Raw genomic sequence first — 115,343 nt, forward strand, 5'->3', positions numbered from 1 at the left:
GATGCTATGGCGATCACGATACGCTTCCGCCCAAAATCACACGTGAACAAAGCTATCACATTACGTTCAACTATTGGGGTGTGATCCCTGATGATGAAAAAACAAGTGAAGAGTTCTTCCAGGTTGCTCATCACTACTCGCCATTAGTAGCCCCAGAGATAGCTGAGGAAGATCCTGAGGTCGTATTCTCTCCTCCAACTACCATACGTTTTGATGGTCATATTGAGGGGGATGAGCTCATTTTTCAGTGCTTTTATGACGCACAACTCTATCGAGCGACGCGAATTGAGAGTTTTATCGAATATTATAAGCTTGCACTTATTTCGTTGCTACACTATATTCATAGTGCATCATAGCGCAACTAGCGCACTGCTCATGGCAGCTAGAGAGAGGCTTATAAGACACATCTCTCGCTCTTATCTTCATTGTAGAAAGGATTGACATAGATGGGTTCAATGATAGTAGAGGATACATCTCTTTCCAGTATGGCTCAAGCTCTTGATGCCAATAAAATTGCCTTTGGAACCTTGTTAGGAGGGTTATCTGGAGCGCAGGTCTATCAAGAGCCTGGCCTGGTCTGGTTTGAGACGGGCGTGCCAAATAATCTCTTTAATGGTGTGCTCCAGACGAGCCTGCCAACGGATACTGCGCCAGAAGCCATTAAGCGCGTGCTGGAGCATTTTCAGGTCAGGCAGCTTCCCTTTCACTGGCATATTGGACCTGCATCGCAAACAGCTGAATTGAGAGCATTGCTTGCAGCGCAGGGGATCGAGCATGACGAAGATGAGCCCGGCATGGGGCTGGACTTGTCGCTGCTTAATGAAGATCTTCCGCTGGCAGACAATGTTACCATTCGTCCAGTCACAAACCATGACCTTTTAAACAGCTGGATCAAAGTATGGGGATGCGGAGCTCCAGATGAGATTCTTCAACATTGGTTCACTATCTATTCCAGGCTTCCCTTTGGTCCAGAGCAGGATCTACGGCTATTTATCGGCTATGTAGACGAGGAGCCAGTCGGTGTCGTGGCTCTGTATCTGGCGGCTGGTGTTGCAGCAATTGAATGGGTGGTTACGCTGCACCAATTTCGTCGGCAAGGGATCGGTGCTTTTATGACCATGCTGGCCGCCAAAGAGGCAAGAAACGCAGGGTATCGGATCGCAGTGCTCACAGCATCGCCATTTGGGATCAATATTTATCGTCGGATGGGATTTCAGGAATGCTGCCTTGTGAATACCTACGAATGGAGTCCACAGGACGCCTGATCATATAATAAGAGGGTTTATCTGCTGATAATGGCATCCATTGTACCTAAAACATACAATGGATGCCATTATCAGTGCAACACCATATCATTTGACAGGATTATCGGCGCGTCTGCCAGGATATATGCCGACCATCTTCCTCGCTTTATGCAGGTAAGCAGTGCCATAAAAAGTGGCGAGACCTCAGTTTCTCTCGAAGGCGAGTTGCTATTGTAGCTTTCTCACCAGAAGCTGAGGGGAGTTGCCATTTTATAAGGTACTCGTGCCATGTTTTCTGCCAGAAATCCGCCATTTTTTAAGTCAAATCACAAACCATCACAAGAGCTCTGCTGCCCCTGGTTTCAATACCACCAATCGACGCGACCACAGATCAAGCATTTCGGCGAGGACGGTCTCTCTTTGCTCCTCAGCCAGGGCTACACTCTGGAATAATTCCTGGAGAGACTGCTTCCCATCTACACGACCCAGGACGGCAAATGCTTCCTGGGAGAGCGAGGCAGTGTATTTTGGACTGTAGTTGCATTGCACCGTGTAGTCAGTAACAATGTGCCCATGTCGATATCTGGTGGAACAATTGCGTACAATATACAGAGGGATAGACGGAACTAATTGTTGCAGCACAGAGGCATTGATCTCTTTTCTGCTGATCAAATAGTCGCCAATCACTAAATAATGAAGCTTCGTCGTCAGAAAACAGACCACCGCATCCTGGATAGAGTTGACAATTGGTTCAGCATTATTATTAAACGATGTATTCAAGAGAATGGGAACCCCTGTTTTTTGTCCAAAATTGTGGATCAGCTGCCAGAACTTCTCGTTCGTTGCTCTCGAGACGGTCTGGATGCGTGCCGTTCCATCGGTATGGGTGACGGCACCAAGCAACTGCTGCTGTTCTTTTTTCACTGACACGACGTAGATCATATAGGGGAAGGACGTTGTAGTTGTATTGGCGGGCACTTCATAGTAATCGCCAACGGACTCCTCTAACACAGCCGGGGCAAATGGTCGATATGCCTCGCGCATCTTTACCATGGCATTGATAATCTCACGATTTTCGACTGGCCTGGGATCAGCAAGGATACTCCGATTTCCAAGCGCACGTGGTCCAAACTCTGATCGTCCCTGGACCCAGCCAATGACTTTTCCTTGCGCAAGCAGTTCCGCCGTTGTCTCTACTATATTCTCGACCTTTTCATAGGCGAGAAGTGCGTCCCAGGTTGCTATCTGCCGTTCGATTGTGTCGTTGCCGCCAATATCTGTTCCCAGGTAGACATGTTCCAGTAAGGGCATTGGTACCTGCGGATCTTCTTTCTGTACTGCGTACAATGCAGCGCCCAATGCTGCCCCAGCATCATGGGATAGGGGCTGCACAAACATTCCTTTGAATGCACCCGAGTTCAGAATTTTCCCGTTCAGCGTACAGTTCAGGGCAACTCCACCTGCCAGACAGAGATGTTCATGACCTGTCTGAGTACGATAGTAGTCAAGGATGTGGAAGACAATTGTTTCCAATGCTTCTTGCAGTGCAGCGGCAATGTCTTTATGCACTTGCGTAAATGGTTCGTTTTTTCTTCGTGGCTGGAGAATCTCAAAGAGATAATCAATCCGGTCAAATTGAATGGTGTAAGAGCCATTTTCTAACAGACGATAGAATTTCTTGAACAATCTTCGGTACTTCGCAGGATTTCCATAGGGGGCCAATCCCATGACTTTATACTCATCAAACATCTCATACCCTAAAAATTTAATGACCTCGACATAGAAAAATCCAAGCGAGTCCGCCATAAACCAGGTATTCAGCATTTCTAATGTGCCATTGCGCCCACTTGATACGACGGTAGAGACCCCGTCTCCATGACCATCCATGGTCAGGACAAGACTATCGGAAAATCCTGACATACAATAGGTGCTCATCGCATGGGCCATGTGGTGCGGAACAAAGAGAAAGCGCTCATAGTCACATTGATACCCAAATTCATCGGCAAGTAAGTTCCGGATGATGGATCGTATGCCCTGTGATCCATCGATATCTGTACGTTCCAGGCTGGTATGCTGTAAAGCCTGATTTAACGCTTGCTCCTGACCATAGACCGCGATCCGATCGACCTGCTGTATGCCGATCCCATAGTGCTGAACGCATTCGCGAATCGCTCGTAAGGGCGCTTTGTCCGTATGCTTGATGCGATTCAGCCTCTCTTCTTCAATGGCAAAGACCAGCTTCCCATTGTCTAGCAAGACAGCAGTGGAGTCGTGGGCCGCATTATATTTATTCTCATCGATGAGATCGATGCCACCACCAATACCAAGAACTATCATGGATCTCTTCTCCTGTAGTGCTTATGCAACTCATCATTCAACTGAGTGCTCACACAAATAATCTTTCAACATACAGTGCTTCATGTTCTATGATGGTATCGAGCTGCTCCAGTGCTGTTTCGATGGATTTTTGATTGTAGCGCTCCGAGTAGTGAAATTTAGCGATGATTGAGCGGATCACGCTCCAACTTTCGTGCACTTTTTTCAGCAGCTCGATACGATCTGGCTCGAGAGAGAGCTGCTCGACTTTATAGAGCTCAACTTTTTTGGCAGCTATGACTGTATTCAAGTCGGCAATGAGTTGCTCTGCGGCTTCCCATAACAGGTCGCGCGATCTTGCCACTCTGGTAAAATCTGTGCGGAAGCGAGCCAGTGCCCGTAGTCCATCAAGAAGCTGCTGCTGATGGAGGAGGCTATTCTGCTTAAATGTTTGCCTCAAGTCATGCTCAGTCAAGTCAACATGCGTGTTCTCAGCAGAGAATTCATAGTAACTTTCAGTCTGTGAACTATGAAAATGGTGAAGAAAACCTTCGTAGGCGTTGCGAACATCGCTGAAACGAATCTTTCGCTGTTCATATAATGGGCTATCCATGTGCTTGTGCTCAATAATGTCAAACAGCTGGCTGTCGCGATCATAGCCATAGAGCAGCAAGGTGTGAGGATGATGGATCTTCTGATAGGTATCGGGACGAATGGATTCATAGAAGCAGTCGACCCAGACAATGACCGGGCATCCTCGATAAATGGCGTGCAGGCTGGCCTCAATGACGTTCGCAACGCTCTCTCTGGTCACAAAGGTCATTCCTTGCGCCTGAAGAAGTGCCTCGATGGGCAAGACAGGCTCGTATACAGAGGTTAATCCAGAGCCAGGCTGACGCGGATCAGGATTGTAGGCGTATATGGTGCTATCGTTGACGAGAAAGGGCAGGATACTGCGCTTTGCATGTAACACAATAGGGAAAGCTGAGCTATAAAAGCAGTTTTTATAGATGAAGCTGTTGAAGGGTTCTATGCCTTGAATGAGCACTTGATGTTCATTCACTCCTTTGCTCGTCTCTTCTAGAGACTCAACAGCCTCAACACCATCCATTGCTGGAAGCGCTCCTCCCGTAAGATTCGCTGCATACTGGCGCACCGTTGGGTTGAGAAAAACGCTCTCGCCTTCTACAATGAGATGGTGTTTTTCCAGCTCTACCTCTAACCTGATTGCCAGGAGAGAATTTCCCCCCATGGCAAAGAAGCTATCATCAATACCTAGCTCTTCTACGCCCAGGACGTTTTTCCATAACGTACAGAGCAGCTCCTCCGTCTTGTTACGCGGCGCAACATAGACCTGAGGAGACGCAACATGAAGAGCCGTGTTGATGGGTAGCTGGATGAGTGCTGCGGCTGATGCTTGCTCCAGGGGAGTATAGTAGGCGGAGTGCTTTGTACGTTTGGTATCTAGTGAGCTCATACTCCATTGCAGTTCACCAACACTATCAGAACGGAGAGAAGCATCGCCTTGCCTTTCTTCTAATGGGACGGAGACCAGCTGTACTGCTTCTTTGCTTTCAGTCTTTGTGTCAACGGGCCGCTGTGGGAGGGGCTCATTATAGTAGATGGTCCCATAATAGGCTGAAGCAACGGCGCTGCGCACATCCAGGGTATAGACACTGTACTCATCGGAGTGGTGCGTTACATGCCAGTTGGTTCTGGTCAGAAACTCTTTGACAGGCTGATTTTTCGCGGTAGGATAGTAATGAGCAACCAGATGGGAGAGGTCATTCTTGCGACAATACGCCATTAAGGTCTCTAAGATGGCATCTTCGATATGCCGACCCAGCACACGACAGCTAAGCAGAAATGTGTCAATGTTCAGTTGCTCTCCTGAACGCCGGGCAAAGACGGTACCGGTCATTCCATAACTGCCAAAGCGATCCTCAACCTCCACAACCCAACAGGACATGTCTGGTTGAGCCATGAGATCCAGAATCTGGTGCTCGTTGCGCCGGATTGTGCTGAGATTAAACTGATTGGTACGTTGCGTCATCTGGGCTGTACGGAGAGCGTGCTTACGCTCAAGCAGAGTCATACTCATGCGGAGCTCTAGATCACGCAGAAAATCTTCGTGGGTAAGCACATCACCTTTTGCCTCTTGCCTCTGCCTTTCCGCACTATACAGAGCGCTTCGTTGCTGATCTTCATCGGTCACTTTGAGTCTGTCCAGCGCCCAGATGTGCTGTAAGAACTGGGGGATACATTGGACATCCTCGGGCAATTGAAGAGTCAAGACCTCTGGACAGTGGGTCATTATTTCAGCGCATTCGACCACGCTATCGTCAAACAGGATAAAACTATCCAGCCCCAGATTTAACTCCGCCGCCATCTCTCGCACGTTGTGGGACTTTGGCTGCCAGTTTATACGCCAGGCCACAAAATCGGTCTGTTTGAGCAGCATGGCTTCGTTCGTGGCGAAAACATCCCAGACATCTCGCTCATTATTTTTGCTACAAAGCGCAAGTAGAAACCCTTCCGCCCGTTTTTGAAGCAGAAATTGCTGAAATTCTATAAATGGTGCAGTAACGGCAATGCCCTCTAGTCCATCTTCACCAACGATCCCTTTCCACAAGGTGTTATCACAATCAAGGACAATAACTTTAAAGGACTGTTGCTGCAATGCCAGGAGATGTCGCGCAACCTCCGTTCCAATGACGGCATACACTTCTTCAGTAAAGGGAAGGTGTGCCGCTCGATCTGTCACTGGATCAAAGATGGTCTGGACCGCATAGTGCTGGACAAGCGAACGCACATCGATGAGAGAGACGTTCTCTAATTGCGCAAGCGCTTGCTTCCAGCGATAGGTGAGCATCTCGATATAGGTCTGTGTAAGGTCACTCAGGTTCGCTGCCCCCCCTGCTGGTAGCAGAGCCACAAGAGAGGGAATAGTTTTCGGGCTGTCTGTGAGAATCTTTACCAGGCGCGTAAAATGTTCTTCGAGTGTTCTCACTTGCATCTGTTCAGGTGAATCGTCGTTCCGTAGCCAATCTTCAAAGCGGATCAGGAGCAAGTTCACACCGGTATTTTGTGATAACAGACTGGATGGGTTCAGCAAATCTTGAAAAACCTGATTATAGTCAGACAATTGCACATTGATACGATAGCCAAATTGCTGGCCCCACCACTTTACATAGGGCTCGATAGGATCAACGGTAAAGGTGGCACTGACGACCAGGCTTATCTCCGGCAGGTCCTGGCTTTCTTGCTGCACGCTAGCGTTGGTGCGCAGTGCAGCAATCTTTTGCTCTTCAGCTGCCGTAAAAAGGTGCACATCTGCCAATCTGCACTCTGGCTTCTGACTCACAAGGTCGACCAGTGCGAGAAAGTGTGCAATAAATGCATCAATGGTCTCTCGTCGATAGAGTTGATCATTGTATTGCAAGACACACTTATGCTCTCCATTGTGCAGGTCAACGATGTCTAATTTGAGATCGAGCTTTGAAGTGTCCTTGGCAAACTCATACTCTTCAAAGATCAGTCCTTCTACGTCAAGCCTGATATTTGGATCATACTCATTGTGATAGATAAACATAGCGTCGAAGAAGGGATTTCGATCGCGTGGGATGCGCTGACTGAGCTTTTCGACGAGGAGATCAAATGGATAGTCCTGGTTATCGTATGCCTCTAAGAGAAGCTGGTGCGTCAGGACCAGGAATTGAGCAAAGGACCAGTCTATATCAATCGCGTTTCTCACCGGTAAAAAGTTTGTGAATAAGCCAATCAGGTTGGCTACATCGGTATGACGTCGCCCTGCAACGAGTGATCCAACCACCAGGTCAATCTGATCGGTGTATTTGTGCAATAACAGCGTATAGATACTATAAAAGACTGTATTGAGAGTGACGTTGTACTGCCTGGTGAGCTGGCGTAGCCTCTCTGTCTGCTCGGGAGAGAGCGTATAATGCACTGTCTTTCCGCTAAAATCTTGCATCTGCGAGCGAGGAAAATCCAGCGGCATATTCAAGGTGGGGATCACGGCATAGTTGTTGAGCCAGTACGCTTCCTGCCTCTGCACAGCAGGCGATGTCAGGAAACGCTGCTGCCACTCCGCGTAATCCTTATACTGGATTCTCAATGGAGGAAGCGGCTCGCCTTTGTAGAGCGCACAAAACTCCTTCACAAAGATATTCATGGAAGCACCATCTGCAATGATATTGTGCATATCCAGGAGCAAGGCATATCTTTGCGGGGCCAGTTGCACGAGTGTCACACGCAGGAGCGGCGCTTGTGCAAGATCGAATGGCCGCACAAATTCTTTAATGCAGTCATCGAGCGTGGTGTCGTTAGCCTGAAGGTATGCAGCAGAAAAGGTGCTATCTGTGTGGATGCGTTGAACTGGTTCACCATCAATAAACGCAAAGGTCGTTCTGAAAATCTCATGCCGTTTGATTAATCCAGCAAACACTGACTCAAGTCTCTCCCGGTCAGGGTTCCCATGGATGAGTAAGACCATGGGATAATTATAAGTTGTGCTCGCTCCAATCGCACGCTGAATGATATAGGTGCGCTTCTGGGCAGAAGAGAGCTTATAGTAGGCTTTTCCTTCCAGGGGATCAATGACTTCATGCTCTACTGTCTCTAATTGACGTATACGTGTACTTAATTCTCTGACTGTTGGGAAGTGAAAGATGTCATTTAGCTTGATTGCTACGCCGAACTCTTTGTGGAGTCTCGATACTAGAACAGTTGCTTTGAGCGAGTCTCCACCTGCATCAAAGAAGGTTTCTTGAGAGCCGGGTTTCTCGCCAAGGACATCGCTCCACACGTTTATCAATGCCTGTTCAAACTCATCGACGCTCCCCAACGCTGGCTCGCCTGGTCTTTCCTCTGCTCGCACGTTCGTGCCTGCTTCCGCCAGCACAACGACATCCAGACCCTGGAGCTGCGCGACAATGTGCTCCAGAAGCTGAATCTGTTGCGTGTCTGGCCTCCCTGCTGCTCTCTCGGTCACGCTCCCGATGGGCCAGAAGATGGTCTGCCAGGTAAGATTGTGAGCACTGATAATTTGTGTGGGGTAGCTGGCCGCTCGCTGAGAAGAGCTATCTGCGGCGGACAAAGAGGCTGGAGCAAGAATGATGGAAAAGGTAAGAGCTGTCTGACTGAGCACGTCATCAAGTATGTGCAGATGCATCTGTGTGTGTACTAAAGCTGTACTCTCCGAACCCATACCAATCCGCGTTTGGGGGACGTAACAGACTCCACGGATCGCGCCCAGAACATTCTGGATATGGGCGATGGCTTCTGTAAGCTTTGACTTGCTCGTTCGCTCTACAGGAAGGACAAGGAGTCCTGCGTAGATGGACTCCATGCGCTTTACGTACGCTATGGTTTGAGCGATTTCTCCTTCCTGCTCTGACCATTGATCACGAGACAGGAGAGCAGTATCGACGATGATGCAGACCTTTGCCCGACGTTGTATGAATTGCTCGACAAGATGCAGAAGAGAGGCGTCCAGGCCCGAAAAGAGATAGACGGCATCTGGCACAACGATCTCTGTGGCGGGCAGATCTGCAAGGCTGATGGGCTCTGCAACTTGTATCCACCTGTGTTGTCGCCGATAGGCAATGCATCCATTGGATGGCTCTGATACAATATCGGCAACAATACTCGTCATTTCTGGCCCATCTTGTGGAAGATGACCTGCCTCAATATCTATCGTCAGGCAGGTATCACGTATCTCCGTCCGCGTCCGAAGCCAACGTTGGACTACAATTCCTCTTGCACTGGTATTGTCACCACCAATCACATCCTGGCTACTACCTGTTACAAAAATATATCGCTGGGGCATGCTGGCTAATAGATGATGAGATACGTCTATAAGAAGAGATACAGTGCGCAACAGATCTGATAGGGTGCTGGCGCTATCTTCATTCAATGGAATGGTCTGTTCGTTTTCGATCCCCCATAAACAAAGAATGGTGAACGAGGCTTTTCTCTCTAGCTGTACTGCGGTGTAGAGGGCTTTGTAGTGTTCTTCTTGTGTTGGATCAATGAAAAAAATCGTGTCTTGCTCTCGCGCATAGTACTGCCGGCTAAAGACGGTAATTACTGTGTGCCCTTGCATCTTTAGACACTGAGCAATCTGCTCGCCAACACCAAAATTGTCCATAAATAGGATGAAGAGAGCAGCCTTGCCAGCTCGCAATTGACTTCTGGGCGCTCGTTTCCAGACCAATGTTGCCACTTCATGAGTGTCTTTTGAGGATGATGCTCTGGATAAAGGGCTGAAGAGAGAGTCGACTGGCTCATCAAGCCAGAAGCGTTGGCGTTCAAAAGGATAGGTGGGGAGCGAGAGCCGCTGCCGCTGCTCGGAGCGCAGGAGCTTGCTCCACTCCAGGTCAACACCAGCCTCCCACAGTCTCCCAATCCCTTTGAGCAGACAGGCAGATTCCGGCTGCTGATCCTGAGGGTGCCGCAGGAGACTGACGATGACGGACTCCCGTGTTGCTCGCTGGCTCTTGCGGGCAAAGGTGCTCAGGGTCGTGCCTGGTCCCACTTCGATCAGGATCGTGTCTTCGTTCTCGAAGAGCTGATCGATGCCCTGCCCAAAACGAACGGTCTGGCGCATGTGCTGCACCCAATAACGAACTGAGGTGGCCTCCTGCGCCTGCATCCAGCCTCCCGTCAGATTGGAGAGATAGGGCAGACGCGGCTCGGACAGCGTGACCTGGCGCACCTCCTGTTCAAAGGAGGCCAGGATCGGTTCCATCAGGACGGAATGGAAGGCATGCGAGGTCTGCAAACGTCGAAAGCGCCGCCCATCCTGCTGCAAGCGCTCCTCAAGAGCCTCGATCTCCGATGCTGATCCCGCCACCACGCACAACGCGGGTGCATTGCTGGCCGCCAGACTGAGCTGGCCCTGAAGATAGGGACGAAGCTCCCCTTCGGAGAGGCTGACGCTGACCATCACCCCGGGCTGCGCCTGTCCCATCAGGTGACCGCGCCGGATCACCAGTCGCAGGGCATCCTCCAGCGTCAGGACACCGGCCAGACAGGCAGCGACATATTCGCCCAGACTATGGCCAAGCAGACTGTGGGGACGAAGCCCCCAACTGATGAGCAGTTGGGCCAGCGCATATTCCACGCTAAAGAGCGCTGGCTGCGCCAGTTCGGTGCGCGTCAGTCGCTCCTGAGCCTCCGGGCTCTCCTGCGCTGGATAGAGCACCGCTTTGAGCTCGGACAGCCCGAGCGCCTCCGCCCGGGCAAAGCAGTCATCCATCACCTCCCGAAAGACTGCTTCCTGCTCATAGAGCTCGCGTCCCATGTTCAGGTACTGGCTGCCCTGACCAGGAAAGAGGAAGGCGATGGTGGGGGTCTTCTGTGATCTTTTGCGTGGCTGCTCCGGCGTGTGAAGCGCCTCGTCCATGGCAGCCATCGCCTCTGCCACTGACGAGCAGACCAGGGCCCGTCGGTTGGCAAAATGGGCTCGTCCGACCTGGAGCGTATGGGCCACATCGGCCAGCTTGAGATCGGGATGAGCCTCCAGATGCTGTTTGAGCCGGATGATGACCTGGGGCAGGGCCGTCTCGGTCCTGGCCGAGAGCGGCAGGAGCTGCCAGGGACGACTGGGACCAGAGGCGCTACGTGGTGGAGCCTCTTCCAGAATGATATGGGCATTGGTTCCGCCCATACCAAAGGAGCTGACGCCTGCCCGCCGTGGGCCCCCCTCGGTGAGCCAGGGCTGCAAGCGCGTGGCGACCACAAAGGGGCTATGGGCAAAGTCGATCTGAGGATTGGGCTGCTCATAATGCAGACTGGGCGGGATCTGTTGCTGCTGTAAGGCCAGGACCGTTTTGATAAAGCCAGCCACGCCCGAGGCGGCATTCAGATGCCCGACATTGGATTTTACCGACCCGATCTGACAGTAGCCGCGCTTCTCCGTCTGATAGGCGGCCTTGAGCGCCTCAATCTCAATCGGATCGCCCAGCACTGTTCCAGTGCCATGCGCCTCCACATAGCTGATGCTGTCCGGCTCTATATCTGCCACACGAAGCGCTGATCGAATGACTGCGGTCTGGCCCTGCGTGCTGGGAGCGGTATAGCCAACCTTTTGATTCCCATCGTTATTCATGGCTGAGCCCCGAATAACTGCGTAGATATGATCGCCATCCCGCATGGCTTCATCCAATAATTTTAGCACCACAATTCCTGCACCATCGCCAAAGACCGTTCCAGCAGCCTGAGCATCAAAGGCGCGGCAGTGACCATCTGGTGAGTGGATCATCCCTTCCTGGTGAAGATATCCTGTTTTTGCAGGGAGATTGATCGATACACCACCAGCGACAGCAAGCTTACATTCGCCACTCAATAGCGCCTGAGCCGCCTGATGAATCGCCACCATAGAGGTTGAACAGGCAGTCTGAATGGTCAGGCTGGGACCTTTGAGATCTAATTTATAAGAGACCAGAGTACAGAAATAATCTCTCAGGGTGAACGTTGCGGTTTCCAGCGTCTCTGCGTCTCCCGTCATATTCCCAGCAAATGCTCGAAACAACCACCATTCGTTGAACGCTGCGCCTGCAAATAGTCCTATCGATTTTTTGTGGGTACCTGGAGGATATCCCGCATCCTCAAGCGCTTCCCAGACGCACTCATGAAGCAAACGAACCTGGGGGTCCATATAGGTGGCTTCCTTTGGCGTATACTCAAAGAAAGTCGCATCAAACCCTTCAAGGTCTTCTAAAAAGCCTTTCGACCGGATATAGTTTGGTGCAGAGATCAGCCGCTGATCATTTCCCTGCTCTAATAGCTCTTTCTCAGAGAAGGTCGAGATCGTCTCTCGCCCATTTTTCAGGTTTTGCCAGTATTCTTCGAGGTTTCGAGCACCAGGAAATCTTCCAGACATACCAATAACGGCAATCTCCGAGCCATTATATCCATAGTCCTGTATGTTCATAGTGATTATTCATCCTCCTGCATTCTCCTTGAACGACGCCCGGCAACTCGCTGTCTCCCCTCAACAAGTTCCTCTTGTTGGATAGCATGATCGGTTTCCTGGTCAACGTCGCTAACGAGAAAGCTAGCAAGCAGTGCGATAGTGGGATAGGTGAAGATGGTTACGATGGGAATGTTGCGTTTCAATTTTTCCTGAAGGAGCCTGGTAATTTGAATGGCATCTAATGAGCTTGCGCCAAGCTCAAAGAAATTGTCGCGGACGCCCACCTGTTCAATGCGGAAAAAGTCTTTCCAGAGCTCAACCAGTTTCATCTCCATATCGCTCTTTGGCTCGATATAGGGATTTGCCAGGTCGGGACGAGCAAAAGAGGCAGTGTTCTGTCTCTCACGCTGCCTCTCGCCCGTTCCATGAATCCAGGTTCTAATTCGCTCGTTCAGGTCTGTGGTGGAGACAAACAACTGGCTCTCAAAACGAGAGGTCAAAATCTGTTGAAAGAGCTCTTCTCCTTCTTGATCTGGCACTATTGCTGTTGCGATGATGGATTGGCCAAATGCGGTAGAGGTGTCAACGCCTTCGAGAAAGGCCCAGGCATCCCAGTTGATACATAACCAGGGCGGACCATCAGTTTGATTCTGTCTCTGCACAAAGGTGTCAAGATACTGGTTTGCGGCGGTGTATGAGCAAAATCCAAGTCCACCAAGGGCGGTAGCAACGGAAGAGAAGAGTAGACAAAAATCAAGTTGCTTGCCTTGTAGTATGCGCTGGAGAACCTGAACTCCTTGTATCTTTGCTGTAAATTGTGCTTCCGCCGCCTCATGTGTGATCTCTTGAATGGCGCGGAATGTATCACCACCGGGCAGACCGGCTGAATGCACAACACCATGGAGTGTCTGATAGCGCGCTTCTATCTCGTTGATCACAAGCTGTACATCATTCTCATGAGCGATATCAACTTGTGCGACCGAGACCTCTGCACCATAGTGCTCAAGCTCTCTCAGTGCACAAATTTTGCGCGAGATATCATCATGTTCATCGTGCTCACGCACCCACTGCTCCCAGTCTGCTTGCGCCGGGAACCAGGATTTTCTGGTTAAGATGAGCCGGGCCTGATACTGTTTGGCAAGATACCTTGCCATTGTGAGTCCAATACCACCCAGGCCACCAATAAGTAAGTAGACACCATGCGTTCTCAAGAGAGGTTTCTGGCTCTTCTCTAAATGTACCGAGCGAAATTCCTGTATCCAACGATGCTTACCTCGATAGGCCACCTGAGCATCCGAAGACCAGGTAAGGCATTCCTCAATGATTCGTCCTGCAAAAGGCGCAGCAGTCTGTCCAGCAGGGTAATCGACATCGATCATTTTGCACTGGATGTTGGTATATTCTTGCGGAATAACCTTTAATGGGCCGAAAATTGTCGATTTCTCGGGGGTCAGTTGTTCTTGCCCTGTGATCTCGACCAGATCTCTGGTTATGACCGCAATCTTGATGGTTTTCTCGTTTTTCTGAGCGCCAATACTCTGTGCCAGATAGATCAGGCTGTAATATCCAGGCATTTGTACTTCTTCAAAGCTCAAGGATGCTGGTGCAACCCTGCTCCACAAATGAATAATGATCTCAGGTCGTTTATTTGCCGTAGCCAGATCGTTAAAGAGCACTTTGTAATCATTGGCCGAATGCGGATTGAGACGATAATGGTTTTGCTGCACTTGTGTATAACGAGCTCCCGTCTCAACCCGAATGATCTGTATACCATGGCTCATCAGTTGCTCAATCAATGATTCGCAGAGGTCTGAAGTGTCCTGGAACAATAAACAATGCGTTATGGGTGCAGCTTCTTGTGAGGAGGGCAGCATTGAACGTACCCAGGAAGGCTGGTAGAACCATTCGCTGATAGTGGTATTTTTCTGGGTACTCAGGTTTTTCTTGAGCGAGAGCCTCTCTTCATGAGGGGCTCCAGACTCAAGCCAGAAGCGTTGGCGTTCAAAAGGATAGGTGGGGAGGGAGAGCCGCTGTCGCTGCTCTGATCGCAGGAGCTTGCTCCACTCCAGGTCGACGCCAGCCTCCCACAGTCTCCCGATCCCTTTGAGCAGACAGGCAGCTTCCGGCTGCTGATCCTGAGGGTGCCGCAGGAGATTGATGATGACGGACTCCCGTGTTGCTCGCTGGCTCTTGCGGGCAAAGGTGCTCAGGGTCGTCCCCGGTCCCACTTCGATCAGGATCGTGTCTTCGTTCTCGAAGAGCTGATCGATGCCCTGCCCAAAGCGGACGGTCTGACGCACGTGCTGCACCCAATACCGCGCTGAGGTGGCCTCCTGCGCCTGAATCCAGCCTCCCGTCAGATTGGAGAGATAGGGCAGACGCGGCTCGGACAGCGTGACCTGGCGCACCTCCTGTTCAAAGGAGGCCAGGATCGGTTCCATCAGGGCGGAATGGAAGGCATGCGAGGTCTGCAAGCGCCGGAAGCGCCGCCCATCCTGCTGCAAGCGCTCTTCAAGAGCCTCGATCTCCGATGCTGATCCCGCCACCACGCACAACTCGGGTGCATTGCTGGCCGCCAGGCTGAGCTGGCCCTGAAGATACGGTTGAAGCTCCCCTTCGGAGAGGCTGACACTGACCATCACCCCGGGCTGCGCCTGTCCCATCAGCTGACCGCGCCGGATCACCAGTCGCAGGGCATCCTCCAGCGTCAGGACACCGGCCAGACAGGCTGCGACATATTCGCCCAGACTATGGCCAAGCAGACTGTGGGGACGAAGCCCCCAACTGATGAGTAGTTGGGCCAGCGCATATTCCACGCTAAAGAGCGCTGGCTGCGCCAGTTCGGTGCGTGTCAGCCGCTCCTGAGCCTCCGGGCTCTCCTGCGCTGGATAGAGCACCGCTTTGAGCTCGGACAGCCCGAGCGCCTCTGCCCGGACAAAGCAGTCGTCCATCACCGCTTGAAAGACCGCTTCCTGCTCATAGAGCTCGCGTCCCATATTCACATACTGGCTTCCCTGACCAGGAAACAGGAACGCGATGGGGGGGGTCTTCTGTGGTCTTTTGCGCGGCAGCTCTGGCGTGTAGAGCGCCTCATCCAGGGCTGCCATCGCCTCCGCCACTGACGAGCAGACCAGAGCCCGTCGATGGGCAAAATGGGCTCGCCCCACCTGGAGGGTATGGGCCACATCGGCCAGTACCAGCTCGGGATGAGTCTCCAGATGCTGTCTGAGCCGGGTGATGACCTGTGGCAGCGCCGTCTCTGTCCTGGCCGAGAGCGGCAGGAGCTGCCAGGGACGACTGGGGCCGGAGGCGCTAAGGGCCGGAGCCTCTTCCAGGATCACATGGGCATTGGTCCCCCCGATCCCAAAGGAGCTGACGCCCGCCCGTCGTGGGCCTCCCTCGGTGAGCCAGGGCTGCAAGCGCGTGGCGACCACAAAGGGGCTGTGGGCAAAGTCGATCTGGGGATTGGGCTGCTCATAATGCAGACTCGGCGGGATCTGGCGCTGCTGTAAGGCCAGGACTGTTTTGATAAAGCCAGCCACGCCCGAGGCGGCATCCAGATGTCCCACATTGGATTTCACCGACCCGATCTGGCAGTAGCCGCGCTTCTCCGTCTGAAAAGCAGCCGTGAGCGCCGCGATTTCAATTGGGTCGCCCATCACTGTCCCGGTCCCATGCGCCTCCACATAACTGATGCTTTCTGGCTCTACTTCCGCCATTCGTAACGCCGCTTGAATGACAGCGGTCTGACCCTGCGTGCTGGGAGCGGTATAACCAACCTTTTGATTGCCATCGTTATTCATGGCCGAGCCCCGAATAACCGCATAGATATGATCTCGATCTTTGACCGCCTCTTCAAGCCGCTTGAGCACGACCATTCCTGCTCCATCTCCAAAGACGGTTCCAACCGCCCGGGCATCAAAGCTGCGACAATGACCATCTGGTGAGTGAATCATGCCTTCTTGATAGAGATAACCAGACTTCTCCGGTAACGTCACGGTTACACCGCCAGCCAGTGCTATATCACTTGCACCTGCAAGTAATGATTGGCAGGCCAGGACAATTGTAACTAATGAGGTCGAGCAGGCGGTCTGCATCGTGACGCTGGGACCGCGCAAGTTCAACTTATATGAGAGTGCTGTGCTAAAAAATTCTCTATCGTTGAGCAACATGGTGCCAAATTGGTTAGCTCCTGTAAGTTTTTCGCCAAGGCGATACATCCACTCCAGGTTAGGGCTGGTACCAGAATAAACACCGATAAGCCCCTCATAGGTTCCCGGATCATATCCAGCATCTTCTAATGCTTCCCAGGCACACTCATGCAAAAGTCTGAATTGGGGGTCCATTATCTCTGCTTCTTTAGCGGCATAGTCGAAGAAGTTGGCATCAAAGTACTCTACTCCCCCAATAATGCCTTTTGCTTTCACATAGGCCGGGAGCTCAGCCACTTCTCTCGGGATCCCTACTTCTTCCAGTTCCTCGCTTGAAAACCAGGAAATGGTTTCGACTGCGTGGGCAATATTTTGCCAGAAAGCCTGCACGTTTGAAGCACCAGGAAAGCGCCCGGACATACCAATAACGGCGATATCTCTGGTTCGAACGCCAGAAGGCGCTAAGGGTGAGGCCGGTTGAGCTGAATGGGGGTGAGGAGGAGTGGTACTGGCAGCGGTTCCATCTTTTGTGTCGGTGGAGAGAGATAAATGGTTGGCTAATGCTCTTATTGAGGGGTAGGTGTAAAAAGAGACGAGAGGGATCTCCTGACCAAGTTTTTCAGAGAGCAATGAGCACAACTGTGAGATATCCAGCGAGGTCGCACCCAGATCAAAGAAGTTATCGCGGCTATCAATCTCTGTCAAACCAAAATGGGACTTCACAATCTCAGTGATGGTCTCGCTGAAGACGGTGGCAGAATGATCGCGAACCATAGCTGAGACTGTCTCCAGATAGGCTGTTTCCCTGTTAGACAGCCTTGTGGATGGTTCTTCTTTATTCTCCAGGATCGTGTCTGATCGGGTCATGACATCCCAGAAGATCTGGCGTTCAAAAGGATAGGTGGGCAAAGAGAGGCGGTGTCGTTGCTCATTCTGGGAAAAGGCCGTCCAGTCAATCTCCAGGCCTATCTCCCACAATCTGCCGACCACGGTCAGGAGATGAGCCTGTTCCCTGTCCTCATTGCCCAATATCATGAGGGATTCAGGAACAGAGCTGCGTATGTCCTCTCCCCTGCCCAGTACCAGGACAACACTTTCATGCTCCAGTAACGGTGGCATACTCTGAGAGACCGCTCGCATCTGCTGCACCCAATACCCTGGAGTAGCGATTTCTTTCGCCTGAGCCCATTCTCCAGTTACGCTGGAAAGTGTGGGAATGCGAGGCTCAGCAAATGAGACACGTTGTACTTCTCGCTCAAACTGAGCAAGCTCAACTTCGTTGACCATTTCACCGGGTCGGACCCGTCCCATGATCTGGCTATGTCGAATGACCATCTTCAAGGCATCCTCCAGCGTCAGGACACCGGCCAGACAGGCCGCGACATATTCGCCCAGACTATGGCCAAGCAGGCTGTGGGGACGAAGCCCCCAACTGATGAGCAGTTGGGCCAGCGCATATTCCACGCTAAAGAGCGCTGGCTGCGCCAGTTCGGTGTGCGTCAGCCGCTCCTGCATCTCTGCGCTCTCCTGAGCTGGATAGAGCACCGCTTTGAGCTCGGGCAGTCCATACGCCTCCGCCCGGGCAAAGCAGTCGTCCATCACCGCTCGAAAGACCGCTTCCTGCTCATAGAGCTCACGTCCCATATTCACGTACTGGCTTCCCTGACCGGGAAACAGGAACGCGATGGCGGGGGTCTTCTGTGCTCTTTTGCGCGGCTGCTCCGGCATGTGGAGCGCCTCATCCAGGGCTGCCATCGCCTCCGCCACTGACGAGCAGACCAGAGCCCGTCGATGGGAAAAATGGGCTCGTCCGACCTGGAGGGTGTGGGCCACATCGGCCAGTACCAGCTCGGGATGATCCTCCAGATGCTGTTTGAGCCGGATGATGACCTGGGGCAGTGCCGTCTCGGTTCTGGCGGAGAGTGGCAGGAGCTGCCAGGGACGACTGGGGCCAGAGACACTGAGGGCGGGAGCCTCTTCCAGGATCACATGGGCATTGGTCCCCCCGATTCCAAAGGAGCTGACACCTGCCCGGCGTGGTCCCCCCTCGGTGAGCCAGGACTGCAAGCGGGTGGCAACCACAAAGGGGCTGTGGGCAAAGTCGATGCGGGGATTGGGCTGTTCATAATGCAGACTGGGAGGGATCTGGCGCTGCTGCAAGGCCAGGACCGTTTTGATAAAGCCAGCCACGCCCGAGGCAGCATCCAGATGTCCGACATTGGATTTCACCGACCCGATCTGACAGTAGCCGCGCTTCTCCGTCTGATAGGCGGCCTTGAGCGCCTCGATCTCAATCGGGTCGCCCAGCACTGTCCCGGTCCCATGCGCCTCCACATAACTGATGCTTTCTGGCTCTACTTCCGCTACATGAAGTGCGGCCTTAATGACTGCGGTCTGGCCCTGCGTGCTGGGAGCGGTATAGCCAGCCTTTTGATTGCCATCGTTATTCATGGCTGAGCCCCGAATAACCGCATAGATATGATCTCGATCATTGACCGCCTCTTCAAGCCGCTTGAGCACGACCATTCCTGCTCCATCGCAGAAAACAGTTCCAGCTGCCTGAGCGTCAAAGGCTCGGCAATGACCATCTGGCGAATGAATCATACCCTCTTGATAGAGATACCCGGCTGAGGTTGGCATATTTATCGATACGCCACCTGCGATGGCAATATCAGTCTCTCCGCTTAATAGCGCCTGACAGGCCAGGTGAATTGCAACCAGGGAAGAGGAACAGGCCGTATTCATTGCCAGGCTCGGTCCACGCAGGTCTAATTTATATGAGATACGAGTGGTAAAATTATGATCGTTCAGGAGCATGGCTTGAAATAATTCAGCTGTTTCTTTTAAGCTTTGTAATGCAGTTGCGGACCAGAAGATATTGTTGCTTGCTCCAGCATAGAGTCCAATTAAAGCTTCATGCTGATAAGGCTGATAGCCTGCATCTTCTAATGCTTCCCACACGCATTCGTGGAGCAAACGATATTGTGGGTCCATCAACTGGGCTTCGCGGGGAGTATAATCGAAAAAGGCAGCGTCAAACTCTTTGACGCCACGCAAAAAGCCTCCTGCTTTCACGTAGCGTGGATTATTCATGAGTGCTTGATCGACGCCAGCCGCGCTTAACTCATCATCATTTAATGATCTAATGGACTCAATGCCATTGCGAATGTTCTCCCAAAACGCAGTCACGTCATCTGCACCGGGAAACTTCCCGCTCAGACCAATGACTGCGATTTCCAGACCTGTTGCATTCGTGTTATCACCACTCATGGATATTTTTTCCTCCACTGCTGCTTATTCCGCTCATGATCTTCTGCTATGCGCCTTTTTATTCCCTATCACTGGCATGGCAGGCCCACTTACAACATGCGAGAAACGGGAGTTCATTTGCGTTTTGTCCTCTCCAACCGATTTTTTAAACGTGATTTGCCTGCATCTAAGCGCTCCTCTCGATTCTCCTGAACGGAGACGGCTTCTGGCTTACCATTCTTATGATAGATAAAATCAGCTAGAGCCTGGATGGTGGAGAACGTAAACAGGTCTGGTACTGTCACATCAGTGCCAAGAGCAGCATTGATCATACTTGCAACCTGGATAATATCCAGTGATGAGGCTCCCAGATCAAACCAGTTGCTGTGCTGGTCTCTCGCGTCGATCTCGATAAATTTCGTCCAGATATCGTGGATGACGCGTTCAATCTCTACTACTGTTTCTATGGTTTGAAGGGGAGCGCCCAAAGATTGGACAGACGTTTGCTGCGCATAGAGTTGTGCCAATGCCCGATTCTCATCGAACTTCTGTGCGAGTTCTGCTCTGGTGGTCAGAATATAGGGGATTGAAAGAGGCAATGTTCTGAGAAATATGCTGGCCCCTTCTTCATTTGAGATGCCATATCCTGTCTGTTCCTCCAGACGCGCTTGATAATCAGCATGTGATACAGAGGCTTTTAGTAACGCATCTGAGACAACCGCCATCCCAGCATCTCGCCAGGTATCCCACCCGATCGATAGCCATCGCGTCGAACTCTGGCGACACTTATACTGCGCAAATGCATCCAGAAAACTGTTTGCACTCACATATCCAACCTGACCAATGGGTGCGACGACCGCCGATAAGGCAGAACAGAGAAGGACAAAATCTACGGCTACATCCTGTAGGAGCTCATCTAAGAGCAGTGTCCCCTGAACTTTTGCAGAGAGAATTCGTTGCTCCCAGGCTTGCGTTCTGCCCTGGATTAAGGCTCCATCTGCGACTCCAGCACAATGGATAACACCATTGATGCATTGAAAGTTAGACAAAACATCGGCGATAACTTTTTTCATCGCCTCTCGGTCGGCCACATCGGCCTGACGGATCAGTAGGGTTGAACCAGATTGTTCCAGAGCGATAAGTGTGCGAATGGTTTGAGACGTCTTGTCATCCTCAGCATGGGAGGCCAGCCATTCATCCCAGGTGCTCCTGTCTGGGAAATGGCTCCGAGAGATCAGGACAAGATTTGCCTGACTGGTCCTAGCCAGAGTGGCCGCAAATGTCAATCCTATCGCGCCAAGCCCGCCAGTAATCACATACGTTCCACGGGATTTGAGCAGAGAAGCGTCGTTTTCACCCGGTTGAAAGGGGCAAAATGTCTGTGTCCAGCGATACTTTCCACGTAAGGCGATGATACCTTCCACCCGACCATAAACAACTTCAGCAGCAAGCTGGTCCAGAAGTAATGCATCTTCCTGAGAGAGCGCAAGATCTATCATTGAGCAGGTGATGTTTTTGTATTCCTGGGGAATTATTTTATGTGGTCCTAAGAGCAGCGCCTGTTCGGGGCGCAGGTTCTCTGTCCCTATCACTTCAAAGATACTCTGCGAAAGAATCGTTATATGCGTAGAGCCAGCTTGCTTCCTTGCCACAGCCCGTGCCAGGGAAAGCAGGCCGCTATACCCACTGGTCTGCATGTGTACTGGACGATCCTCATGGGCAAAAGAATGTTCAAGGCCCCACCCATAAATGATCGTATCGATGGTGCCAGAGATATCATCAATAAGCCTCTGAAAATGCTCTTCTTGCTCGGGATCGATCGAAAAGAGATGCGCACTTGAAGCGAGCTGATTGGTATAGGCGCTTCCCTTTGTCACGGTAATGATCGTACATCCATCACCTTGTAAGCGCTCAGCCAGTGCGGCTGTAATGCCATCATCATCTTGAAAGAAAAGATAGGTGGCATGCGACCGTGGCTGCTGACTGTGTATCTGTTGTAGCTGTGGTTGCCGTTCCCAGGTTGGGAGATAAAAATAGGTCTTTTGTGTGGATGCATGGGTTATCGCTGCTGGTGAAGTTGGCCCCAAGCGACGTTCAGCCAGAAAGGCTGACTCTACAAGGGTCTCATCAAGCCAGAAGCGCTGGCGTTCAAAAGGATAGGTGGGGAGGGAGAGCCGCTGCCGCTGCTCTGATCGCAGGAGCTTGCTCCACTCCAGATCAACCCCAGCCTCCCACAATCTCCCAATCCCTTTGAGCAGACAGGCGGATTCCGGCTGCTGATCCTGAGGATGCCGCAGGAGACTGACGATGACGGACTCCCGTGTTGCTCGCTGGCTCTTACGGGCAAAGGTGCTCAGGGTCGTGCCTGGTCCCACTTCGATCAGGATCGTGTCTTCGTTCTCGAAGAGCTGATCGATGCCCTGCCCAAAGCGGACGGTCTGACGCACGTGCTGCACCCAATAGCGAACTGAGGTGGCCTCCTGCGCCTGCATCCAGCCTCCCGTCAGATTGGAGAGATAGGGTAGACGCGGCTCGGACAGCGTGACCTGGCGCACCTCCTGTTCAAAGGAGGCCAGGATCGGTTCCATCAAGACGGAATGGAAGGCATGCGAGGTCTGCAAGCGCCGGAAGCGCCGCCCATCCTGCTGCAAGCGCTCTTCAAGAGCCTCGATCTCCGACGCTGATCCCGCCACCACGCACAACGCAGGCGCATTGCTAGCCGCCAGGCTGAGCTGGCCCTGAAGATACGGTTGAAGCTCCCCTTCGGAGAGGCTGACGCTGACCATCACCCCGGGTTGCGCCTGTCCCATCAGGTGACCGCGCCGGATCACCAGTCGCAGGGCATCCTCCAGCGTCAGGACGCCGGCCAGACAGGCCGCGACATATTCGCCCAGACTATGGCCAAGCAGGCTGTGGGGACGAAGCCCCCAACTGCTCATCAGTTGGGCCAGCGCATATTCCACGCTAAAGAGCGCTGGCTGCGCCAGTTCGGTGCGCGTCAGCCGCTCCTGAGCCTCCAGGCTCTCCTGCGCTGGATAGAGCACCGCTTTGAGCTCAGGCAGCCCATACGCCTCCGCCCGGACAAAGCAGTCGTCCATCACCGCTCGAAAGACCGCTTCCTGCTCATAGAGCTCGCGTCCCATGTTCACATACTGGCTTCCCTGGCCGGGAAACAGGAAGGCGATGGTGGGGGTCTTCTGTGGTCTTTTGCGCGGCTGCTCTGGCGTGTGGAGCGCCTCATCCAGGGCTGCCATCGCCTCCGCCACTGATGAGCAGACCAGAGCCCGTCGGTGGGAAAAATGGGCTCGCCCCACCTGGAGGGTATGGGCCACATCGGCCAGTACCAGTTCGGGATGAGTCTCCAGATGCTGTTTGAGCCGGGTGATGACCTGGGGCAGTGCGGTCTCTGTCCTGGCCGAGAGCGGCAGGAGCTGCCAGGGACGACTGGGGCCGGAGGCGCTACGTGGCGGAGCCTCTTCCAGGATCACATGGGCATTGGTTCCTCCGATCCCAAAGGAGCTGACGCCCGCCCGCCGTGGTCCCCCTTCGGTCAGCCAGGGCTGCAAGCGGGTGGCGACCACAAAAGGGCTGTGAGCAAAGTCGATCTGAGGATTGGGCTGCTCATAATGGAGACTGGGCGGGATCTGTTGCTGCTGCAAGGCCAGGACCGTTTTGATAAAGCCAGCCACGCCCGAGGCGGCATCCAGATGTCCCACATTGGATTTCACCGACCCGATCTGGCAGTAGCCACGCTTCTCCGTCTGAAAAGCAGCCGTAAGTGCCGCGATTTCAATCGGGTCGCCCAGCACCGTCCCGGTCCCATGCGCCTCCACATAGCTGATACTTTCTGGCTCAACCATACTCATGCGATGTGCCGCCCGAATCACATCTGTCTGCCCCTCAATACTTGGAGCAGTAAAACCTATTTTTCGATTCCCATCATTATTGATGGCCGAGCCTCGGATGACCGCATAGATGTGATCGCCATCAGCAAGTGCTCGCTTCAACGACTTGACAACCACAACACCAACACCTTCACCGGGCACAGTACCAGTAGCATGCTCATCAAACGCCCGACAGTGACCATCTGGAGAGAGAATCATCCCCTCTTGATAGAGATAACCGGCAGGACTGGGAACCGGCACTGAGACGCCTCCGGCAATGGCCATACTGCATTCCCCGGTAAGGATTGATCGACAGGCCAGATGGATAGCAACCAATGATGTTGAACAGGCAGAATCAACCGTGACTCCTGGCCCGTTCAGGTTCAACTTATAGGCAACCTGCGCATTCATAAAATCTTTGTCGGTATAGGACAGGGCCGCAAATTGCTCGCCTGCGCTACTGCTGCGACTTAATAGAGAGATTCCTTGCCAGTACACATTGGCAGAGGCCCCGGCAAACAGACCCACACTGCCATTTTTCCCTTCGGGATTATATCCAGCATCTTCTAGCGCTTCCCAGACACATTCATGAAATAAGCGCATCTGGGGGTCCATCACTTCAACTTCTCTTTGCGAATAGCCAAAGAAGGCGGCGTCAAAATACTCAGGCTGCTGAATAACGCCTTTTGCCGCGACAAAGTTGGGGTCCTTTAGTAAGTCAGGCTGCATTTTCCAGATGGGCAGGGTCTCTGGTGAAAAAAAGGTAATCGATTCAATCCCCTGGCTCAGGTTGTGCCAGAATTCTTGCACATTTTGAGCGCCAGGAAAGCGGCCAGCAATCCCAATCACGGCAACCTGCATTTCAGGCGGAAGTGTTTTCTTACGTTCGCTCACCTTACTCTGCCTCCGCTAATTGGGTAAGTGCATCCATCATGGAATACATTTCTTCTGGCTCAGCCTCTTCTTCGGAGAGGTCAGTCTCCTGATGATCATCATGCATCTGTTGCATATGCTCAACAAAACTGACAATGGTGGGATATTGAAAATAGCTCATGATTGGAATCTGTTTCTTGAAGGTTTCTTGAACTTTCGTATGTAAGGCAATAACGCTAAAGGAGTTTCCTCCAAGATCAAAAAATCGATCATGAATACCTATTTTGTCTTCTGGCAGCTTGAGGATATGCGCCCAGATCTCTACTAACTGTCGCTCTAGCTGGTTGCGAGGCGCAAGATAGCCGATGCTGACCGGAATGACGTCCCTGGGATCAGGCAGGAGCGCTTTGTGGATTTTTCCATGTTCCGTTAATGGCAGCTCGCTGATAGGCACAATAAAGGCTGGCACCATATAGGCTGGCAGATACTGTCTTACATACTCTTTCAATTTTAGAGCCAGTTCGCTCTGATCACCGGGTGTTCCTCCAACCACAATGTATGCGCAGAGGGCATGCTCACCGTCAGTATCTTCAACGGGCAGAACAATGGTGTTAGCGATGCCAGCAAACTTCATAATCTGAGCTTCGATCTCGCCAATCTCGATCCGAAAACCTCGAATCTTAACCTGCTGATCAGCTCTCCCGATAAACTCTATCTCTCCATTATTTCTTAACCTGCCCAGGTCACCCGTACGATACATACTTTTCCCGGGATGAAAGGGATCAGGGATAAAGCGCTGCTGCGTGAGTTCAGGTTTATGCAAATAGCCCCGCGCCACTCCTTCACCTCCCACAAAGAGCTCGCCAGGCACTCCGTTCGGGACCGGGTTCAATCTGGCGTCCAGGATAGAGACTGAGGTGGTCGGGATTGGACGGCCAATGGTGCTCACGTCCAGTTGAATATCTTCCCGGGTGATCTCTTTATACGTGACATGGACCGTTGTCTCTGTAATTCCATACATATTAATGAGCTGTATCTGTGGATAGCGCTGCGACCATGAAGCCAATCGCCCAGGCTTCAATGCCTCGCCCCCAAAAATGACATAGCGCAAGGCAAGCGTAGGTTGATCATCTTTGCTCTCTTCTTCAGCCAGGCGGAAAAAGGCTCCCGGCGTCTGGTTGAGGATGGTTACACGTTCTTGTTTTAATAAGGCAAGGTAGGAAGACATATCTACAGTCATTGTGCGTGGAATCACAATCAGTCGTCCACCATTGAACAGGGCTCCATACATCTCCCAGACAGAAAAATCAAAACAAAACGAGTGAAACATTGTCCATGTATCATGTTCGTTAAACGCAAAAGGAAATTGCTCATTACGAAATAATCGTGCGACCTGCTGGTGCTCTATCATCACACCTTTGGGCTGGCCGGTCGTTCCCGATGTATAAATAATATAGGCCAGGCTGCGCTCGTTGTGGATCGGCTCAAGGTTGGTATCATCTACGCCTTGATAGAGGTGCCTGTCATCCAATAGCAACCGATCAAGAGAAGCCGGGAGCTGATCGATCAGTGATGCTTGCGTAAGAACACTCTGTACCTGACTATCCTCAACCATATAGGCCACCCGATCCGGCGGATAGATCGGGTCAAGTGGCAGATACGCTGCTCCTGCCTTTAAAACGGCGAGCATACCGATGACCATCTCCAGCGATCGTTCCGCATAGATGCCAATAATCGCATCGGGTTGGATGCCCCTGGCCCTGAGGACTCGTGCCAGTCGATTGGCCTGGCTATTCAATTCGGCATAGGTTACACGCTCATGGCCGAATTGCAGCGCAATATTGGTGGGAAATAATGCGACCGCTTCCTCAAAGAGCTGCGTTACTGTCGCCTGAGCGGGAAAAGCTACGGCTGTTCTATCTAATGGAGCCAGCCAGCTATGGCACTCATCAGGCTTAGCGATGGCGAGATCCATCACCGATCCATCATCTTTATGCGCAATCATCTCGCCCAGTAGATAGATAAAGCGCTGAGCAAGCCGGGTAATCGTCTGTTTTTCATACAGGGCGCTATCATAGCTGACAGCGATGGACAGATTTTCGTCTACAGCACGAAAAGAAAAGGTGAGGGCGGGGGCCGTCTTATAAAAGAATTGCTGGATATGAATATCTTCAAGTAGGACCACAATATCAAATAAAGGAAAGGTGCTTATCGCAGCCTTAGAACCTAGCTGAGCAGCCAGCATTTCAACAGGATAGTTCTGATGGGCCACCCCTTCGAGATGTTGCGCTTTCACATACATGAGCAATTGTTTGAATGTCATAGACTCTTGTAACTGGAGCCGAAGAGGGATCACCAGATTGAGCAAGTCAGCCACAGGGGCTTCATTTAAGACTGGAGCGCCAAGCACGAGATCCAGATGAGAGGTATATTTACTTACAAGCACTGCCAGACATCCACACAGCAGGATATAGAGATTATTTTTGGAACCATTCGCCAGACGATGACAGGAGTGAGCCAGGGGCTGCGGAAGCGTAAAAAGGTCGCATACAATCATCTGGTCCTTCCGCACGTCAACGGGAAAATCATATGGAATGTACCCTCGCTGAACATCATCGGAGAGCTTCTTTAGCCAGTATTCGCGCTCAACAACGCGTTGATTTCCTGCAATAAGTAAATCCTCGGAAAGTGGTCGATCCATGTCGAGCCATTCCTTTCTCCATGTAAATGACTATCTTAACCAGCAGTCGTATCAGAATAACAAGCATACTGCCTTTTACTCTTCTCCAATGTGTTCAACTGTTCTCCCTATTACAGCCTGAAAGCTGCCGACATTACCACCAGATCATTTATTACGCACTCCAGAGCAGTATAAGGTTCAGCAGTTAAAAACTAGTTCAAGGATGTTGTTACACTCCGTTTTAACATGGGGATGGGAAGAAGGGCCGCCTCCGACAAAGGGAAGGGCCCGGGGCGCACCTCTGCAAAGAGACCCTGGAGTATGAATACCAGCACTGCAATGGTGCGCCCTTACAATCCTGGCTAAAAAGCGAATTCTTCATTTGCCAGGCTACGCGTATCCTTTTCCAGGATCTGAAAGCTATGAGCCATGTTGATTGCCCCCAATTGTATATCAGGGGTGGTCAGCACTTCCTCCAGCATCGCTTTGTACCGGGAGGCCATTTTCTCAATGGTCTCTCGCTTAAAGAGAGCAGTGGCATATTCGAAGTTCATCACAACATTCTCATCAATCTCGACTGCGCTTAAGAGGAGATCAAATTGTGCCCGGCGCGGCAAAAACTCATACAGCTCAATCTGTAGATCTCTGATGCTCAAGCGCTCTGTGTTCATATTTTGCAGCACAAACACAACACTGAACAATGGATTGGCTGATACGCTCCCCTGTAAGCCAAGCTTGGCAATCAGCTCTTCATACTGATACTGCTCATGCTCAAATGCCTCGAGGGCCAGCTGTTGTACTTCACGGACATAGTCAGCAAAGGTTTTGCTCTCGTCCGGGAATGTGCGCATGGGCAACATGTTGACAAACATTCCGATGATATCCTGCAAATCAGGATGCGTACGACCGGCGACAGGAGAGCCAATAACGATATCATTCTGACCCGAATATTTGAATAGCACGATGGCAAATACGCTCAGTAAGTACATATAGATGGTGGAGTCGTTGGCTGCGGCCACCTGTTTGAGCTGTTCAGTAAGCGCTCTTCCCAGGTCAAACTTGACACTATCGCCAGCAAAACTATGGATAGCGGGTCGAGGATAATCGGTTGCCAGTTGTAAGGTTGGTATATGATCGGCAAATTTCTGGTACCAGTACGCCTCCTGTTTCGCGACAAGGGCTCTGGCCTGTTCGCTATATTGCCATTCTGCATAATCTTTGTAGTGCAGTTTCAGCGCTGGCAGTGTATTGCCCTGATACAAAGCAATAAAATCACGCACCAGGGTATCATAGGAGACCCCATCGGTAATGATATGGTGAATATCGAAGATCAGAATATGTCTCTTCGGGCCAATTTTGAGCAGCCCTACGCGTAAGAGCGGAGCTGTACGTAGATCAAACGGTGCCACAAACTGAGTCACGATTGTACGTGCGGCTTCTTCTGTTGTCTCCTGATACAGCAGCGTAAATGGAATGGATGGATGGATAGTCTGGACAGGTTCGCCATCCTGGATATCAAACGAGGTCCGAAAGCTCTCATGTCGCTCAAGCAAGTGCTGAAATACCTCTTCAAACCGCACGATATCCAATTCGCCTTCCAGCGTATACGCCATAACATCGTTATAAGCAGTGCTCTCAGGATACAATTGCTGCAAGATGTATAAGCGTTTCTGCCCGGAAGAGAGTCGATACTGTGCGCTGGTTGGGGCGAGAGGGATTGAATAGAGTTTATGCTGTTGCGCATTCTGCACATAATCAGCGAGCCCGGCAATCGTAGGTGTCAGGAAGAGCTGCGAAATTGAGACATCAACATGAAGGTCTTTATGGATTTTCGATACAACGGTTACTCCTTTTAATGAGTCGCCGCTCAAATCAAAGAAATCATCCATAATCCCTATCTGCTCGACGCGAAAGACGGTTGACCAGATCCTGGCAAGCGCCTTTTCGACCTCATTCTCTGGAGCAACATACGGCGTTGGCAGATGGGGCCGTGGGTGAAGCTGTACTGTGCTCGGGTCGTCTTCATCGCTGTGTACAGATTGTAGCTTTACCCATTGATCGATGCGCAGGTCTAACTGCCCTGGAGAATGAATGATCTGCCGCTCTTCGCTGGCTAAAACACGTTCAAAGGCTTCGATGCCTTCCTCCGGGCTCATGGAAAGTTGGTGAACCGATTTTCCGATGACGCTGTGTGTCTCATCTTCCTCCCAATACTTCCAGTCGCTCCAGTTGACAACCCGCCATGGAAGATACGATTGTTGAGCCTGTTGATGCACAAAGATATCCATGAATACATTCGCTGCTGTGTACGCTGCATAGCCTAAGCCTCCAAGAACAGAGGCGATAGAGGACATCAGCAGACAAAAATCTACCTGTTTATCGCTAAGGAGCTCTTGCAATACCAGCACGCCAAATACTTTGGCCTGGAATTGCTTGTCCCCATCGCTGGCCTCCAATTCGGTGAGCAACTTAAATGTCTCATCTCCAAGCAGGCCTGCTCCATGAATGACACCATTGAGCGCTCCAAATCGCTGCTCAGTCCGCTCAATAGCTTCTGCCATTTTTTGCCTGTCGGCGACATCGGCCTGACAGACCAGGACTTCAGCGCCTCGTTCCTCGAGCTCCTGCACAAATTGAATACGTTTGGCAATGTCTGACCCATCGTCAGTGAGCAATTGTGCCCACTGCTGACGCTCGGGAAAAGCACTTCTGGCGACCAGGACGATTTTCGCCTGAAATGCGCTGGCAAGATGGCGCGCCAGGATCTTACCAATCCCACCAAAGCCACCGGTGATCAGGTATACCCCTCCCTGACGCAACTGGATGGCTTCAGGGGCTGGCTTTTCAAGCTTGAGAGGTTGGTAATCGCGCACCCAACGCTGCCCTCCCCGGTAGGCAATGATGCTTTCTGGTGCAGATGACTGTAGTTCCAGCAGCAGTTGTTTGTAGAGCTTGTGTGTTTGAGGGCCATGATGTGCTGGGAGCGTAATGTCGATGACGGAACTGGTAATCGAAGGCATTTCCTGAGCGATCACCAGGCTGGGGCCAAGCAGCGTTGCATGGGCGGGGACAAGCTGTTCAGTCCCAATGACGTGTTGGGTCCCATGAGTGATCACACGGATATCCACTGCGATGGCTCGTCCAATGACTGCCTGCAACATGAATACGAAACTATAGAAGCCTGCGCTCAGCTCTGCATGAATAGCATCTGCCATCAACCTCTCTCTGGAAAGACTGGCGCAGTGCACAATTCTGGTGGGGAAGAGTTGTTGCGCGTGTAGTTCTTCTATGAGCCGCTGATAGTGTTTCCGATCGGTCAGGTTGATGCGATAGGTGTCATTGCTCACGCGCTCAAAACTCTTTCCATGTTCAACGGTGATAACCGACGTGAGATCAGTACGGAGCTCTTTCACGAGAAAGGCAGCGACACCAGTATCGTCCATAAAGACCAGGTAGGTCTGCCCTGTCGCTACGGCTGCCGCTGGCTGCAACACATCCGAGCGCCAACGGGGCACATAGAACCATTCACTACAATCAGGATGTTTGCGAATATCATCAATGCGTTGTGCTCTGGCGGCAAGGTGTTGCCCAAGTGCAAAAGGATTCTCATTGCGCCTGTAACTGATCCGTTCAAAGGCATAGGTGGGAAGAGGAATGCGCTGGCGCTGCTCCTGTTCATAGAACGCCGACCAATCAATGGAGATGCCATACATCCACAATGCTGCGATTTTTTCTAGAAGGAACTGGCTATCTGCTGCGGGATAGCCCTCTGGTCTCAGCGTATTTTGAATGCGTTGCGGCTGACCTTCCGCAAAGAAGCGTTGGAGCAGAACACTTAAATCTCGTCCTGGCCCAACTTCAACAAAGATACGCCGGTCATCCTTCAAGAGCTCTTGTATTCCATTGGCAAAACGAATCGTATCCTTCATATGGTTGACCCAGTAGTGAGGGTCCTGACATTGCTCTGCCGTAATCCATGTGCCTGTGAGCCCGGAGATGAACGGCGCATAGGGAGGATGCAGGGTCATACGCTGCAACTGCGCTTCAAACTGATGGACGACGCCCTCTAATTGTGCCGAGTGCGCCGCGATCGTGCTGGCAACGCGGATACTTAACAGGCGTTTTGTACGCAGGAACCGATCTAAATCGGTCACGGCCTGAGGGGTGCCAGCGACAATGCACGATGCTCCATTATCAATCGCAATGGTGAGCGTCTTGACTTCGCTGGCGCTATTCTGTTCATGGAGCGCCTGTATCTCTTGGAGGAGCGTGTGCATGTGTGCCTCAGGGACGGGCACGCTTAACATAGCTCCTTCAGGAAGGCCACTCATCAGCTTTCCACGGGTAGCAACCAGGCGCAATGCATCCTGTAAGGAGAAAACGCCTGCCAGACAGGCGGCGACATATTCCCCAAAGCTATAGCCAATCATCGCCGATGGCTGTATGCCCCAATGCATTAGCAGTTGAGCCAGTGCGTATTCCAGACAGAAGATAATGGGCTGGCTATACTCCATGCTTGCCATGGCCTGCTTGCACTGCGCACTATCGGCATCAGCGCCAGGATAGAGAATAGGCTTGACATCAATTCCTGCGTCAGTCCGCAAGATATCAAAACAGGTCTCTAACTCATGGCGGAAAAATGCTTCTTGCTCGTATAGTTCACGCCCCATCGCCACGTAGTGGGCTCCGTTGCCTGGAAACAGAAAGACTATCGAGTGCTTCCCATTGGTCGATAGATCGCTACGAAGCTGAGGTGATCGCGAGGAGAAGAGATCAATGGCCTCTTGCTGCGTTCGACAGACGAGCCCACGGCGATATTCAAAGCCCTGACGGCCAACTTGTAGCGTATAGGCGACATCGGCCAGACTCTTTTCAGGGTGCTTCCGCAGATCTTCTACCAGGTTATCGGTCATGCGCTCCAGGGACTCCTGGCTCTTTGCTGAGAGCAGCAGTAGCTTCCAATCACGCTCTCGGCTCGAAGGTTCCTGAACGGGCGCTTCCTCTAGAATGACATGGGCATTCGTGCCCCCGATCCCAAAGGAGCTGACGCCTGCACGTAAAGGGTAGCGCTCATTCTGCCATGGCTGCACTGTGGTATTGACGTAAAATGGATTATGCGCAAAGTCAATCTGTGGATTGGGCGTCTCAAAATGCAGGCTTGGTGGAATCAACCTGTGCTTCAGGCTGAGCACCGTCTTGATAAAGCCTGCCACGCCCGAGGCGGCATTTAAATGTCCAACGTTGGTCTTTACCGATCCCAGTGGCCGCGATTGGGGCTCACATGTCGCAAAAACCTTCTTTAAGGCGGCCATTTCGATCACATCACCAAGTTGCGTGGCTGTACCATGGGTCTCAATATAGCCTATGCTCTCGGGCTCAACGCGTGCTTTCTGAAGCGCTGCCGTGATGACTTCAAATTGACCTTCCACGCTTGGTGCAGTATAGCCAACCTTGCGATGGCCGTCATTGTTAATCGCCGCACCTTTAATAACTGCATGCACTGTATCGCCATCGCGCAATGCCTGTGTCAGTGGCTTTAAGACCACTACGCCAACGCCATCGCCAAAGACCATCCCGGTTGCGTTGGCATCAAAGGCCCGGCAATAACCATCCTCAGAGAAGAGCATCCCTTCCTGATAGATATAGCCTGTCTTTTCGGGCAGGGCAAGCGTAATACCGCCAGCAAGCGCCATGTCACACTGACCCGAGGCGAGCGCGTTACAGGCGGCATCTACGGCCACCAATGACGTTGAACACCCACTGAAGAGATTGACGCTGGGACCATTCAGATTCAATTTGTAGGAGATCTGTGTGCTCAGTGAGTCTTTATCGTTCAATAATGAGGTGAGAAATTGATCGGAGGGTTCATTCTCCTCTCCCAGTAAGGATTGTACTTGCCAGTAGAGGTTTGGCGAGGCCCCTGCAAAAACTCCGACTTTCCCTTTATAGTCGTTGATGCTATATCCGGCGTGCTCAATTGCGCTCCAGGCACATTCGTGGAAGACGCGCAATTGCGGGTCCATGAGTAAGGCATCACGATGTGTATAATCAAAGAAGGCGGCATCAAAATATTCAGTCCCCTCAAGATAGCCTTTGGCTTTACGGTAATTGGGCTGGTGAAGATCCTCTACTGGAATGCCTGCTTCCTGTAGCTCTTCATCGGTAAAGAAACGTATCGATCCGACGCCATCAACCAGATTGTGCCAGAACTCGTCGATTGTGGCTGCACCCGGGAATCGACCAGCCATACCGATGACGGCGACGCCTTCGTGATATCCTGGTGTGCCGATCACGTCTGACCTTTGTTCTGGCTGCTCAGTCTCGCTCTCCTGCGCTGGTCTCTCCTGTTCGCTCAAGGCTACGGCCAGTTGGGCAATCGTAGGATTGTTGAACATGACGTCGATTGGCACGTGATACTGAAGAAAATTCACCAGCTTTGTATGGATCTGGATGATATCCAGGGAGGTGGCTCCCAACTCAAAAAAGTTTTTATGCCGATCCACCTCTTGCACACGGTAAAAATCGAGCCAGAGATCGACGATGATCTGCTCAAATTGTTCCTGGCTGTTTGAGGACTGTGCGAGCTGGAGCAGTGAACGGCGCTGTGAGGCTGAGGGACTGGCTATCTGGACGTTCGGCTGGGGCTCTAATGCCTTCAGGTGTATCCACTGCTCAATACGGGTATGCAGATCACCCGATGAGACAACAATCTGGTCGATGTTTTCCAGAGAGAGAATACATTGGAAGGTTTTGATGGCCTCTTCATTGGTCATTTCAAGCACATCCAGGGAGCTCTGCGCGATCCGCTTCTGCATCTTCGGCCCTGTGTAGAGCCAATCTCCCCAGTTAACGACGAGCCAGCGCGTGGTGGTGGTCCCGGCATATTGCGCCACAAATCCATCCAGATACAGGTTGGCAGCGGCATAGGCAACAAAGCCAAGCCCGCCTAAAATGGGCGATAAGGAGGAGACGAGTACGCAGAAGTCAAGATGACGATGCGCCAGCACCTTTTCCAGTACCTTCACTCCTTGCATTTTTGGACGAAATTGTTCTTCACATTCTTCTCGTCCAATCGAAATGATGGGGCAGAGTGCGGAGTGGACGCGCAAGATTCCTGCGGCGTGGATAAGACCATGGATGCTGCCGAAGGTTGCCTCAATCTGCTCTAGTGCCTGAGACATCTTTTCTTCATCCGCAACATCGGCTGCGATGACCAGTACCCGGGCCCCCTGTGCTTCCAGTTCTTGAATCTGGCGGATTCTAAAGCTGACGCGATCTTCCTCATCGTGGGTCTCCAGCCAGGTCTGTCTCTCATCAATGGGGGGAAGCCCTTCGCGACTGATTAAGGCAATGCGAGCCCGGACTGCACGTGCCAGATACGTCGCCAGCTTTATGCCGACTCCGCCTAAGCCACCGGTGATGACATAGACGCCTTCTTCACGCAGAGGTGGGACCGCCTGATCTGGTGCAAGGGCAAGGGCGGGGCGCACTTGTTCCGCTGGAAGGGGCTCATAGGTACGCACCAACCGTTGGGGGCCGCGATAGACAACTTCAGTCTCGCTGATTTCCTGGGAGGTCTCCGCGACTAAAGCAGTCAGGATCTGTGGCTCGATGGACGTATCGAGAGGAAAGTCAATACAGCGGCACTTTACATTTGTATGCTCCTGAGGAATGACTTTGAGGGGTGCCAGCAACGTTGATTTGACGGCGACAGTCGTTTCGGTGGCGTTCACTTGATAGATCTGATTGCTCAGGACATTGAGTTCAACTCTGAGCCTTACGTCCTGCCGCGCAAGCGCTCTGGTGAGATGCAGGAGTGCGTACAACCCCAGATCTAACAATCGCTCTTCTGCCACAGGCTGTGATGTCGCCGTCCATAGATGGACGATGCGCAAAAGAGGGGGATGTGTCCGCACAACCTTGCTGAAGACGCGATCATAATCCTCCTGCCGGGTAGCACAGATAACAAATTCGTTGGAGCTCACTTCTGCAAAGGCCGCTCCCTGGCGGACGATGATCACGTGGTGGCCCGATCTATGCAGGTGCTCGACAAATTGTTCCCCGACCTGCTCATGGTCCATCAGCACAACCCAGGTGGCTGGAGAGAGGGTTGCTGCACTTCGCGCTCCTTCGCGCCATGCTGGTGTATAAAACCATTCAGCCATATTGGGTCGCTTCTCGATCTGACCACTCTGATGCTGAACCTTCTGTCGAGGAGGATCGATCCAGAAACGTTGTTTCTCAAATGGGTAGGTTGGCAAGGGCAGACGAGAGCGCTTTTCACCTTGATAGAGCTGTTGCCAATTGATCGCGGTCCCCATGGTCCACAGAGATGCCAGGAGGTTCAGAAAAGAGGTTTCAGCCATGGCTGCGGTATCCTGCTCCCGCAAAAACAGGGGGATGACCGCATCGTCATTTCTCTGCTGACTATCACTCTCTGGCCCATCTTTTTCGCCAATCTGAATGATCACCGCATTGGGCCAATGACTGCCTGTCTGAGGGTGTACCAGGGGCATTTGATGGAGGAGACGGGCCCAGAAGGATGCACTCAGCACATCATGATCAGCCAGTACGGTGCCCGTTGTCTCTGACAGAATGGGGAGCGAGGGCCGGGTCAGGGGCGTCTCATAGACAATGCTGTCAAAACGTTGTTTCAGCAAGCTATTGGCTGGATCAGCGGACAGTTGAGCACTGGCGATGCCCCATCGTAGTGCATGCTCTACGGTGAACACACCTGCAAGGCAGGCGGCGACGATATGAGAGAGCCCCGTCGCCAGAAGGGCAACTGGCTTCACTCCACACGTTATCAACATCCTGACGCAGATATACTCACAGGTAAATTGGGAGACGAAGCTCTGGATTGGATCGGCTAAAGAGTGAGTGCTCTCTCCGGCATCCACGCGCATACGTTTTCCAGTCAGCGATGTGCTCACAGCAAAACACTGCTCTATCTCCTCGCGCAAGGCCAGGCTGCTCTCGTACAGTCCCTGTAAGACCGTGGCATACTGGATCGTCCCGGCTCCCACATGGAATAACACATCTGGCTGCTCTTTGCCATGTCTGGCACTGCCTGTCTGCAAAACGGCGTCGCCGAGCTGACCCGTCAAGGCGGCAACGGCCTCTTCGACGTTTGCACACACGATGGCCTGGCGATAGGGAAATTGCTCGCGTCCAACATGCAATGTATAGGCAACGTCAGCCAGCGAGATCATTGGGTTCGCCTGTAGATGCTGGACAAGATTCTGGTTCATCACCTTCAGAGCCGCTGGAGTCCGGGCCGAGATGGTCAGGACGCGCTGCTTCTGCTCAGGTGTACTCCGGGCTGGTATTGGGGCCTCTTCCAATATGACATGGACGTTTGTACCACCATAGCCAAAGGCGCTGACTCCGGCCCGACGAGGTGTGAGACTATCCCATTCCATGAGCTCTGTATTCACATAGAATGGGCTATCGATCAGATCAATTTCAGGATTAGGGCGATCAAAATGTAAGCTTGGTGGAATCTGTTGATGCTGCAAGGCCAGGACTGTTTTTATCAGGCCCGCCACACCTGCTGCGGTATCCAGATGACCAACATTACTTTTGACTGAACCAATAGCACAATAGCCTCTCTTCCTGGTCTGGAAGGCCCTCTTCAGTGCGCTAAACTCAATGGTATCGCCCAATGGCGTTGCGGTTCCATGTGTTTCAATGTATGAGATCGTATCGGGCTCGACCTCTGCCAGACTCTGGGCTGCGGTAATAACCTCTGACTGCCCTTCGAGGCTTGGCGCGGTATAGCCAACTTTTCGTGACCCATCATTGTTGACTGCCGAGCCTTTAATGATGGCATAAATGTAATCGCCATCCTGTTCAGCATCTTCAAGGCGCTTTAAGGCAACGATCCCGGCTCCATCGCTAAAAACTGCGCCTCTGGCATCGGCGTCAAATGGTCTTACCCGACCATCTGGCGAAGAAGTCATGCCGACTTCATACAGATATCCTTTTTTCTTCGGGTAGGAGATCGAGACACCTCCCGCCAGGGAGAGATCACACTCACCGGTCAGTAAGGATCGGCAGGCCAGATGGATGCCTAAGAGGGATGTGGAACAGGCGGTATATAAGGTGAGGCTTGGTCCTTTCAGACCTAATTTGTAGGAGGTCAATGTGCTGAGCGCATCTTTATAGCTCAAGGTGGCCGCCTCGGCAAAGGCAGCTCCCTGTGCCCCCTGGCCGAGCGGCGTATGCTCCATCCATTGGAAATTTGTGGCAGCACCAGCAAACAGGCCGATTTTTCCCTGATAGCTCTGGGGGGCGTAGCCAGCATTTTCAAGCGCTTCCCAGGCACATTCCTGCAAAATACGAATCTGTGGATCGATCATCTCGGCTTCACGGACTGAGTAGTTAAAGAATGCGGCATCAAAATACTCGACGTCCTCAATGAAGCCTCTGGCTTTGACGTAGTTTGCTCGCTGTAAGGTTGCTTCATCAATACCCTGTTCGCGTAGCTCATCATCAGTAAAGTGGGCGATAGATTCGACGCCCTGTGCGAGATTTTCCCAGAATCGTGCTAATGTGTTGGCACCCGGAAATTTTCCGGCCATGCCAATAATGGCTATCTCTAATCCAGTACGCTCTATCTCTTGAGTTGCCATATCGTTATCCGTCATTGGTCTTACCTTTCATTCATGCCGTGGCGTGATCATGCATGCTCTCTCTTCTGAAGCAATCTATGATCTCGATGTTAGATCGTCTTTTTCTTCATTTTTGCGGAGGCACTTTTCAGCAATGATTTCGCCTTCTGCAATTCGCCGTTCTCTGCAGCTGTACCAGAACCTGTGGCGATACCAGAACTGGTAGTCGTCGCTTGATCTGGTGGACTATTTAATTCAGCACGCATATATTTAGCCAGTGCGGAAATTGTTGGATGTTCGTAGAGCGAGACCAGGGGAAGTTGGACGTGAAAGCGGTCTTTAATCATGGCATTGACTTGCAATAGATCCAGGGAGCCAGCACCAAGGTCAAAGAAATTCTCATGCAGGCCAATCTCCTTGATTCCGAGATGCTGCCTCCAGAGAAGCGCTAATTCTAGCTCAAGGTCATTGGCTGATTGGGCCAGGCGTGTAAAGGATGCGGAGAGATCAGCCTGGATCGTTGCACTTTGGGGCGTCAGCCTCAAGATATTTTCCAGGCGTTTCCGGGCTTTATCCGCTCTTTTTACCAGATCTTGTGGTGAGACGATAATCTGCGAGTTGCGCCCCTCGAGAATCCGCTGGAACGCTTCCGTTCCTTCGGCATTTGTCACGCCATCTGCCAGCATCTCTTCCGCGGACAGCGCTAATTTCTCAGCCCAATAGGCGGCTGAATCCAGGGACATGCCAACTTCCTGCCAATCGGTCCAGTTAATGGAGGTCCAGAATGTCTTGCCTTGCCTTCTACGATAATGAGCATAGGCATCTAAAAATTCATTGGCGGCATTGTAGCCGCTCTGGCCAATTTTCTGTTGATAGATAATATTGCCAATGGACGAGCAGAGGACAAAGAAATCAAGCTCCTGCTGGTTCAGCAGACGGTCCAGGAGCAAGGTCCCCTGCACTTTTGGTGCAAGAATCTCTGCGGTAGCTGCATCGGATCTCATTTGTATAATGCCCGCATAATCGGCGATGCCAGCCGCATGGACAACGCCGTTAATCAGACCATAGCTCTGTTCCACTCTACGAATAAGTGAGGCCATCTGCTCTTCGTTCGCACTATCAGCCGAAAATACAGCTATACGTGCCCCACGTTTCTCAAGCGCAAGAAGAGCAAGAATCATCCGGCTTGTTCTGTCCTCATGCCCATACTCGGTCAGCCAGTCTTCCCAACTGGCTCGATCAGGAAATGCTCTGCGTCCAATCAGCACCAGCGTTGGACGTTTAAGCTCGGCTAGCACCGAGGCAATGGCAAAGCCAATGCCACCAAGTCCGCCCGTGATGAGATAGATCCCATCATCTCGTAAACGCTTGCTGACCTTCGAGACTGCTGGCAGGCGCATGGGCCGGATGACCTTGCTCCAACGATAGCCACCGCGATAGGCAATAATCTCTTCAGGGGTCTGGATGCGAAATTCCTCGAGCAGTTGAGTAACCATCTCATGCTGCTCTTCCTGGTCTGCTGGAGTGACCTCAACGTCAATCACACGACAGCGAAGGGAGGGGTACTCCAATGGCGCGATTTTTGTAAAGCCATACATTGTTGCTTTTGATGGCCAGAGATGCTCTGACCCTGTGACCTGTTCCAGGCCGTTTGCAACAGTGAAAATCTTGACGGTCTCCGCAAGTCGTATCTCTCCCAGAGCTCTGGCAAGGTTGGTTAAAGCATAAAAGCCTTGTGCGAGAACAGATTCAAGCACGTCTGGAACAAAGGTGCCTTCTGTAAGGTTCCACATCTGCACAATCAGCATGCCCTTACCCTGCGCCTGGTGGATTCCTTTTAGCAGAAGCCTGAAGTCTTCCACACGCTGCGGATGAATAACATAGTCTGTAGCGGAGATCTGATCGAAGCGTTCACCGGCATGAACGATGGTGAGCGAGGCCCCCTGGGCTTGCAATACACGAATCAGCTCCTGGCACAATGGATGCGGGGAAACAAAGAGCACCCAGTTTGCATTCTCTTCGTTATCAGCAGAGGCCTGCGTCACAAAAGAGCGTTCCCAGGAAGGGGCATAGAACCAGTCCGCAAGATCGGGCTGCTTTTGTATGTGCACTGGAGGAGCCTGCTCTTGCTCATCGGGCCAGAAGCGCTGGACATCAAAGGCATACGTTGGCAAGGCGACACGATGTCTCTTTTGACCTGTATGTAGCGCTTGCCAGTCAATCTCGACTCCACACAACCACAATTCGCCCAGTTGCTTGAGGAGATAGCGAGCATCCGATGTTTTTTCCAGGGGATGGCGGCAGGTCGTGATCGTCATCATCTGAGCTGTTTTCTGGAGAGTGTTCTTCCTGACCAATTCAGTTAATGCTCGTCCCGGACCAACCTCTACACATACATGAATGCCTGCCTCAATGAGGAGCTCAACCCCTTCGGCGAAACGTACGCTCTCGCGGATATGATTGACCCAGTATGAGGGCTTGATCACATCTTCGGCACGCGCCCAGGTGCCACTCACGTTCGAGATAAAGGGGATCTGTGGCGAATGGCATGTCACCTGGGCTACGACTGTGTAAAATTCTTCAAGGATCGGCTCCATCATTTGTGAGTGAAAGGCATGTGATGTAATCAAGGGGCGGCAATCAGAGCCGTGGGCTTTCATCGCGGCAATAAACGTCTCGATCTCTTCAGTTGGACCTGATACCACACTTAACGACTGACTATTTCGTGCTGCAATGCTCAAGCCATCCGTCAAGAAGGGCCTGAGCTCATCGATTGGAAGAGAGACGCTGACCATACTCCCGCCAGGAAGCTGCTGCATCAATCGTGCTCGTGTCATGACGAGCTTGAGCGCATCTTCCAGCGAAAATACTCCTGCCAGACAGGCAGCGACATATTCACCCAGGCTATGCCCAATCATCGCTTTCGCCTTGATCCCCCAATGCATCAAGAGCCGCGCCAGAGCATACTCATAGATAAAGAGCAGTGGTTGGGTATAGGCCGTCTGATTCACGCGCTCGGAATGCTCCCCATGAAGTGGATAGAGAATCGCCTTTAGATCAACGTTACCGAACTGTTGCGCAATGTCAAAACATCGATCAACCTCTTGCTTAAAAAAGGCTTCGCGCGTATAGAGATCCAGGCCCATATTCACATACTGTGTGCCCTGACCTGGAAATAAAAAGGCTATGTCACGTTCGGTCCCCTGGACGTGCGCGAGACGCGACAGGAACAGTTCATCTCCAACTGCCTGTTCGTCGTCGTCGACACCTGGCTTACTCACATCTGCAACGCTCGAACTGACAAGAAAACAACGCTGCTCAAACATCTTCCGACCAACCTGGAGCGTATAGGCAACGTCGGCCAGAGCTAGCTCTTCATGGCTCTGCAAATGATTTTTTAATCTTGCTATCGCCGTCTGTAAAGAGCGTTCAGTACGGGCTGAAAGTGGAAGAAGCTGCCAGTCTGGTTCGCTGCCCTTCTGCACCGATTCCAGTGGGGGAGCTTCCTCCAATACGACATGGGTGTTTCCGCCACCCATACCAAAAGAACTGACCCCGGCCCGTAAAGGTGTGAGGGTGCGCTTCCATTCAGTAAGGCCGTTCACCACATAAAAGGGGCTATTATCCAGACCAAGCGTTGGATTTGGACGTTCAAAATGCAGGCTGGCTGGCAATTGGGCATGTTTGAGGGCGAGAACCGTTTTGATAAAACCGGCAATGCCTGCCGCAGCATCAAGATGACCAATGTTGGTTTTCACAGAACCAATGGCACACAGTTGTGTCTTATTGGTGTTAAAGGCCAGTTTTAACGCTTCTATTTCGATTGGATCGCCCAAGGCAGTGCCGGTTCCATGCGCTTCCACATAAGTGATACTCTCTGCCTCTACCTGAGCCATGGCCTGGGCCGCCCTGATCGCGTGCGCCTGCCCATCCACCCCGGGCGCAGTAAAGCCAACTTTGTGAAAGCCATCGTTGGTTATTGCTGATCCTTTAATGACTGCATGGATAGCATCGCCATCCCGCACTGCATCTGCCAGTCGCTTGAGCACAACAACGCCGATCCCATTGCCGCCAACGGTCCCCTGAGCTCGCTCATCAAATGCGCGGCAGTGACCATCGGGCGAAAAGACCATGCCCTCTTCATACAGGTAGCCAGTTTTGAGTGGATAGGTGACACTGACTCCGGCTGCAACACCGATGTCACAGCTTCTCTGAAGAAGGGCTGTATAGGCATGATGGATCGCCGTCAATGATGTTGAGCAGGCCGATTGAACGGTGACACTCGGGCCGGTGAAGTTCATTTTATAGGCAATGCGTGCACTCAGAAAATCTTTTTCATTTAAGAGCATAAGGGCAAATTCATCCAGATGATTTGCCGAACGGTGCGCAATTTTTTGGAGCCAGTGAAAATTTGAGGATGAGCCAGCATACAACCCTATCATCCCCTGATAGCGCTCCGGGTTATAGCCCGCATACTCCAATGCTTCCCATACACATTCATGCAGGAGCCGCACTTGCGGGTCCATTACCTCTGCCTCTTTCGGTGAATAGCCAAAGAAATCAGCATCAAAGTAGTCCACGCCATCAAGTACGCCTTTGGCCTTCACATACCGGGGATTACTTACTGTTGATGCGGCAATCCCGGCTGCCAGCAGCTCTTCATCGGAAAAGAGCTTGATCGATTCTACAGACTGCCGGAGATTCTCCCAGAACTCATCAAGATTGTGGGCCCCCGGAAATCTTCCAGCCATGCCAATGACAGCGACATCGCAATCGGCTGCTGGCTGCGGCACATCTTCTGGCGGAACTGAAGGGGCCTTCTCAATCTGCTCGGCGGGAGGCCGAAGGTATGTTTCCGTAATGTGACGGGCCAGGAGACGAACCGTTGGGAAACGAAATAATGCCGTTACGGGAAGATCTATCTGGAGCGCCGTCATTAACTGGCTACAGACACGAATGATCTTTAACGAGTTGCCACCTACTTCAAAGAACATGTCATCCGGATTCACATGCTCTAAACCCAGCACATCACACCAGACCTCAGAGACAATCTGCTCCACTGAGTCCAATTCCACCGCTGGCAGCGCAGGAACACGCTCAACGACCGCAACCGCTGGCAGCTTTTTTCGATCAATCTTCCCCGATATGGTTAAGGGGAAGCATTCCAATTCAATAATGGTGTCTGGACACATATAATCTGGGAGCTTCTGCGCCACAAATTCTTTGATCTGCTGAATATTCAGGCTGGTCTTTGGCCGCAGAACCACATAAGCAACGAGACGATCATCACCAACTTTATCTCTGGTCACGGCCACAACGGCTTCTTTAATCGCCGGAAATTGCAATAAGTGCGCCTCGATCTCCGCCAGTTCCAGACGAAAACCTCGTACCTTCACTTGATAATCCAGGCGGCCAAGGTACTCCAATTCACCGGTGGGCAACCAGCAGGCGCGATCTCCGGTTTTATACATACGCTCGGTTGGGTAAAAGGGGTCCTGAAAAAAACTCTCTGCGGTCAGGACTGGCTTTTGCTCATACCCACGTGCCACACCAACACCCGAAATATAGAGCTCCCCTGGCACACCAATCGGCTGCATGGTATGGTCATTATTCAGTACATATAACTTGATATTATCAATTGGTCTCCCAATCGGGATGCCCTCGAGACGATGGCCATCCTCTTGCGTACACTCATGGTAAGAGACATCCACTGTGGCCTCTGTTGGTCCATAGAGATTCACTAACTGCACTCGAGACCACGATGACAGTAAGGTATAGAACTGGGCCACCTGCTGAGCTCGTAAGGCTTCTCCGCTGCTCCAGACGATGCGGAGACTGTGCAGCGCTCTTTCGCCATGATATTGTTGGAGATAATCCAGAAAGAGCTGCAACATGGAGGGGACAAAGTGAATAAAAGTAACGCGATACTGCTGGATCGCAGTGACGATGGCACGAGGATCTGCCTCCTCACCAGGAGCCAGCAAACAGAGCGATGCTCCTCCGAGGAACCAGCCAAACAATTCCCAGACGGAGACATCAAACATGATATTCGTTTTTTGCAGTACAACATCCCGCTCATGCAATCTGTACCGCTGTTGTACCCAGTGTAATCGATTAATAACCGAGCGATGTTCAATAGCCACACCTTTCGGGCGACCTGTCGAGCCAGAGGTGTAGAGGATATAAGCCAGATTTTCTGCATGGCCGATGAGAGGGAGGTCAATGGGCAGGGCCGTTGGAGAGAGGTCTATCTCTTCCAGGTTGAGAGGAAGGCATGTATCGCTCCGCAAGTGTTCCAGACGACCATGACCGAGCACAAGCGCGGCACCACTATCAGAAAGAATATAGCGCAATCGCTCCACTGGCTGGCGCGGATCAAGAGGGACATAAGCGCCTCCGGCCTTTAAGATCGCGAGCATCCCAACAATCATGGCAATCGAACGCTCGATACAGATCCCCACGACCTTCTCCGGACCAACTCCGCGCGTCTGCAAATAGCTGGCTAAACGGGTGGTGCGCTCATGTAATTGACGATAGGTGATCGCTTCACGACCAGAGCGAAGGGCAATATGGTCCGGGTATTTTTCTACCTGTGCTGCAAATAAGCTCTGGATGGTTTCGTGGGAGGGATAATCGGCGTCGGTGGCATTAAAGTGCTGAAAGATGACCTCTTTCTCAGCGGGAGAAATAATCTCAAGATCGCATAAGCGTTGCAGTGGTTGCGCGACGATGGTCTCAAGCGTTCGCACCAGGCAATCCGCTAATTGGACAACGGTAGCTTCCTCAAGACGTTCCTGCCGATAATTAAAAACGATCTCAATCGAATCAAGCAGTAAGCTGACAACAAGCGTGACGTCATAATTTGTCATCTCCACATTGGAAAATTTCTCGATCTGCAACGAATGCTTTTGCGTGAGGAGGTGCTGATCCAATGGATAATTCTCGATCACGACAATGGTATCAAAAAGCTCATCTCTACTGTTGAGCTCGCTGCAATCTTTGATATTGACGAGTGGCGTCCCTTCAAAGTCCATCCGCTTCAATAGGTCTGCGTTCGCTTGCTGTACAATAGCGAGAAGGCTTGCCTGCTGTGATCCCTGAATACGGAGTGGGAGTGTATTAATGAAGAGGCCAACGGTATTCAGGATATTCTTAAGATCTGCATTTCGTCCCGAAACCGTTGTCCCAAAGACGACGTCGTTGGTACTGGTGTATTTCTGTAACACTATCCCAAAGGCACTGTAGAGAAGTGCCGCGAACGTCACTCCATTCTGGCGACAGAAGGCATCAATCAGTTGCCGGAGCTCTGGTGGACAGAGAACCTTATGGCTGAGAGTCGTTGCAGCCACTGAGGGCTGCTTTTTCTTGACGGGAAGATAGGTCTGAGCATAAAAACCTGCCAGATACTCTCGCCAGTAGCGTGCTTGCTTCTTCTGATCCTGACCCTGAAGCCATTGTACATATGTTTTAAATGGCGTCTTTTGGACAGGTGCGGCCAGACTATGACCTGCTTGCAGACGATCATAGTTCCGAAAGAACTCACTCAGGATGATGCCATTACTCCAGCCATCGTACAAGATATGGTGATTGCTCAGGATAACAAGACTGCGCTCAGCCGATACTTTGCAGAGGGTCACCCGGAATGGCACCTCCAACAGATTAAAGGGCTGTGAGAGATCCGCCCGTTTTATCTCAGCAAGATGTTTATCCCGATCCAGGACCTCGCCAGTTGAGACATCTGCTGAGATATCAATCGTGCGAAGATTGATATCGCTCTGCTTTAAAACAATCTGCACTGGCTTTTTCAGGCCCTGCCAGCGGTAGACAGTCCGCAGCATCTCGTTCGACTGCACAACCTGTTCCCAGGCCTGACGAAAGAGCTGTTCATCAACCTTTCCCACAAGATCCAGACACAACTGTTCATGGTATTGAGCCCCATCTGGGGACAGTAAATAGTGAAATAGCAAACCTTCCTGTAAAGGAGTCAGGTCAAAAATATCTTGAACACTGCTACGCGGTAACTTCTCCACATTTTTTGCCATTGTATGCGTCCTTCTTCTATTTCCACACGTTCAGATGAAACATGGGCTCAAGATCGTTGCTGAAAACAGCCCTGATCGGGATCTCTGGCGGATGAATGCTTGCGACTCCCCCTTTGCATGAGAGTAAGTTCAGACCTTTTTCTTTCGCATATGTGTCAATGATTTCCTATCAGCCTTTCCACTGGGCGTCAGAGGAATCTCAGGGATGGTGATATACAGCGTTGGACACATGTAGTCAGGAAGCATCTGGCTGATGAACTTCTTTAGCTCGGGCAAGGCGAATGTGGTCCTGGGCACGATATAAGCAGTCAGCAAAGTAATATTTTCACTCTCCGTCTCGGCAACGACCACGCATTCCTGTATGGCTTCATACTCTAAAATGACCGACTCAATCTCTTCAAGCTCAATGCGTATTCCGCGTATTTTTACCTGCTGATCAGAGCGCCCCAAAAATTCTAGATTGCCATCAGGAAGCCAGCAAGCCAGATCTCCCGTTTTATAGATCCTGGCAGATGCGAGCAACGGATGCGTCACAAATTTCTCTGCGGTCAGGACAGGATTATTGATATACCCTCTGGCTACGCCTACGCCAGCGATACATAATTCGCCCGTCTCCCCTGGCGAAACACATTCATTCTGGTCATTGAGCAGCAAGATGTCTATATTATCGATTGGTTTCCCGATCGGAACCTTGCCCACATCGCCTTGCATCGGACAATCAAAATAGGTCACATCAATCGTCGCTTCTGTCGGACCATATAAATTGGTTAATCGCGTCTGATTTGTGTCATACAACGTTTTGATAAAGAGCCTGACCTGCCCTGGTGTAAGCGTCTCTCCACTGGTAAAAACCTGGCGTAATGAGGAGAGTTGAGCAGCTTCGTTATGCTCGTTAACATACTGTAAGAAAGGGCTCAACATAGAAGGGACAAAGTGCATCGTGGTGATCTGATTCTGGGCAATGGAGGTACAGATGGCCAGTGGGAATTTTTCGTAGCCTGGTTGTAGCAAACAGAGCGTGGCCCCAACCAGACACCACCAGAATAATTCCCAGACCGACACGTCAAAAATAATCGAGGTTTTTTGCAGAATACGGTCATTCTGGTCGATTGGATACTGCTTCTGCATCCACAGGAGCCGGTTCATCAGCGAGTGATGCTCAATCATCACTCCCTTGGGCTTTCCTGTTGAACCAGATGTATAGATAACATACACCAGATCTTCAGGACGATTGACCGGCTCTAAATTATCGTCTGGACCCTGATACAGCTCAGCAGCCCCCAGGTCAATGGCTGTGATTGCATAGTCCGTTGCGCGAAGGCCATATGTTAGCAGCAGTATTGCCCCGCTCTCGGCAAGGAGATAGCGTGTTCGCTCTGGCGGATTGGTTGGTAGCAAGGGTAGATAGGCACCACCCGCTTTCAGGATAGCAAAGATGCCGATGATCATCTCTAACGAGCGCTCGGCCATGATCCCAACGACGGTATCTGGTCCCACTCCTTGTTGACGAAGCCTGCGGGCGAGCTGATTTGACTTCGCGTTCAATTCGGCATAGGTCAGCCCGACCTTGCCAATGACAACCGCAGACGCCGATGGCATACGCGCAACCTGATCTTCAAAACATTGCATGACAGTGGCACCAGATATCACCATGTCACTCTCCCATCTACTGGTATCCGCTGGGCCGTGTGGCTATTCTTCTGGCTACGGGCAAAGCTTTTGCCCAATAAAAATTGATGAATCTGGTTGCTTCCTTCAATGATTTCCATCGTCTTCGCATCCCGATAAAATCGTGCGAGCGGAAAAGCTTCATTGCATCCCAGGGCCCCCATCATCTGTACAGCATTCGAGGCATGGCGTGCGGCGGCTCGCGAGGTAAAATATTTTGCGATCATAATCTTCTCAGTGGCGTCTGGAAGATGGTCGTCCTTTGCCCTGACAGCATCAAAGCACAACAGGCTGGCCGCGCTAAAGTCAACGCCCAGATCGGTCATCAGGGCACTGATGGTTCCATGTTCAATCAAGGGGGCTTGAAATGCCTCTCGCTGCAAGACATGTTTGCCACAGATCTCAAGACTGGCACGCAGCAGACCCAGGGCTGCAAATGCAACGCTGATACGCCCGTAATCAAGGGCATAGGGAGCAAGATACGAGAGGGCAAAGCCTGGTCTGCCAACAATGTTCTGAACGGGAATGCGACACTCGTGCAGATCCAGTTGCGCTAAATGGGACGCCTTAAAGCCCAACATATGGCGAATTGGTGTAACGGTAAATCCCGGCATATGTCGCTCGACAATGGCGGCTATCGATTGGCCCTCTAGCTTGCCAAAGACGAGATAGACATCTGCGGCTCCGCCAAAGGTGATCCACTTTTTTGTGCCTGTGATCAGAAGATCTTCGCCGCTCCTGATAAATTGTGTCTCAATCCCACCGGTGTCACTGCCTGCCGTGGGCTCAGTCAGCGCAAAGACACCGATCGCTTGTCCACTTGCTAACAATGGGAGCCAGCGTTGCTTCTGTTCTTCGCTGCCCCATTTGAGGATGGTCTGCGCAAACATGGTGTGTACATTTAACAGACCGCTCAGCGAGACGCTGGCACCGCCGATGGCCTCATTCAACAGGCCATACTGCACCATATTCCAGCCCTGACCTCCATAGTGCGACGGAATCGTGGCACCAAGGTAGCCAGCAGCAGCACATTTCTTGATCACGTCGACTGGAATCGCTTCCTCTTCTTCCCAGAGATGGGCTTGATGAACGATCACATCGTTGGCAAAATCAATGTACTGCTGATAGAGCTCCCTATCTTTTGCATCTATCTGATAGCTCATACCACTCCCTCGGCCTCTTTTCTCATCACAAAATCAGCAATGGCATGAATTGATCGATAGTACGACATATCCAGGTCATCCATACCAACTTTGATCGCAAAGGCTTTTTCCAGGAAGGTCATTAGCTCAATTGCAAACAGGGAATTGACGAGCCCTTCTTCAAAAATGTTGATCTCTTCATCGAGATCGTCTAAGCTGATGCGAGTGCCGATATAGTTTTTGACAATCTCTTGGATCTCTTGCTTCCTCTGCATTGTTGTCTATCCTTCTATTCTGTCTGCTGAATACTCTTTTCACCTATGATCTCGCTCGCAGGTCTTATCTGTTGTATGTGTAAAAACCTTGACCTGACTTTTTCCCCCAGAGGCCGGCTGCAACCATTTTGCGCAACAGGGGGCAGCAACGGAATTTTGAGTCTTGATAGCTCTGGTACAACACATCCAGCGAATGCACCACGGTATCAAGCCCGATCAGATCTGCCGTTTCAAGCGGGCCCATGGTATGGCCGTAACATTTTTTGAAGATATCATCGACCTCTTTTGGCTGAGCTACCTGGTCTTGCACCACAAAGGCAGCTTCATTCATAAATAGATGCGAAATCCGATTGGAGACAAAGCCGGGATAATCATTCACAACAATGGCATCTTTGCCCAGCTGGCTGAGAAAATCTCTGGTGAGCTGGATCGTGTGCTCAGAGGTATGATACCCACGGATCACCTCTACAGACGATTTTAAGAAGACCGGATTCATTAAATGGATGCCGATGATCTGGCTGGCGCGCGCTGTCACGCCCCCGATATGGGTGATCGAGATACAGGATGTGTTGACACCAAAGCAGATATCGGGCGGGCAGATACGATCTAAATTTCGATATATCTCTTCTTTGAGCTTGATATCCTCAGTGACGTTTTCTATGATAAAATCGCAATTATGGACCTCTGAGAGAGAGGTCGTAAAACGGATCTTTGTTAAAATATCCTCATCCGCTACACGTGGGGCTGTTCTCTTAATAAGTGGGGCGAAGCGAACAGAGCTGATAATTTCGCTGCGTGCCTTCTCCAGGGCATCCACAGATTGGTCAACCAGGACAGCCCCAATCCCATGCAGAATGAGATCGACGGCCAGACCCGTTCCCATGGTTCCAGCTCCAATGACACCTATGTTCTGCAACAATTTCAATCACGTCCCTTTCTAGCTATCCAATCTGAACTTTATCCAAGGCGCTGAAGCCTGGCATGTATGTCCGATTCTTTGAGCTTTTTTGCTCGTAAGGCATCTGTAAGCAGGGTAAGGGTATGCGCATACAGCTGCTCATCTGGCATTAAGTTCCCTGCCTGTACTGCCATGTACGTCGCTTCTATCTTCCTGAAATTTGGGATGACAATGGTTTCATACATATGCACATCCTCGTTATAGTTTTTTGTGCCAACGATCAGTGTCAGACACTTTGCCAGAAATGCAGGATAATCTCTGCTCTGGGCTACACTGCTCGCTTTGATCTTCTGTAGCTGTTCCGTGGTATTGAGCTCATAGGTGGTGATATGGAACTCATTTTTCTCTAATAAATAGGTGAGAACATTCTTTGGACCAATTTCCACGCTTGTCGTAACGCCAAGGCTGCGTGCCAGTTCTAACGATGCTTGCCAGCGGATGGGTTGCACAAGTTGCAACTGGAGATTCGCCGGGATGTCGTCGCCAGACTGATAGAGCTGTGCAGTGTAGTTAGAGATGACTGGAAAGCGTGGGGATGCATAGGAATACGTGTGCAGGAGATCACGAAAGCGAGCGGCGGCATCGCTCATAAGTGGACTGTGAAAGGGACCAGACATTTTGATAGGAATGGGTATACCACCAGCCGCGACAATGCGCTCTCCTGCCTTCCGTAATGCCGCTCTGGTGCCAGAAATAGAGACTTTCTGTGGAGAGTCATAGGCTGAAATAGAGACAGACTCCCCTTCCTGACGCAGCTGCTGACAGATCTCCTCAACCTTTCGCTCTGCCACATTCACAACCCAGACCATTGATCCATCTACCGTTTTAGCAACCTCTGAGACAATAATCCCTCTATTCCAGACCAGTTGTAAGGCATCCTTAAAGGCAAGGGCACCGGCACAACAGAGCGCAGAATATTCGCCCAGGCTATAGCCAAGATAGAGCGCTTGCTCCAACCCTGTCTCAGCCACCAGTACCCGATAGGTTGCGACACTGACACATAACAATGCAGCCTGCGAGTTCTCCAGATAGTTAAGGTCCTCCGCATGTGCTGAAGAAAAGCACAGTGCAGCTATATCTCGATGGAGTATATCGCTCGCTTCGGTAAAGAGGTCCTGTACCAGTGGAAACTGCTCATAGAGCGTTTTCCCCATACCACTATGATGAGATCCCACACCTGGAAATAAATACATCAATTGACTAGCCACTATTTGCACCATAGCCCTTTATTAGAGGCGCACTACTTTTGTAGCGGTACCATCATTCACCAATGTCCCAATCATCAATTTTCTCCTCTCTGGACACGAAAGCTCCAGATGCTTCAAGGCCCACATAATTTCCTATGGATCAGCCGGGTCACTTCTTCCATACAATCAAGCAAATAGAAATGGTTGCCCACAAAGGTATGGAATTCACAGGTCTGTGTTGTAAAATCTTCCCACGACTTCAGTCTCTGAAGAGGGGCGATAACATCATCTGCACCAGTGAGTACTGAAATCGGACAGGGCAGGCGATGATAATCTCGCCATTGCTGATGATAGGTCTCTACGATCTGCAAATCTGCACGCAGAATAGGAAGAAACGTATGCGTAAACAGGGGGTTCTCCAGCATCGACCTGGAAACGCCCCCCCACAACACGAGCTCATTTTGGAGCTCCTGGTCCGTTAGTGTGTACAATAGCTGGTCAGTCCGCACATCGGGCGGCGTACGGCTTGAGAAAAAAACATGTATTGGTGCCACCTGTTGTGCATGCCAGATCTTAGTGACGAGCTCATAGCAGAGTAATGCCCCCATGCTATGCCCAAAGAAGGCAAATTCCTGGCCGCGAAGCTCCCGAACAACCAGTCGATAGAGATCTTCAATGCTATCGTGCATAGTGTCATACAATGGTTCAGCAAATCTTCTTCCCCGCCCTGAGAGCTCGATCGGCAGCACCTGAACAGATGGGTGAAGCAGCTTCTTCCAGCGAGCATACATCGTAGCGGTTCCACCAGCATTGGGGAGACAAAACAGGGTCACTGCACTCATCCGCTTTACCTGCCCTCTACCGCAACCGGAACAGTTTTCCCCATCTCCAATTTCAACACCTTATCCGCCAGGTGGAAGTATCGATCATCATGGGTAATAATAATGACACATTTCCCTCTTGCCCGTAGTGCAGGAACGATATCGTTGTAGAAGAATGCGCGATATTCGGGATCTTGATCCGATGCCCATTCGTCATAAATACAGACTGGCCGATCTTCGAGGTAACTGATCAGGAGAGCCAGGCGCTTCCGTTGCCCTGTAGAGAGCCGCGTGGTAGAAAAACGTCCATTCTGAATCTGAACTTTATCCAACATCCGCAACAGTTCGAGGTACTCCTGTATCTTCTCTTCCTGACCGTCCAGATCCAATCCATAGAGCTTCTCAAACAGATAGAAGTCGCTAAAGATCGCTGAGTAGTATTCGCTGAGGTGATCTGGCGGAATGGCCTCTCCATTCAAGCGTACACTGCCCTCATCAGGTGAATAGAGGCCCGTGATAATCTTTGCAAGCGTTGATTTGCCACTGCCATTACCGCCCGTGATAAAAACAACCTCGCTAGAGCGAAAGCTATAATCAATAGGCCCGAGCGCAAAAGTTTTTCCATCTTTGTCTGTATACTCAAACAGCACATGCTGAATATCAATGTGCAGCTCATCCTCATCGTTGAAAACGGTGGCCGGGATCGCCTGTCGCTCAATAGCGGTTTTGGCAAGCCGATTGGAGAGCTCAAGGATACGCTTCCAGCTCACTCTCATGCGCAGAACCTGTGGATACGCTTCCAATACGGCATTGACAGGGCCCGTCATATACAGAAAGACAAAGACATAACTTTGCAAGACACCCTTGGGAAGATTCGGAAAAATATAGGGGTAGACAAAGGACACAAATCCAATCACGATCACAAACAGCAATTCGCCCAGCACAAACACATCAGCAAACCGTATCTCGCCCCGAATACGCTGTTCCTTATACTCCTCACAGCTCGCCTCAATATCTTGTTGAAAGGCAGTGCGTTTACGCGAGCTCAGTTGAAGTTCTTTAAAGCCATCAAGCATATCGTCGATTAAACGAAAGAACTTATTCTGGGCATCCCTCATGATCTCCCATGATTGCTCCGACCTTTGCCCAACCATAAAGTATGCTCCCGCCGTACTTACAATCACGACCAATGCAATGAGAAGTCCCAGGGCATTCATAAAGCCAAGATAAGCCAGACAGCACACCATCGTCGCCAGGTTGGTCATACCAGTAATCGCCAGACTGACACAGTTGCTAATCACTTCAGTATCATTGTTCAAGCCAGCAATCAGGCTACCTCGTTCCAATGTCTCAAAGGTTCGATACGGTGTATCTTGCACCGCCCTCAGCAAGCGTACCCGTTGCGTATAGAGCAAATTATTGGTCAGCCCAATGACCTTGCGGCGCACAAAACGTTGACCAAAGACGTAGGTGACAATGCCAATGACAAAATAGATCAGGAGCCCATTCGTAAGGTTGTCTGTCCGCGTAAACGTATCATTGATGACAAAAATAATGAAGGCATTGCCAATACCACTGATAATGCTAAAGACCGTCAACCAGTAATAGACGCGCTCATTCACTCCATAGGTCAACGTCGTCATCAGATAGCATATATAGACAAGGGCAGCGGTTACAATGATCATGCTCACCGCAGACAGGATAGTAACCGGTCCCCAGACGATAATAAACGACCAGGGCATGCCTGGGAAAAATAAGATGGGCACATTGTAGAGGGACCAGGCAAACAGTCCGAGAAGGAGGAAGGAGGCACCAAGCTCCATCACTTTTTGCAGACGTAACGGGACAAACTTCCGTTTCCGCTGGAAAAGCTGGACAATATCTCCACCCAGGAACCAGAGCAGGACAAGAGCTACTGGAATAAATAAGAGCGTCAGAAATGACGTGGTCTGATCAATTTTTGTATACTGCTCCTCGTCCATGGTAGAGGGGGTATTGCCTAAGATGAGATCGAGGATGCCTTTCCCCATCGCATGCATATTGCTGTAATCTATATTGCCCATTAAGATCACGCTTACTTTTTGGGCTGGCAACATCCCTACATAGGAGGAAAAGTTAGGATTTGCGCCATCATGACTGATCAGCCCTGAACCTATCTGATAGACTGACCACCCGATCGCATAGGAGGAGCCATCCGTATCGGGGGCCACGCTCCGATCAGGGATATGTGACTGCTGAATGAGCTGTTGAAAAGGAGCAGGAACGGCAATGGTGCCAAGTTGTATCTCAGTCCACCTGATCATATCTGCTTGATCCGATAGAATATAGCCGGCTGGCGTATTTCCATAATAATCAGGTGCTTGATAGGGACAGGTGGTGTAAAAGCATGCTTTATAGCCTATCGGAAGTTGCGCTGGAGGAAGGCTCTGACGGCCAACATAGGTATGGTTGAGCCCCAATGGAAGCAAGATATGATCATGAATATAGCTCTCATAGGTCTCATTCGTGACCGACTGAATGATCAGACCCAGTACATCATAATTAATGGTGGCATATTCAAAGGTCTTCCCAGGCTGATGCTTCAATTCTGTCCCCACAAGGGTCTTGACGGTCTCCTGCAAGGCGGTATTGGATGAGCTTGTCGGAATGGACCCAATGGTTTCCGCACCAATGCCGCTGGTATGATGCAATAGTTCATCAAGGGTAATTGTTGCTTTTTCCCCTTTGTAGGTCAGCCAGAACCAGGGTAGATAGGTGGATACGGATTCCTGACCCGAGAGCAAATGTTGATCTTCGAGTTGGAGTATCGCCAGACCAGTAAAAGCTTTCGAGTTAGAGCCAAGTTCAAAGAGCGTCGAACTGGTCACAGGGCCCTGAGCATTTGCCGTCCTGGCATCCCCACTATTCAGACGATAGATGACCTGATTATTCTCAATTACCGCGGCAGCAAACCCCGGAATTTTTGCATTCTTCACCTGCTCCTGCATATATGTATCGATTGTTGTTGTCAGACTCTTCTGTTGCGATGGCGCAGCAGCCGGATGGGCGCTTGCATGTGCCACCCCTGGTAGAAGGGCCAGACAAACAATAAGGAGTAAGATAATTTTTATTATCTTCATCTCACCTCCGGTGTTAATCCGTTAAAAGAAAACTTAGCTCCTCTTCAGAGAGAGGAAATGCATTATCAGAGAGGAGTGCAGATGCCTCGCTCTGGCAACACTCCGCAATCATGGTTTTGAGTTGCTCACAAAAGCTCTCTGCTAATACCTGAATGGTTGATTCTTTATATTTCGTACTACTATAGATAAATTCTACCTGTACTATCTTGTCATACACCATGGCGATGATTTCTACGCCACAGGTTAATGCATTTGTAGGACCTCTATCTAATCCTGTCTCTTCCCTATGCAGGTGAAAGAGATCCTGATTGATGCCATTATCAACTTCGCCCAGGTAGTTAAAGCGGATACCAGGAGCGGCAGGGGCCTCAATGCGATTGGCGCCATAGGCAAGAATGCCAAAGCCAATGCCTTTATGGGGAACTGCATGAAGCTGCTGCTGAATGGCTGGCAGAACAATAGCTGGTTCCGTACTGGCAACGCGAAGGGTCAGCGGAAACATCGAAGTAAACCAGCCAACCGTTCTGGAAACAGCAATATCTTCAAAGAGGTCTTCCCGTCCATGAGCCTCGAGCTCCAATGTGATATCGTCTTGATGAAGAAGTTGTGCTAACGTCATCGCAAGAGAGGCAACCAGCACCTCGTTGATCTGGGCTGCGTAAGATCCAGTCAAGAGAAGCAAGCTCTCTTCTTGAGAGAGTGTGACAGAGAGGCTCTTTTGATGACGATGGCTCCCCATACCTTCACTCTCTTCATAGTCAGTGGGCACCATCGTCCAGGCTGTCGTAGCCTGTTGCCAGTACTGCAACTCAGCCGCATTCATCCGATCAGCATAATCCTGCAAAGCCCATGCCCAACGTTGAACCGAAGTGGTTTTGGTGGGCAGGGTTGCATAATCGCCTCGTTGGGTTGCCATCAATAGCGTCTGAATATCTTCTAAAAGAATGCGCCAGGAGATACCATCAACAATGGCATGATGAGCAACAAGTAAGAGGCGATCATCCCTATGGGCCGTTCTCACGAACAAAGCCCGAAAGAGCAATCCAGACTGCAAGTTCAAACGCGACTTAAATGCCACATACTGCGATTGAAGGGTCTCAGGAGTCGCATCTTCCGGCACGTCTAGAATGTCCAGGACCTGAAGGTCTTCTGCGAGGTAGGAGGCGTTATAGAAGAAGCTTTCCTGTTCAGCATCATAATTCAATCGCAAGGCATCATGATGGTGAACCAGCGTTTGTAAGGCGTTCTGAATGGCTTGAGGGGTCAGCCTCGCATGCAGTTCAACACAAACGGATTGATGCCAGTAATTGGGATCAGCGAAATGCTGCCGTTGAAACCAGGTCATAATCGGAGTGGATGGCGTCATTCCCACACAGGGAGGCTGCTCATGCCTCTCGTGTGCCGTCTCTTCCTCAAGCATTAAAGCCAGTTCCTGTAGGACTGGATAGGTGAGAATATCTCTTGCTCTTACCTGATAGCCCAGAGCAGTCAGTCGGCTGGCAATTTGAATAGCTTTGACAGAATCTGCACCAAGAAAATAGACGTTGCTCTGCAAACTGACATGATCGGTCTGCAATATATCAGCGACGATGTCCAGCAAAGCTCGCTCTAATGCAGGGTCAACGCGCTTCTCTTGCTGGACGATCATCTCTCTATCGAGCTGAGCCAATGCACTGCGATCAATTTTGCCATTCTGGGATAGCGGGAACTGCTGCTGCTCGATGATCAAGGTCGGCACCATAAAGGTGGGTAAACTTTGCGTCAAGAAACGCTTGAGATGCAAGGTTGGGAAGGGCATATGCAACTGGACAAACGCCACAAGATACTTCTGTCCGGTGGGGGCTATTTTCACAAGCACAACAGCCTGTTTTACCGCTGTATGCTTTAACAACTGGCTTTCAATTTCGGATAATTCAATCCGATATCCCTGAATTTTGACCTGATCATCGGTTCGCCCAAGATATTCCACCTGACCATTCTGATAGCGTGCCAGATCTCCTGTCCGATACATTCTCTTCTCAGGGTTCAGAGGGTTGATTAAAAAGCGTTCCGCTGTCAGATCATCTCTGTTGAGATAGCCTCTCGCCACTCCATCACCAGAGACAAACAGCTCTGCAACCATGCCTTCAGAGGCGGGCTGGAGCTGCTCCGTCAATAAATAGATCTGCATATTATTGATAGCATGCCCGATAGGGACAGAGCTTCCAGTATCCTGTTCCACGTTATACTCATGGATCATACAGCCAACCGTCGTTTCCGTAGGGCCATACTCATTAAAAATTCGGATCTTGCCTCCAAATTTCTGCCATAAAGCGTGCGCGGTATTTGTTCGCAGGTCTTCCCCGCCAACAATAAAGCAGCGGATACAGGAATCTGCAACCGGTTCAGCATCGATTAACGCTAAATGGGCCGGGGTAGCTTTGATCACAGCGCACCTGTTATCGCGAATAATCCGCTGGAGCACAAATTCGGTGGAATCAGGTGGATAGATGACGATGCTATTCCCATTTATCAGGGGCATAAAGATAGATGTAATCGTGAGATCAAAGGCAATGGGAGAATAGAGTGCAACGCTCTCCGTCTGCGTCTGAAGATAGAGACTCTTCGCCCACCAGATATAGTTCATTAATGACTGATGCTCAATCATAATGCCTTTTGGTTGTCCAGTAGAGCCTGACGTATAAATAATGTAGACCAGATCGTTGGCCTCGTTGATCGTTGGCAGATTCTCATCGGGAAGGTGCTGGAGGTCCAGGCTCTGGAGACGAATAACTTCTCCTGTATAGCTGGCATCCAGGTTGATATCGCGATCCGTCAAGAGCAGAAGAGCCCCACTATTTGACAACATATAGTGTATTCTCTCGAGTGGATACTCTGGATCAATGGGCAAATAGGCCCCACCTGCTTTAATAATGGCCCAGATACTGATCAGAAGCTCTGGTGTATGGCCACTGAGCAGGCCCACCACGCTCTCTCTCGTGACGCCACGGCTCCGCAGCATGTAGGCTAATTGATTGGAGCGCCGGTTCAATTCTGCATAGGTCATTTGTTGCTGCTCGTAGATCAACGCAACGGCAGAAGGCGTCCGTTCAACCTGCTCCTCGAAGATGTGCTGGATAGGTTGATTGCGCGGATACTCGCTGGCATTCTGGTCACTATACGTGTCTACAGCCTTTTCTTCAAGCAAGGGTGTAGCAATGTCTTTGATCTTTGTATCGCTCTGGCTGTGTACGAGATCGATAAAAGATAGAAACCAGGCAATCATCCGGTCAATCTGTGCTTCAGTATAATCTTTTTGCTTGTAATCGATAAAACCCTGAAGAGTCCCCTGGCCCAACCAATCCTTTACGACCATCTGTAAGGCATAGATCTGCATGCCGCTGAACCATTCAAAATTATCGATGACGCATCCTGCAATTGTGTTTGCAAACTTGGTATTATAGTAGTTCATCGACATCTGGAAGAGCGTATTCACGCGCTCCGATCCAATATCGAGGTTCTGGATCAGGAGATTATAGGGGTATTTCTGGTGAAAAAAGCACTTCATCAGTTCCGTATTAATCGAGGCCACTATCTCTGCGATGCTGTGCTCTTCTGAGATACTTTTCCTGAACGGCATAGTGCCCGCAAACATGCCAAAGATGCGTTTTTCCCTGGCACCACGGCGATTAAGCGTTGGAATACCAATAATCACATCTTCCTGCTGATATAATTTATGGATAGAGATCATTAGAGCAGCAACAAAGATGGTATTAATCGACCATTTCTTCTGTTGACTGAGCTCTCGAAGGGCCGTCGTCCGTTCTACATCGATGAGAAATGGCTTCCTGATGGCGCTCAGATCATTGCTCGTTGGCGCTAAAAACGTTTCGGGCAAAGAGCCAAATATCTGCAACCAGAATTTTTGATCTTTCTCAAAGCGTTCTGACGTAAGATAGCGCTCCTCGTCCTCGATACTCTGCCGATAGCTGTAATCTGGCTGCACCTCAAAGTCGGGATCAATGAGAAATTGTTCGTACAGTGAACTAATTTCATCGGTCATGACGTTGCCGGACCATCCATCAGTGACGATATGATGCAATTTTACGATGTAGCCACACGTGTGATCGTTAATGATGACGAGCGAAAAAGAGTAGAGAGGGTGTTCAACTAACTCGAATGGAGTGGCCAGTTCTTGCTGGAAGTAGGCTTGTAAAGAAGCTTCAGGATCTTTATACCGTTGGAAGTCATGCAGGCGGAGTGGAGCTGGTCGGTCATAGTTGATATATTGGAAGGGTTCTCCATTCACAATCGTAAATTGATGACTGAGCGCGGCATTTCTGATGATAAATGCATGGATAGCTTTCTCTAGCAGCTTCATATCAAGGAGGCCATTGATCCGGGCAAATCCTCCAAGAGAATGAATGCACGTGTGGGGATAGAGCTCCTCTATATACCATATTCTCCGTTGCGGATGCGACAACGGAAACAATTCTCCATGCTCTCCCATTTCACTCCTTACAGTATAGCGCTAAATAATGTATTTACTGATAACACTCGTATCGTTACACTGTTACCAACTAACATTAGTATAAAGATCAGTCCGTTAAAAATCAGTTCAATGCAGTTTTAAGACTGTCTTTTAACGCTGTTCTCATTGGCGAATGGACGTGCGGCTGTTCTCAAACGCCTGGTGGCCTGGTTCTCTGATCGGTCTCGTTTGTGGATAGAAAACCTGTAAGAGAAGGAAAAAGAAGAAGACCAGTACCAGACAAGATTGATCCCACAGAGAACTGGTAGACCAACCTTGTCTGGTGATAGTCTTTCTTCTTGTGAAGTTGAGGGAGCGAACAGAAGAGGATGGGAGAGAGGGGCAAATAACGCGCTTCCTACGCTAAACCAGGCTCTTGTACAGCTTTTGCAAGGCAACGCCAGGAGAGATCGCAAGTTCTTCTTGCAAGGTATCTTCGCATAGCTGATATTGACGCAAGGCATAGCCACGTTTTCCTTGTTTCAGATAACAACGAATGATACCAGCATGGGCCTCCTCCAGACAATTATCGACGGCAAGCATGTGTTGCCAGTACATAAGAGATTGTTCGATCGTATCCTTCTCGCAAATAATAGCCAGTTGCCGCAGAGCTTCCACATATATGGTGCGAGCTTCATCCCGCCTTCTAATACACCAATCACTATAAAATGATTGGACATAATCTCCTTTATAGAGAGAGACCAGTTGCTGGAGAAGCGGCCTCGCATGCTCTTCCTCGCCATCAAGTAACAACTGCTTTGCCTGAGAGCTGAGATCAAAAAAGACCGTCATATCATACCAGATAGAGGGTCCGTAGAGCGCGTCTAGATCCAGTTCGTAGGTTCCCGAACGAAAGATGACCGCCTGATTTCCCAACACCCGGCGCAAATGATACACGATTGTGCGCAAGCTCTGTTCGACATGATCAACATCTGCGGGCCACAACGCCGCCATAATCTGCTCTTTATGAACGGGACGCCCTGCATCAAGCAAAAAGAAAAATAGCTCCATTGCGCGTGCCATGCGCCAGTGCTTAATCCGCTCCCCTTTCACCAGCACATAGGGTTCACCAAGAGCAAATACCTGAAATAATGGTACGGCCTCCTCCACAATCGGGAGAGGAATAGCAGGTGGATCCGACTCTTGAGGAGGGGGAGGAGAGACAGAAGCCGCATCCAGGAGAAAATGAAGGGCAGGGATAGTGGGCAAAGCCTGCCACAAACGCGGCAATCGGCGCAACTCTATTGAGGCATTGTACTCATAGTGTATTTGTTGAATAAAAAGAGCAGCACGTTCAAGCCATCTTCTCATTTCAGCAAGCTGCCCCTGCTCCACTTTACAGGCTGCGTAATAAATAAAAACCCTTATATGCAATTGCTTCAATTCAAGCGGAGTTAACAACTGATCGAGGTGAAGCAGGCAGTGTTCTGCCTCCTGATACTGTTTCTGCCAGAAGTGGACCATGGCTTTTGTCAACTGGCATACGATATAATCCTGGCTGTTTGAATCAACCGTTCTGGCTTCTACTTCGCTTACCAGAAACTGCGCACTCGATGAATCACCCATAAAGAGGTAGGTCATGGCAAGTGTGCACAGTGCGTTATTTGTTAACAGGCTATCATGTAATGCCTGCGCAAGGAGCAGGCCATCCTCAATAACCGAAAGGGACTGCTCATAGTTTCCAGTATCCTGATAAAATTCGCCCAGTGCCAGGAGGGCATAGGCTTCGCCGCTTGAAAAGTTGCTCTGACGAGACAAAAGTAACGCTTTTTGCAGAATCTCCTCCGCCTCCTGACCCATTCCTTTCAAACGTATGGTAGTACTCAGACCAATCAGGCTATGTACCTTGCCACCAATATCACCCAGACACTCAAATTTCTGGATCGAGCGCTTACGATGATACTCCGCCAGTGTATAATTCCCAACGATATTATACGCATTTGCCAGGTACATATGCAGTAAAGAGATCTGTCGTCCTTCGGCATTCTGATTCCAGAGCCGTAAGGCCTGTTGAAGATAGGTAATACCTGCTTTACAGTTCCCTGATAAACAGGCACACGCGCCCATGTATTGATAAGCCTGCCCTTTCAGTTCACGCTCTTCTGAGGGGAGCAAGGTTAACGCCTGCTGGCTCATCTGAGAAGCCTGGTAATAGTTACCGCTGCGAAATAAGATATTACTCTTGATAATGTACATTTCAGCTTTTAGTACAGCAGAGCCCTGCTTCGCATCCGAGCTCTCTGCCTCAAGCAAAGAGAGACCTTTCTCGATCAAAGCATCACATTGCTCTGTTTCATGCTTCAGGAGGTGGATCTTTGCACAGACAACCAGTAGAAAGGGATCACGTTCCACAACGTCTACGGGAAACTTGTTCATCCACTGGACCATGGTTTCAGAATCTCCCTGGCGTAGCATAGGCTTTGCTACGTTCCGAAGGAGTTCAGAGGCCCAGGCAAAGGCTTGCGCCAGAAGCGCATGTGCCACAGCTGCTTGATAGTCTTCTCGTTCGCTATACAACACTGATACCTGATAGTGCAACTGCTTGAAACGTTCTTCATCCTGCGTCATTAAATCAGTCAGCAGCAGCGCACGCAGAATAGGATGAAACAGATAGGTAACATCGCTCTCTTCTTGCAAACGAGACACAAACAGACCCTGTTTCTCAATCTGCATCAATCGCTGCTCAGCATCTTGAATGGACAATAATCCATTGCAAATATCGGGCATGATGCGTTCTAAGATCGAGAGGTCTCGCAGGAACGCATGCTCGTCTGGATGATCTTTAAACACATCATCGAGAAGATAGGCAAACACGTGTTGATAGTCAATATTACCGGGAAGAGCCAGAGAGGTCTTCTCTTGACAATAAGAAGAGGAGAGAAAGGCCGTATTCCCCAGGCGCGTCCCCAGTAAGATACCTGCAATCCATCCATCAAAGGCTGCGCAGAGTTGAGTTGCATCCTCCTGCGTTAATGCAATATTCCCCATTACACAAGACAATGTATGAATATCTTCGGGTGTAAAACGCAATTGTTCAACGCCCAGGCCAACAATCTGACGCCGCACCATCAATGGAGCAAGATGAAGTTTTGGTACAGAGCGGCTCTCGATAATCATCACGCAATTAGATGGAAGCCTCTGCAACAGGTAATCCACAAGTGCATTGATGGGCTCATACTCATTCATTTTCTGATAGCTACTAAGTACAATCAGAAAACGCTCGTGTATGCTTCTCTTGATGGCAGAAACCAGAGCATCAATCAAAGCAGGATAGTGATACAGATCACCTCCACTGGTAAGAGTATCTTCATGCAGGCACTCGTCCAGAGCGAGATGAAAGTCAGGGAAACGCTGGCGAATACTGGTTATCAAGAGATCCAGTAGCAAACGGGGCTCGCAGTCCATTGGATCAAACTCAAGCCAACAACAAGGCAGCTGGCTTGTATTGATAAAATCAACAAGCAGCGTTGTTTTCCCATAACCAGCAGGGGCACATAATAAGATCAGCTTAGACGGGGGTGTCACTTGTGACGTACATGGCTCACATCCAATAGCCTTAAATAAAAAATTCAAAAGATGTGTGCGTTGTAGTATAGGAGAAGGTAAAGTGGGAATAGTGACTTTCCCTAAAAAATGGTCCTTGCGCAAAATCACTCCACATTTGATAAACTATGATGAACTGTAGCAATAGTGAACAGGCAGTACAGAGATGCCTCAGATCATAGCAAAACCTCCTGACCTTTTTCCTTGCACTGGACACCACATATAGTAAGCTGATGGGGCTATCCAACCCATTTCTCCTATGATACAAAAAATGAGGCGTTAAATTCCATTTTCAAACTGCTCTTGCGCATCAAATGGATAGATCAAAATACGCAACGCAAGTTTAAAATTAATGGCAATTTACCGCATATAATGGCTATAATTATATATTATAAGATAGTATATTTCAACCTGATAACAGTGGTGAAATTCAGTAGGACTGTAAAAAAGAGGAGACTCTTATTCATGGATGTAGCAAACTATCCATTTCCCCCTCACCTGACAACGCCTCTGGCCATTACCCATGTATCCGTCATACCGATGGATAGTGAGCGGGTTCTTCCTGATCAAACGGTCGTGATTGAGGATGATCGCATTATTGCTATAGGGCCTTCAAATACAATCGCTATTGAACCCTCTTCTATAACTATTGATGGAACCGGGAAATATTTGATGCCCGGACTCAATGATATGCATGTCCATTACTGGTATCCTGCCGAGGCGGCTCTTTTTCTGTCGCAGGGTGTCACGGTCGTACGCAATATGGCAGGAGGCCCCTACCATCTGGCATTACAACAACGACTTCAAAGGAAAGAGCTGCCGGGTCCGCTCCTTTTTACCACGAGCCCCCTCATCGAGGGTGGGCCTCCCATTCATTCGGCATGGCGGAGCATAACGAATACAGATGAGGCCGTACGGGCAGTATATATGTATGCAGAGCGCGGCTATCAACAGATAAAGATTTACAATCAGCTTCAGCCCGATGTGGTCCGGGCAATTGGTCACACAGCGCAAGAGGTTGGTATGCGCATGGTAGGACATTGTCCCAATGCAATGACTTTTGAAGAGGCAAGCGATGCGGGGCAGAGCTGCTTTGAGCATCTTACTGGCATCTGGCGTGGTCATCTCAAAGCTGGGTATGGTCAGAAACCAGGTCAATCCAATCTGGATATCACTGTCTTGCGAATGGTGAATGAACAGATTGATGAGGATGCAATTCGACGTCTGGGTTCCACTTTCGCTCAAAACCAGATCTGGAACTGCCCCACGCTTATCACCTATCACTATATGTTAGATTCTGAAGAGACGTGCTGCGCGGATGCAGGAGTGCAATCGTGCTTGCGATATGTGCCGCAACAGGCATTGACGAGTTGGAAGGCACTCGATCCCAGTCGCTACCAGGCTTCTTCTACGTTTGATCCATGGATTACGGCCCTCCATCGACGGAATGAAACGTTTGTGCATCTTGTCTCTCTTTTACACCAGGAAGGTGCTCCACTTCTCATCGGAACAGATACATCGGTTCGCTATGTCATCCAGGGAATTTCTGTCCATCAAGAATTGGAGCTGTTTGTGGCTGCTGGTCTATCTCCATTTGAAGCTTTACGCTGTGGCACAACGGAGGCAGCACGTTTTTTGGGGCAGGGAGATGAGTGGGGAACGATCACTGTGGGGAAACGCGCCAACATGATACTGCTGAGAGAGAATCCCCTGGAGAATATTCAAGCTGCTAGACAGGTAGAAGCTGTCTGCGTCAATGGCTTTTATCTGGCTCACAAAGATCTGGATGCCATGCTCGCACACCTGGCACAGGTTACGCCAGCCAGTCCACCCCAATCACTTCCAGAAGTGAGGCTTGCAAACATCACAGATACAGGCAGTCTGGAAGCACAGGGCACATGGCGTGAAGAATATATGAACAATGAGACAGGGTATCTTGTGTATCGACAGAGCCAATTGCCTGATGGAGATTGGTTGCTTGAAGAGCATCATGTATTTGAATATGGAGAGCTCTTCTCACAAGGTGGCCCACAGCAACGAAAAACTACCCTTCGACTGGCTAAAAATGGAACTATTCGCCATCTGACTTCCACAAATACGTCATGGCTTGGGACAGAGCAGACGGAGATTACCTGGCTCGATACAGAAGCATATCTGATCCATACTAAGGCGATTGATGGGCATAACACAACTATTACCCTTCACAGTCCTCCATTGCTTCCTGCAGATACGCTGTCCTTCACAGTCTTCCCATGGCTCACAAAACATACGATTGATCAGACCGAACGGCAGGCACTAAGCATTGATGAGACGGGCATTCATATTGTTTTATTACAAGGGAGCCAGGAGACGAGAACGACACAAGATACAACAACGCGCTGGCAGATAGATATTGATCGGCCAGATATTCCAGTACGGTTGATCACTCATGTCACCCATAATGGAACATTCTTGAGGATGGAACAAACGGGAAGAATTCATCAAAGAACCTTTATCGCTGTTCCAACTCCGTCAATCTAATATATACGACCACCGTTTGCCAGAGCACTCTACTTGTCTCAGCAGGACACAGATCCACCTGAGCAGCTCTGGCAAACATTCTCGACCATTGGTCTCGACCATCGTTCTATTACCTGCAACAACAGAGCGTCTATAATACAACCAGACAGAACATATACCACATCTCTCTCTACCAAGAAGCTGGACCTTGCTTGAAGAAGGTCTATCTTACGGTATTGATCTGTCAGCAGGTAGAGAACCTTCTGCTGATATTACAGTCTTCAGAGTATAAACAGTAGTTTGAGGCGCGATCGTGCGCGAAACAGTACTACTTACATCCCATAAGATCATGGAACAGAGAGGAAGATCATACATGAACATTAAACGAATTGGCTCACAACCTTCTGGCAAGGGGCCAGATGAGTATTTCACGGGAACAGTGCGTATAGACCCTCTAGTGGAGGCACCAGACCCAGCTCGCATACGTGGTGCCAGTGTTACCTTTGAGCCAGGCGCTCGCACAGCATGGCATACTCACCCACTGGGCCAGACGCTCATTGTAACGGCTGGTTATGGCCGGGCCCAATGTTGGGGAGGTCCAATCGAGGAGATTCGGCCAGGAGACGTGATCTGGTTCGCACCTGGGGAGAAACATTGGCATGGAGCTGCTCCTACTACAGCCATGACACACATCGCGCTCCAGGAACAGCTGGATGGTAAGACCGTCGATTGGTTGGAAAAGGTCAGCGACGAACAATACCAGGATTAATCGCTTCACCGAGGAAGATTGTTGCCGCTGATACACGTGGGCCATCCATGCTTTGGCGATACAGTACCATACCATGGATAACCCACGTTTACCGGACAAAACAGAAAGGCGATTAATCGCTCTCCGCTCCTGAGAGGCTTGAGGAGACCAGCGCACACAATGAAAAGAAAGATGAGAACGGGTATAATCGATAGGACACGTGTAGTCAATTCAATTGACGATGCTCACGCTTCGATCAAGTATAGCGCGAAATTTCCAGGCTTCTGATCTTTTCTATTTATCACATACGATCATACTCTTCGTGGCTAGATGATATAATGATGCCATAGAAGTCAGGAGTTATGAAAGAAGGATAGTACAAAGATTATGAAGATCACCAGTATTGAGTGCCATGTCCTGGTTGTTCCAGATCTCCAGGTAGGGGCGACCAGTTCTTCACAGGATGATATTATTGTTGAGATTCATACCGATGAAGGGCTGACCGGCATTGGGGAGAGCGATGTCAATCCCTGGATCGCACGAGCCTGTATTGAAGCTCCTGGCACCCATACGATGGGGCAGGGTCTGACTGAGATGCTACTGGGGCAAGATCCACTGGACGTAGAAGGGCTCTGGGAGAAACTCTATGTTGGCTCAGCGATGAATGGTCGCCGGGGTGCTCTGATTAATGCGATGGGGGCACTTGATATTGCATTACATGATCTCCGCGGAAAAGCCCTCAATAAACCCTGCTATGAGCTGCTGGGGGAACCAGCCCGAACCGCAATTACGCCCTATGCCTCGCTCCAACCTGAAGTTGCTAGCTTTCAGGAGTACCATGAGACCATTGTGGCCTGGGCGCAAGAAGCGAAAAAGATCGGCTTTCGTGCTGCTAAACTAGAGGCTACTTTTTCGGGTCCCTACCAGCACAATGGCCTCTCTGCTCCCTTTGAAAAAGTGACTGACGTGATCTCAGATGTGCGTCGGGCAGTGGGGGCAGACTTCACGCTAATGGTCGATGTTCAATACGCCTTTCCTGATGCCGATACCTGTCTTCAGATCATCCGAGATTGGCGCGATCTCGATATCTTCTTTCTTGAAACTCCTCTACCTTCGGATGATCTGGCAGGCTATGCCCGGCTCGCACAGGAACAACCAATCCCAATTTCGGCTGGCGAATGGCTGGCAACACGCTTTGAATTTATTGAGCTGATGGATCAGGGACGAGTCCAGGTAGCTCAACCAGATATGGGGCGCGTGGGTGGACTGACCGAAGCCATGCGCGTCTGCAAGCTGGCTCAACAGCGCGGACGGTTGATTGTTCCCCATGCCTGGAAGACTGGCATCACGATCGCTGCGGCTGCCCATATGGCGATGGTCACCCCCCATTGTCCCTATATTGAATTTTTACCAGCCCGCATGTCAACCTCTGGCCTACGCCGCGAGGTCGTCCTTGACGAGCTTGAACTACAGGATGGGCAGATTGTCCTCCCCCGCAAGCCTGGTCTGGGGATCGAACTGAACCGCGAGGCCCTACAGCGATACCGCGTGAACTAAACCTCAGAGCTATGCAGGATGATAGTAACAGGCTGGAATCAGTAAACGCTGAAACTGGCTCTGCGCAAAGAGGATCGACGCACTGGCATCATGGAGTTGCGCCTCCAGATGTCCTGGCAATAAGAAGTCGATCTTCAGTTCTGCAAGCCTGGCTATTGTGGTGCTATAGTCGCTCAGTGAGCAATCAGGGAGATTGAGCAGAGAGATCCTTCCGCCAGGAAAGATGACATCCCCGGCGATCAGACCTCTCTGTCCCTGCCAGTGTACCAGAAAGCTGAGCGCCCCTGCACAATGGCCTGGTGTCGCCAGGATCTGGAGCTGCTGCCCTCCCAGTTCAAAAAACGCTCCATCTTCGACGATGATGTCGATAGGGCAGGGCTGGACACGATACGTAGCCGGGTAGCCACCAGCCTCACGCGCTGCCCTGAGGCCCATTCTCTCTTCATCTGCTTGCCTGACGATCTCACCAGTATGATGAGATGCCACAACCTGTGCCCCTGTTCGCTCTCTGAGCTCGGCTGCTCCACCGACATGATCGGCATGATGGTGCGTCAGGAAGAGGTAGCGAATCTGTTGAGCAGTACCACCCGCCTCCTCTACACGTTGCATGAGCGCAGCAACATTTCGTCCTGCTCCCGCGTCAAACAGGGCAAATTCGTCCGGTGCGAACTCCCACAGATAGCAGTTGCAGTCGTACTCATCGGTCATACCCCCTCCTGCAACCAGCGACCAGCCTGGGAATAGCTGCATCTCTCTACCTCCATTAATAGCGCGGATCGGTATGGACAAATCCCTGCCGACGTACACGTGGACGAATGGGTCGGGCTTTGAGCTCACGCACAATCTCGATCAATTCATCGGAGGCGGTCTGCAAGATCAGCTCGCCTTTCTCACGGGTAGCCTTTGTCGCATCGCCCCAGACGCTTGTCTCAGAGACAGTACTCCAGTATTCGGTAAGCGGGACAGGATTGCCATAGGTGGGATCAGGCGATTGGCTTACAAGGTCGGCCCAAAAGTGCGGTGAGCGAGGATGGGTGTAATCTTTGACTGCTTTTGACATATCGACTGCTTCTGGCTGAATGGCCAGATAGAGCGAGGTCTCTAATTCACAGCCATGACCGCTGATCTCAGATTCGCGAAAATCACGGACCACTTGCTGCACCTGCTTTAAGCTCCACCAGGAGACCAGGGCACAGCGCGCTTCGGGATTCTCAACATTGGTCAGACGAGCCGCCATATCTAAGACTGGATGATTGCTTCCATGAGCATTCACAAAGATAAGTCTTTTGAAGCCATGATGAATGAGCGAGCGCGTAATATCTTTACAATAATTAATAAAGGTATCCCACTGAATAGTGACCGTTCCTGGTCCATCGATATGATGTGGAGAATAGCCAATATTGATACAGGGCATGAGCACTACCTCATCAGGGATTTTTTGTGCGAGCGCCTGACAGATTGCCTCAGCAATCACAACATCTGTATCAACGGGCAGGTGTGGACCATGATCCTCTAAGGTTGCGGCTGGAATAATGACAACAGGATCAGTCTTGATAATCTCGTTAATCTCTTGATCGGTGAGCTTTTGAAAGAGAATTGGTCTGGTAATCATCCCTATCTTCCTTCCTTGAAATAACTTTGACGGAGTTACAATTGAAATGCGAACAAAAAGAGATAGTCTCCAGGCCAAACGGTGCTGAAGCGTCGAATGCCCCAGATATTGCCCGATCGAGGTGCGTAGACTTCTTCGAGTACGACACCGGTTAACGAACAGATCTCTCCCATCTTCTGCCCTACCTCTACGTTCTCTCCCAGTTCCACATATGGCTGAAAAAAGCCCATTGTTTCGATCAGCAGCCACTCTGTACTCCATATGGCCTGAGAGCTATCATCGGCTTCCTGCAATGTGTGCGCTGGCTCCTCCTGAATGGTGAGCGGCGATGACTGGCGAGCGCTGAGGGCATCATCCATTGCAGGTGGAGAGGCAACAGTACACTCTTGAAAGGGATGCATCAGGGTGAACATTTTTTTCGAGAGAAGGACCTGACGGAGCCCGCTTTTGAGATGAACAACATCTTCGGGCAGACAGCCGCCTCGTCCTCGGACCTCAGTTGCAATGGTCGGAATGCCACAGCGAGCGATATAGCCGTTGAAGGTGATGCGAGTATCCGGGCGATCTGGAATCCGCCAGACGCGTTCCCAGCCAAAGGCCTGCGCCAGGAACTGCGAATCCTGCTCGATCTGATCATGCGTCTCATGAAAAGCCACGATTGAACGATATTCGTAGCGGGTTCCAGCGCTGTGAAAATCAATAAAGACATCCTCTCTTCCAAGGATGCGAGAGACCCAGTTGGACCAGGTGAAAGCCATTCGCTCTGTGACCGAGCCATCTGCCCGTCCCGGGAACTGCCGGGCCAGATTTAAGCCATCCCAGCTTGCAGGCGTCTCGCGCGTCTGACCTTCATAGGCGAGAGGATTAATGACCGGAATACCAATAAAGGTCCCATTAATCATCTCTGGCTCCAGTTCAGCCGCTAACTGACGAAGTGCGGCCATCCCCTCAAACTCATCGCCATGCACGCCTGCCACCGCAATCACTATAGGTCCGGGCTCCCGTCCTTTGACATAGTAGCCAGGGACAGCCAGCGTGCCCGTTTCATCCTCCCAGAGGAGAAGCTGCTTCCAGCCTTTCTGTTGGAGAGGCAACCGCTCAGGTACAAATTGCTCAAGAGTGATGCGTTCCATGATCACCTCCGGCATTAGTGAATGCTTGACAAAAGTCCACCATCAGCCAGCAAGGTCTGCCCATTCAAATAATGGTCAGCAGTGAGCAAAAAATGGACGATATTGGCAATCTCTTCCATTCGCCCGGGCCTTTGCAGAGGGATATGCTTAATCTGCTCACGAAAGGGCTCCGTTTGATAGATCTCTCTGTTCTTTGCCGTCTCGATCAAACCAGGAGCGACGGCATTCACCCGAATATCGTAAGTGGCCAGATCGATAGCCATAGCCTTTGTTAACTGAAGCACCCCACCCTTCGCAGTGGCATAATGCGCCACATTGCGTTCAACGGCAAAGCTATTAATAGAGGCCACATTCACAATTCCCCCTCCCTGCTGTCTTTGTACAAGCTGACGAGCAAAGGCCTGAGAACAATAAAAGTAGCCACTCAATCCGACCCGTAACACTTTTTCCCAGCTCTCCGCGCTAATCTCTAAGAAGGGCTCATAGAGGGAGTAGACAGCATTATTGACGAGATACTTAAGCCCTTCAGACTGCTCGACCAGCATCCGTACCTGTTCCGGGTCCCCAATATCAACCTGCCGAAAGACGGCTGCCTGCTCTCCATAGTGCGCACAGCAGTTGTGGGCAAAGCTATCGCCCTCTGCATCAATATCGACAATGACGACACTGATCCCCTCTCTGAGCAGTTTCTCAACGATCACCCTCCCGATCTGGCCTGTTCCCCCTGTTACAATTGCCCTATCCATCAACGTTGGCCCTCTTTTTGCATAAAGCTTCCTTTCAGGGTGTACAAGGATGACGCCACAAAATTCGCATAGAAAAAAAGAATCTTACCGGAATGGTCTACTATTTATAGTACCAGCGATAGATACTTATAACAACCTTTATAGACATCTATGGTAAAATTCGTTGCTCCGGGCGTCTATGAAGGGTCATTTGACAGCAACATTTCCATAGGATTGAGCAATATACGCATACAAAATGGCCGGATTTAACGGTATAGTTATCTCTATCAGACGTCCGTTGTTACTCCAGGCAATCACCAGAAAGAAAGAGAAAGCATGGCTCCTTCACAGATCTCTCTTCCGCTGCGTATCGAGGCATATACTTCATCGCAAAAAGAGGCAGTTGTACGCATTTTTCGGGATCTTACAGCCTCTTTTCCCTATGTAGCTGAATTGACGGAGGCCCTCTTTGAGGAGCGCGTCGTTCATAAGTTCTTTTTTGATCCCCAGGGTCTGCTGATTGGATATCGTGGAGATCGTGCACTGGGCCTCTTCCATGGTACATTTGCTCCCCCTCAGAGCAACGATCATGAGCTGGATAAGACGCGAGGAAATATTCGGCTGCTGCTTTTTCCACCAGAAGATCCTGGTCTGGGAACGGCGCTTCTGGAACAGGGAATGAGCTATTTACAGGCTCAAGGAGCCCGTGAGATCCTGGGATGGTCCAGTTTTGCTGGCTATCCTTTTTACAAAGGTATCTATATGGGAACCGAACCTGTGCTTTCGGCCAGTCTCCCCCATGTCATTGTCAGATTCGTGCAGAAGGGGTTTCAATTACAGCAGCACTCTATCTTTCTGGGCAGACCCCTGGATGAGACCGTTTCAGCTATGAATCCAGATCTTGAACTGAAAGATGAACCCCTGCACTTTGGATCTCCATGGCAAAAAGAGTCATGGGATGGGCTCCAGCCTCAGCATATTCATGCCCTTATCGATGGTGAACAGGTGGGACAGTTGATCTGGGTTCTCCTTCCTGATCTCCAGAGCAAAAGAGGATGCCTGGTAGGATCGATCGCCAGTCTGTCGGTGGACGAACGCTTCCAACGACGAGGAATTGGGAAAGCGCTGGTGGGCGCAGCCTTAAGCAGGATGTATGCATCAGGAGCAAGGGAGGCCATAGTGGCGACGACGCAGGACAATACCGCCGCGCTCCATACCTACTATACATGGGGATTTGCAGAAAAAGAGTTATTGCTGGGATATAGCTACCGAGCATAAAACGATGGTGCAGTCTCTGAGCAAACAGGATGAGCCCTTGCAGTCGTAACCAGAGCAGGGCAAGCTTAGCTTCCCCGCTCAAGCCCCTGAATCGAGGCTCGAAAAGCAGACGGAGTTTTTCCCTCCAACCGCTTAAAATGGTGAATCATCGAGGCGTGACTGGGAAAACCTACGATCCTCCCAATATGTTCTATGCTCTGGTCCGATTTCATGAGCAGATATTTTGCCCTGGTAACTCTGCGCGAGATGACATACTCAAGTGGGGTGACATGAACGTATTTTTTAAATTCGCGAATAAAGTGATAGGTACTGATAGCCGCGATTGTTGCGAGCGTCTCGACCGTCAATCGCTGTTCCAGGTGCTGTTCAATCCAGAGTTTGACCTGCGCAACCCAGGTTGGCTGCACCATCTCATGTTCAACATGCGCAAAGAGAAAACCATAGAATTGCATCAACAAAAAATAAATCAGTGCGGAGACCTGCGCTTCCCAGCAGGATTGCTGTCGTTCAACATGCTCAAGGATCTTTGTAAAAAGAGGCTCGACATCCTCATGCTCCATTTGCAGGATCAGAGGATTGTGCAGATGAAGCCAGCCACCCGGTAGATGAGCCAGATCACGGCATTGGAAATTCAGGTAGAAAAATTCATAGGGGTCACACCTGTCAGCACGGTAGCCGTGATTGGCCTGAAGATTCAAGAGAATCAGGTCGCCCTTCTTAAAGGGATAGGAGGCATTTTCTACGAAGAGTTTCCCTTGCCCGGCAGTGACATAGAAAATTTCATAGCCGGGAACATGACTGCGGAAAAGTTGCTCGTCAGGCAGCGTTTTCGCAAAGCCTGCAATAGAGCAGGTGAGTAGATGCTCCTGTGCATGTTTGCTGATCAGAGGAAAAAACGTCACGTAATCTTTCACACACATATCCTTCGTAGAAAGAGCAACATATCAATAGAAGGAAACAAGATAGATAGAGTGAAAAAAACAATGCTCACTGTATACTTATTGGTATTCAAAGTCAAGAGAGAGGCAAGCGGATGGAAAGAACGTATAGTTACTATTGTTCCGAGGGGATACTGTTCGATTTTTGTCAGGGGAAACGCTTAGAAGGCAGGCTTCTAAATAGTGCAGCCACGCTCAGTCTCTTCAATCCACATATCGAGAAGAAAGCCAGGGTGTTGTTGACCTTCTATTTTATCGATCTGGAACCCGTACAAAAAGACCCCTTTTTCCTCGAACCAGAACAACTTCGGCAGATCCATCTCCACGAGCCGCTGATGCTTCTTCACAATACCCACTATGCGCTGAAGGTTGAGGCAGATCTTCCCCTGGTGACACAACATACAACCAGTGATTTCAGCCCATTTGCGCAAATCCCCAACGATATGGAGACGGTAGCTCTCTATAGTGGACCGCTGGGTACGAGGGAGACAGCCTGGTATTTTGCTGATACCTGGATGGGCAGTAACGATCAACGTAGCTGGTTTGAATATGAGACGCTCAGCATCAGCAATCCCAATCAGGAGGCTGCGGATATTCGCTTGAAGTTCTTTGGCTCGCATGCGACAGGTGAAAAGGTCACATTTGAACGAGAGACTCACCTGAAGATTCCAGCAGAACGAATGATTGCAGTGCGGTTATGGGAACTGCCAGAAACCCAATTCAAAGGAAGCATTGCAAGCAATGGCATTCATGATAAAAGTGCGGATTTTTCCACCTGGCTGAGATCAAGCATCCCGGTTGTTGCCCAGAAAACGCGCAGGGCCTACAAACAGTTTGATACAGCCATTCACGGAGTCTGGACGGTGATCGGCACACCATGTGGGGGCTCAGACAGCACATTTTCAGGGGGACAGGATGCATAATCTCACAGAATGGTACTACCCTGGTGGCTATATTTACGCGGTTGGCAATCTACCAGCCGATCAAGATGATGCCTGGTTTACCTCGTCGGAGGGTTGGGAGCTCTTCTTCCTTAGCAATCCTACTGCTGAAGACCAGGAGGTTCAGCTCCGTTTCTATTTCAGTGAGAAAGAACCTGTTGATACCACCTATCATGTTCCAGCCAGAAGTTCCAGCATGTTCCCGATCTTTGAACGGAAATATAGCCATCTCACTGGAGGCTACAATTCGCCTTTTGGCATCCGTATCCAATCTAATCAGCCACTCCTTCCTCACATTACCCGAGCCGAATTTGAGCCCTGGACCGACACCTTGCCAGGCGCGATGTTTGGTGTGACCCCGTATCAAGGGCCTTTAACGCATGAAACATGCTGGTCAATTGCAGATGGACTTGTTTCCGACACTGAGACCCACCCGTTGAAGTTTCAGGAATGGATACAGGTATTAAACCCTGGCCTGGAAGCGACAACGCTTCTGGGAACCATCTATCTTCCCGATCGAAAAATCCAGTTCCAGAAAGATCTACCTGCTGAGCGGGTGCTTCTCTGTAAATTGGAAGAGATGGATGAGCTACCAAAAGGCGTGCCTTTTGCGCTCAAAATCGAAGCCCAGGTACCAATTGTAGTCCAACAGATTCGACGGGGCTTAGAGCAGGGTGCTCATCCTGCAACCCGATCCATTCTCTCGACACTGGGTGTCGTTCTGAACACATAAAGAAAAAGGTACAACCGATGAGTGGGACACTCTTAAAGGCCATGGCGGTCAATCGATCGCTCTTCAATCAGACCGTTGGCTACGGAACTGAGGGAGAAGTTTTTCGGCATGAGCACGTCAAATGGTCTTACACTGGCTATTCGCTCTCCAATTATGTCTTTGATCTGCATTTTCAGGAAGAATCGGTACAGGACGAAGTTGAAGCTGTACTGCGCACATTCCAGACAAAGCAGGCATCCACAACCTGGATTATCGATCCCTTCTGTACGCCAGCGACCATCACCACTGTGCTGGACCGCTATCCCCGTTCAGATAAGGGGGAGTTTACAGCCATGGCTTTACGGATGAGCGACTTTTCTGAACACAGGCAACCGCCAGAAGATTTTTCGATCCAGGAGGCCACTTCGCAAGCCGATCTAGAAGTATGGGGAAAAGTTGTGTGTGATGGATTTGGCATTGGAGGGGCACAGGCGCATGAGTATCAACGCTTATGCGTAAATGCGGCTTTAGCCTCAGGGCCAGACTTCACCTTCCGGCAATTTGTTGGATTTCGCGCAGGCAAACCCATCTGCGCAACCTCTCTCCTGTTGGATGGTGCCATGGCTGGCATCTACTGGGTTACCACAATACCAGAAGCACGACGACAAAAGGCCGCCTTAACACTCCTATCCCACGTCCTTACACTGGCGCAAACACAAGGATACGAGTGGTCAGTCCTACAAGCTACCCCGATGGGGGCAAACGTCTATACTATCCTGGGCTTTCGCGAGTATTATCGTGAAACATACTTTGATGGTGTTACCTTACCTTAATATTGATACCAGTACCTTACCCATGCGATGCCCTCAGGCAAAACAGTGGGCATGGCATATTGGGACAGATCGCTGGCCGACAGAACAGATGGCGATATTGGACCTCCTGCCGAGGAGGCTGGATCACAGCAATTGCAGTGTGTAAACGGTAGTGCTGCCGCTTACACACTGCGACACTTCTTCATCTACACTACAGCTTTCTTTACTCGTCCTGTGAACAGTGATAAAGTTGATCGGCCACAAGAGCAATTGCTGAATCGCCAACGATAGCTTGCAGTTGATGGTGCAGTTTTCCCATATTCTTCATCTTGCTTGCAATAAAGGCATGGCGCGAACAGCCAGAGGTGAGGTCTGTAAGACCACGCTGGGCAGATTCATATTCCTGACGAATCTGAGTGAGCAAGCGAGCAACTTCACTGCGTTGCTGTTGGGCTCCCATCATTGAATGACCTCCTTTGTTGTGAGAGTGTCAACTAAAAATGATGCTATCGTACACAAGAAAGGTTGAGGATAAAGACAGATGTTTTCTCACAGAGCTCCTCAATCCTCATTATGAGAATAGCAGACATGCCTCGCCAAAAAACGTCAATCCAGAAATAAAGCAGCCATTCGTGTCGTTTTTTATTGCTCTTACGGACAGGCTTCAGATCTCTTTCACCTCTGTTCCGCTATGGGCATCTCAGCACATTGATATAGAATAAATTGATAAAAAGCATTATACTAGAGTATATGATGAAAGGAGGTGACCATTTCATGGCTTCTTTTGAGCTCGATCAATTCTTGCTGGAAGATGGCAACATCAACTATGGACAGGTCATGCGGTATTGGCGCAAACAGGTTCTCCACTGGAAGAACGCTCAGACTCTGGCCGATGTATATAATGAAGTAGCGAGTGAAGATGATCCGGTTACAGGAAGGACGATTCAAAGAATGGAGCAACAGAACAACGTGCCGATTGATCCCAAAAGACGCTGGCTTCTGGCCACAATTCTGAATATTCCCCCTGCATACCTGGGCCTCTCTGCCCTCAGGCCAGAGACGTTCTCTGATCCTGAGATGCGCATGACATCACTGACGCAAGAGAAAATCGATAGCTCAGCCTATTCGGATCGTTTACTTCAACTCTGGAAGCACTGGTCAGCCTACCCTGCCCGCGAGATTCTTGAAGAGCTGCTCATGAAAATCAGCCTGCTACAGGAACAGGTTCTCTATGGCAATCAACAGCAGCGCAATCAGTTTTCTTTTTTGCTCTGCCACTATTTAGTGCTCTATGGGAATATTCGCCGGGATCAAGGCTATTCTGAATCAGCGATCTCCTTTCTACAGAAAGCGCTCTCTCTCGCGCAAGAGAAAGGGTATGCCGAACTGGGAGCAAAAGCCGCTTACTTAAAAGGCTATGCTGAATTTGATCTGTGGGGCCTCCAATCCAATCGTAGCGAACAACGTTCATACCTGCAAGCTGCACGAAGCTCGTTTCAATTGGCGCTGCACCTTGTTGATGAAGCTCATAAAAAGAAAGCGCTCAATAAACCTCTCCAGAGCGCTATCATTGCAGAATTAGGTCTGGTTCAGGCCTACTTCGCTCAATCCGCCACCGAAAAAACACAGGCCCTCCAGACCATCGATAAAACTGCAACCATTATTAGCTCCGCTGATTTTCAACGCGACCCAACCTTTTTGCATATTAATGATGAGTGGTACCATATCGATAAGGCAGAGGCCTATGTCGCGCTTCACTGTGGACAGGATGCGGTTCATGAATTGATGAATGTAGATCGAAGCAATCCCCACACACGAAGAAGATACATCTATACAGATATTGTAGAGGCCGATGCATATCTTCTCAATAATCAGTTAGAGATGGCTATATCATGTGCTGAACAAGCCTTAGAGCTCATTGTAGAGACACCTTCGTTTATCTTTATCACCCGTCTCGCCAATATGTATCACTCTCTACGAGCTACCAGCAGCTATGCGAGAAGCCCTGATCTGGCACGCCTTGGAGGCAAACTGCTCAAAATTCAGCATGCCGATCTCTTTGCAGAATGAATCAACCTTCGAAAAAGGATACACAAGCAATGTCTGAACAACAAGAACTGCTGACCAGACTGGTAGAAGAGTCTTATAATGGCCACCGCAAAGGAGTGTTGCAGCCAATTTCGCCGTATCTGCTTGCGGATCGCGGTATCTATCGTGTTATGTGGGATGATGACACGTCCTCTGTACTACGTGCCTTTCGGACCGACGTTACTGTTGAACTAACCGGGCATGCCGTTGTACTGGATTATCTGAAACAACATGGCTTTGCAGCCCCATTGGTGATGCGTACCCGTGACGGAGCTCTCCTTGCTTATTACGAAGGTTGGACGGCTCTCCTTCTATCATTTTTAGAGGGTGATCTCGCAGATTTCACCTCTCATAGTTTGCAACAGCTCGCCAATTGTACTGGCAGTTTACACACTCTTTCGTACAATATACGTGAGGACGGTGCGAGTAGACATCTCCCTGACTCATTCCTACGTCCCACGCGGCTTGCTTCATCTGCACTTGACCATCTTTCCCAGGCATTACCGCTACTTCCTGACGAATTGATCCCTTTCTGCCAGGATGCAATCACCTCACTGCACCATATACAACAGGCACAACTGGCTGGACTTCTACCAGAGACAATCGTTCATGGCGATTGTTGGCCCGGCAATGCAATACGGACCCCTGGAGGCATGGCACTCATTGACTGGGATGGCGCTGGCATCGGACCAGCTCTTCTGGACGTTGGCTATCTCCTATTGACGTCTCATCTGGGCAAACCTCAGTTACCCACTATGCAGGCAGATAAGGACGCTATTGCCGCAGTGGTACATGGATACTGTCAACAGCGCAAGCCACAAGCAACAGAACTGAATCTACTTGAGGATGCAATACGCTATACGCTAGCACTGCGTGTAGGATTGGAGAAACGCCTCACCTCATTGTCTGAAAAATGGACCGAGGACGTGTGGCTACAAAAAATGCTTGCACGTTACCATGTAAGTGCAAACATTACAGCCATTGCACAAGATTATTTTGAGCAAGAGATCTGATACTGGTAACACCCCTGACTTCTCAACCTTCGAGCTACCATAAGCTACTCAATTGTGGCATGACACAACCTCTGAAGGAGGATTTTTTGCCGATAAGCGATCAACATAAAACCGTGATTCTACATATCCTTTTCTTGAATAAAAGGATATGTAGAATCACCTCTAGATCACATCGCACAAGGGATTTTTATTCGTCAGCAACAAAACTCCCAATCTTACGGATCGCTTCGGGGCGTGTAAACAGGATATAAGCGGCCCAGGCAATGCTGAGACCAACCAGCACCAGAAAGATCCAACCAAAGGAATTATAGGGTGCGGGCTGATTAGGAGCAAAGAAGCCATATAAAGGTAAGATCAAGGCAGCAATACCAATCAAAGGGACCAGGACATGCTTAAACCAGCTAAATTGATCACGCCGCTCCTTCCAGAAATAGAGCGGTAGAGCAATATTGGCAAGCATATAGACCAGGACGATGGGCACTGTACCGATAGTAGCCTCGTAGGAAAAGACCTCTACAGGAGTCAGCCAGATCCCAGGTAGGATAATCAAGATCAATGTTAATACCGTATAGAGAATGATGGCCGCATAAGGAATGGGATGAGGCCCCCTGGTCACACGTGAAAACCAGGTTGGCAGCAATCCTTCACGGGCACTATTAAATGTGATGCGCGTCTGCGAATTAGCTGCTGCAATATAGCAGCCCACTGAGCTCGTGATGCCTACAATACCCACAACCACTGCAAACCAGGGGATGTAATGTTGAGCTAATGTCAGATAGGGTGCAGGATCACTGACAAGTTGTCCCATGGCATCTTTGGCTGGAATACCAGCAAAGCCAACCACAGCCGCATAGGAAGAGAGCAGGTAGATACAGCCAACGATGAAAATAGAGGTAAAGACAGTAATTGCAATCTGGCGACGTGGATTTTTGGCCTCCTCTGCCAGGGCACCTGAGTTTTCCCAACCGACAAACCCCGAGATGGCGATAGGGAAGGCCAGTGTCAGTCCACTAAAGCTGGACGTTCCCCCCAGATTCGTAAAGGGAGCCCCAATATGGTTGCCAGCCACAATAAGAATTACCAGAGAGAGCAGGATCAGGCCAACCGCCTCAATCAGGAACAGAATAAAGGCCCAGATGGTTGAGATGACCACGCCGCGCAGAAGCAAGGGAGTAGAGATCGCCACAGCCACCACAGAGACCAGCATCCAGTTGAGGGCTGGCAAAAGTGAATTTACCCAGGAGCCCAGAAAGACCACAACCGCAGCAATTGTGATGGGATAGCTGATCGTCAGCAGCACAAAGCAGGTCGTCGAAATAAACACAGCCAATCGAGGAGAATATGGCCGCACCCCATTGCTTATGTATGAAACAAACGAACCTGCGCTGGGGCGGACTCGATTGAACTCACTCATCGTATTAGCCAGCGTAAAAACAGCGATCATGGCAATCAAAAAAACCCAGGGTGCAGTCGATCCCATAAATGAGACCACCAGACCTATACTCAAGAAGATACCTTCAGCCGGAGCGAGATTGGCAAGAGTAGCCGAAACGGTTTCAAATAATGTCAGGGCATTGCGTTGGAGATGAGGTTGCTCTACAGATTGTGCTACAGGAACGATGGTTGAAGAAGTCTGATTTTCAGCGCCTGCTTCCATAAATAGAAACCCCTTTCCGATTGGAAAGAATGATACAGTTTCTGGCCGTTGGCGATACGAGAAGCCAGCGGCAATACGTAGCAACAGGTGAGAGAACAAGAACGACGCGACTACTGTTTAACGCGTGGAACGCGCGGAGCAGTGATCGCAGTATATGTTTCTGGACGGCGATCTCGTAGTGCATTGTAACCAAGGCTCTGCGTCGTGCGACCGCGCACAATACCATCCAGAATATCGATGTGGGCAGAAACCATGCCTTCTTCGTACAGAATCTCTGCCACGGGGCGACCAGTAGGAGCAATGATACGACTACGCCCTAGATAATCATGATCACCACAACGCCCATATTGATTGGATGAGATAAACCAGAGTTGATTTTCGGCAGCTCGTGTCAACTCGAACAGATCATAGAGATATGACTGATAATCCTGCTCTGGATCAGGATCACCACCAACGCATGTCAATGCCCAGGCCGTCGGCATTACAAGAACTTGCGCACCACGCAGCGTTAACTCACGGGCGGCTTCTGGAAACTGCTTATCATAGCAGATCAAGAGCCCAAGACGGCCCAGCCGCGTCTCAAAAATCGGCCATTCATTCCCTGGCCAGTAGATATGCAATTCATCCAATGGCTGATGGACCTTACGATATTTGCCAATATATCCTTCTGGTCCGACCAGTACCGCCGTATTATAGAGCACATCCGGGCCATCCTCTCCATCAACCTCGGTCATCCCCCAGATAATATACAGGTTACGCTGTTGGGCCTCTCGAACCAAAAGCTGGGTCGAAGGGCCCGCAGGCACTGGTTCTGCATGGGCATATTGATATTCCAGGCTCTCCATCCGCAATTCAGCAATGTTTTGCAGATACCCCTGAAGAGATTGTTCTGGCAACACCAGCAGATCAGCACCGATCTCAGAGGCTCGATCCAGATAATAGAGATACCTGGACAGATTCTTCTCTCGATCAAAGCTAACTTGCATACTCACAGTCGCTACGGTATACATAACCATCGATAAAGCATTCCCCCTGGTCAAGGACGTAAATAATGCCTGGCTGATTAGATAAAACAATGGTAACATTAGAATATGTTACACGTCAATATACAGATGTTTTATCTATATCAACTTAACAGGCCCCTTGCTTTATGGCCGATTCTTTACGCATAATTACATACAGATGTCCAGGACAGAAAAAAAGGAGCAGCTATGCCACACTATCAACCAACCGATGCATTGCAATCACCACGTTTTTGTGGGATTCGTACGTTTGCACGCCTGCCATTTGTTACCACAACTGAAGATGTTGATGCCACTATTATTGGCCTCCCTTTTGATACGGGCGTTAGCTATCGAGCGGGAGCAAGATTTGGTCCGGCTGCCATCCGCGACGCTTCATCGCTGCTACGACCCTACAATCCAGGACAGGGTGTCGATGTCTTTGGAACCCTCTCAATAACCGATGGCGGTGATATCTCGGTGGTCCCTGGCTATATTGAGGATAGCTACGCGCATATTGAGGCTGGCTTACGACCAATCCTGGAGGCTGGGATCGTGCCCATCTGTCTGGGCGGAGACCACTCGATCACTCTGGCCGAATTACGGGCGGTTGCAAAAAAGCATGGTCCTCTGGGGCTGGCCCATTTTGACGCACACAGTGATACCTGGGATGAATACTTTGGGCATAAATATAATCATGGCACGACCTTTAAACGCGCGCTGGAAGAAGGCTTGCTGGATCCGCAGCGCTGTATTCAGGTTGGTATGCGCGGTCCGCTCTATGATGCTGGTGATTATGATGTGGCTCGAAAACTTGGTCTGGCTATCCTCCCCAATGATGAGATGCGCCAGCATACGATGGCAGAGGTTGCTCAGATAGTGCGGGAACGCGTGGGGAACGGACCGGCCTTCCTGACCTTTGATGTTGATTTTGTTGATCCAGCCTACACCCCTGGCACAGGCACACCTGAAGTTGGTGGGGTCACCAGTTGGGAAGCTTTACAATTATTGCGCGGACTGCATGGACTCAACTTTGTCGCCTGCGATATTGTCGAGGTTCTCCCTTCCTATGATCCAACACAGATTACTGCTCTGCTGGCTGCCAATGTTGCCTATGAAATGCTCTCATTGATTGCTCTCCAGAAAAAACGTGCCAGGGCGATGTAATTCTGTGTACAAAGAGAAAAAACAGGCGAAGGGCGAGGATCGGGTGTGCCGCATAGAGGCGCATCAGGCTGGTGACATGAGCCACGCCCAACCAGTCAAAACAAGCCGAGCAAGAAGCTATTGAGAATGGCGAGCATGCGAGAAGCCGTGCCTTTGCGCACCTTCTCGCAGCGTCACATAGCGCCGCAAGGCATCCGCACTCACCATCCACTCTTTGACCCATTGGGCCGTCGCTCGGCTTTGCTCCCTTTCCTTCTCTTGCACTATGTGCTCTTTGAGGATCACATCCCCCCCGTCCCCACTTCATAAAGTGTGGCCTGGTGCACCTTTTTCTAATCGGGGGTCAGATGATGCCGGGTTCCGTGTAAGGTTTTACCATCCAGAGTCACATATTACCGTTACCCTGGTTCTCGCAATTGGGCCTGCATAGCTATTTCACTACGGATGGCACCGAGCCGTTGGCGCTGTCCCTAGTGGTCATCCTGGCACGTCTCCCTCGCTGCTGTCTCCCCGTGCTCGCGCAAGGATCGCCTCGACCACCGTTGTCTTAGCATCAGCATAGTTTTGTGTGTACTTCCAATTCTGGCTCGCAAGCTTCCGCTTAGTGACCTCATAGAGTTGACGATCAGAGGCGTTGCTTCGTAACCAGTTACGAAAGAGCAGCAGACGATCGATCTCTGGGCAACCTGGCGAGAAAACATGAAGGTTGATTGCCGGGTCCACTCTCTTGAGGAGACGGTGCTCGTACCAATCTGGCTCTCGGATGCGTAATACATAGCCAGCAGCCTCTAAGGCAGGAACGTAGGCTGGTTCGTCTACTGAGTCCGTGATCACAAGTAAAATGTCGATGATAGGTTTGGCAGCCAGCCCCGGCACTGAGGTCGAGCCAACATGTTCAAGTAAGAGAACCCGGTCGCCGAGTGCGGCCTGGATTCGCTCAGCTTCCTGCGAAAAAAGCTTCGGCCACTCTTGATTGTAGTCGGCGATGAGGATAGGCCCGGCCAGAGGCACACGCTCTCCGATCGTGACAGCCCGAAGTTGCTCCTCAGTGGTTGTTTTTTCTGTCCCTTTGGGCAAGTCCCCGACAGTGTGATCGATCTGGGACATGGACATCTCCTTTCACTTCTTTATACGGCTCCTGCTCATCGGTAGACCGACCAACTGTGATCAAGTGTTCTGTGGCCTGGTCACTGCACCTGTTGAGGAAACAACCGTTTGCTTGTGCGTTACCGTGGTAAATGTGCTTTCTCTTCTTTTCTCAGGAGGCAAGTATATCTGAGATATGCCCAAAAAGGAAGCTTTTTTTCTCATTTCCCAGCGTTTCTGCCAAATATTGAAGGGATCAATTAAGCGTTGCATCCTCGACGATCCACAATTATCCTGCTATACTAGAGCTATGATCTATTAAGCTCATCCGCTAGACGGTGTTTGCAGAAGAAAATGAATGAACTCAGCCAAACACAATCGATCGCATAAGTGCTTAAGCGCACAACAGCAGCAGATAAATCAGCTCCTCTGGAGGTCTGGTTTGCTGCTCATGCTCTTTGCTTCCTGAGCAAAACATTGGAGATGCAAGCCGCCAGACCTCTTACGTAGGTCTGGCGGCTTTTTTGTGACAGGTACACATACTGTATGAGGAGAAAATGAAAGATGGAGATCGGCTTTTTGGTACGCGGTCTGTTGATTGGTCTATCGGTAGCTGCTGTAGTCGGGCCGATGAGTATCCTGTGTATACAACGCACCCTGCACAAAGGCTTTCGTTATGGCCTTGTATCTGGTCTGGGAATTGCCACTGCTGATGGGCTCTATGGTTGTATTGCTGGCTTTGGCCTGACTATGATCGCCAGTTTCCTGGTGCATCAGCAGATCTGGATTCGCATTATTGGCGGACTGTTCTTAATCTATCTGGGCGGTAAAACGCTCTTCATCAGGCCCGCCGACCATGCAGCTACCACAACCCGAGCCAGTAGCTGGATAAACGCATATCTCTCTACATTTCTGCTGACCCTGACCAATCCTCTGACTATCCTGTCCTTTGCGGCCATCTTTGCCGGTCTGGGCGTAGGAAGTGGAAAGAGTACTGCTGTGACTGCCCTGCTGGTTGTAGCTGGGGTTTTTCTGGGTTCGACGCTCTGGTGGCTACTCCTAACTCTCTGTATTCATCTGGTCCGTGGACGCTTTACTCCCCAATGGATGCTCTGGATTAATCGTATCTCTGGCCTGATTATATCTCTATTTGGGGTGATTGCCCTGATTGGTCTCAACCGTTAAGAACAGCAACCTGTCTGCTTTTGCAAGACATCACAGATTTACGCTTCTTTCAGTACTCGATTCACAAAATGAAATGTATCATAGAGCTCAATGCCGAGAGAGGGATGATGGACAATAATACTGGAGACGAGTGGGAAGAGGATATTTGCATCTTCTCGCGTTGTTATCTCCGACCAGGATTGTTGAAGTAAACATAATAGTTCTTCCTGTTTCTCCGCAGAGGCTAAATGATAGCCCAATGAGCGAATAGCCCAGGAGCGCTTCTGGCCCGCTGGCATTCGCTCAATAATGTCTCTGGCCTGGTTCCAGCAGCTATTGTTTGCCTGGTTCGATCTGCGCTGGAGAGAAAAAAACCTTCCACGTGCGGAGAGTGGCTCTACCATTTTTTGCTTATCTAACATTTCATTGAGCACGCTGTTGGCTCTGTTTCCCATCTCCTGAGCTTTTCCTGCGTTCTTTGTCGCATATGCACCTTCCAGCAACACCAGAGCTCGGGCAAGCTGCTCCTCATCCTGTATTTTTTCGCTCACGGCCTCGGCTCGCTTTAAATCATTCTGGCGAATCAACTCTTCTACAAGTCTGCCCAATGCCCTGGCCCGCAGGCTCTGGACTGTAATAGTTGCAATGACACTGTCCGCACGATCCCACTGCCTGACTTGTGCAAGGTTCTCTGCGAGCGTATGTAAGACCTGAGATTGCCAGTCCTTATCCTTCATTGTTTTTATGATGGACTCTGCCTTCTCCCACAATGCTTCTGCTTCTTCTTCTCTTCCAACTTTGGTAAAGGCTTTCGCGATAAGGATCAATCCTTGTGCTCGCTCTCTCTGGCTACCAATGCGTTCTTCTAGCACGTCGAGTGCCAGACTCCAGGTATCCTGTGCTTTTTGTGCTGGTTGCTTCCTTTTTGTGTAGGCTTCACCTAGCACCACAAGGCATTGGACCTGCTGCCAGGGATCAGTGATGGAAGCAATGAGCTGCTCCGCATCTGTCCATCTTTGAGCCTGGGCTAACGCCTGAGCGATTTCGCGGAGAGCCTGCTGTATGAGCTGGTGATTGGCTTGAAGAGAGGTAATGGTTTCCTCGAGTTTTTGCCAGATCTCTTTGAGGAGGCCCATTTGCTTTGCCTGAACCAGCGCGATTCCCAATCTGCATAGAACATAGGAGCGTTTTCCGTTCTCTTTGATGGCGTCAACAAAGTCACAAGCCTGGTCGTATCGCTCCGCTTTTATTAAGGCCTCGACTATTTCACATAGCTGGTTTAATTCTAACTGATTACTCATGGCCATAAAAATGCCTGGGGGCAGCGAGTCCCATTGTTGAGCGACAAGGAGATCAGAGGCATATAGTCGCCACAGACTTTTCTGTAGTCTCATATCACCGATCATGTTGATAATGGCACAGACACTCCTCCACTGCCGGGTATTTACCAATTTTTTGAGAAGATCTTGCAGGTATTGCTGTTTTTGCGTGGCCTCCTGCATGGTATCCAGATACTGGATGATCTTCTCCAGGCATCTCTGCGAAGAGGCATACTGCTCAATACGCGCAAATGCTTCGGCTAATTTTTCAAGAAAAAGCAGTTGCTGCTCGCTCGAGTCGAGAATATTGATGGTGCATTCCGCTTTGAGCCAGATAGTTTCTGCACGTTCGTTCATGTTCAGACGGGCATATGCCTCTCCAATGTAGTATAAGTTCTCTCTATACGCTTCTGGCTGTGTTTGCAGCGTAGCGATATTTTTTTCAGCCTGTTCCCAGACAAGCTCAGCATCTCTCTTTCGTTGCGATTGTGTTAAGACTCTTGCGAGCAGACAGAGTGATTGTAAGGAGAGGCCAGGCTCGGTATACATGATCTGTACTGTTTTTGACCATACGCCATTGGCCTTTGTCTGCTCCTGAGCTTGTGTAAGCACCTCTCCCAGTAGACAGCGTGCACGCAGGCGTTCGTTCAAGTCGTTCAGATTGTCGATCGCCTGCTCAGCCTTCTCCCATGCTGCAGACGCCTGTTCTTTGTAATAGACTCTCTGTGCTGCTGAGCCAATCTGACAAAAGAGGTCAATATGTTTCTTTGTGTATCCCAGGGAATCGATGAGCCTCTGCACCTGTTCCCATTGCCTGACATGTGTTGCAGCTACGGCCAATGCATGAAGTCCCTGTGCTCGTTGATGATGATCGGCAATATCTGTAATGTTTTGATGCAACAGATTCCACAGGCTCTGCGCTTTTTTTGTTTCTCCCAGTGAGATCAATAATTCCCATACCTCTATCTGCTCTTCTTGTGGGAGCTCAGAGGTCCTGATATGCTTCAGAATATCGCAGGCTTGCTCCGGCTCTTTGGCCTCATACAGGGCTTTTGCTGCTCTCAGCCGGGCCTGCTCTCGTACTATGCCCGATGGAATATTATCAATGACCAGTAGCATTTGCTTCCACTGTTTTTCCTGGACGATCGCTTCGAGGCAGAGAAGGCTCGCCTCATCGCGCTGACTGGCGTTGGCAATCAGGGCTATGATGGCCCTGGCTTGCTTCCACTGCTGCGCTTGAAGCAGAAATTTCAGGGCGAGTAGATACTGATGATCTCTTTGCTCGATATCCTCTATCGCTCCAATAAGCTTCTTTGCCTGTTCCCAGAGAGGGTAGGCCGTTTCTACTGGTCGTCCCCGCTGATATTCATGCGCGATGAGGTGCAGTCCCACGACTTTATGGTGACTATTCTCGATGGTTTCTATTACGGCTTTTGCTCTCTTCCAGTCGTGGGCCAATGCCAGGGCTTTCCCTAGAGATTGGAGAGCTTGCGCACGTATCGCCTCATCATCAATGGTCTGGATGAAGCGGTCGGCCTGGGCCCATTGTTTACGGTTTGCTAAAATTTCACTTATTCTTCTTAAAAGAGAATTGGCTTGCTCGCCAGATTGTAGCGTTGGCATTATTTTGGTGATACTCGACCATACGAATTGAACCCTCCGCTGGTGCTCACCTTGTAGCAAGGTATTCCAAAGCTCGATCAGAGCCTCTGCCCGTAAGAGGGGCTCCGAGATTGCTGAGATAATTGATTGTGCCTGGCGATACTGGTGCGCTGCCAGAAGAGCCTTGCTCCATTGATATCTTGCCTGGTCTCTCTGGGTGCGTTTTTTTTTACGGGCAATGATGGTCTTTTCAATGCACTGCTGCACTCTCTGTGCCCACTGGATCTGTCTCTGACGAGTTACTTCCAACCAGAGTTCACAGAGAGCCTGCACACGCAGATCGATAAGCTCAATGCTAGTGCTGAAATGGAGTGCCTGATCCCAATTCCGAACCAACTTTGCGCTGTTTGCACTCAGATAAGAGAGCTGCGATTGTATCTGCACGTCCTTGATGGCAGTGATAATTGACTGAACGATCTCCCATTGTTGCTGATGCAAGAGTTTGACTATCAGTTCGTTGCTCATATCTGTCCACTGATAGCTGCTGACAATCTGCAACAAGAGCTCTTCAGTCTGCTCCCATTCCCGTGTCTCTATCAGAAAGTGGGCCTGTGTATGCCATAACTGATATTTCTGGTCACTATTGGGCATATCTACCATCTGCTGCTGTGCCTGCTTCCGTAGCACAAATGCTTTCTCTGGCTGCTGAATCATGCTGAAAAGAGACCCAAGCCGCCATAAGCTCTCTCCATCGAGGCTACTTGTCTGGAGAGCGTTGACCTGTCGCTCGATCTCTTTCCAGAGAGTTTGTGGTTGCTGGTCATCCTGTTCTCTGGTCAGTGCCTGTGCGAGAGTATGGAGTAGCTGTATCTTTCGCTCGTTTACGTGGGAAAACTGGATGACATTTTCGGCCCTTGTCCAGGCTTCTAAAGCTTGCTCGCGCTTCTGTTCTACAGCCAGTGCCTCTCCCAATGCGATAAGAGCCTGCACCTTGAACTGGATCTTTTCAATAGTGTCAATAACGTTGCTCGCACTTGCCCATTGGTTAAATTGTATCAAGATCTTTGCGAGCTCATACGTACTTTTCGCTTTTTGTTCTTTATCTTTTAAGAGGTTAATGATGCCGATTGCTGATGTATGTGCGTTTTCTCTTTCAGAAGTTTCGTCTTCAGCTCTGCTCTCAGGATCTGTATTCATAAGAGAAATGCGGTGAAAAAATAACTCTTTCAGTGCCTGTACGATGCGATCCTTGTGGGGGCCTGGTGACAGAGTATTAATGGCTGTCTGCACTGCCTCTAGCACAGCATGATCAGATCTCTTCGCTCGTGAAGTCCGCGCTACTTCATTAATGATACTGCAGTAGCCTCCAGGATACAGTCGGGTATCGTGCAGGAATGATAAGCTTTTCAGTGCGGCAAGCCAGGCTGTTTGAGCTTGCTCATCCTGTTTGTATCGAGCCAATACTTTGCCCATTTCATAGTTAAACTGGAATTTCTCTTCACTGTTCTTACGCAATTGTATGATCTGTATAGCTTGTTGCCAGAGCTCTACAGCTTCTTTGAGTTGACCTTCTCTCGCAAGTGCATCACCAATATCGCGCAAGCCTTCTGCGCGGAGATAGGCCTGTTCTATCTTTTGAGCTGCTCCTTGAGCTTTCTGCCATTGCCCCAGATTTGTAAATAGTCTTGCCACATGTTTGAGTAGTTGACCCTGCTCCTGGGTCTGGTCCTTGATCTCACAAACCAGGTCTTGAGCTTTGCTTAAGAGTTCACTAGATACTGTTTTAGGTGTGTCTGGCTTCATTACCAGCTCCTGGGCAATCTCTATGAGCGCCTTTGCCTTCTCAAATTTGTCTGTTAGCAGATCCACCAATCCGAGTGCCTCTTGTTTACGGTCAAGCAAGAGAAGCAGGCGGTAGGTGCCAGCAGGATAAAGAGTGCTCTTGCCAGTCAGGCTACAACGGAGCAGGGTGCATTTCCAGAGCAGAGGCAGATATGTGATCTGGTCTACTTCAGGGTTCTTTTGCGCAAATGAGATAATGGCCTGCCGACCCAGGTCCAGGTCCTGTGCATAGACGTGTGTATCAAGATCACTGGAGTGCATTCGTCTCCGCGCAAATTCTTCGCTATTAAGTACCTCAAATAACCGCTCCCAGTCTTGAGCACTGTGAAGGTGTGTAATGTAATAGAGACGCGCGTAATTACGATGCTTCTGATCTGAACTACGATCCTCTGGCTCCCACGGATGCTTCTCTCTCTCACACCAATCAGCCAGTTTTTTATGGCAGAGAAGAACATCTTTCTCATCAAAGATCAGATTAGCAGGTTTTTGCAGAAATTCACGCAATTTCATATGATAAAGGCCGTAGTGTTGCTCGTCTTTAAGTAAAAGGCCCTCGAGTCGCTGAATATTGGATTTAATGCCATCACTGCTAATACCTATGATCTGATGGATATGATGAATGGACAGCGGGCTGTGCGCCATGGTCAGGAGACAGAGAATTGGTTTGAGGATAGCCTGCCAATCATTATTGAGCTTTTGCAAGCGCCGTATTGCGCGTGAGAAGAGATTATTTGGATCTTCCGTGATATCCTGGATGATCTGTGTAATCTCTGTGTCTGCTCCTGCCTGCTCTACCACTATGTTTGCAAATAAACTGAGGTATAGTGCTCCTTGCAAACTCTGGTAGACCTGATAACATCGCTCCTCATCCAGAGAGACGTGGTAGTGCTTGAGCAATAATTCGAAGTCACTCTTTGTGAGAGGAGGAAGGGTATAATGTCGGCGGGGTTTAAGAGCTTCGAGCTCTACTATGGTATCGTCGGGGCGCGTTCCTATGACACACACAATACCCTGAGGAAGGTTTTCGGGAAGGAAGCTGAGATTCCGCTCGCCATGTTCATTGCGCAGCAGTTGGTCCAGGCCATCAATAAAGAGAACTTCCTGAATGCCTTGTGCAGACAGTTCGATGAGGAAATTATGAAATTCGATCCGGAGTAAATCAATCTCCGTATTCTGGATCAAAGTCTCAGAAAGACGGTGTTTACGGATCAGGTATTCCATCAGAGAACACATAATAGCTCTCTGTTCATGGGGGTCCGGATTGATGCCAATAAAGTAATGGGCAACCTTCTCTATACCATATTCATCGATCATCTTAGCAATTATGCTGCTTTTCCCTTGCCCTGCCTGTCCCTGAATGATGACATAGCCACCCGTTTTCTGTACCTGGGCAATCAATGCCCGGATCTCATTGCGTTCCTGCTGCCTTCCAACAAACTTTTCTCGGGTACGTTGAATCACGGAGTGAAAGTCATGAATATGCTTTCCCTGTGGAGCTTGTGGTGAAAGATGAACAGATAGCGTAATGTTATTGTAGTTGGCGGTACCCCCATTGGAGACCGCGCTATTACTCGCCTGTCCAATATACTGCAATGGTGCTTGCTCGTCGTGCTGACTCATCGCATCCTTCTTACTCATCATGACTCGCGTGTACTATGTTAATCGCCTTTGATATTATAGTAGTTGGCAGTACCCGTATTGGAAACCGCACTGTTTTTGACCTGTTGGATGATCTGAGAGCTCGCAGATGTCTTTTTGATCTGATTGAGAAGTTCCTGAGCCAATCTGACCAGTTCTGCATCCTGAGGAAGTTGCGTTGCCGTAATCTCTTCTACCAGCACAGCCTGGCGGCCCTGTGAGGCGGGCGATGCCTCTAATTCGGTCAGAGCCTGGGGGACTTTAGGATGCTGTGGATGGACTTTCTCCAGTAGCCGTGTTTTCAAGGCGGTATAAGCAGTGCTGATAGCAGAACTCGTTGCTTCAGTGACAGCGTTCGTGGCCCCTGCACTAATCGCTGTAATCAAGGCGAAACTAACCGGGTCCATACAAAATACAACCTTTCTTTAGAAGATTCTATTTCAAGCGATGCATTATAAAATCGTTTGTGTGCAAACAAGAAGACGGCAATTATTTCTTGCTCTATCTATCAAACGTGTTAAAGAGGCAAAATTAACATGATGAACAGAACCCTACATTCAATTCACGTAGATGTTGACTCATTTCTATCGCCTGGATGGGGGGCCTCATGCCCAATCAGCAAGGGCATTATTTTAGAGAGCGGAAAAATAGGGCCAGATCTGACCGCTTTTCATGCGATACTCTGATTATAAATTTGAGTCGCTACATTTGAGTTGCTATATTTGAAAGGGCACATCATGACCGCACAGCCTTTTAAGACCATCATCCTTGAGCTCTTACGACAGGGTCATCGTGATGAAGAAGCTTTCTGGCAGGATTTAAATGAGTCTGAACGCACTGCGATTGGAACCTTCGAGCACTGGTCTGCTAAAGATCACATCGCTCATCGGACGTTCTGGCATCAGAACCTTATCCTGAAATTGACGGCTATAGCCCATCAACAGGAGCTCCCTCCCGACATTGAAGATGAGGAACTGAGTAACAGGAGTACATTTGAAAAGTATCAGCAGTATCCGTGGTCAGATATTCACAGTGAATCCGAGCGCGTCTATGCCGAACTCATCAAGCTAGCTGAAGAACTCAGTGAAGAAGATCTGACCAGCTCTACTCGCTTTGCGTCAATTTCTGGCGAACGACCATTGTATACAGCTTTCCTTGGCAGTTGCTACGAGCACGATCAGGAACATCTTGCACAGTATTATGCCGACCATCACGACCTTCCACGAGCAATTCAGATCCGTGAGAATTGCGTCAATAGAATTCTTCAGGCTGAGCTACCAGAATGGGTCAAAGGAAGCTTTCTCTATAATCTCGCCTGCTTTTACGCCCAACAGAACCTGCAAGAGAAGGCACTTACGCTCTTACAGGAAGCGTTCATCCTCTCCCCTCGTCTCAAAGACCGATCACTCAACGATCCTGAACTGATCACATTGCGCGATCAACTGGCTTAAATAATAGGGGTCCCAACTTAGAAACCTCCATAGACAAAGGATTCCTGAGTTGGGAGCGGAAGTATAGTATTAGGCAGAACACCTTCACCTTCACTTGCGTCCGATGCAAGTGTCGCGTTAAGCCACTCTGGCATTTGTTCCATAAATATTTGCTCCTATCTCTTATAAAGTGTCTATTTGGAGCGCATTTCGCCTGAAATAGCCTCTTTTTATCAAACTGTAAAGGGCACGTCCTCGTTTGACCGAGTAGGATACGCTACTTCTAACACAAGGCTTGCTCCCACCTTTAGGAGATCAACTTATGGTACCGACGATCATCAGCAAAACGGCGCCTGTAGCCCCTCAAGAATATCATAGAGCGCAAGCCTGACTTAGCCCAGCCTTACATATTGATGCCGTCTCCCAACAAGAAGCGAACGTGCCTCTTTGGAATACCACTTTAAAGTGCCAGATGGGCACGTTCGTTTCCCGTTTATTCAATGACCGCATTGAAGAGGGAGAAGAAGAATGAATAACTGGTCCTGATGGAGAGAGTTTGGACAGCAGGACCTGAAAAGGATGAATAGAGTAGAGAAAACTGCTCCACTGCTCTCATGAAAATCGTGTCTCTGAGAGCATTAGGCGTGTCTCCTGGGCCTCTCCTGCCAGGATTTGACGATAAAGTTGGGCAATACTGGCCGCAGTTACTATTCCCAACGTTTTCTGAGACGATGTAACATAATCCTGCTCAACCACAAGAGCCCAACTAACACGCGCACTTGTTAATTGTTCAAGTGCCTCATCAAGAGGTGCATCAGCATCTATAGTGAGTATATGCGTATGCATAATCTCTTGAGCTGTCTGCTGAGAGCGTTGGTCGATAGGAATCGTTTGAATATCTGCCAAGGTTACAATACCCTGTAGATTCCCTTCGGAATCGATAACTGGAGCCCCAATCAAGACCTCATCGGCAAGTTGCAGCTCTATGACAGCAACAGTCTGTTGAGGCGAAAACCATAGTTTTAATTCAGACATGGCCTGACGCACAGCCAGAGTAGACAGAAGTGGGAACGACATTTGCAGACGATGCGCGGGAGAATCTGCTCGTGAATTCAACTGACTCCCATAAATGGTATCTTTCCCTACTAATATTGATGCAATACTCACTGCAATCATGGCAGGGGCAAGTAAGGAAAGGTTACCAGTCATTTCAGCTACCATGAGCATAATAGCGAGTGGAGCATGAGCAATTCCTCCAAAGAGCGCCATCATAGCCACAATGACAAAGGGTCCTGGAATCTCGGGTACCCCTGGAAAAACATGGTAGCTCAAGCGCCAGACAATCGCACCAACCATCCCGCCAATCACCATACCAGGGCCAAAGATACCACCAGAACCACCTGATCCAACGGTCAGCCCAGTGGTGAGAATCTTCACAAACGGCAATAAAAGAATAACCCAGAGAGGAAGTGAAAGCAGACCAACGCCCATGCTAACCTGCACCCAACCATACCCCATGCCAATAGCCTGAGGAAGCACCAACCCAATTAATCCAACAAGCAGACCACCAAGAGCAGGTTTTAGCCATCCTGGGAGTGGCAGACGATGAAATTGATGCGTTATCCCATAAAATCCATGTGCATAGAACCGACCAATGAGGCCACAAAGAATACCAATAACGACATAGTAGAGCAACTGTGGAGGGGAACTAAATGCCAGATTCGTAGGCACAGAGAAAATAGTATGCCATCCAGAATAAGCGCCAAAAATACTATATCCAACAATCGAAGCCATTAAGGCAGGCATGATAGCCTCCACTTCCAGGTCATCTTTATAGAGAATCTCAGCTGCCAGAATGGCCCCTCCCAGCGGAGCACTAAAAATAGCTCCAATCCCAGCACCCATGCCAGTTGCAAGTGCAATCCGTCGATCCTGAATATTTAGATGAAGGATGTTGGCTAAGATAGAACCAAAACCAGCACTGATTTGTGCAGCTGGTCCCTCACGACCAGCCGAACCTCCTGTCCCAATTGTGATAGCCGACGCAATCAGTTTGATCAATGGAATACGCGCTCTGATAGATGTTCCCTCATGAAAAGCCTTAATGGCTGCATCTGTCCCATGGCCTTCGGCCTCCGGAGCCCAGGTAAACACAATCAGGCCAGCGACCAGCCCCCCGAGCGTTGTAACAACGGGTAGCAACCAGGGACGCGCCGAACTCCAGAAAGACATCACGCTGGTGGCCCCTTCACCAGCAGGGCTGGGCTGAGTGTATCCAATAATTCCTTCGATAAACCAGCTATTGGCAATATGAATGGCACCATAAAAGAGAATAGCCCCTAATCCAGCCACAATCCCAATCAATGTGCTTAAAATCAACCACTTCAACAGATAACGAGGGCTTTCAAAGCCGTGTTGCAGCTGCCAAAAGCGGAACAAACGTCGCGAAAAATGTGCTTCCATCGTAGACTCTGACTCTATGCGCATTCTTGACTCTCCATCTCTACTGCTGTACAAAAAAACAATACATAGCCTGCAAGTTTTTTGATGAGTGGGCGACCACTCATTATAAAGACATAAAAATCCAGGGAGGTATAATCTGTTTTGGGTAAGCTATTTCACCAATGTACATGCATAGTATAGAACATAAATGGGCAGCTGGTCAATTTCTTCATTTCAGAGTGTGCCGATGACAATCTTCACGATACACTTTCTGGATAGCAACGCCGGTGCAGTCTGGTTGGGAGAGCCTGACAATTTTGGATCCATAAGATAAAAGGAGCAAGTATCTTAAAGATCAGGAGGAAGGGAGAAGCCCCTTAAGCACCAGTTTGGAGATCAGATTTGCCTGCGAGAGAATCTTCTGTTCGGATTGTCCCAATACAATCGCTGAGAGGATATATGACTCAGTAAGCGAAAGGATCATGAGTGCTGTGGCCTCGACATCCGAACATTCAATCTCTCCACGTGCCTGGCTCTGTTCCAGTAGCAAGGCAATAGTTGTCACATAATCACGCAAAAGCCTGGTTGCCTCCGCTTGAAAAGAGCGATTGACGCCATAAAGCGCACTCATATATACATTGAAGCTATCTCGTTCCTGTTGAGCAAGGCGAGCAAAGGCACCAAAAAGCCATTCCAATCGCTGCTCAATAGTCCCATCCTGTGCCAGAGCCGTCCGAATCGCTGCAATATGCTCTTGAGCTATCAAGCGCAACATTGCCAGAAATAGTTCACGTTTATTTTCGAAGTAAAGATAGATTGTTCCTTTGCCAATACCAGCCTGTTCTGCAATAGTATTAATATTTGCTTGATCAAAACCAAGTCGCGCAAATTCGCTGGCAGCCTGATGAATAATGTGGCGACGAGTTGCCTCACGCATCTGTTCGTCTACTATTTTTGGCAATCTCGCCTCCTCATAACACATTTACTAGCATCTATCCCTATACTGGGTGGCCAGTCATTCAGGATGTTACTATACTCTGCTTGCAGATTCTGTGTCAAGCAAACATTTTCGATAAACGAGGTCTCAGTTCTGTCTCCAATGATGGGCGGATCCTTCGACACCTATACTGCCGAGTTGCCTGGGACAGCCGACGTGCATCTTGTAGGTCGCATTACTGGTAGACCTTGTTTGTTAGATCCTCCCCTCAGGACTTGCTTGTCAAAGACTATTCGATGCCAATAGGGGCTGCTTCGCTGGCTTTGACGGCACGACGTACCATCGGCATGGCAAGACACATGGCTACGATACCCAACAGGAAGATGGCTGCTCCTACCAGGAAGGGAACGCTCCTGCCAAGATAGCCATAGGCCCAACCCGCGAGCAATGGCCCAACGATCAGACACAATGACTGTATCGATTGGCTGCTACCGTTGACAACTCCCTGGTCTTCAGGTGGCGTCATGCGCGAGAGCAGGCCACGCGAGGCCGGTTCGATTAAGCCTGAACCAATCCCCCAGAGCGCGATCATTGCGAACATAAAAAGGGGAAAGGGATAGATGGCGAGCAGGGTCAGAGACACATACGAGGCCGCGACACAGATCAGTCCACTAATGGTCAGTGCAGCCTCAGAGAAGCGCTTGAGCAACATTCCACTGAGCACGCCTTGCATCAGAATATCTACACACCCAACGCCAAGCATCATGTAGCCGATCTGTTCGGCATGCCATCCCAGTGTATCAATGGCTAGTATGCCATTGAGTCCACCTAGTATGGCCGAGAAGGGCAGGGTATAACAGAACATGACGATCAAAAGCCAGAAGATCTGCTTCATCGTAAAAATTTTGACAAAATGTTGCAGCGGATTAAAGACGGAGCGGTCGAATTGCGACTGCGCTCGCTGCTCTTTGCTCAGGCTCTCTGGTAGAGCGAACAATCCGAGCACGATATTGAGCAGCGTGATGCCCGCCGCCGCGTAGAGGGGCGCGGAGATCCCAAAGCGTGCCAGGAAGCCACCCATCACGGGGCCAAGAATAAAGCCCACACCAACCATGGCTCCAAGTTGCCCGAAGTATTTCCCACGATCCTCTGGCCTGGTCACATCGGCAATGTAGGCCGCGAGGATGCTGAAGTTGCCACCCGTAATCCCATCTATGACTCGCCCTAAAATAAGTACCCACAGAGCCCCACCGATGCCCATCAGGAAATAGCCAATGGCTGAACCCAACAGACAGAGCAGCAGCAGCCAGCGCCGTCCCCAGATGTCGCTGAGAGCTCCCAATACGGGAGCCGCAAACAACTGGCACAGCGCATAGATCGAAGTGACCCAGCCCATCGTCACAGCGACATTCGCTTGAGCAACGTAGGGGCGAACCAGGAAAGGCACTACCGGACTGATAATACCAAAGCCAATCGCACTGAGCAGGGCCGTTATCATCATAAAGATGAGTGCCTGTGTTCCTAGAGCACTCTTTTTTGTCGGGGTCTCTTCGTACACTCCTTCTTGTTGTACGTCTGTTTGCATCCCTCTATCCTTTCAAAAATTGCGCTTTTTGCTTTCCCATTTCTTGGCTCGCAGAAAGATTTCTATCAGCAATGGAGCCTGCAAGGATAGTAACATGCATCATTCACTCCCTTTGGAGTGACAACTGATGACATGTCGTCCAGATGAGGGGTAATACGTAGACCTATACCATCACGATATGCTGTCTTCTCGTGATGAACTACTTACTCTCACCTCTGCCTCTGATGGACAAATCCTTCTAGCCATGGTATATTACTTAGGCGAGTAAAAACTCGCTTTATCGAACAATTGTACAAGTAAAAAATCGTGTTGTCAAGGGATCTGGCGAAGAAAAACGCTATCGGACTTTACAGGCAAGGGATAAATTGACAGGATTCTATGGACCAGCAGAAAGATGCCCAACCAATCCAGCGACGGGCACGCGGATTACAGCGCATGGCTTCCATTCTGGATGCAGCTGAAACGGTCTTTGCACACATGGGCTATGAAGAAGCCACGACCAATCATATTGCCGCCCAGGCTGCCATCTCTCCTGGCTCCCTTTATCAATTCTTCTCCAACAAAGAGGAAATTGCTCTGGCTCTGGCGAGCAGATATACGGAGGAACTCCGACAAGCCTATGATACTGTTTTTTCCGTCGAGAGGGCAGAGCTTCCCTTCTCTCTCTGGTTGGATCAAGTCATTGATACCCTGCTCGCGTTTCATCTGGCCCATCCAGCGTTCCACATCCTCTTAACTACTCCTGTCTCTTCGCGCGTGACAAAGCTTACACATGCATTACCGCAAGAACTGCAATCCCACTTTGAGATCGGCTTACAGAGGCGTGCTCCAGCCCTCACTTCAGCGCAATGCAGCCTGAGCGCTCTGATGAGCGTCCAGATCTTTAAAGCGGCGCTCCTGCTGATCCTGCAGGAAGAAGAGGAGAGAAAAAGGCTGATCGTCCAGGAACTGAAAAATGCGTTACACCGATACCTTGAACCTTTCCTCAGTTGAGACCAGATGCAACGAGGTTGTCCTCATCGGCTCGCGGGAAGCGGTTTTTCCAGGCTTAGTAGAAACGCTTCTTATGTTTCACGCTCTTTCCTAACAGGCTCATTCACACAAAACAAAGGCTATAAGAATAAACAAAGAGACTTCCTGGCCTGTTACAGGCCAGGAAGTCCAGGGGTCGGCTGGAAAATTCTTCTTTATTTGCTGGCTTCGATGGGTTGGACTTCTTTGAGTTGTACCCAGTGCTGCTGTGCACGTCTGGCACGACTCATGGTAAGCACGCTCACCGTGAGAAAGCTAAAGAATGATGCTGAACACATAAAGATTCTCCAGGTCTGCGAATTCCATTTAGACAAGGCGTTGAACCTCCTCTTCAGACATATTCTCAATCTCTTCCAGAATGGTGACTTCTACTGCCAGGGAGAGGTCTCCGATGGTTGGTGCTTCAAACAGGGCTGAGAGCGGTAGATTCACCTGAAAGTGCTGACGGAGACGAGAGATCAATTGCGTCCCCATGAGTGAATGCCCACCAAGCTCAAAGAAGTTGTCATTGACACCAATCTGCTCGATTCCTAGTAGTTCGGTCCAGATCTTTGCCATGGCACACTCGATCTCACTTTCAGGCGCGATATACTCAGTCATAAGCTTTGGACGCGCATAAGCCAGACTGGCAAGTTGACGATACTCCTGAATCTTTTGTACGATGACAGAGATAGAGAAATCTTTACTCCCAGCCACTAACCACTGGAAGTCTAATGGCGAGACATAGACTTGTGGCAAGCGGTAGGTCAGGATGCGCTCAAATGCCTCCATTCCATCGGGAAAGTCGATGCCAAATTTCAAGCGACGCTCTTTAAAGTAGGCCTGTGCCTCTTCAGGGAAACCTTGCAGGCCTGATTGCCAGGCATCCCACTGCCACTCGCCCCAATCGATGGCCAGGGTGACTCCATGCCGGGCATGGTTCTTGCGTGCGTATGCATCCAGGAATGCATTGGCCGCGCAATAGTCAATCTGACCAGGGCCGGCTGTTGTCGAGCTCATTGATGAGAAGATAACCAGAAAATCTAGCTGTTGCCCCTCGAGAGCTCGTTCAAGAACCATGGTTCCACGTACTTTTGGAGCCAGTACTCTGGCCGCCATCTCAGGTGTCTTGAGTTGAATGACGCCCGATGGAGGTAGGCCAGCTGCCTGGATCACGCCATTCAGTGGACCAAAGGTTTGTGTTGTCGTCTTGATGACCTGGGCCATCTGGCCTTCATCGGTTACATCTGCGGCCAGGGTGAGAATCTGTGCTCCTTCTGACTCCAGATCAAGTATCTGGCGCACCTGCCGACCTATACCAGCTTCGTCACCGTGTTCTTGCAGGATACGCTCCCAGGATTGACGAGGTGGCAGGCCAGAACGGCTGGTCAGGACCAGCTTTGCCTGCTGGGTATGGAACAGATGGGCCGCAACGGCGAGGCCAATTCCTCCCAATCCACCCAGGATGAGGTAGACTCCGTTCTTGCGCAGGATTGGCGCTGGCTTTGACTTGTGTTGAAGCTTTACAGGGGCAAATGTCTGCACCCAGCGGTGCACACCACGGAAAGCAACCATACGATCAGAAAGCTCTGGCTGCGTCAGCTCTCCCAGCAACTGATCAAGCAATTGATCCTCACTCCAGCTGCCCGGGCGAGGAAGTGTAATATCGATACTACGACAGCGAATAGTTGTGTATTCCTGGGCAATGACGCGGCAGGGGCCAATAATGGTGGCTTTGGCGGGACAGATACAATCAGTACCAGTGACGTCTTGCAGATGATTCGAGATGGCTGAAATCTCACAGCCCGCCAGGTCCTGGTCGCCCAGTGCTTGTGTGAGCGCCATCAGGCTATAAAAACCAAGCTCGATGATGCGGGTGGCAAATTCTTCTGTCTCACGGTCGATGTTAAAGTTATCGGTGACTGTCCAGGCATGGATAAGGCGATCAGGATGGAGCCCCTGTTCACGAAGATGCTTGAGCAGTGCGTTATAGTCAGCTCGCTCTCCAGGTCGGACGCTATAATTACCAGCCACTTTGTGGGTAAATTCTCGACCAGGAATGACGGTGACGACCTTCTGCTGGTATTGTTCAAGGCGCTCTTTTAATGCGAGACCAATGCCACAGCCATCGATAAACACGACCCAGCAGCGATTCTCAGGAGCTGGTACGTCGATATCAAATGGCATTAATGGAATGGACTGCTTCCAGGATGGAACAGAGAACCAATCGGTGATATCTGAGAAGCGATCCATATCATTGCCAGAGATGGCATCCATGGGGGAAAGCGCTTTTGTAGCGGTCTGTGTTGGCGCGAGCTTTTTCGGCTCGATCCAGTAGCGCTGGCGCTGGAAGGGATAGGTTGGCAAGGGGATACGGCGACGGACCTCTTTGCTCCAGAACTGGCTCCAATCGATCGTTCCTCCCGCTAACCAGAGCTTGCCCACCGCTGCCAGCAGGACCGCCTGATCCTCCTGTCGCTCCTGGCGCGCTCGCAGCGTGGTGATCACCGTCGCTCCTGGCTCGCTCTCACTTGTGGCGCTGATCTGCTGATGCACAAACGACCCCAGGCTATGCCCCGCTCCGATCTCCATCAGCAATGGGTTCCCCTGCTCCCACAGCGTCTGAATCCCTCGGGCAAAGTGCACTGTCTCGCAGAGATGACGGCCCCAGTACTCGCCATCAAAGAGCTCCTGCTCGCTGATCCAGTCGCCCGTCACATTGGAGATGTAGGGGATGCTCGGCAACTGAACGGAGAAACCGGCTGCCAGCTCGTTCAGCTCGTCGCGGATTCCGGCTAACTGGCGCGAGTGGAAGGCATGGCTGGTCTGCACGCGACGATGACTGATGCCCTGCTCGCTCAAACGCGCTTCCAGCTCGGCGATGGCTTCGATTGTGCCCGCCAGCACGCATTGCTGTGGACTGTTGATGATCGCCAGGTCTATCTCTTCGCTGAGATACGGCGTCGCCTCGGCCTGTCCCAGCGCCACCGCCAGCAGCCGACTCTCGGGCAGCGAGGCGATCAACTGCGCTCGACGACAGACCAGGTGCAGCGCATCGGGCAGGCTCAAGACGCCGGCCACCGCCGCCGCAACATACTCACCTAACGAATAGCCCAGCAGCGCCTGCGGGCGAATGCCCCAGGAGAGCAGCAGCTGCGCCAGGGCATATTCGATCAGGAAGACCGCTGGTTGCGCATACTGCGTCTGCTGTAAACGCTGCTCTGCTTCGCTCTGCGGAGCTGGCGTCGCTCCATTGCGTCCCAACAGGGCACGCAGGTCCAGCCCGGCGGTCGTCGTCGCCTCCTCTCCCGTTGGGAAGAGCAGGGTGCGCAGATCCAGCTCGAGCCAGGGGCGAGCCAGCTCTGCGCCCTGATCCACAATCTGCTGGAAGAGCGGTTCCGCCTGATAGAGTGCTCGTCCCATGCCCACATACTGCTCTCCGACTCCTGCAAAGAGCCAGGCGACGGGACGCTCTTTGTCATCGCCCACCAGGCTCCATTGCTGCTTGCCATCGCTGCCGGTGGCTTCCAACAAGGTGATCGCGTCCTCAGTGGAGCGAGCCAGCACCAGGTTGCGATACTCAAAGCGATGGCGTCCACGCTGTAAGGTATAGGCCACATCGGCCAGTGGATCGGTTCCCTGCGTCAGGGCCGTGTGCAGATTGGTGCGCGCCTGCGCGAGCGCCTCGGGCGTGCGAGCCGAGAGGGGCAAGAGCTGCCAGGGTCGCGAAGGTCCGGTCGCGGGCTGGATGGGAGCCTCTTCCACCACAATATGGACATTGGTCCCGCCCATGCCCAGGGAGTTGACACCCGCTCGACGGGGAGCGGTGCTGCGTGGCCACGGTCGCAGCCTGGCGTTAACAAAGAAGGGACTGGTCTCAAAATCGATCTCGGGGTTGGGGGCCTCATAGTGCAGAGTTGCCGGAATCTGCTCGTGCTTGAGGGCCAGAACGGTCTTGAGCAGACCCGAGACGCCTGCCGCACGATCCAGATGGCCGATATTGGTCTTCACCGAGCCGATGGCACAGTAGCCAACCTGATCGGTCTGCTGACGAAAGGCGCGGGTCAGCGAGGCGACTTCGATGGGATCGCCCAGTTCGGTGGCGGTTCCATGGGCTTCGATATAGCTGATGGAGTCGGCGGAGACGCCTGCCACCTGCAAGGCGGTGGAGACGACCTGCGCCTGACCAATCACGCTGGGAGCGGTATAGCTGACCTTGAGAGATCCGTCGTTATTGATGGCGGAGCCTTTGATGACCGCATGGATCGTATCGCCATCGGCCAGGGCATCGGAGAGGCGTTTGAGCACAATCACCCCTACCCCATCACCAAACATGCTGCCTTTGGCTCGGGCATCAAAGGTTCGGCAGTGACCATCCGGCGACTCCTGTCCACCCTGATGATACAGATGTCCTTCTTTAACGGGAATATGAATGGAGACGCCACCTGCTAAGGCTATGTCGCACTCGCCATTGAGCAGGCTCCGGCTGGCCAGATGGGTAGCGACCAGCGAGGTCGAGCAGAAGGTCTGGACGGCAAAGCTGGGTCCTTTCAGGTTCAGTTTGTATGAGACGGCAGTGGTCAGCGAGTCCTTGTCATTGCCAATAACGAGCTGATAGTTATTGGCTGAGTTCATGATCTCGGGCTGGGCCAGCAATCCATACATATAAGTGCTGATATTGGTCCCGCCAAAGACACCAATCAGGCCTTCATAGCTCAGGCTATCATAGCCCGAATGCTCGACAGCCTCCCAACAGCACTCTAAGAAGAGGCGATGCTGGGGGTCCATCATCTCGGCTTCGCGAGGACTATAGCCAAAGAATGAGGCATCAAAATGTTCAACATCGTTGAGAACCGGGCGTGCCCGTACATAGTTTGGCTGACGGAAGACCTCTGGAGCCACTCCTGCTGCCAGCAATTCCTCATCGGTAAAGACTGAGATTGACTCAATTCCATCGTGAAGGTTCTGCCAGAACTGCTCCAATGTATCAGATCCAGGAAAACGTCCTGTCATGCCAATGATGGCAATTCCTTCTGTACCCACCTGCAAGCGTGCCTGCTGGCGGCGCTGCTCAAGCAGATCTTGCTGTGCAGTTGGAACGTTGGAGGTGCTCGGACGCAGATAGCTAGCCAGTGCACTAATGGTTGGCGCTTCGAACAGTGCCACCGCCGGAATCTGTACTTTGAATATTTTTTTGATTCTTGAGAGCAGTTGGAGGCCCATCAGAGAGTTGCCGCCAAGATCAAAGAAATTATCGTGTAAGCCAACCTGTGGAACACCAAGGATCTGTTTCCAGATCTCAATGAGACGCTGTTCGTAGTCATCGCGTGTAGGGATTGCAGCTCTTGTGGTATTCTCTATTTTGACGCTTGCATCTGGAGTGGGCTCGGTCTCTTCCAGGGTCTCTAACCGGATCCATTGGCGGATACGATCCTCCAGATTCCCAGTTGAGTTGACGATCTGTGCATAGTTCGAGGTGTGTAAGACACGTAAGAAAGCGTCTATCCCTTCAGCCGGTGTCATCTCATAGACTTCAATAGTGGCACCCAATACACCATGCGCTTGCTCTTTAACATGCCACATATCCCAGTTGATGCTCAGCCAGGGGGTTGTCGAGCTCTGATTATGTCGATAGGTGTAGGCATCAATAAATGCATTCGCTGCTGTGTACGCTGCAAAGCCCAGACCACCCAGAATTGCCGAGAGTGAGGAGAAGAGCACGCAAAAGTCCAGCTTCTGCTTCTGTAAAGCCTGCTCCAGGGCAAGCAATCCATAGACCTTGGGCTGGAAATGCTGCTCAAAGATGTCGCGGCTGGCTTCTTGCAGACCGCCAAAGGCTTTCTCATCAGAGATGCCCGCCGCATGAATGACCCCATGCAGTGCACCAAAGTGAGCAATCGCTGTAGCAATAGCCTGTTCGAGCTGGCTGCTGTCTGCTACATCCGCTTTGAGCACCAGTACGGAGGCTCCTAGCTCTTCCCAGTGCTGAACCTGACGAATGAGCAGACTGGTCCGCTCTGCTTCAGTATGTTCATCTAACCAGCGAGCCCAGGTAGAACGCTCGGGGAGAGCACTACGGCTGAGCAGGACCAGACGCGCCTGTACCGTTCGTGCCAGATGCTCTGCAAGCAGTTGCCCAACACCGCCCAATCCTCCCGTAATCAGGTAGACTCCCTGCTGGCGCAGTCTGCTCTGTGTGACAGGAGCAGCCAGAGCGATGTGCTGAAAGTGTTGCTCATAGCGCTGCCCATCGCGATAGGCCACAAGCGGTGAGCTGGCCGGTGCACAAAGCTCTGCCAGGAGAAGCTTCTGTTGTCGAGCTCGTTCTTCAGCGTCCGCATCAAGCGCAAACACGCTATCAATGACACGCGCTGTGATATTGAGATATTCCTGGGTCAATACCTTGCAGCTAGCAACCAGAGGAGCATGCTCCGGGTGCAGGTTCTCGGTTCCGCTGACACTCTGCGTCTGATTGGTGACGACGATGACCTGTAAAGGTTCGCTATCTCCAATCGCCTCTAACGCCTGGATCAGCCAGAGCAGACTGTAGAGGCCAGGATTTTGCTGGGTGCGAACGGTGGCTGGTGTCAGGTGTTCAAAGATAGTTGAGGCGATGCTCCATCCATGAACAATAGTTGCTGGTCGCTGGTTCAGGGTGTGCAGTTGTTGACCCAGGATCTCGAAGATCTCATGCTGACCTGCTGGCAGGCGATACGAACGTTCAGCTACCTGCTCATATCGTGCTCCAATGGAGACGCGAATCACGTGCTCGCCCTGCGCTTCAAGGCTCTGTGCCAGCGGCTCTAACCAGCCAGTCTCATCAAGCAGGAAGAGCCAGGGGCCACGACTGGTCGTTGCTCCATCCGGGGCCAATGAGGCTTTCTGCCAGGTTGGGATGTAAAACCAATCAGCCGGATCACTGTACTTTATTGGCTTCTTCTCGGACTTAGAGCCAGACGTTATCCCCTGTGCGGACGCCTTCTTCGGAGCATCAATCCAGTAGCGCTGCCGCTGGAATGGATAGGTTGGCAATGGAACAAGCAGACGCTGTTCTTGATTCCAGTAGCGTTGCCAGTCGCTTGTGACTCCTGCCAGCCAGAGCTTGCCGATTGCTTCCAGAAAGACCGTTAAGGCAGAGCCTGTCTCCTGTCGTGCACGTAACGTGGGGATAATCGTCAAAGGTGTCTCTTCAGTGAGAACGCTGGCTAGCTGCTGATGGGCAAAGGAGGCCAGGCTCCGTCCTGGTCCAATCTCCAACAGGACAGGATGGCTCTGCTCCCAGAGCTGCTGGACGCCCTGTGCAAAATAGACTGTTTCACAGAGATGGCGGCCCCAATAGGTGGCATCTTGCGCCTGCTGATCGGTAATCCAGGTTCCAGTGACATTTGAGAGATAGGGAATCTGGGGGGCCTGGAGCGTGAAGCTGGCAACCAGCTTGATCAGTTCACGACGGATCGGCTCCATTTGAGCTGAATGGAAGGCATGGCTGGTCTGCAAACGGCGATAACTGATCCCCTGTTCGTTTAGCCGGGCCTCCAGTTGCTCAATGGCTTCGGTGCTGCCCGCCAGGACAGATTGCTGTGGACTGTTCACAATGGCAAGCTGGATCTGGTCGCTGAGATAGGGTTGAACAGCGTCCTGTGGCAAGGTGACTGCGAGCATACTACTTTTGGGTAAGGTGGAGATCAGTTGTGCTCGACGCGCAACAAGCTGTAACGCATCTGGCAGCGCTATGACTCCGGAGACGGCTGCTACAACGTATTCTCCCAGTGAATAGCCCAGTAGCGCCTGTGGCTGATAGCCCCAGGAGAGCAGGAGTTGCGCCAGGGCATATTCAATGATAAAGATGGCTGGCTGGGCATACTGTGTCTGCTGTAAGCGCTGCTCGGCCTCGCTCTGCGGAATTGGTTTTGCTCCATTCCGACCCAGTAAGGAGCGCAGATCCAGGCCAGTCTGTGCCTCCTTGTCTGCTTCTTCTGCTGGGAAGAGCAGCGTGCGCAGATCCAGGCCAATCCATGGTCGCGCCAGCTCACAACACTCATCGACAATCTGGCGGAATGCACTCTCTTGTTCGTACAGCTCTCGCCCCATGCCAATATATTGCTCACCCACCCCTGCAAAGAGCCAGGCAACTGGACGATCACGCAAGGTCTGATTCGCTGTCAGGACACGCTGTGGAGCGCGGGATTGCAGAGCAGCGATGGTATCGGCATGATCTTTCCCGACGACTGCAAGGCGATGATTAAAAGCGTTACGACCAATCTGTAAGGTATAGGCCACATCAGCCAGATTCTGCTCGGGATGGCGCTGCAAGTGTCTGACAAGATTATCAGCCGCATCCTGCAAAGCAGCCTCCGACTTAGCCGAGAGGAGAAGGAGATGCTCAGAATGGGCGCTGTCGCTGCTCATACGTTCGGGGGCTTCTTCCAGTACAACGTGAGCGTTCGTGCCACCCAGACCAAAGGAGCTGACGCCAGCGCGGCGAGGGGCTCCGTTTTGTGACCAGAAGGTTGGTCGAGTGTTCACATAAAATGGGCTGTTCCCAAGATCGATATCGGCATTGGCCTGCTGAAAATTCAGGCTTGGAGGGAGCAACTTATGATAGAGAGCCAGCGATGTTTTGATGAGGCCCGTTACGCCTGAGGCGCGATCAAGATGACCGATGTTGGGCTTTACGGAGCCAATCGCACAGAACTGTTTGGCATCGGTACTCAAACGGAAGGCTTTGATCATGGCGGCAAGTTCAATCGCATCGCCCAACATCGTTGCCGTACCGTGTGCCTCCAGATAGTTGATGGATTCAATGGGCACGCCAGCATTGCCAATGGCTTCCGCGATTACTTCGCTCTGTCCGTCCAGTCCTGGGGCTGTATACCCCACGCGAACGCTACCATCATTGTTCACGGCTGAACCACGAATGATCGCGTAGATATGATCGCCGTCCTCTACCGCCTCCTCAAAACGCTTTAACGCAACGACGCCAATTCCATTCCCCATGACACTTCCCTGTGCCTGAGCATCAAACGTGCGACATTCCCCATCGGGTGAGACAATCCCTCCATTTTCATAGAGATACCCGCTCTCCTGAGGCACGGTGATCGCAACACCACCGGCCAGGGCGATATCACATTCATAGTTGAGAAGGCTCTGGCTGGCGAGATGGACGGCAACAAGAGAGGTTGAACAGAAGGTCTGAACCGCGATGCTTGGCCCTTTCAGGTTCAATTTATAGGAGACGGTGGAGGCCAGCGAGTCGCGCTCATTACCGACGGCGATCTGTAATTTACCGGCCAGTTCCATGACTTCAGGATTGCCATACAGATTATTCAAGAGGTATGAACAGAAACCAGAGCCTGCAAAGACGCCAACCAGCCCTTTTCCTTTCTCTGTGGCATAGGCCGCTCCTTCCAGGGCTTCCCAGGCGCATTCCAGAAAGAGACGGTGCTGCGGGTCCATAATCTCAGCCTCACGAGGCGTGAAGCCGAAGAATGAGGCATCAAACTGATCGAGATTCTCGACCATTGTTCCAGCTTTGACGTAGTTTGGATCGTTGAGCAGTGCCGGGTCTACCCCGGCACGCTCTAATTCTTCGGAGGTGAAACGTCGAATAGATTTGATTCCTGTCGCTATATTTTCCCAGAAGGTCTCGACATCCCCTGCTCCTGGAAAACGTCCCGACAGGCCAACAATGGCTAGAGCATTGCTGTACGCTGAGTCATAAGAAGTTGAGCTAGTCATAAATGCACATCACCTTTACTTCGTTCGGCTAGGCCTGCTATCACGCATGCGATGCTTAAGGGACTCTCTACGCTTTTCACCACGATCCTGACGATCCTCAACAGCGACTGAGGACTTGTTCTGGGTCAGGAATTGAGTCATCGCTCCTACAGAAGGTGCTTCATATAAGACATAGGAAGGAATGACGTCAATGGTCAGTTCTTGCTTCAGGCGGGTAATAAGATCAATACCTACGAGTGAGTTGCCTCCTAATTCAAAGAAGTTGTCATGTATACCAATCTGGGAGACACCCAGGACCTCTTGCCAGACTGCTGTGACGCGCTGCTCCATCTCGTTCCGTGGCGCGACGTAGGAGGTTGCCAGGGCTGGTCGGCTATGAACGGGCCGAGCCTGTGTCCCCTGGCGCGCTTTCTGCAACATGGTGGCGGCAGTAAAGGCCGAGCTGAGTTGTACAATGGCGCGAAAGTCTTGCGTTGAGACGACGACCTGTGATAGCCCACTGGCCAGGATCCGGCTCATCGCTCTGCTTCCATCGTTGAATGGGATACCAAAGCGCTGACGATGTTGTTTGAAGAACGTCTGTGCGTCGATATCGTATCCACTTAAGCCCTGCTGCCAGGCATTCCATTGCCATTCGCCCCAGTTGATGGCAATGGTTCGTCCATGCCGCAAAGCATTTTGCTGCGCATACGCATCCAGGAAGGCATTGGCTGCACAGTAGTCAACCTGTCCAGGTCCCCCTCCTGTGGCTGAGGTGATGGAGGAGAAGAGGACCAGAAAGTCCAGGTCGATTCCCTGTAAGACCCGTTCAAGGATGTATGTCCCCTGAACTTTGGGGGCCATTACCTGTTCAGCCTGGTGCGAGGATTTCAGTTGCATCAGGCCAATTCCTGGCACGCCTGCCGCATGAATGACTCCATGTAGGGTTCCAAAGAGCTCCTGTGCCTGCTGAACGGCCTGGCGCATCTGAGCTTCATTCGCGACATCTGCTGGTACAATCAGCACTTCTGAGCCATATTCTTCAATCTGAAGAAGCTGGCGAATCTGTCGGCTGACGGTCTGGTTGTCATCATGATTCGCGATAATTGCTGGCCACTCGCCTCTGGGTGGCAGAGCCGTACGCGAGATGAGCACCAGGCGAGCCTGCACACGTTCGGCGAGATAGTGGGCCAGTCCCAATCCAATTCCTCCCAGACCACCAGTGATGAGATAGGTTCCTTTCTCGCGCAACGGTACGGTCTCTTCATAGGCGTCTGTCAATTGCAATGGCTCAAATGTTTGAACCCAGCGATGCTGGCCTCGTAAAGCTACCAGCGTCTGTTCATTGGGGGCCAGCAGTTCACCAATCAATTGACGATGTAACAGGTTCTGTTGATGCTGATTGGTTGGCAGTACAAGATCAATCGTACGGGTACTCAGGGTTGGATACTCTAATGGAATGACGCGATAAGGACCAATAATGGCCGCTTTGGCCGGGTTGATGCGTTCGTTGCCAATGACGCTCTGTACATCATTGGAGATAATGGCGATCTCACAGGCTTCTGGCCGCAACTCTCCTAAGACTTGCGTGAGCAATAGAAGGCTGTGGAAGCCCTGCTCCAGAGCGTTTGTTGGATCGAGCGCTTCCCGACTGACGCTCCACAGGTGCACAATTCGTTCCGGGAAGGTTCCCTGGTCGCGCAGGTGTTTGCAGAGTGCTTCATAATCAGTTCGGCTCTTCGGTTGGATTCGATACTGTGTGCCGTCTACCTGGAAGGCTGATCCTGGCCGCACAATGCTGACTTGCTGTTGCTGCTGTTGTAACTGAACGTGTAGTGCCTCGCCAAGCCCTGAGTCATCGGTGAAGATCAGCCAGTTCTGCGATTGAAGGACGGCTCCCTTTCCGATTGGAGGTAGATGGGGAGAGGTCTGCTTCCAGCCCGGTACATAGAACCAGTCGGAGAGCTCTTCTTTTTTCAGACTGCTTAAGGCCGCTTCGGCTGAGGTGGGAGCCTCAGCAACAGGCTTTGCGGGCGCTGCATGTGTTACATCGATCCAGTAGCGCTGGCGCTGGAAGGGATAGGTTGGCAAGGGGATACGGCGACGGATCTCTTTGCTCCAGAACTGGCTCCAATCGATCGTTCCTCCCGCTAACCAGAGCTTGCCTACCGCTGCCAGCAGGACCGCCTGATCCTCCTGTCGCTCCTGGCGCGCCCGCAGCGTGGTGATCACCGTCGCTCCTGGCTCGCTCTCACTTGTGGCACTGATCTGCTGATGCACAAACGACCCCAGGCTATGCCCCGCTCCGATCTCCATCAGCAACGGGTTCCCCTGCTCCCACAGCGTCTGAATCCCTCGGGCAAAGTGCACTGTCTCGCAGAGATGACGGCCCCAGTACTCGCCATCAAAGAGCTCTTGCTCGCTGATCCAGTCGCCCGTCACATTGGAGATGTAGGGGATGCTCGGCAACTGAACGGAGAAACCGGCTGCCAGCTCGTTCAGCTCGTCGCGGATTCCGGCTAACTGGCGCGAGTGGAAGGCATGGCTGGTCTGCACGCGACGATGACTGATGCCCTGCTCGCTCAAACGTGCTTCCAGCTCGGCGATGGCTTCGATTGTGCCCGCCAGCACGCATTGCTGCGGACTGTTGATGATCGCCAGGTCTATCTCTTCGCTGAGATATGGCGTCACCTCGGCCTGACCCAGTGCCACCGCCAGCAGCCGACTCTCCGGCAGCGAGGCGATCAACTGCGCTCGACGACAGACCAGGTGCAGCGCATCGGGCAGGCTCAAGACGCCGGCCACCGCCGCCGCAACATACTCACCCAGCGAATAGCCCAGCAGCGCCTGCGGGCGAATGCCCCAGGAGAGCAGCAGCTGCGCCAGGGCATACTCGATCAGGAAGACCGCTGGCTGCGCATACTGCGTCTGCTGTAAACGCTGCTCTGATTCGCTCTGCGGAGCCGCCGTCGCTCCATTGCGTCCCAACAGGGCACGCAGGTCCAGCCCGGCGGTCGTCGTCGCCTCCTCTCCCGTCGGGAAGAGCAGGGTGCGCAGATCCAGCTCGAGCCAGGGGCGAGCCAGCTCTGCGCCCTGATCCACAATCTGCTGGAAGAGCGGTTCCGCCTGATAGAGTGCTCGTCCCATGCCCACATACTGCTCTCCCACTCCTGCAAAGAGCCAGGCGACGGGACGCTCTTTGTCATCGCCCATCAGGCTCCATTGCTGCTTGCCATCGCTGCCAGTGGCTTCCAACAAGGTGATCGCGTCCTCGGTGGAGCGAGCCAGGACCAGATTGCGGTACTCAAAGCGATGACGTCCACGCTGTAAGGTATAGGCCACATCGGCCAGTGGATCGGTTCCCTGCGTCAGGGCCGTGTGCAGATTGGTGCGCGCCTGCGCGAGCGCCTCGGGCGTGCGAGCCGAGAGGGGCAAGAGCTGCCAGGGCCGCGAGGGTCCGGTTGCGGGCTGGATGGGAGCCTCTTCCACCACCACGTGCACATTGGTCCCGCCCATGCCCAGGGAGTTGACACCCGCTCGACGGGGAGCGGTGCTGCGCGGCCACGGTCGCAGGCTGGCGTTGACAAAGAAGGGACTGGTCTCAAAATCGATCTCGGGGTTGGGGGCCTCATAGTGCAGACTGGCCGGGATCTGCTCGTGCTTGAGGGCCAGAACGGTCTTGAGCAGGCCCGAGACGCCCGCCGCACGATCCAGATGGCCGATATTGGTCTTCACCGAGCCGATGGCACAGTAACCAACCTGATCGGTCTGCTGACGAAAGGCGCGGGTCAACGAGGCGACTTCGATGGGATCGCCCAGTTCGGTGGCGGTTCCATGGGCTTCGATATAGCTGATGGAGTCGGCGGAGACGCCCGCCACCTGCAAGGCGGTGGAGACGACCTGCGCCTGACCAATCACGCTGGGAGCGGTATAGCTGACCTTGAGGGAACCGTCGTTATTGATGGCGGAGCCTTTGATGACCGCATGGATCGTATCGCCATCGGCCAGGGCATCGGAGAGGCGTTTGAGCACGATCACTCCTACCCCATCGCCAAACATGCTGCCATGCGCCTGGGCATCAAAGGTTCGGCAGTGACCATCCGGCGATTCCTGTCCGCCTTCCTGATAGATATGGCCTGATTTGTAGGGTACACGTACTGAGACGCCGCCCGCCAGGGTCATATCGCACTCGCCGTTGAGCAGGCTTCGACAGGCCAGATGGGTGGCGACCAGCGAGGTCGAGCAGAAGGTCTGGACGGCAAAGCTGGGTCCTTTCAGATTCAGTTTGTATGAGACGCCCGTGGTTAATGAATCCTTATCGTTGCCAATAACCATCTGATAATCATTCACGGTCCCAACCAGATCAGGTCGGCGCATCAGGCCCAGCATATAGGTACTGATATTGGTGCCACCAAAGACACCAATCAGACCTTCATAGGAGAAACTATCATAGCCTGCATGTTCCAGCGCTTCCCATGAGCTTTCGAGGAAGAGGCGATGCTGTGGGTCCATTAATTCAACTTCACGAGGGCTATAGCCAAAGAAGCCCGCATCAAAGTCTTCGACTCCCTGAAGAATGGGACGCGCTTTCACAAAATTGGGCATCTGGAGCATCTCTGGCGCAATACCTACCTCCAGCAATTCTTCATCACTAAAAAAGGTGATGGACTCCACACCATTGCGGAGGTTCTCCCAGAACTGCTGAATCGAACTGGCACCAGGGAAACGACCAGCCATACCAATAATCGCAATGCCCTCGGTTCCTGTCTGCTGCCGCGCCTGCTTACGGCGCTGCTCAAGCAGATCCTGCTGTGCTGTTGGCACCACTGGCGTAGCTGGACGAAGATAACTTGCCAACGCGCTCACGGTTGGTGCCTCAAAGAGGGCGACGGCTGGAATCTGGACCTTGAAGCTTTTCTTGATCCGGGCCAGAACCTGGAGACCCATCAGGGAATTGCCGCCAATATCAAAGAAGTTATCATGCAGGCCAACGGACTCTACACCCAACACTTTTTTCCAGATCTCAATAATCTGCTGCTCGTAGTCGTCATTCAAGAGCAGACCCGGCTTGACGGATGGCTGGTCCTCAATGACCTGGCTCTGTACGGTCAGCCACTGGTTGATACGCGCTTGCAGATCTCCTGTCGAATGCACGACGCGGGTCCATTCATTGGTATGCAGGACGCGGGTAAAGGCTTCAATCCCTTCGGCTGGCGACATGGCATACGCTGCGACTGAGCTGCCTACGCCTTGCTCGATCACGCCAGGCACCAGCCAGGTATCCCAGTTCACGCTCAACCAGGGAGTCTGCTCTGGCTGCTCTAGCTTATATGCTGCGGCATAGGCATCCATAAAGCCATTGGCGGCGGTGTAAGCCGTAAAGCCCAGCCCACCCAGAACCGCTGAGAGGGAGGAGAAGAGCAGACAGAAATCCAATTTCTGTCCCGCCAGTGCTTCGCTAAGCGACAGAAGTCCATACACTTTCGATTGAAAATGAGCCTCAAAGAGCGCAACATCTGTCTCTTGAATGGGGGCAAAGGCTGTACGTGCGGTATAGCCAGCTGCATGAATGACTCCATGCAAGGCTCCAAAATGGTTATATGTTTGCTGGATGGCTTGCTTTACCTGATCGACATTGGCGACATCGACTTTGAGCACCAGGACTTCAGCGCCCAGTGTTTCCAGGGCCTGAATCTGGCGAATCTGCTGACTGATGCGCTCTGTTTCAGAATGTTCGTTCAGCCACTGCTGCCACTGTTCTCGTAGAGGCAGACCACTGCGTCCTACCAATACCAGACGAGCTTGCACTGTCCGAGCCAGATACTCGGCCAGGACCAGACCAACGCCACCCAGGCCACCGGTAATCAGATACGTTCCACGCTGACGAAGCTTGCTATGATCAGATGGGGCCGGAATTTTTGTTGGAAGATACTGCTGGATATAGCGCTTTTCGCCCCGATAGACCACAACTGGCTCAGTAACCGGAGAACTTACTTCAGCCAGCATCTGGTTGAGCCAGAGCCCGGTCGCTGGCTCACCATCCAACAGATGGCTATCGATAACGCGGACAGAGAAGTTCAGTTGCTCTTGTGCCAGCACCTTACTGGCAGCTACCAGTGCAGCATGTTCTGAAAAGAGTTGTTCACTCCCACTTACTGGCTGTGTTTGATTGGTCAGCACAGAGATCTGGATTGCTTCGTCGGCAATGACCTGTTCAAGGCCCTGCACTAACCAGAGCAGGCTATACAGTCCGAGCTCCTGACTGGCGCGGAAGCTCTCCTGATTCAGAGGGGTGGTACGCACTGTATCAAGGCTCCAACCATGCAGCACATGTGATGGGCGCAATCCTTGAGCTCGCAGCTTCTGGCCTAACGCAATAAATGCTTCGCGCTGACCAATGGGAAGACGATAGCTCCGCTCATCGATCTGTTCAAAGTGCTCACCACTCTGCACCCGAATAAGAGAGAGTCCCCGTT

General features: G+C 51.0%; 50 protein-coding genes (2 of these 50 running past the window's edge). 15 read left to right on the forward strand and 35 right to left on the reverse strand.

Annotated elements, in window-relative coordinates; translation table 11 throughout:
- Nucleotides 1-356: the 3' portion of a condensation domain-containing protein gene (locus tag EL628_RS27310; RefSeq protein WP_126583141.1), read on the forward strand. 1,099 nt of this gene lie to the left of the window's left edge; the window shows 356 of its 1,455 coding nt (coding positions 1,100-1,455); its start codon lies off the left edge, out of view; it ends in the stop codon at nucleotides 354-356.
- Between the two features lie 90 nt (nucleotides 357-446).
- The gene (locus EL628_RS27315; protein ID WP_126583142.1) at nucleotides 447-1,265 is read left to right on the forward strand and encodes a GNAT family N-acetyltransferase; all 819 of its coding nucleotides are present in this window, start codon (nucleotides 447-449) and stop codon (nucleotides 1,263-1,265) included.
- Between the two features lie 315 nt (nucleotides 1,266-1,580).
- Here the strand turns inward: EL628_RS27315 and EL628_RS27320 are convergent, their stop codons facing one another.
- The 16 genes from EL628_RS27320 to EL628_RS27395 form a co-directional block, all read right to left on the reverse strand.
- Nucleotides 1,581-3,581 carry a carbamoyltransferase family protein gene (locus tag EL628_RS27320; protein ID WP_126583143.1) on the reverse strand — a complete coding sequence of 667 codons (2,001 nt, stop codon included), beginning with the start codon at nucleotides 3,579-3,581 and terminating at the stop codon, nucleotides 1,581-1,583.
- A 49-nt stretch (nucleotides 3,582-3,630) separates the two neighbouring features.
- Nucleotides 3,631-12,516 (reverse strand): type I polyketide synthase, encoded by an 8,886-nt coding sequence (locus EL628_RS27325; RefSeq protein WP_126583144.1) that lies wholly within the window; start codon nucleotides 12,514-12,516, stop codon nucleotides 3,631-3,633.
- A gap of 5 nt (nucleotides 12,517-12,521) precedes the next feature.
- A complete protein-coding gene (locus EL628_RS27330) occupies nucleotides 12,522-19,919 on the reverse strand; it encodes a type I polyketide synthase (RefSeq protein ID WP_126583145.1) in 7,398 nt (2,465 codons plus the stop codon).
- Between the two features lie 113 nt (nucleotides 19,920-20,032).
- Nucleotides 20,033-24,676: a type I polyketide synthase gene (locus EL628_RS27335; protein ID WP_126583146.1), complete on the reverse strand. Its 4,644-nt coding sequence runs from the start codon at nucleotides 24,674-24,676 to the stop codon at nucleotides 20,033-20,035.
- Nucleotide 24,677: 1 nt separating this feature from the next.
- Nucleotides 24,678-27,356 (reverse strand): non-ribosomal peptide synthetase, encoded by a 2,679-nt coding sequence (locus tag EL628_RS27340; protein WP_126583147.1) that lies wholly within the window; start codon nucleotides 27,354-27,356, stop codon nucleotides 24,678-24,680.
- Between the two features lie 341 nt (nucleotides 27,357-27,697).
- Nucleotides 27,698-37,969 (reverse strand): SDR family NAD(P)-dependent oxidoreductase, encoded by a 10,272-nt coding sequence (locus EL628_RS27345; RefSeq protein ID WP_371859710.1) that lies wholly within the window; start codon nucleotides 37,967-37,969, stop codon nucleotides 27,698-27,700.
- An 89-nt stretch (nucleotides 37,970-38,058) separates the two neighbouring features.
- Nucleotides 38,059-45,990 carry a hybrid non-ribosomal peptide synthetase/type I polyketide synthase gene (locus tag EL628_RS27350; RefSeq protein WP_126583149.1) on the reverse strand — a complete coding sequence of 2,644 codons (7,932 nt, stop codon included), beginning with the start codon at nucleotides 45,988-45,990 and terminating at the stop codon, nucleotides 38,059-38,061.
- Nucleotides 45,991-46,119: 129 nt separating this feature from the next.
- Nucleotides 46,120-47,643, reverse strand: coding sequence for a non-ribosomal peptide synthetase (locus EL628_RS27355; RefSeq protein WP_126583150.1), 1,524 nt, complete (start codon nucleotides 47,641-47,643; stop codon nucleotides 46,120-46,122).
- The gene (locus EL628_RS27360) at nucleotides 47,637-48,821 is read right to left on the reverse strand and encodes an acyl-CoA dehydrogenase family protein (RefSeq protein ID WP_126583151.1); all 1,185 of its coding nucleotides are present in this window, start codon (nucleotides 48,819-48,821) and stop codon (nucleotides 47,637-47,639) included. The genes EL628_RS27355 and EL628_RS27360 overlap by 7 nt, the downstream gene beginning before the upstream one ends.
- Entirely contained in the window at nucleotides 48,818-49,075 is a 258-nt protein-coding gene (locus EL628_RS27365; protein WP_126583152.1) for an acyl carrier protein, read from the reverse strand. The genes EL628_RS27360 and EL628_RS27365 overlap by 4 nt, the downstream gene beginning before the upstream one ends.
- Nucleotides 49,076-49,139: 64 nt before the next feature.
- A complete protein-coding gene (locus EL628_RS27370) occupies nucleotides 49,140-49,994 on the reverse strand; it encodes a 3-hydroxyacyl-CoA dehydrogenase family protein (RefSeq protein ID WP_126583153.1) in 855 nt (284 codons plus the stop codon).
- A gap of 38 nt (nucleotides 49,995-50,032) precedes the next feature.
- Complete coding sequence (locus tag EL628_RS27375; protein ID WP_161975813.1) at nucleotides 50,033-51,241, reverse strand: ACP S-malonyltransferase; 1,209 nt, start codon at nucleotides 51,239-51,241, stop codon at nucleotides 50,033-50,035.
- A 113-nt stretch (nucleotides 51,242-51,354) separates the two neighbouring features.
- Nucleotides 51,355-52,062 (reverse strand): thioesterase II family protein, encoded by a 708-nt coding sequence (locus EL628_RS27380; protein WP_126583155.1) that lies wholly within the window; start codon nucleotides 52,060-52,062, stop codon nucleotides 51,355-51,357.
- 5 nt (nucleotides 52,063-52,067) lie between these two features.
- Complete coding sequence (locus EL628_RS27385) at nucleotides 52,068-55,160, reverse strand: cyclic peptide export ABC transporter (RefSeq protein ID WP_126583156.1); 3,093 nt, start codon at nucleotides 55,158-55,160, stop codon at nucleotides 52,068-52,070.
- Nucleotides 55,161-55,173: 13 nt separating this feature from the next.
- Nucleotides 55,174-59,649 carry a non-ribosomal peptide synthetase gene (locus tag EL628_RS27390; RefSeq protein WP_126583157.1) on the reverse strand — a complete coding sequence of 1,492 codons (4,476 nt, stop codon included), beginning with the start codon at nucleotides 59,647-59,649 and terminating at the stop codon, nucleotides 55,174-55,176.
- A 384-nt stretch (nucleotides 59,650-60,033) separates the two neighbouring features.
- Nucleotides 60,034-63,075, reverse strand: a complete 3,042-nt coding sequence (locus EL628_RS27395) for an AfsR/SARP family transcriptional regulator (protein WP_126583158.1) — start codon at nucleotides 63,073-63,075, stop codon at nucleotides 60,034-60,036.
- A 603-nt stretch (nucleotides 63,076-63,678) separates the two neighbouring features.
- Here EL628_RS27395 and EL628_RS27400 point away from each other — a divergent pair.
- The 3 genes from EL628_RS27400 (at nucleotide 63,679) to EL628_RS27410 (ending at nucleotide 68,017) form a co-directional block, all read left to right on the forward strand.
- Nucleotides 63,679-65,733 (forward strand): amidohydrolase family protein, encoded by a 2,055-nt coding sequence (locus EL628_RS27400; protein ID WP_161975814.1) that lies wholly within the window; start codon nucleotides 63,679-63,681, stop codon nucleotides 65,731-65,733.
- A 352-nt stretch (nucleotides 65,734-66,085) separates the two neighbouring features.
- Nucleotides 66,086-66,481, forward strand: a complete 396-nt coding sequence (locus tag EL628_RS27405; protein WP_126583160.1) for a (R)-mandelonitrile lyase — start codon at nucleotides 66,086-66,088, stop codon at nucleotides 66,479-66,481.
- Nucleotides 66,482-66,847: 366 nt separating this feature from the next.
- Complete coding sequence (locus EL628_RS27410; protein WP_126583161.1) at nucleotides 66,848-68,017, forward strand: mandelate racemase/muconate lactonizing enzyme family protein; 1,170 nt, start codon at nucleotides 66,848-66,850, stop codon at nucleotides 68,015-68,017.
- Between the two features lie 9 nt (nucleotides 68,018-68,026).
- Here the strand turns inward: EL628_RS27410 and EL628_RS27415 are convergent, their stop codons facing one another.
- The 4 genes from EL628_RS27415 to EL628_RS27430 are packed head-to-tail and all read right to left on the reverse strand — an operon-like array spanning nucleotide 68,027 to nucleotide 71,508.
- Entirely contained in the window at nucleotides 68,027-68,767 is a 741-nt protein-coding gene (locus EL628_RS27415) for an MBL fold metallo-hydrolase (RefSeq protein ID WP_126583162.1), read from the reverse strand.
- A gap of 13 nt (nucleotides 68,768-68,780) precedes the next feature.
- Complete coding sequence (locus EL628_RS27420; RefSeq protein WP_161975815.1) at nucleotides 68,781-69,629, reverse strand: creatininase family protein; 849 nt, start codon at nucleotides 69,627-69,629, stop codon at nucleotides 68,781-68,783.
- 35 nt (nucleotides 69,630-69,664) lie between these two features.
- On the reverse strand, nucleotides 69,665-70,762 hold the full coding sequence (locus tag EL628_RS27425; RefSeq protein WP_161975816.1) for a succinylglutamate desuccinylase/aspartoacylase family protein: 1,098 nt from the start codon (nucleotides 70,760-70,762) through the stop codon (nucleotides 69,665-69,667).
- Between the two features lie 14 nt (nucleotides 70,763-70,776).
- Entirely contained in the window at nucleotides 70,777-71,508 is a 732-nt protein-coding gene (locus EL628_RS27430) for an SDR family NAD(P)-dependent oxidoreductase (protein ID WP_126583165.1), read from the reverse strand.
- A gap of 315 nt (nucleotides 71,509-71,823) precedes the next feature.
- On the opposite strand from EL628_RS27430, the gene EL628_RS27435 reads away from it, so the two are divergent.
- The gene (locus EL628_RS27435; RefSeq protein WP_126583166.1) at nucleotides 71,824-72,765 is read left to right on the forward strand and encodes a GNAT family N-acetyltransferase; all 942 of its coding nucleotides are present in this window, start codon (nucleotides 71,824-71,826) and stop codon (nucleotides 72,763-72,765) included.
- Between the two features lie 65 nt (nucleotides 72,766-72,830).
- Here the strand turns inward: EL628_RS27435 and EL628_RS27440 are convergent, their stop codons facing one another.
- Nucleotides 72,831-73,679, reverse strand: coding sequence for an AraC family transcriptional regulator (locus EL628_RS27440; RefSeq protein WP_161975817.1), 849 nt, complete (start codon nucleotides 73,677-73,679; stop codon nucleotides 72,831-72,833).
- Between the two features lie 119 nt (nucleotides 73,680-73,798).
- Here EL628_RS27440 and EL628_RS27445 point away from each other — a divergent pair, with 119 nt between their 5' ends.
- Genes EL628_RS27445 through EL628_RS27455 form a run of 3 tightly spaced genes read left to right on the forward strand, consistent with a single transcriptional unit; the run spans nucleotide 73,799 to nucleotide 76,189 of the window.
- A complete protein-coding gene (locus EL628_RS27445) occupies nucleotides 73,799-74,626 on the forward strand; it encodes a sensory rhodopsin transducer (protein ID WP_126583168.1) in 828 nt (275 codons plus the stop codon).
- Nucleotides 74,619-75,377, forward strand: a complete 759-nt coding sequence (locus EL628_RS27450; RefSeq protein ID WP_126583169.1) for a sensory rhodopsin transducer — start codon at nucleotides 74,619-74,621, stop codon at nucleotides 75,375-75,377. The genes EL628_RS27445 and EL628_RS27450 overlap by 8 nt, the downstream gene beginning before the upstream one ends.
- A gap of 17 nt (nucleotides 75,378-75,394) precedes the next feature.
- Entirely contained in the window at nucleotides 75,395-76,189 is a 795-nt protein-coding gene (locus EL628_RS27455) for a GNAT family N-acetyltransferase (protein WP_126583170.1), read from the forward strand.
- A gap of 202 nt (nucleotides 76,190-76,391) precedes the next feature.
- Here the strand turns inward: EL628_RS27455 and EL628_RS27460 are convergent, their stop codons facing one another.
- Complete coding sequence (locus tag EL628_RS27460; RefSeq protein ID WP_126583171.1) at nucleotides 76,392-76,631, reverse strand: hypothetical protein; 240 nt, start codon at nucleotides 76,629-76,631, stop codon at nucleotides 76,392-76,394.
- A 311-nt stretch (nucleotides 76,632-76,942) separates the two neighbouring features.
- Here EL628_RS27460 and EL628_RS27465 point away from each other — a divergent pair, with 311 nt between their 5' ends.
- Nucleotides 76,943-78,238, forward strand: coding sequence for a hypothetical protein (locus tag EL628_RS27465; protein ID WP_126583172.1), 1,296 nt, complete (start codon nucleotides 76,943-76,945; stop codon nucleotides 78,236-78,238).
- Between the two features lie 29 nt (nucleotides 78,239-78,267).
- Nucleotides 78,268-79,269: a phosphotransferase enzyme family protein gene (locus EL628_RS27470; protein WP_161975818.1), complete on the forward strand. Its 1,002-nt coding sequence runs from the start codon at nucleotides 78,268-78,270 to the stop codon at nucleotides 79,267-79,269.
- A 187-nt stretch (nucleotides 79,270-79,456) separates the two neighbouring features.
- Here EL628_RS27470 and EL628_RS27475 read toward each other — a convergent pair whose 3' ends face one another.
- Together EL628_RS27475 and EL628_RS27480 are read right to left on the reverse strand one after the other, a co-directional pair.
- A complete protein-coding gene (locus tag EL628_RS27475; protein ID WP_126583174.1) occupies nucleotides 79,457-80,926 on the reverse strand; it encodes an APC family permease in 1,470 nt (489 codons plus the stop codon).
- 110 nt (nucleotides 80,927-81,036) lie between these two features.
- The gene (locus EL628_RS27480) at nucleotides 81,037-81,942 is read right to left on the reverse strand and encodes a carbon-nitrogen hydrolase family protein (protein WP_161975819.1); all 906 of its coding nucleotides are present in this window, start codon (nucleotides 81,940-81,942) and stop codon (nucleotides 81,037-81,039) included.
- Between the two features lie 195 nt (nucleotides 81,943-82,137).
- Between EL628_RS27480 and speB the strand changes: the two genes are divergently transcribed.
- On the forward strand, nucleotides 82,138-83,094 hold the full coding sequence (gene speB, locus EL628_RS27485) for an agmatinase (protein WP_126583176.1): 957 nt from the start codon (nucleotides 82,138-82,140) through the stop codon (nucleotides 83,092-83,094).
- Between the two features lie 117 nt (nucleotides 83,095-83,211).
- Here speB and EL628_RS30040 read toward each other — a convergent pair whose 3' ends face one another.
- Together EL628_RS30040 and EL628_RS27490 are read right to left on the reverse strand one after the other, a co-directional pair.
- Nucleotides 83,212-83,358, reverse strand: a complete 147-nt coding sequence (locus EL628_RS30040) for a hypothetical protein (protein WP_161975820.1) — start codon at nucleotides 83,356-83,358, stop codon at nucleotides 83,212-83,214.
- A gap of 213 nt (nucleotides 83,359-83,571) precedes the next feature.
- Nucleotides 83,572-84,201: a GrpB family protein gene (locus EL628_RS27490; protein ID WP_126583177.1), complete on the reverse strand. Its 630-nt coding sequence runs from the start codon at nucleotides 84,199-84,201 to the stop codon at nucleotides 83,572-83,574.
- Between the two features lie 543 nt (nucleotides 84,202-84,744).
- Between EL628_RS27490 and EL628_RS27495 the strand changes: the two genes are divergently transcribed.
- Entirely contained in the window at nucleotides 84,745-85,365 is a 621-nt protein-coding gene (locus tag EL628_RS27495; protein WP_126583178.1) for a LysE family translocator, read from the forward strand.
- Nucleotides 85,366-85,403: 38 nt separating this feature from the next.
- Here EL628_RS27495 and EL628_RS27500 read toward each other — a convergent pair whose 3' ends face one another.
- Both EL628_RS27500 and EL628_RS27505 read right to left on the reverse strand, forming a co-directional pair.
- Complete coding sequence (locus EL628_RS27500; protein WP_161975821.1) at nucleotides 85,404-91,727, reverse strand: ATP-binding protein; 6,324 nt, start codon at nucleotides 91,725-91,727, stop codon at nucleotides 85,404-85,406.
- 38 nt (nucleotides 91,728-91,765) lie between these two features.
- Nucleotides 91,766-92,152, reverse strand: a complete 387-nt coding sequence (locus tag EL628_RS27505) for a Het-E N-terminal domain-containing protein (RefSeq protein ID WP_126583180.1) — start codon at nucleotides 92,150-92,152, stop codon at nucleotides 91,766-91,768.
- A 330-nt stretch (nucleotides 92,153-92,482) separates the two neighbouring features.
- Here EL628_RS27505 and EL628_RS27510 point away from each other — a divergent pair, with 330 nt between their 5' ends.
- Nucleotides 92,483-93,196 (forward strand): TPR end-of-group domain-containing protein, encoded by a 714-nt coding sequence (locus EL628_RS27510; RefSeq protein WP_126583181.1) that lies wholly within the window; start codon nucleotides 92,483-92,485, stop codon nucleotides 93,194-93,196.
- 17 nt (nucleotides 93,197-93,213) lie between these two features.
- Here the strand turns inward: EL628_RS27510 and EL628_RS30910 are convergent, their stop codons facing one another.
- From EL628_RS30910 to EL628_RS27535, 4 genes are all read right to left on the reverse strand, one after another.
- Nucleotides 93,214-93,339: a hypothetical protein gene (locus EL628_RS30910; RefSeq protein ID WP_281276579.1), complete on the reverse strand. Its 126-nt coding sequence runs from the start codon at nucleotides 93,337-93,339 to the stop codon at nucleotides 93,214-93,216.
- 448 nt (nucleotides 93,340-93,787) lie between these two features.
- The gene (locus EL628_RS27520) at nucleotides 93,788-95,662 is read right to left on the reverse strand and encodes a chloride channel protein (RefSeq protein WP_245994493.1); all 1,875 of its coding nucleotides are present in this window, start codon (nucleotides 95,660-95,662) and stop codon (nucleotides 93,788-93,790) included.
- A 310-nt stretch (nucleotides 95,663-95,972) separates the two neighbouring features.
- Nucleotides 95,973-96,578, reverse strand: a complete 606-nt coding sequence (locus EL628_RS27525; protein ID WP_161975822.1) for a TetR/AcrR family transcriptional regulator — start codon at nucleotides 96,576-96,578, stop codon at nucleotides 95,973-95,975.
- Nucleotides 96,579-96,843: 265 nt separating this feature from the next.
- Nucleotides 96,844-98,139 carry an MFS transporter gene (locus EL628_RS27535; RefSeq protein WP_126583184.1) on the reverse strand — a complete coding sequence of 432 codons (1,296 nt, stop codon included), beginning with the start codon at nucleotides 98,137-98,139 and terminating at the stop codon, nucleotides 96,844-96,846.
- Between the two features lie 378 nt (nucleotides 98,140-98,517).
- On the opposite strand from EL628_RS27535, the gene EL628_RS27540 reads away from it, so the two are divergent.
- Nucleotides 98,518-99,132 carry a TetR/AcrR family transcriptional regulator gene (locus tag EL628_RS27540; RefSeq protein WP_126583185.1) on the forward strand — a complete coding sequence of 205 codons (615 nt, stop codon included), beginning with the start codon at nucleotides 98,518-98,520 and terminating at the stop codon, nucleotides 99,130-99,132.
- A gap of 194 nt (nucleotides 99,133-99,326) precedes the next feature.
- Here the strand turns inward: EL628_RS27540 and EL628_RS30915 are convergent, their stop codons facing one another.
- The 3 genes in view from EL628_RS30915 to EL628_RS27550 are tightly spaced (at most 28 nt apart) and all read right to left on the reverse strand, a layout consistent with a single transcriptional unit that may run on beyond the window.
- Complete coding sequence (locus EL628_RS30915; protein WP_281276580.1) at nucleotides 99,327-99,449, reverse strand: hypothetical protein; 123 nt, start codon at nucleotides 99,447-99,449, stop codon at nucleotides 99,327-99,329.
- Between the two features lie 28 nt (nucleotides 99,450-99,477).
- Entirely contained in the window at nucleotides 99,478-108,888 is a 9,411-nt protein-coding gene (locus EL628_RS27545; protein ID WP_126583186.1) for a type I polyketide synthase, read from the reverse strand.
- 15 nt (nucleotides 108,889-108,903) lie between these two features.
- Nucleotides 108,904-115,343 carry the 3' portion of a type I polyketide synthase gene (locus EL628_RS27550; RefSeq protein WP_126583187.1) on the reverse strand. It continues 2,956 nt past the right edge of the window, so only the last 6,440 of its 9,396 coding nucleotides appear in the window; its start codon lies beyond the right edge, outside the window; its stop codon occupies nucleotides 108,904-108,906.

The sequence above is a fragment of the Tengunoibacter tsumagoiensis genome (assembly GCF_003967535.1).
In the GTDB taxonomy this organism is placed as follows: domain Bacteria; phylum Chloroflexota; class Ktedonobacteria; order Ktedonobacterales; family Ktedonobacteraceae; genus Tengunoibacter; species Tengunoibacter tsumagoiensis.

Coding starts and splice junctions, on each gene's coding strand:
- EL628_RS27320 (WP_126583143.1), bottom strand. CDS start 3,581: ATGATAGTTCTTGGTATTGGTGGTGGCATCGATCTCATCGATGAGAAT.
- EL628_RS27390 (WP_126583157.1), bottom strand. CDS start 59,649: ATGGGAGAGCATGGAGAATTGTTTCCGTTGTCGCATCCGCAACGGAGA.
- EL628_RS27315 (WP_126583142.1), top strand. CDS start 447: ATGGGTTCAATGATAGTAGAGGATACATCTCTTTCCAGTATGGCTCAA.
- EL628_RS27465 (WP_126583172.1), top strand. CDS start 76,943: ATGGCTTCTTTTGAGCTCGATCAATTCTTGCTGGAAGATGGCAACATC.
- EL628_RS27535 (WP_126583184.1), bottom strand. CDS start 98,139: ATGCAAACAGACGTACAACAAGAAGGAGTGTACGAAGAGACCCCGACA.
- EL628_RS27345 (WP_371859710.1), bottom strand. CDS start 37,969: ATGGCAACTCAAGAGATAGAGCGTACTGGATTAGAGATAGCCATTATT.
- EL628_RS27350 (WP_126583149.1), bottom strand. CDS start 45,990: ATGGCAAAAAATGTGGAGAAGTTACCGCGTAGCAGTGTTCAAGATATT.
- EL628_RS27505 (WP_126583180.1), bottom strand. CDS start 92,152: ATGGACCCGGTTAGTTTCGCCTTGATTACAGCGATTAGTGCAGGGGCC.
- EL628_RS27445 (WP_126583168.1), top strand. CDS start 73,799: ATGGAAAGAACGTATAGTTACTATTGTTCCGAGGGGATACTGTTCGAT.
- EL628_RS27500 (WP_161975821.1), bottom strand. CDS start 91,727: ATGAGTCAGCACGACGAGCAAGCACCATTGCAGTATATTGGACAGGCG.
- EL628_RS27510 (WP_126583181.1), top strand. CDS start 92,483: ATGACCGCACAGCCTTTTAAGACCATCATCCTTGAGCTCTTACGACAG.
- EL628_RS27330 (WP_126583145.1), bottom strand. CDS start 19,919: ATGAGTGGTGATAACACGAATGCAACAGGTCTGGAAATCGCAGTCATT.
- EL628_RS30915 (WP_281276580.1), bottom strand. CDS start 99,449: ATGTGTTCAGCATCATTCTTTAGCTTTCTCACGGTGAGCGTGCTTACC.
- EL628_RS27415 (WP_126583162.1), bottom strand. CDS start 68,767: ATGCAGCTATTCCCAGGCTGGTCGCTGGTTGCAGGAGGGGGTATGACC.
- EL628_RS27360 (WP_126583151.1), bottom strand. CDS start 48,821: ATGAGCTATCAGATAGATGCAAAAGATAGGGAGCTCTATCAGCAGTAC.
- EL628_RS27475 (WP_126583174.1), bottom strand. CDS start 80,926: ATGGAAGCAGGCGCTGAAAATCAGACTTCTTCAACCATCGTTCCTGTA.
- speB (WP_126583176.1), top strand. CDS start 82,138: ATGCCACACTATCAACCAACCGATGCATTGCAATCACCACGTTTTTGT.
- EL628_RS27435 (WP_126583166.1), top strand. CDS start 71,824: ATGGCTCCTTCACAGATCTCTCTTCCGCTGCGTATCGAGGCATATACT.
- EL628_RS27455 (WP_126583170.1), top strand. CDS start 75,395: ATGAGTGGGACACTCTTAAAGGCCATGGCGGTCAATCGATCGCTCTTC.
- EL628_RS27460 (WP_126583171.1), bottom strand. CDS start 76,631: ATGATGGGAGCCCAACAGCAACGCAGTGAAGTTGCTCGCTTGCTCACT.
- EL628_RS27420 (WP_161975815.1), bottom strand. CDS start 69,629: ATGATTACCAGACCAATTCTCTTTCAAAAGCTCACCGATCAAGAGATT.
- EL628_RS27325 (WP_126583144.1), bottom strand. CDS start 12,516: ATGAACATACAGGACTATGGATATAATGGCTCGGAGATTGCCGTTATT.
- EL628_RS27340 (WP_126583147.1), bottom strand. CDS start 27,356: ATGGATCGACCACTTTCCGAGGATTTACTTATTGCAGGAAATCAACGC.
- EL628_RS27395 (WP_126583158.1), bottom strand. CDS start 63,075: ATGGACTGCGAGCCCCGTTTGCTACTGGATCTCTTGATAACCAGTATT.
- EL628_RS27490 (WP_126583177.1), bottom strand. CDS start 84,201: ATGTCCCAGATCGATCACACTGTCGGGGACTTGCCCAAAGGGACAGAA.
- EL628_RS27450 (WP_126583169.1), top strand. CDS start 74,619: ATGCATAATCTCACAGAATGGTACTACCCTGGTGGCTATATTTACGCG.
- EL628_RS27480 (WP_161975819.1), bottom strand. CDS start 81,942: ATGGTTATGTATACCGTAGCGACTGTGAGTATGCAAGTTAGCTTTGAT.
- EL628_RS27425 (WP_161975816.1), bottom strand. CDS start 70,762: ATGGAACGCATCACTCTTGAGCAATTTGTACCTGAGCGGTTGCCTCTC.
- EL628_RS27400 (WP_161975814.1), top strand. CDS start 63,679: ATGGATGTAGCAAACTATCCATTTCCCCCTCACCTGACAACGCCTCTG.
- EL628_RS27405 (WP_126583160.1), top strand. CDS start 66,086: ATGAACATTAAACGAATTGGCTCACAACCTTCTGGCAAGGGGCCAGAT.
- EL628_RS27520 (WP_245994493.1), bottom strand. CDS start 95,662: ATGCGCATAGAGTCAGAGTCTACGATGGAAGCACATTTTTCGCGACGT.
- EL628_RS27495 (WP_126583178.1), top strand. CDS start 84,745: ATGGAGATCGGCTTTTTGGTACGCGGTCTGTTGATTGGTCTATCGGTA.
- EL628_RS27355 (WP_126583150.1), bottom strand. CDS start 47,643: ATGGTGATATCTGGTGCCACTGTCATGCAATGTTTTGAAGATCAGGTT.
- EL628_RS30910 (WP_281276579.1), bottom strand. CDS start 93,339: ATGGAACAAATGCCAGAGTGGCTTAACGCGACACTTGCATCGGACGCA.
- EL628_RS27545 (WP_126583186.1), bottom strand. CDS start 108,888: ATGACTAGCTCAACTTCTTATGACTCAGCGTACAGCAATGCTCTAGCC.
- EL628_RS27385 (WP_126583156.1), bottom strand. CDS start 55,160: ATGAAGATAATAAAAATTATCTTACTCCTTATTGTTTGTCTGGCCCTT.
- EL628_RS27540 (WP_126583185.1), top strand. CDS start 98,518: ATGGACCAGCAGAAAGATGCCCAACCAATCCAGCGACGGGCACGCGGA.
- EL628_RS27430 (WP_126583165.1), bottom strand. CDS start 71,508: ATGGATAGGGCAATTGTAACAGGGGGAACAGGCCAGATCGGGAGGGTG.
- EL628_RS27410 (WP_126583161.1), top strand. CDS start 66,848: ATGAAGATCACCAGTATTGAGTGCCATGTCCTGGTTGTTCCAGATCTC.
- EL628_RS27470 (WP_161975818.1), top strand. CDS start 78,268: ATGTCTGAACAACAAGAACTGCTGACCAGACTGGTAGAAGAGTCTTAT.
- EL628_RS27380 (WP_126583155.1), bottom strand. CDS start 52,062: ATGAGTGCAGTGACCCTGTTTTGTCTCCCCAATGCTGGTGGAACCGCT.
- EL628_RS27365 (WP_126583152.1), bottom strand. CDS start 49,075: ATGCAGAGGAAGCAAGAGATCCAAGAGATTGTCAAAAACTATATCGGC.